Below are 113,349 nucleotides of genomic sequence, written 5' to 3'. Positions count from 1 at the left end.
GCGGGGATGAACCGCTCAGGAACAGCTCAACAACGTCATCCGTCAACCGTTCCCCGCAGGCGCGGGGATGAACTCAAGTCCTGAACGTCCTAATGGCTCATGGAGATACGTTCCTCACTGGCGTGGGGATGAACCAAACTCAAGATAAGACAGAAATCACTGAAAATGATGGGTCTTGATGCTGATTGAAACGCTGATCGCGGCGCATACTATACGTGTATATCAAATCTCCAGGAGAGACCATCATGTTGGCAATACGACTGCCCAGCGACATCGAAGCGCGCCTGGAGGCCTTGGCCAAGGCCTCCGGCCGCACCAAGACCTATTACGCCCGTGAAGCTATTCTCAAGCACCTCGATGACCTTGAGGACGTTTACCTCGCCGAGCAGACCCTGGAGCGTCTGCGTCGTGGCGAGGAAACCACGCACTCCCTGGATGACGTGGAGCGTGATCTTGGGCTGGAAAATTGAGCTGACGGGGGCCGCCCACAAGCAGCTGAAGAAGTTGGGTCATGTTGAGGCCAAGCGCATCCGTGACTACCTGCGCGAGCGAGTACAGCCGCGAGGCCCCGCGACAGCTGGGCGAGCAGGGCGTGACCCAGAGCATGTCACGCAAGGGGAATTGTCTAGATAATGCCGCGATGGAGAGCTTCTTTGGAACGCTGAAGTCAGAATATTTTTACCTGAACCGCTTTGACACGATTGAGCAATTACAGGCGGGCATCCGACACTACATCCATTATTATAACCACGAGCGCATCAAGTCCAAACTAAGAGGCCTGAGCCCGGTGCAGTACCGAACTCAGGCCTTGTCCGCTTAGTGTTTTACTGTCCAGGTTTTTTGGGGTCAGTTCAGATGAATGAGTCTTCTATATTGTCGACGACCGATGGCACCATCATCCCTAAGTGGTCTATCGCTCAACCTCATCCGCAAGTATCTGAATGATCTCGGATACGAAAGGACTGTCCTGGTCCGCTTGGTGGATTGCGATTTCCATGGCGTCAACCGCAGGCAAGGTCGGAACTTCTTGCATGCCCGAGTTGACCACGCGCCTTGGAAGAAGACTAATCCCGAGACCGGCATTGACCGCGCTCAGCAGGCCGGCGAGGCTGGAACTCGTGTAAACAAGATGCCATCCGCGCCTGACGTTATCGAGGGCAGTAATCATTTGGGCGCGATACAATCCATCCGAAGGAAAGGCAACAAGCGGCAGCGGGTCGCAATCGGCCAGCGCATGATTTTTGCTTTGATACCAGGACAGCGGCTCGGGCCAATGCATTACTCCGCGGGCCTCGCCGCGGTGCTGTTTGACCAGAACTAGATCCAGCTCCCCTCGATTATAGGCACCGTATAGATTGCGGCTCAGACCACTGGTAACTTCCAGCTTCAAGTTCGGATGCTGCCGGACAAGCGCCGCAAGTACTTGTGTCACCCGGCCCGAAGCGAAATCCTCGGGCAGACCGAGCCGAAGGGTGATATGACGCGCTACTCCAGACACGACGGCGGCAGCTTCCGCGTTCAGTGCCAGGATACGACGTGCATAACCCAGCAGTCGCTCGCCCGCCTCGGTGGGTGTGATGCTATTGCGTCCGCGATCAATCAAAAGCCCGCCTGCCACCTCTTCCAGCCTCATTATCTTCTGGCTGACCGTCGATTGAGTCGAGTTCAATTGCCGTGCTGCGGCTGTAAAGCTGCGCGTGTCGACCACCGCCACGAAACTGCGCAACAGGTCGGAGTTGAACGGCTTATTCGATTTATCACTGGTTTTCATTCAGATATTTAATTTCCAAATGACTTTTTTGTCCACTATATTTTTGTCTATGATTTTTATCAGCAAGAAGGGACTTTTATGCGCAGCCGCTTACAGGCCACTTTCGCCTTCACACTCCTCGTAGGATGTATAACCATGATCGATTCCGTTGCTTTTGGCGGAGTCCCTGTCGCTCAGGCTAATCCTTTGCTGATCTCCGCTGCTGAAAACGATGATATCGCTGGTGTTCGAGAAATGATCGACAGCGATATACCGCTCGACGCGCGGGATAGTCGTGGGCGGACAGCATTACTCGCTGCAACCCATGCGAACCGAGTTGAGACCGCTCGTCTACTTATTAGTGCCGGGGCTGATGTGAACGCTAAAGACGACATCGAAGATAGCCCCTACCTCTATGCGGGCGCGCGCGGACATCTGGAAATACTGCAGATGACGCTATCCCATGGCGCTGATTTGGCGAGTGTCAACCGCTATGGCGGTACGGCGCTGATTCCTGCGGCGGAACGGGGGCATGTGGAGACTGTTCGAACCCTAATAGAGGCCGGCACGGATATTGATCATGTCAACAACCTCGGCTGGACGGCGTTGCTGGAGGCTATCATCCTCGGCGATGGCGGACCGCGATACGGAGAGATTGTGGGGCTGCTGGTCGACGCCAACGCGGACGTGAACCTGGCTGATAGGGAAGGGATCACGCCGCTGCAACATGCGCGACAACGCGGATATACTGACATCGCTGGTTTGCTAGAACAGGCGGGTGCGAAATGAATGACAAGGCGTATCTGGACGAGGCGATCAATCTTGCCCACAAGAATGTTGCCAATGGAGGGCGTCCATTCGGTGCCGTGCTGGTCACGGATGGCAAAGTGATCAGCCGAGCTGTCGCAGCCACTTGGCATTTGATCGCTTGGATCGTTGATTTACCTCTTCGAGGAAAATGGCACTGTCCTGATTCTATCGGAGGCACGAGCAGCTCCTCCTGAGCAGAGCTTAGTCGTATGACTCCACAACCAGAAGTGGAAACACACTTATATGAATGAATGCATTTACGCCAACGCTTTGACCCCTGATGGCAACAAAAGTGATCTTGCCACGCGCGATGGGTGCTTCGTTCCTATCGATACTGTCTCAACCGACGCCAAAAAAATCGATCTTGATGGATTGACTGTCCTTCCTGCTTTTGTGGAGGGCCATATTCATCTCGATAAGAGCTTTGTCGGCGACGGCTGGTTTCCTCATCGTCCGGTTGGCTCCCTTCGTGAGCGGCTTGACGTTGAAAAGCGCCTTCTATCCAGCGCATTGCCGGTTGTTGAACGCGCTGAGGCACTGCTCGCGCAGGCTCACTCTTTTGGCACGGTAGCAATGCGCAGTCACGTTGACATCGACCCAGTGCTCGGACTCGATAATCTGAATGCAGTCGTAGCCGCCTGCGAGATGTGGAAGGGCCGGGTCGACGTAGAACTCGTTGCTTTTCCGCAGGCTGGCATTGTGTCTAGTCCCGGTACAGCGGATCTGCTCGATGCCGCCATGCGTGAAGGCGCGACAGTGGTGGGCGGGCTTGATCCTACCGAGTTTGACGGTGACGCAGATGCGCATCTTGATGTGGTGTTTGGCACGGCCGAGCGCCACGGTGCGAAAATCGACATCCACTTGCATGAGCACGGCGCAGGCGGTATCAAGCAGATTGAGCGTATTGCCGCGCGAGCGGCAGCAGCCGGTATGTCGGGCCTCGTCACCATTAGCCATGCTTACGCACTTGGCGATGTGAGCCGTGATGAGGCACGTCGTGTGTCGACGATCCTCGCCAAAGCGGGCGTGTCTATACTAACCAATGCGCCGGGAGATCATCCCTTCCCACCGATCGATGTACTACGCGCGGAAGGCGTTCATGTTTTCGCGGGCAATGACAATATTCGCGATGCGTGGTGGCCTTACGGCAATGGTGATTTGCTTGAACGCGCGATGCTGATCGGCTACCGCTCCGGTCTTTATACCGACGAACAGCTGGGTGTCGCTCTTGACATGATCACGATGGACTCCGCAAGGGCGATTGGCCGTGCGCTACCGGGATTCGCGATCGGTGACGAGGCGAGTTTCGTGATTGTGGACGCACTCAATGCTGCAGCCGCTGTAGCGTCACCGCCCTCGGAGCGACTGCTGGTCCAACACGGCAAAATTGTTCAACCAACTCGCCCGTCGATTCGCTCGCGGTTGCTTTGAAATGGCATATGAGTTTGCCTGTGCGAAAATTCAAGATTAAGGACATAATGTTGAATTTATCTTTTATCCATTCCCCGCAGGCGCGGGGATGAACCTCTTGGCTAGTGACTCACGCCAGATCCATAAAAGGGTTGTAGGCGACTTCCCAGTAGTGGCCTTCTGGGTCGCGAAAGTAGCCGGAGTAACCGCCCCAGAACACTTCTTCTGCTGGTTTGATCAGCTCGGCGCCTGCCGCAACCGCCTGCTCAAGAACTTGATCAACCGCTTCTTGGCTGGCGACGTTGTGAGCCAATGTAATACCGCTGAAACCATCTTTTGAGTCATCGGTAATGCCGATATCGCTAGCCAATGATGCTCTGGGAAACAGCGATAGCCAGGCACCTTCCATCTTGAAAAAGGCCACCTCGTCGCTGTCTGTTTCATGTTCCGGCAGTCCAAGGCCATCCCGATAGAACTGGATGGCACGATTCATGTCATGCACACCAAGAGTAATCAAGCTGATTCTGGGTTTCATGGCGGTGCCCTTTAGACGTTGTTTTAAATAGGCCGTTGTCACAGCGTCAGATTGTCCTTACGTACCTCTAGCTGCTCCAGACGCTGCTTTAATAGCCCTGGAAAGCGCGCATACCAGGTTTGATTGAGCGGCGAGGGGTGCGGCAGCGGGTAGAGCGTAAAGGTTTGCGCTGCTCCCTTGTCATCTTCTAGTGTCACCTCGATGCTACTCTCAAAGCGATCTTCCTGCTTCCAGAAAGCTTCCAGACGCGCACGTTCCTCTTTTGAGCGGCCGATACCGAACCACAGGAACGCTTCTCGGCCCAGCGTAATCAGCGTTCGTCCTTCCCAGCGCGAGATCAGCACCTCATTCATTAAACCGTGAAAGTGACGCTTAACCTTCATCGACCACGCCTTGTTGCCTACGGGCTTGTAGGGCACGGTATTGATCCAGAAAAAGTGCTCGCCCACGGCTTTGGATGCTGCAAAGTCCGGCATCGTCTCGCCGTAAAGCTGCTCATAAAGCGCTTTTCTGACCAACTGGCCACCAGCACCGATAAACGGCTCGCCGTGACGCACCTCGTCACGGCCTGGGTCGCGGCCAAAAAAGCCGATGCGCAGGTTCGGCTTGCCCAAGCCGATGATCGGCGCCAATGGATCGCGCTCAAAGCGTTTGTAGGCCTCGACATCGATTCCTTCGATGTCTGCTGCCAGGGCTCTGAATTTCTTCTCCTGAGTCGGCGTTAGCGACATCGTGCTACCTCCTTGTTAACCAATGTCGGGTTCAGACGAACCACTCCTGGGCTGTCCGCCATAAGCACATGCCAAAAAAGTAGACCGAGGCGACGCCCCATCCCCATAGTGCCCAAACAGCATGCTCAGTGCTTGGGAGAATAAGAAGCGTTGCGCAGAGGCACCACAACAACGTAACAGCGATATTAAGTGGCATAAATTTGCGCACCCGGAAGGGGTGCAGGAACTTCATGCGAGTAACGGTGAGAATGGCCAGGACGATGATGGCGGCAAAGGTAAGCCAAGGCGGGAAGTCGAGAATGTAGAAATAGGCCGCAGCGATATTCCAGGCGGCCGGAAAGCCAACAAAATAGTTATCCTGGCTTTTCATATTGGTGTTGCAGAAACAGAACATCGACGAAAGCAGGATAATAAACACCGCCAGCAGTGAAAAACCGGTCGGCAAATCGATAAAGTAGTAGATAAACAGGGCGGGAATAAACGCCCAGGTAAGATAATCAATGACCATATCCAGTGTTGAGCCATCGAAGTGCGGCAGGATGGTCTTCACTTCATACTTGCGCGCCAACGTGCCGTCGAAGCCATCTACCATCATCGCCGCCCCCAGCCAGAGCAGACAAGCCACCGGATTGTCGTCGATCAAAGCGAATAGCGCCATGACGCCCAGTAGTACGCCGCTAGCGGTGAGAGCATGTACGCTCCATGCTTTGCATCGCGATGCGTGAGAGTCTGCTTGCGAAGAGAGCGGTTGAGCCACATTAAACCCCGTTGAGAACGTTATGTTCTGCTGCTGTTTGGTGTATAGATAAGTGTGTCAGTCGATACACTACTACAAGAAGGCGTACCGAGAATACGCAGGCCGTTGAACTGCTCTAAGCATGGCCGTTTCTGACGCCGTCCGCCAGGCGATTGTTGGCGCCCTAACGTATGTAGAAGCCCTAAACGGGCCGCTGAAACTGCAAGCGCGCCTGCTCTACGCGTTCACGTGTTACGCAGGTCAGCGAATGGTCATTGAGCAGCCCCATCGCCTGCATCAACGCAAAGGCCGTAGTGGGGCCAATAAATTTCCAGCCGCGTTTCTTCAGCGTTTTGGAGAGCGCGATGGATTCAGGCGAGACGGTCTGGGTTTGCGGCGCTTTTAACGCATCATGCGCTGGCTCGAAGCGCCAGAAGAACGCCGCCAGCGAACCTTCCTGTACGACTAATTCCTGTGCCCGTTGCGCGTTATTGATCGCCGCCTCAATTTTCCCACGATGGCGAATAATGCCCGCGTCTTGCAGTAATCGCTGCACATCACGCTCATCAAAACGCGCGACCTGATGAAAATCGAAGTGATGAAAGGCCGCACGAAAGTTCTCGCGCTTGTTGAGAATCGTCCGCCAGCTCAAGCCGGACTGAAAGCTCTCCAGGCAGAGCTTTTCAAACAGGCGCTGATCGTTATCAACCGGAAAGCCCCACTCGTTATCGTGGTAGGGCAGAAACTCCGGTGCACCGCCGCACCAGTAGCAGCGGGCGTGCCCATCGGGGGCGATAAATGCGTTCGCCATAGTGATTCCCCTGTTTTAGTTATAAAAATGTCAGGATTTATAAAGATGTCAGATTTAGCCATGCGTGGCTGAGCCAGCGGCCCGCACGTAGTAGCTCATCCTCCGTCGCGCCCGCATAGCCCAGCACAAGGCCCGCACGCTGAGGTTGCCCCAGATAGTACCGGGATAGCGGGGAGAGCGTAATGCGTGCCTGTTGGGCCAGTTCAACCAGGCGCGCTTCCTGATTTAAATTCTCCAACTCGGCGACCAGGTGCATGCCCGCATGGCCTGAGGAGAGCTTTAACCCGGCGTCAGTAGCAGAGGCCAGTGCACGACGCAGGCAGGCCTGGCGCTGGCGATAGCTCATGCGCATTCGGGCGATATGGCGTGAAAAGTCACCTTTGGCAATGAACTCAGCAAGCGCCGACTGAATGGGATAGTTGCCTTCGCGGTGTAGGCGGGCGTGAGCCAACCGAAACGTATCGGCCAACGCCTCGGGCAGCACGATATAACCCAGTCTAAGGCCTGGGTAGAGCACCTTGCTGAATGTGCCGATATAGATGACGGATGCCTGTTCCGACAAGCCCTGAAGCGACGGCGTGGGCGGCGTGTCGTAGCGAAACTCGCTGTCGTAGTCATCCTCGATGAGCCAGACGCCGTGCCTGGCGGCGTGTTCGAGTAATGCCAAGCGCCGAGGAACCGGCATGGTAACGCCACTCGGGTATTGATGGGAGGGCGTCACGTAGATCAAACGCGGCGAAGGCGTATTGGCTGGACAAAGCGACGGATTCAGCCCCTCTTCATCGACTGGAACGGGAATAATGTTCAGCCCCGCTGCCAAAAAGCAGGTTTGCGTGCCGCCGTAGCCGGGTTCTTCCATCCACACTGAGTCGCCGCTATCGGTCAGCAGCTGGGCCACCAGTTCGAACGCCTGCTGCGCGCCTTGCGTGATCACAATCTGCTCAGGGCGACAGCGCACTGCGCGGGAAAGCGTCAGGTAATCACCCAATGCCTCTTTAAGCGCGGGCAAGCCGCCATGCGTTTGATAGGAAAGCCATGCCGTATCGGCCTGGCGATAGTGGCGCCTTAACAGGCGCTGCCACTGAGCATGGGGGAACAGATCCAGCCCCGGCACGCCCGGCGCAAACGCTTGATAGTGTTGGCTTAGCGTACCGCAGCGGTCAATCAGCGCCTGCCCGCGTGTTGAGTAGCTAAACGCCGCTTCCAAAAGTGGCTTGGGTGGAGCCGGTAGATTAGGCAGGTTGGCCACGTACATCCCTGCGCCTCGCCGAGAGATGATCAACCCCTCGGCTAACAGCCGATCCATCGCCGCCAGCACGGTATTACGGCTGATACCCAAGCCGTGAGCCAGGTGCCGTGAAGAGGGCAAATGACTCCCTGCGGCCAGTTCGCCGTGTTGAATCCAGCGGCGCAACGCGCTGTAAAGCTGATGTACCAGCGTAGTTGTTCCTTGGGTACCCATCTGTAGCGCCAAGGCATCAATAAGCCATTCACTCGACGGCGTTCGCTGCTTCACTGGTTCCCTCGCTATTTAATAAACTGGTTCTTCACCAAGAGCCACTATAACGAGAGACTTGCCTATTCCCACCTCTTTTTAAGGAGCGCCACTGTGAATAACGTTCGGGCTGCCGTACTTGATGACTTGGACGCGCTTAGCGTACTGCTGGATGACTATCGCCAGTTTTATCAGCAACAAAGCGACCTAAAGGGCGCTCGCTACTTTTTAAGCCAACGCTTTGGGTTGGGCGACTCGTTCATTCTAGTGAGTGAAGAGGCGCAGGGAAAAATCAGCGGGTTTGTGCAGCTTTTTCCCGGCTTATCTACGGTAGGCATGAATGCGCGATGGACGTTGAACGATCTTTACGTGCTGCCTGAGTATCGCAGCCAAGGCGTAGGCCGGGCGTTAATGAGCGCTGCCGCCGATTTGGCCCAAGACCACGGTGTTACAAGGCTGGTATTGATGACGCAGGTGGAGAACAAGCGCGCGCAGCACCTGTATGAAACGCTTGGCTGGCAGCGCAACACGGCATTTTATAGCTATCTGCTGGATGTGAATGAGGCGTGAGTAGAGCAGGAGAATCAAGCAGAGAATCATGTTCGCTGGTGGGCGCTTGGCCCGGCATTCGCCGGGCCAGGATAGTGCTTACGCGTCGCTAAGTTTGCGTGCGCGGTGCAGATTTTCCATGGTGTTCAGGCACGCACTAGCGGCTTCCTTACCTTTGGCCAGGAAGTGCTGGAAGTAGAAGTCGTGATGGGTGCTGTGCTCATGGAAATGGTGCGGCGTGAGCACCACCGAAATGACCGGTACTTGGGTGTCGAGCTGGACGCGCATCATGCCGTCGATGACCGCGTGGGCGACGAAGTCGTGGCGATAGATGCCGCCATCTACCACAAAGCCAGCACCGACAATCGCGCCATAGCGGCCGCTTTCGGCCAGTACCTTGGCTTGCAGCGGAATTTCATAGGCGCCTGAAACGGTAAACGTATCCACCTGGTCAGCAGATAAACCGTTGCGCTCCACTTCCTCAATAAATGCCTGGTAGGCCTGGCCGACGATATCGTTGTGCCAATGGCCCTGGATAAACGCAATGCGCTGGGACGTGGTATGTGAGGAGAGTGTTAAAGGAAAGGTCTGATTCATGGTCATTCTCTTGGATAAGTGGTACCAGAATCAGGGCATTCGGCATCCGCCATAGGCATAACGTACGCCTCCAGGGGGGCTTTCTCCGTGGAATAACGCCGTTGAATGGATGCCGTTCTCTTTCATCCGGACTATCACCGTCGGCTTCGGTTTCTCACCGAATCTGCTGACCTCTCACGGGCAGACCAGTGAGAGCGCTCGCGGGCTTAGGCCGCTTTCGTTAGGAAAGGTACCATCACCGCCGGTGGGGACTTTCACCCCGCCCTGAGAACATTGCTGCATAGCAGCCTACCTATCTTACGCCGATTGTGAATGCGCAGCTAGAGGCCAGGTAAAACCTTGTCGAGCGCGCTGCTTAATCGACCCAATCGGCATTTGCCAGCTCGGTAAGCCGTTTGGGACAGGCACTATTAGTGGAGCTTACGGCGGGCAGTGCTTCGTTATACGCCAAAAGCGACTCATCACAATAAATGGGCACGTTGGTCGCCAAACCAACGGACATACGCCGCCCGGGTGACTGGTGCGCTCCATTGTATACGTTAAGCATTGATACCTAATGAAAAGCCCCCGGTCTAGCGACACGGGGGCTTGGTCATGCATCGTGGTAGACGCTTATAGCGCTTCAACGACCTCATCAACTTGCAGTTTCAGGCTCTGCAGGCCGCCGCCTGATAAGTACCAAAGGGCCGGGGTCAGTACGACCAGGCGTGTATCTGGTGTGCCCGCGTCTGCTAGCGCTTGCGTTAACGCATCGGTATCAGCGGCGTCGTTACCAATGGCGGCGCTGCGGTCAACTACCAGCAATACGTCGGGTTGGATCTCACCAATGGCATCCATCGTCAGCGGCGTAAAGGTGCGGCTACCGCGCGTTATGCTGGTAACACTATCCGGCATTTCTAATGTGTTGATACCCAGTACGTCATGGACGACCGGATGGGTGTTCAGCCCCAGGTTGCCGTCATTAGAGGTAACCACCAGTACGCGCAACGCTTCATCCAGCGCTTGGCGGTGGTTTTCAATATCGGCATGCAGCTCTTTTAGTGCTTCTTCAGCGCGCTCTTCAACACCGGCATGGCTGGCAAGCTGGCGCACGTTGTCGTCAAAGGCTACCAGGTAATCATCGCCCTGTAGGCTGGTATTGAGCACCGGAGCGATCTCTTCGAACTCCGCTTCCCACTCGCCTTGACGGCCGGTGTAAAGGATAAGGCTGGGCTCGCTTGCGGCGACGGCTTCAAGGTCAGGAGAGCGTAAGCCACCAAGGTCGGTATACGCGTCGTCGTTATAGGTTGACAGGTAGTCGGGCAGAATCTGTTTGGGAATCCCCACGATTTGGTCACTAACACCCAGCGCATCCAGTGTATCCAGGCTGCCTAAATCAAAGGTGGCAATACGTTCCTGGGCATGAGCAACAGAGCTAACCGCTGTGACAAGCAGTGTCGTGACGAGAATCGTGGGCTTCATGGGTATTCCTTTTATGAGAAAAAGTTTTATATGAGATTTCTTCTCATATTGGCAAAAAAATGAGGCGCTGTCGTTACCGTGTTATGGAACAGGACGTTTCACTTTTTCGTTTTGAGGGGGACTTTCGAGGTTTGGAATTGTCAGGAGAGAAAGGGTAGCGCGTGTGTGGGTGCCATAAAGAACTACCCCGCCTTCTGGGCGGGGTAGTTAAGGTGCTTGGCAGGACGACTATCTGCCGGAAGCGTTACGAATCTTCTTATCGGTTTGATATTGGCTCAAAGCATAGACAGACCAGATCGCTGCGGGTATCCAGCCAATGATAGTAATCTGGAGTATCAGGCAGATAAGCCCGGCAAACGGACGGCCGATCGTAAAGAACTGAAGCCACGGCAGTAGTAGGGCGAGTAGCAGACGCATGTCATTCTCTCCTTGATCCAAACAGCGAAAGGTTAGGTAACCGATGGCGTATTATTGCAGATTGGCTGACGCTACGCATATTCATTACATTACCGCTGCCAGCATTAACCTGCTGCTGATTGATTGAGGCAGTTTTCGTACAAAGCCTGGAAATGCCGTTTTCCCTTGGCACACAGCGGTAATAAAGCCAGGTAATCGTGAGAATAGTCGTGTGAAATTGAGCGTAATATTTTTATCTGCTGACTCCATGCACCAGTGAAAAGCGGTTTATGTTTGTAATACGATAAATCGCGCTACTAAGGCATTCTAAATTGATGGAATGAATAAATTGTTTACCGTTATTCTATCTAACTGTTGGCAGGATAAAGAGTAATGCTGACGACGTTTACGTAGTACATCGTCACATCAATTTATGCGTTCTCTTTTGTTTTCTGGCCAAGGACGATGCGCTATGCCTGTTGTAGATATATTGATGAGAAAGGACCAGAACAAAGAGAGCGAAAAGCATGCCGATAACGCCTTTCGCCACCAACGTCGCAATGTCTACGCGTTATACGTTATTGCTTTACTGCTGCTGTTCAGCCTGTTCGGCTGGTTTTTAAAGGAGCAGCGTGAACAGGAGATAGCCTCTGCTGAGGCGCAGAGCGATGCGCGTGCCAGCCTGATTGGGGAGTGGGTAGAAAGCATCTTCTCTCAAACGTACCACGTGCTGGTCAGTGTCGCTGACCTTCAGAACATGCCTGATGTGGTCAGCGCCACGCAAATGTCTCGGATGTTAAGCGATCGTCATCGCTATGCCCCCCTGGTTCAACGAGTGGTTCTGTTGGATAGCCAAGGAATCATGATTGCCAGTAGTGGAGATAACCACTATCAGGGAGCGGATTTTAGTGACCAGGATTTTTATAAAGTCTTGAGCGACCCTGACTATCCCATGGAGGACATCGTTACGCCGCTTTACTGGTCCAGTGAGGAACAAACCTACTCTCTGATACACGCGTTACGTCTGACAGATTCATCAGGTGCCTTTGCGGGCATGGCATCAGCACGTGTGGCATCACAAGCATTTGCCGACATGGTTAACCAAATGCAGATTCGCCAGGGTGAAAGCATCGCCCTGGTAGACGCCACGCTTACATTAATCGCCCGCAATCCTGGTGACGAGCGCACGCAAACCGGGGGGGCAAGTGGAGGGCGCGACCATACAACGCGTCCTGGACAACGGCCAGACCCCGTGGTCGGACGTGATGTGGTCTTCTCTGGATCAACGTGAGCGAATTTTTTGGGTACAGCGCGTCGAGAACTATCCGATATGGGTGGTCGTCGGCATGGATTTGGACGAGGTGTTAGCGGGGTGGCGTCAGCGCGCCGGGATTACCATCGGTATCTTTATCGCTATTGTTTTGTTGGGCGCATGGGGAGTTCGTCATTACCTTAAGCGGATAAGGTTAGCCCAGTTATTACAACATCGCCTTAAAGAGCTTGATCAGGCGCGTACCCAGGCCCAGACAGGAGAAGCCCAGCTCAGAACGCTTATTAACTCTATCCAGGATTTGATCATCGTTTTCGACCAAAACAATCAAATGACCTATATGCATGCCCTGGATGAAGGAATGTTGCTGAAAGGCAAAGATAGTCTGTTAGGTAAACATTATAACGAGGTAATGCCCCCTGGTTTATCCAAGCGCTTTGATACTGTCTTTGAGCAGGTAAGGCAGCATCGCCAAGCAGTTACGCTTGAATATCAGTTGAGGGTGCCCAGGGGAGAACATTTTTTTCAGGCCGTAGCAAGCCCCTTGGTGCATCCTGATGGCCGCTTTTCCGGCACGTTGCTGGTCGCGCGCGATATTACCGAAGCCAAACAGAGTGAAGCGGAGCTTAATATCGCGGCCGCTGCTTTTCAGGCACACCTGGGCATCATCATCGCGGATGCCGAAGGGAAAATACTGAAAGCCAATCCCATGTTTACTCAGATTACCGGCTATAGCGAAGCCGAAGTGATTGGCCGTGACGCAAAGATGTTTAATTCGAACCGCCACGACCCTGGTTTCTATCGCCGTTTATGGCGCAGCGTCAAACAGCAGGGCCGCTGGGAAGGCGAAGTTTGGAGCCAGCGCAAGAGCGGCGATATCTTTCCCGAGTGGGTCGTTATTAGCTCAATCCGTAATGCTGACCAGCAGCTAACCCATTACGTGGCCACCGTTGTCGATATTAGCGAACGCAAAGCCGCTGAACAGGAGATCCACCAACTGGCGTTTTATGATTCGGTGACGGGGCTGGCGAATCGCCGTCTCTTTATGGACCGCTTGGGCGCAGCGCTTAAAGAGGCGCGCCGACATCGCTCTTATGGTGCGCTTCTGCTTATCGATATCGATCATTTCAAACAGGTTAACGATGTGTTTGGGCACTCTATCGGTGACCGTTTGCTTCAGGGCGTTGCGCGCCTGCTTCATCAACAGCTGCGGGAAAGTGATACCTTGGCACGTGTTGGCGGTGATGAGTTCGCGATACTCATTCAGTCGTTGGATGCCGATGCGGCTAAAGCGGCTCAGTTGGCTGAGCTCATCGCCCATAAGTTGATGGTTGCCATACGCCGTACCAGTTCACTCATTGAGCACTCGGTCAGCGTGACGGCCAGCATCGGTATCACCCTCTTGGACTATTCGACCAACGAGCAAAATGAGTATCTTCAGCAGGCGGATATGGCGCTATTTCAAGCCAAGGCGAGAGGCCGTGATACGCTGTGCTTTTTTGACCCCGATATGCAGGCAACGCTGTTAGCCTCAACGCGTCTGGAACGTGACTTGCGGCAGGCACAGGCGCTTAACCAGTGGCAGCTTTATTATCAGCCCCAAGTGGAAGTAAATGGAAAGACGACCGGGGTCGAGGCACTTTTGCGCTGGCAGCATCCCGAGCGGGGTCTTGTATCACCCGGGGACTTTATACCGCTGTTAGAGAGTACCGGCCTGATTATTGAAGTAGGTGCATGGGTGCTGGAGAGGGCCTGCTACCAGTTGGCGAGCTGGGCACAGCATGATCGGTTCTGCCACTTGACGATGTCGGTAAATATCAGCCCTCTGCAGTTTCACGATGCTGAGTTTATACCGCGTATCACGGCTATCTTTGAACGTACCCAAGCACCGCTTGACCGCTTAAAGCTTGAAGTGACAGAGTCGCTGTTTGTGGATGACCGCGACAGGGCCCGCGATAAAATGTTGTTCCTAAAAGCGCTGGGCGTTCGCCTCTCACTGGATGATTTTGGGACCGGTTATTCATCCCTTGCCTACCTGGCCCAGCTACCCTTGGACCAACTGAAAATAGACCAGAGTTTTGTGCGCCAGGTGCTGACCAGTAGCGCGAATGCGGCGATTGTCGAGAGTACCATTGCGCTGGCAAAAAGCCTGAACCTGGAGGTGATCGCCGAAGGAGTCGAAACCCAGGCGCAGCAGGCGTGGTTATTCGCCCATGGCTGCCACGCCTATCAAGGTTATCTGTTTGGGCGTCCGGTCACCATCGACGCGTTGGAAGCGGAGCTTGATGTTTCTTGATATCAGCCGTTTTGATGAAATGGCGCGGGGGAGAGCATTGACGCAAGTGCCGTGGTATCTGGCACCGTACTCGCCAGCGCTTCAGGGATAATGATTTCCAGCCGCGAGTCCTGCCGCCAGGCGCTACTGTCTACGTTTAGCGCACCGTCAGCGCGGTTAAGCTGCTGCCAGCCGCTGGTCGTATGAAACACGCCTTTAATACGGGCATCACGGGGTAATTCACCTAAACATTGCGCCAGGCTGTCCAGGTCAAAGTGCTCGTCAGGGTGCCAGCGCAATCCCAAGCTCACGTAGCCCAGCGCCACACCGGTTTCCTGCTGTGGTGCGCCTTTGGCTGGCGGAAAGTCAAAAAATCCGCCCTCCAAACCAGGGGGCGCGGTTAATGTGCGGTGTGCTTCCGGAACGGCCAAGTCGTGGGCAGGACTTTGGCCACTGTGCGTTAATCGTTCAAGTGGCAGTTCGCCATTGGTAACCGGCTCGGCCCATTTACGCGGCGGCCATAAGGCATTGGCAAACTGCAGCGCTGCCTGCTGCTGTTGATCGGTGGCCTGGTCCCATAAGGTGATGGCTACCGCATCGGCGATCGCCAACTGGTCCTGAAACGTTTCATGATTGAGCGCACGCGGGTCATCCAGGCGGCGTGGGTCCAGCGTGGCAATAATATCGCGCACATCAACGACATCGTGAAAGGCCTCGCCGCGCAGCAGGTCCAGCAAACCGGCGGGGTGGCCAAGTCCAGAGGGTTCAATAATCACGCGGTCTGGCTTACTGCGTGCCAGCAGGTTAACAAGCGCTGCCTGCATAACAAAGGCGAGCTGGCAGCACAAACAGCCGCCAGGCAAGCCTTTAATAACGATATCGTCACGTTGCTCAAACATCGCCTGGTCGATACCAATTTGACCGAACTCATTCACTAAAATGGCCCACGTTTCATGCGCAGGCTTTTGTTCAATCAGACGGTGAATGAGGGTGGTTTTACCACTTCCCAAAAAGCCGGTGATGATATGAACCGGCACTTTTGCCAACGCTGCCACGAGTTAACCCCCTGTCATATTCATAAAGCGAACAACCTGAATGTCGCCGTCGGTCGTGAAATGGTGCCGCTCGGGTTTGAGCGGTAGTGCATTCACAATCGCCTCTTTAAGGCGCGGCATATCACCGGGATAGCGGCGCAGCACGGCGCGCAAGTCGACCGAATGTTCGTTACCCAAACAGAGCAATAAACGGCCTTCTACCGTGACCCGCACGCGATTACAGGTGTCGCAGAAGTTGTGGCTGTGCGGCGATATAAAGCCAACCCGGCTGTCACTGTCGGCCATTCTAAAGTAGCGCGACGGGCCTGGCGTGGTTTCGGTGGTCGGGGTTAGCGTATAGCGCTTTTCAATCAGGGCCTGTACATCATCACTTGAGTAGAAGGTTTCTGCGCGTGAGTGATCGGACACATCGCCCAGCGGCATCTCTTCAATAAAGCTGATATCCAGCCCTTCGTCACGCGCAAAGTCGACAAGGTCCAGCACCTCATCATCATTACGACCTTTTAAAATAACCGCATTTAACTTGATGCGGGTAAATCCGGCCTCTTTTGCAGCATGGATGCCGTCAATAACGCGTGTTAAATCGCCGGTGCGGGTGAGCTTTTTAAAGCGCTCCGGGTCCAGTGAATCCAGGCTGATATTGAGACGGCGCAGGCCACCTGCATAAAGCCGTTTGGCATGTTTACGCAGACTGGCGCCATTGGTGGTCATGGTGAAGTCGCTAAGCCCGGGCAACTGGCCAATGTCATCTACCAGCTGTTCTATGTCCCGGCGCACCAGGGGCTCACCACCGGTCAGGCGAATTTTTTCAACACCCAGTTCGGTAAAGGCCTGGGCGACCATGCTGATCTCTTCAAGGGTGAGCACTTGGGCACGCGGAAGAAACGTCATTTCCTCGCTCATGCAGTACACACAGCGAAAGTCGCAGCGGTCGGTCACCGAGATGCGGACATAGCTAACTCGGCGACCAAAGTCATCTATTAGTTGCTTAGTCATGGCCATCTCACAAGTGGTTGAATGCAGACTACCTCGCCAGCTTGTGCACCGTCCTGGTCTTCGGGTAGCTCGATCAGACAGTTAGCCGCGACCATCGAACTTAACATGCCGGACCCTTGCGCGCCTGTCGTGCGTACGTGGAGCACACCTTGCACATCGCTATGGTAAATGCCGCGCAAAAAATCGGTACGCTGGTAGCGGCTGTTAAGCACTTCATCCGCGACAGCGTAAAGCCTGGGTGGCGGAGTCATGGGGAGTGCCTGCAAGTGATGGAGCAACGGCACGACAAACTGTGAAAAGGTTACCATGACAGCGACAGGGTTGCCGGGCAAGCCCACAAAGGGCGTACGCGACTCTCCCAGCCAGCCGCAGGCCAGTGGCCGCCCTGGGCGTAACGCAACACGCCAAAACGTTAGTTGGCCCAGTTGTTCAAGGGCAGGCCGTGTAAAGTCAGCTTGCCCCGCCGATACACCGCCGCTGGTGAGCACCAGGTCGCTCACTTGGGCAGCCTGGGATAACGCCTTACGTATCGACTGCTGATCATCGGGAAGAATACCCAGATCAATCACCTCAGCGCCCTGTTCGGTTAATAAACCCATCAAGGTAAACCGGTTGGCATCATAAATGCGGGCATTCTCCAGCGGCTCGCCAGGCGCTGTCACTTCATCGCCGGTGGAAAACAGTGCAACCGTCGGTGGCCGGGCCACGCAAACCTGTGCCACGCCGAGCGATGCAAGTAGCCCCATACTAGCGGCATCCAAACGCGTTCCTTTTGAAAGCGCCAGGTTGCCCTTGAGAATATCTTCCCCGGCCAGGCGTACGTTCTGGCCACGCTTAACGCGCTCAGGGTTTGCGATGTGGAGGTGCTCGCCGTGCGTTGTTAACTGCTCCTGCATAATGACCGTATCGGTGCCCTCCGGTAGCGGGGCACCCGTGGTAATCCGCACGCAAGCGCCTGGCGGCACGGCGCCATGAAAACCATGCCCTGCCAATGCATGACCGATAAGCGGCCATTGGGATGACTGTGTGTCTGGCCAGGCAAGGGCAATACCATCCATCGCGGCGTTGGTGCTGGGCGGGACGTTGATCGGCGCCATAATATCGTGTGCCAAGCGGCGGCCATGGGCACGGTGCAGGTCAATGACTTCATGGGCCAGCGGTCTTTCAATAAGCGTTGTCAGCGCCTGGCGGGCTTCTTCCACGCTCAGCATCTGGTCGCCAAGGTCAAAGCAGGAGAGCGTCATGGTACGTTCCTGGCGGATAGGCATTGCGCTTCCAAGCGGCTTTTCTCTTCGGCGGTATTGAGATTGGCGAAGGCGTCGGGGCAGTCGGACATATCCACACGGCGCATATTATGGCGTGCATACCAGCGCTGAATTTTACGCTCACCGCTTTTCAGGGCCGCCTGAAGATCATCCGCCAGTGCGGTGCGTATCAAGGCCACCGTAGGGTGCAGATGCTGACCATCAAACGCCACGGCGATATCGGCGCTTTGTATGCCTGCCAGCATTCGTGCGACCAAGTCGTCCGGGAGATGCGGCGTATCGCAAGGAGCTATCAATAGCCACGGCGTGTTTGATGCGCGCAGCCCACTATAAATGCCCATTAAAGGACCTTGGAAGCCTGATTCCGCATCACTGATCACACGCCCAAACAGGCGGTAGGCGTCAAGATTACGGTTAGCGCTAATCAGCAGTTCAGCAACCTGCCCTTCAAGCCTGGCCGCTGTGTGGGCAAACAGAGGTAGCCCAGCAAAGGGCTCCAGCCCCTTATCGCGCCCGCCCATGCGGCGGCCTTCACCACCAGCGAGCACCATGCCGGTTAATGCGTGGGTCGTGATCATCGGCATGTCTCCTCTGGCCGATCAGCCTTGCCATTTCCAAGTGTAGATCCCTTGTCGCTATGATGGCGGCCAAGGGCCTTGCTTGTCTATGCGCTTGTCTATGCGTTAGATGCTTGATGGTAAGCACTATGACCCATATCAAACAGTGGGTTCGCCTGGCTACGTTATCGGGTGGAACAGCGCCTATAAGCGGTGTCTTTTGGTATGCTGCACGACAGTCACTTTTTATGAGGGAAACGCTAATGTCAGATTTTAACGAGTTTGATCAGGCTACTCGCACTGAGCTTGAGGCAGCTGCCTTTCGGCGTTTGCTGAGCCACCTGGACGATAACAAGGACGTACAGAATATCGACCTAATGATCCTGGCGGACTTTTGCCGTAACTGCCTTTCCAAATGGCTGGTGAGCGCAGCCGAAGAGCGAGGCGAGCGGCTTGATTACGAAGCCGCGCGCGAGTACGTCTACAAAATGCCCTACAGCGAGTGGAAAACGCACTATCAGGGCACTGCAACGCCTGAACAGTTGGCGGCGTTGGACGCTCGCCAAGCCAAGAAAAGCGGTCAGGAGTAGCGTTATGGAGCCGATGGTTGCCCTCAACATAGCCATACTGACGATTTCAGATACGCGCACCGAAGAGAATGACCGCTCCGGCCAGCAGTTGACCGAGAGTTTGACCGCCGTCGGCCATCGGCTCGCCGATAAGCGTATTGTGGCTGATGATATCTACCAGATTCGCGCTATCGTGGCCCAGTGGATTGCCGACGCCGGAGTGCAGGTGGTTATTACTACCGGCGGCACCGGCTTTACCGGCCGTGATTCCACACCGGAAGCCATTTCGGTACTGCTGGATAAGCACATCGAAGGATTTGGCGAGCGTTTTCGTCAACTAAGTGGCGAGGAGATTGGCAGTTCCACCATTCAAAGCCGCTGCTTGGGTGGCCTGGCGAATGCCACGGTTATCTTCTGTCTGCCCGGCTCAACCGGTGCTTGCCGTACGGGCTGGGAAGGCATTTTGAAAGAGCAGCTCGATAGCCGCCACAAACCGTGCAATTTTGCCAACCTGGTGATCCCCGAGCGAGGCCAGCATGGCTGATTTGCAGCCGACTGATTTGCAAACAGCTGATTTGCAAACAGTAAGTGCCGCGCTTGAAGCGCTGCTGGCTGGCGTGAGCCCCGTCAGTGCGGAAGAAGCCGCCTTGGGCGCCGCTGGCGGGCGAGTGCTGGCTGACGACGTGATGGCAGCGCTTAACGTCCCGCCCTTTGATAACAGTGCGATGGACGGCTATGCGTTGCGCACAAGCGATGCGGGCCGGTGGCTGCCCATCAGCCAGCGCATTGCGGCGGGAACACAGGTAGTGCCGCTGGCACCCGGCAGCTGTGCTCGCATCTTTACCGGTGGCGAATTGCCAGCAGGTGCGGACTGCGTCGTCATGCAGGAGCGCGTTAGCGTTGAGGCAGGCAAGGCCTTGATACCGGACAATATTCCGCCTGACGATAATGTGCGCCGCCAAGGGCGGGACGTGCGTGTGGGCGACTGTTTACTCGACAAAGGGCTGCGCTTAGAAGCGGCCGCGTTGGGGCATTTAGCGGGGCAGGGCATTATCCAGGTGAGCGTACGCCGCCGCCCTAAGGTTGCCCTGCTCTCGACCGGCGATGAAATCGTCGACCCCGGCACGCCGCTGGCACCGGGGCAAATTTATAACTCCAACCGACCCATGTTAAAGCGCCTGCTTGAGCGCTTTGGCGCTGATGTGGTGCAGGTCGTTAGTGTGCCGGATGACTACGCTCAAACGGTGGCGCTATTAACCCAGGCCGCCGCTGACGCCGATGTCGTGGTAAGCACTGGTGGTGTCAGTGTGGGGGAAGAAGACCACGTTAAGGCCGCGCTTGATGCCTTAGGCGAGCTGGATTTATGGCGCTTGGCCATACGCCCAGGCAAGCCCTTGGCGCTAGGCCGCTTGCCTCGCGCTGATGGCAGTGAGGCAAGGTTTGTGGGTTTGCCGGGTAACCCGGTTTCGGGGTTTGTGGGGGCCTGGCTATTTTTGCGCCCGCTCATGGGGGCGTTGTTGGCCTGCCCAACACTGAAGGCATTACCAACGTTAACCGCAACGGCGAATTTTGAGACCTCGACCGGGCCGCGCCAGCACTATATGCGCGTAACGCTTAATTTTGCACCTTCCGGTATAACGGCCCAGGCCTTTGCTGACCAGAATTCCGGCGTATTGTCGTCGTGTATTGAGGCCGATGCCTTGGCGGTTATTCCTCCCCATCATCAGGTAACGCCAGGCGATACCGTTAGCTGCTTATGGTTGGTGGAGTAAGCGCGAGAGCATCAAGCAGCAGCAGTGGTTGTGGCTCAAAAGCAATACCGCACAAGGTGGGGTGAAGGCGGCGGGCTTTCAAAAGCGGCGGCAGTGGGTATAGCTTGTTGGCTGCAAAGGCCTGCAGTGTGATGGGGGGATTAACGCCCAACTGCCACGCTCCAGTGTCATCGTTAAGCGTCAGCCACTGCGTGGCAACCTCCGTGTGCTGGAACAGTAGATTGGCCGCTTCCACGTAGCGTGACGTACTTGGCGTGTCTGTCATGTTGACCACGTGACGTGACTCGAGCGCCACGCGGTATAGGCCCGCGCTAAATACCACCATGGCGACAGTCGGCATTTGAGTGTGATCGCTTGGCGCACTCGGCGTCATGGTTAGCCCAAGCCTGCCTGATAGGCACTAAACAGTGCTTCGGCATCCAATAACGCCGTGGCAGCGCCCTCTTCGGGCTGCCACAAGGCGCTAACATATGGGCGTAGTGACTCTGAAAGCGTTTCCGGTGGCGCCTGGAGCAGGCTATAAGGCACGTCGCAGACATCGTCTAAATGATCGATACGCACTCCGCTTTTAATACCGGCTGCTGATACTAATAAAATCATCCCCTGGGAGTGGGCCGCAGGGGAGGAGAGGCCCAGCAGTGCGTGTAGTTGAATAACTGACTCAATATGACCGCGTAAATGCAGGACGCCTTCGGTTGACGCAGGAAGCCCCGGCACAAAGTAGACCGGTTGATCGTGGCTGATAATCTCTTTAACCACGCTGCCTGACAGCGCAAACGGTTGTCCGCCTACCCGAAACAGCACCAGCTGCTGACTGGGTTCCTCCACCTCAATAATCTCGGTTCCTGCATCGTGCTTGGCAAGCGCTTGCTCAAGGGTAAGGCTTGTCGGATCATTCGCTGGTTCGGATGAGAATGTCATTGCCTAACTCCAGGCTGGTGGCCACTTGGTTACGCCCCTTATGTTTAGCGTGATAAAGCGCCTGGTCGGCGGCCAGGCGCAGTGCTTGGGTAGTCGGGTGAGCAGGGAAGTCGCTTATTCCCGCACTAAAGGTACAGCGGAAACTGACCTCGCCTGCATGAAAATCCACTAGTCCAAAGTCGTGGCGCAAATCATCAATCAGCTTGACCGCCTGTTCAACGCTAACGTCTTTAAACAGGACAACGAACTCTTCACCACCGTATCGGCCAATCGTGTCAGACAGGCGCAGGCGTGTTTTAAGCAGTCTTGCCAAGGTAATAATGACTTGATCACCAGCCAGATGACCATAGGTATCGTTGACCTCTTTAAAGTGGTCGATATCAATCATGGCCATGGCGTGCTGGCTGCCGTTACGGTGCGCCTGAGCGAGCGCTTTATTAATCAGATCAGTGGTGGTGCTGTGATTATATAGGCCGGTCATGCTGTCCTGAGTCATCAGCGAGCGCAACAGCCGGAGTCGCTCAGCGCGCAGGTGCACGGCGGAAACAAGCTCCTTAGGCACCACGGGTTTGGTAATAAATGCTTCGACCCCGGCGGCCATCGCTGAGATCTGTTTTTGGCTATTGGTCTCGCTGGAAAGATAAATAATCGGCAAGCCGACATACTCAGGCTGCTGGCGAATAATACTGGCAAGCTCCTCGCCTGAACATACTGGCATATATACATCGACCAGCATTAGATCAGGGTTGAAGCGCTCAAGTGCACTCAGCGCCTGATTCGGATGGTGGATCTGTTCCACAATCATGCCTGCCTCTTCAAGCAGCAAGGCATGGTATTCGGCCGCTTCGGGTTCATCATCAACGATTAAAACGCGCAGCGGCTCATCATCCATGGGCGATGTAAGATCATCAATAGCCAGCATTAAATCAAGCGGTTTAATCGGTTTGGTAAAGTACCCGTTACACCCGGCTCGCACGGCGCTTAAGCGTGAATGAAAGTCGCTGTGGCCAGATAGTACAATGGAGGGAAGATGTTGACCGGTCAGCTTGTTTAAACTGGTGAGAGTTTCGGTACCGGCTGTTTGACCATTAGGAAACTGCACATCCATGATCACGGCGTCGGGGCGGCGAGTCAGCACGGCATTGAAAAAGGTATCGGTATTAGCAAAGTGCACCACTTCATGACCAAAACAGCGCAAATGGTGCATTAGCGAGCTGATATGTTCTGTCTCGTCATCGCATAAATAAATCAGCCGCTGACGCTTACTGCGTACCTGCTCGGGCTGGTGAGTAAACTCAACGCTATTGAATCCGGCCATGGAGGCCTGCTGGCCCTGTTGGGTTTGAAGATATGCCGACTCTTCTTTTATCTGATCCAGAAGTTTAGAGATTAATGTATCAAGGTCGGCGCGCTGAGGCGTCGCTGTTAGCGCTTCTTCTGCTTGTTCTGCCAACAGCGCAATACGCTCAAAGCCTAACGAGCGGCCTGTCCCCTTGAGGCTATGGAAAAAGCGATGAAGTTCGGGCGCCAAGCGTGACTCAGCCTCGTTTGACTGCCACTGTGCGACAGTTTTTTGCAACCGAGACGGCAGCTGGTTAATAAATCGCTGACGGAGCAAGTTAAGCTTTTCATGCAGCGAGGGGGCCGGTGTAGACATCAGGCTACCTGAGAGTTGGGCGAGCGTTATAAGCATAACAAATATAATTCGTTAATCGTTAAGCGCTTTATTAACGGCGGTTGCTAACGCCACATCCAGATTTGCATCTTTCTGTAAGCAGGCCACCAGGTCTGGGTGCGCTGCGCCACTGGGCGGTGCATCCCCCGTTAATAAAATAAACGGCAGCGTAACGTCTTGCTCACGAAGCATCTCCAGAAGAGCCAGTCCATCAATTAACGGCATGTACATATCGCTGACGATCAGGGCGATGTCAGGGTTACTGTCTAGCTGGCTAACTGCTTCCATAGCGTCATTGGCAATGAGGGGGGCATGGCCTAACGCCTCAAGGTAGGCAGCGGTAATTTCTCCAGCAAGTGGATCGTCATCTACGACCAGTATGTGCATGAGGTGCCTCGTTCAACACGGATACTAACCTAACAAGGCCTTGAGTGTATCCACCAGGTTATTTTGATCAAAGCTGCCTTTAACAATGTACGCGTCGGCGCCTACTTCGATACCGCGCCGACGGTCGGCTTCTTTTTCTCGCGAGGTAATAATGATAATTGGCTTGTGATAATAAGTCTCGTTGTCACGTAGATGAGCCGTTAGTGTAAAACCATCCATAACGGGCATTTCAATATCGGTAAGCACGGCATCAAACGGCTCGGCCAGCGCTTTAGTAAGGCCATCACGCCCATTTTCAGCCAGCGTGACGTGGTACCCCCATGCTTCCAGCACATCTTTTTCAATTTCACGGGTATTTAACGAGTCATCGACGACTAATATGCGATGCGCTTGGGCGGTGGGGGCTGTCTCATGGGCCGTACGCTGTGCGCTGCGACGGCTACGCTCAATGAGCGCGGGTACATGCAGCAGGCTAACCAGTTGGTTACGTCCCAACGACACCACGCCTGATACCAGTGGTAAATGGCGCAAGTGGGTGGGCAACGGTTTAATCACCATGTCACGCTCATCGACGAGTTTATCAACTCGTAACGCTAGCTTTTGGTGGCGTTGATGGACTACGAGCAGCAGCGCCTCAGATGCGTTGCTGGACGGTGCGGGAAGTTCGAGTAAATCAGCCAGCGCTACTACCGGTACAAATTCATTGCGTAGAATCAGCGTTGTTTGCCCGGCGGCATCGATAAAAGTATCAGTCGAACGCTCAATAAGCTCTGAGACAAAAGGAGCTGTGACCCCCAGCGTGACGCCTCCAACGCTGACTAATAACACGCGCATCACCGCTAGTGACATGGGCAGGCGTAGCGTAAAGCGCGAACCAACACTCGGTTCACTGCTTAGGTGAATGTCTCCGCTTAGCTCGTCCACAACGGTACGCTTGACCACGTCCATGCCCACGCCGCGCCCGGAAAAGTCGGTGATCATGGATTTTGTAGAAAAACCGGGCCGGAAAATAAGCTCCAGCGTTTCCTGCTCGCTGAGTGCCGTGAGCCCCCCTTCACTGATCAACTGCTTGGCGAGCGCCTTTTTGCGTACCGCATCCAGCGAGATGCCCGCACCGTCATCGCTCATTTCAACCACTACCCAGCCGCCATCCTGCCAGGCTTCCAGCGTTAGTTGGCCGCGCACCGGTTTTCCGGTAGCCTGCCGCTCGGCAGGCGATTCAATACCATGATCCAATGCATTGCGTAAAAGATGAATCAAGGGGTCTGATAAATGATCAATCATTTGCCGATCAAGCTCGATTTCGCTACCGCGTACTCGACAATGGACATGTTTACCCAACGACTGGGCAAGCTCGTTAGCCATTTGGGCGAGAGGGTCAAAGACCACACTCAGTGGCAGCATGCGCATTTGTAGTGCCCGATCGTGTAAGTCGTTCATCAAGCGATCGTGAGCGAGCACGCTATCTTTTAGTTCACGGTTGAATGCTACAAAAGGGGCCCTCTTTTCTGGCGGTAGCATGGCACTTAACGTGTTCGCTTGGTCAACCAGACTGTGTAGATGATGATGCCCGGACAGCACCTCGCCCATTAGGCGAATCACATCATCAAGACGATCAAGGCGGACGCGAACGGTATCGCTGAGACGTAGGTCAGCGGCGCCACTGGAGGGGGGGGTAGTCCCGGTGTTTATATCAGGCAGCGCTGGCTGTTCAGGTAACGGGGCAGACTCTTCGAGTGGTTGAAAAGGAGCAGTACTGGCGGCGTTTTCAAGTGCTTGGCAGAGTGCTGTATCTGCTTCTGGTAACGTGTCAGGTGCGCCACCTTTTGCCAAGTGACTCACCAGGTCGGCGAGCCCATCAATGGCTTGGTTAAGCAGGCTGATGGCATTAATATCGGCGGTTAGCGCACCATCTCGCATCGCACTTAGCAGCTCTTCAGTGCTATGGGCAAGGGCGGTAATGGGCAAAAGCTTAAGCATCCGCGATGATCCTTTAAGCGTATGCGCACAACGAAACAGCTCATTGATCATTTCCTGGTCGGCCTGCCCCTGCTCCAAGGCATTGACGCCTTGGCGTAAACGGGGCAGATGATCCGCGGCTTCTTCTACAAAGCGTTGTATGAAACGCTGAATATCAATTGCCATTAGCCCACTCCCGGTGTGGCAAGCATCATATTGAGGTAGCGCTTGGCTAAAAAGCGCGCGTCGCCGGGTGGTAACGGCGAGCTAATCGTTTGTAAGCCACCGTTTGAAATCGGCGCTTCATCAAGCAGCCGGACAACCGCGCTGTAGCCCTGCTGGCGTTGTACTGGGTCATCGGCTAATTCACTCTGGCGGAACAGCTCAGCTTTATAAAAGTGGGCAGGCCAACAATCAGGTGCCACATAAATCGCCCGCTTAAAAAGGCCGTAGGCTTGTTCCGGCATCTTTTGCCAACGTGCTACTAGCCCGGCAAGCAGTAGTGCGTCGACCGACCAGGGCTGCTTCCCCAAAAGTGTTTCAAGCAAACGCGCGGCGTCTTCAAAAGCGTTTTGATTAAGCAACTGATGAGCGCTTTGCAGTCTTTGATCAAACGACGGCTCATGAGCGGCTAGGCGTTCTTGCTTGGGTGTAGGCGGCAGTAGCACGGAGCTTTCCGGGTCGGCCGCGCAGGCTATCGTTTCCTTAGCTGTATCGAAGCATTGAGCCAGCGGGACGGACGCCGACGTTACGAACGCAGGTTTGATGTGCGTCGATTTTGTAGAAGTAGATTTGCTGGAAGTAGGCGTGATGGGCGTAGATATGCCTGATTTGGGTAGGACGGGCTTCGTCGAGGAGTGAAAATAGAATACGCCCTGCGTTTCCACGAGCCTGAATACGCCCAAATCATTGCCTAGTGTTTCCGTCACGCCACATAGCAAAATACCTTGTGGGGCAAGCAGCCGCTGTAAATGCTGCTGGATACGGCGGCGGGTTGGCTCGTTAAAATAGATCGAAACGTTACGAAAGAGAATAACGTCAAACGTTGCGTGAAAGTGGACGCTGTTGGGCTATAGCAGATTAAAAGGCTGAAACGTTACCCAGTTGCGAAGCTGCTCGCTGATTTTATAATGGGTTTGGTGACGGCTAAAGAAACGCTGCTTTAGCGCAGGAGGCAACGCACGAAAGGCCATGCCGCTATATACTCCTTGGCGCGCCTTGGCCAAAACCTGACGGTCTACATCGCCCCCTACTAGGGTAAAAAGCCGGGTAGCCCGTTCTCCGTAACGCTCAAAAAGCGCCATCGCAAGACTGTATGGTTCTTCGCCAGATGAGCATCCTGCGCTCAAAATTGCCAGCGGCGCTCCTTTTTCTGCCAAGCGCTGTGGCAAATACGTATTCACCAGCCAATTGATAGCTTTAGGCTCGCGGAAAAAGTACGTCTCATTGACGGTCAGGTGGCTAACAAAGCTATCGAACGCAGCGCTGTCCTGCTTGAGTTTTTCAATCAGCGCTGGCGCATGGGTTAGGCCGGTCTCGGCAGAAAGAGTCTTAATGGCTTTGCTGAGGCGAGCCTCTGCTACGCCCTCCAGCTGAAGCCCGCAGTGCTTGACTACCAGTGCCTTAAAGAGATCAAGCGACGTCATAAGGGCATCTGTCTGTGGGTAGTACAGCGCACCGCTCGCATTAGCCTGCCGGGCAGGTCATCCAGGGCCACGATATGATGTATTACACCGGCATTAACGGCCTCCTGGTTCATGCCATAAATAACCGAGCTCTCTTCGTCCTGAGCAATGGTCTGGCCGCCGCCAAGGTGGATGGCCCGCATACCGCTAACACCGTCGCGGCCCATGCCGGTCAGAATAAGACCAATGGCATCGGCGCCATATACCTCGGCAACGCTTTTAAGCAGAACATCGCCGCTAGGGTGATAAAGCGCTTCGGCTTGGCTTGCCTGAAGCTGAAAACGGTGGTGCGGCGTGATGCAAAGATTACTCTCGGAGGGTGATAGATAGACATGCCCTGGCTTAAGGCGTTCTCCATGTTTGCCAACGCTAATGGGTAGGATGCATAGCGAAGCCAGCCATTGGGCCATACCTTCAATAAATCCGTGACTGATATGTTGAGCAATTACAATCGGCGCGGGAAAGTTTGCCGGTAAGCGATTAAGCAGCCGCGCCAGGGCTTGAGGACCGCCTGTTGAGCAGGCGATGGCGATAATGTATTGAAACCCTCTAGGCGCCATTTCGCTATTCTGAGGCGCGACTGGACGAGTAGCCAACGGCTGAGCCAGCGAGCGGCGACGTAACCGGGTGATAACGGCGACGCCGGATAATAGCCGCACGCGCTCCAGCAGGCGCTCAGCATCATCGCTTTCAAGGGTCGGCTTGGGCATGACTTCAAGCGCGCCTAGCTCAAGCGCCTGATAGGCCGTTTCAGCATGGGAACGGTCACTAACGACCAGGATCGGCACGCCTTTGGTATGCATGATCTCTTCAATGGCCCCCAGGCCGTCCAGCACCGGCATGGTAAGGTCCATGGTGATTAGTTGCGGCGACAAGCGCCGGGCAAGCTCAATGGCTTCAAGGCCATTGGTGGCCTCGCCGACAATCTCAACGTCGCCGTCTCGGGTGAGAATCGTGCGTAGCACGTCACGTGTTACGCGACTATCATCCGCAATCACAACCCGAATGGCACTCATTGTGATGTCCTCAAGAGCGGCTTGAATGATCGGTCTCTTGCTGAGCCAGCGTAAACTCCTGAACTAGCAAATTGAGCTCTGCTGACATTTGAATCATATCCTGGCTGATGTCGGTAATACTGCGTACCGATTGCGCACTACGGGCACTGGCGGTATCAATATCACGCAGGGCAATAACCACTTGGCTACTGGCCGTTTTTTGCTGCTGAGTCGACAAGGATATCTGCTGAGCGGCGCTACTGGTCTGGCTGGCTGCTTTTAGCAAGGCATCAAGGTCTTGCGCCGTACTCATGCTGGCTTCAACGCCCTGTTCAATGGAGGAGGCGCCCTTTTCTGAGGCCACCACCAAGCGGTTAATCGCGTTTTGGATCTCTTCGGTATGCCCTTCAATCTCCTGTGTGGAGTCGGTGACGCTATCGGCCAGGCGGCGGATTTCACTGGCGACCACTGAAAACCGACGCCCCGATTCACCGGCGCTTGAAGCCTCAAGTGCTGCGTTAAAGGCAATCAGCTTGGTTTGAGCCGCCAGCGTATTGATAAGCTCCATCACCTTGTTGATCTGTTTGGACTTGGCACCCAATGCCATGATCTCTGCAAGACTTTGCTCGCTGTCGCTACGGATATCCTGCATTTTTGACTGTAAAAGCTGCATGGCGGTACTGCCTTTACGGCTCCGCTCAAGCGTCTGATTGGCAACGTCGACCACTGACTGTGAATGGTCGGCAATTTGGGTGGAGGAGGTGGAGAGTTCTTCCATGGTCGAGGTAATTTCAGCAACGGATGACGCCATCTCTTCAACAGCGGCGGCCATGGTCTGGTTGGCCTCGTGGCTAATGTCGCCGCCATGAACGCTGGATAACCCGGCGGTTTGCGCGAGGCGATCAGCGACCCGTGTCAGCGCCTGAGCATTGTTGGAGACGGCAAGAATCGCGCGTGACAAGCGCTCCAGCAGCGCATTCGTCTGATTTGCCAGGTCGCCAAGCTCTGCCCGGTCATCGGTTTCCACACGGCGTGAAAGATCAAGGCTTTGGGTGATTTGCTTCAATTGACGCTGAAAGTGCATGAGCGGCCGAATGAGCTTACCGGTTAACGGATAAAGAATGGCCAGGCCAATTAGCAGAGTTAACAGGCCGATGCCGGTCGATTCCAGAAAGCGCTCACGGGAGGATGCTAAATACTCCTCTTTGGCGACCTCCACCATTAAAAAGCGCCTTAATTCAGGCATCCATACCGTACTCACCATATAGACGTGCCCGCCACGCTCGACTTCATACACGTTGGGCGTCAGGTTCTGCTGTGTCAGCTGCTCAGCGGTTTGGCTACGCAGCACGTTGATGTTGCTTTCGTCGCTATGTGACAGTAGTTCGCCATCCGCGCTTAATAGCGCCGCATGCCCCGTCTCTTTCAGGCTGAAGCTTTCAATTAATGAAGCAAGCTGTGACAAGTCCAACCCTGCACCGGCGACCAGCAAAGGACGGCCGTTAGGGGCACTTTCCGTACTGCGGAAGTTTAAAAAAACAAACGACTCTTCGGTAGAGAACGTGTCGCTGTCGAGATTAAGTTCATAAGCGGCGTCACTGTCGGTGAAATCATGGTACCAAGCGTCCATACTGTCAGGAGGCCCCAACGGCCGTTGTAGCAACTCACCGTCTCGGTACTGAAAGTAGTAGCCACGCCCCTGATATTGCGCAGCAATAAACAGCAGTTCGGTATTCAGCTGTTCCATGACGCGTGACAGGTAGGTGGTGACTTCGGGCTGGCGTTCCTCTGGAAAACCCTCGCGTGCCCACTGTTCAATAAAAAAGTTATTTGAAAGGCTCTCGGAAACCGCCAGTGCAGGGTTTAGGCTGAGATTAATATGGGCAGCAAGGTTTTCAACCTGAGCAGGCAACTCTTCATTGATAAGTATATTCAGCCGGGCCTGGCTATAAGAGCGTGCCTGCAGGTAAAGAGCGACCAGCATCGCCAACGCCAAGACTGTTCCAAAGGAGATAAAAAGCCTTAGCCGTAAAGGCAAAGTTTTCCAACGCGCCGTCATTATCACTGTCGCTCCCAATTACCGATGCCCAGCAGGGCAAGAAAGACCTTTAAGTGCCGCAGGTGAACGGCCTAAGGTATAGATAGTGAGATATCCTGATGACGATTTCAGCTACTTTTACACATGCTGTCTAGTTTTTGTCGTCATGTCGCTAATTTGATAGTTATCATTTTTTATACAGGCAGGTGCAAGGAGTTGTTTTAAATATTGATTAAGCCAACAAGGGTTGGGGGGAGATATATTGCTATTCACATAAGTTATTGAAATTATGATTTTATTTGATTTGTTCTTTAGTGAGTCGAAGTCGACGATTTTTTGGCGAAAGTGGTACGGAGACATATTCTCTGCGCCAATGGAAATGATAACTCTTGCCAAGGATGCCGCATGTTGTCACTCACTAATAATACGCTATCAAGCGTACTACGCGATATTGCCTCGTGCCACTGCCCAGCCCATACAGATATGTTGCCTTCAGCGGGGTAGCGGATTGGTTGACGCCGTTCAACACTTTTTTGATTTACCCGACGGCCCGCTACTCACCGATGCATCGATTACGCGAAACGAGTGGGCCACCAATGCGTTAAGCGAAGCGGCAAGCATTCGTCAGCTGAACCTGTTTGAAGCCGTTTCAAGCGGCGCCTTCAGTTATTCATTGCAGCGTCAGCACACATATTGGCACCAACGGAAAGTGACGATGTTCTGCTTCAGTTAACGGCAGAGGGAATGCCGAAGGAAACGCTTTTAGAGACACCGCTTAACTGGGTAGGCTCGCGCCACTTTACGATGGCGCACAAGGCAGAAAAGTGGCGATTAACGCCTACGCGCAAGCTTTTTGAACGCCCCGGGCAGTTTATGCCACAGGGCGCAGACGCCGCGTAAACTTACGCATTGCATTATTGTTTGTCACACAATGGCGTGGGGCACAAAGCAGGATGAATCCTTGGTAATTCGCCCTACGTCTTCCCGCACGCCGATCCCGCAAGCACGATCACCCACCACCCAACTGCCGATTAACGCGTGATGTTCGCCAAAGCGCGGCATGGGGTGGTAGGCCTGGCGAATCCAAGGGCTGTCCGTATAGGGGCCATCCACTGCCTCACGCTGACCCTCTGGCGTTAACAGTTCAATATTGCTGCCTTCGCGTGAAAAGAAGGGCTTGCGTACCCAGCCGGGCGGCAGCGGTGAAGGCGTGCGCTCTTCAAAATAGGCAGGTAGCAAATTAGGATGGCCCTTAAAGTGCTCCCACAGCAGGGGCAGAATGCCCTTGTTAGAAAGAATCGCCTTCCACGGTGGTTCAAACCAGTGGGTGTGCAGCTGGGGAATCTTTTCGCCAAACGCATCGTCGGCCAACTCTTCCCAAGGGTAGAGCTTAAATAGTGCCTGAATGGGCTGATTATCCAAGTCAACAAAGTAGTCGCCGTCGCGCTGGTAGCCAATATCTTCGGTATAAATGAAGGGCGCTTTTAAACCGGCCTGAACGGCTACATCCTGCAGGTAGTGTACGGTCGCACGCTCTTCGTCATTATCCTTGATGCATGAAAAGTACATCTCGGCGCTGTCTAACCGGTCGCCAATATGCGCCATTGCATTAATCAGCCGCTCCTGAATGGAGTTATATTGGTCAGCGTGGCGCGGGATGATGCCCTGTTGGATGGCCTGCTCAAGCCATACCCACTGGAAAAAGCCCGCTTCATACAGTGAGGTGGGCGTATCGTAGTTAAGCTCAAGCAGCTTGGCGTGGCCCTGGCCTGAATAGGCAAAGTCCATTCGCCCATAAAGGTGTGGCTGACCAGACACCCAGGAGTCGTGAATGGTGTCCCACATGAACTCCGGCAGCGCCAGGCGTTGCATCAGCGCATTGGAGTGACAGACACGATCAACAAGCTCCATGCACATTTCATGCAGCTCTTCGGTAGGCGCCTCAATATCCCGCTCTATTTGATCCAGCGAGAACTGGTAGTAGGCGCTCTCTTTCCAGTAGGGTTCGCCGCCGATGGTATGAAAATGAAACCCCAGCTCGTGGGCCAGGGTTTTCCAGTTGGCGCGTTCTGCAACATCAACTCTAAGCATGGGGATTTCCGAGGTACATCACGAGCCCCAGCCGCCGCGAGCGGATGAGCGAGAACCGAAGCCGCGACGCTGCGTGGCCTGGCGGTTCTGAGTCGCCGTGGTACGCAGGGCCTGGTGGCGCTGATTGACACGCTGGCTGGCCTGGTTAGTGGCGGTATTCCAGTTGCCCTGGTTTTGACGATTGCGGTAAACCGGTTCTTGGTACACTCCCCGGTTGGTCGCACCGTGGCTGGTGCGCGACATCATGTTACCCACCATGTAACCCATCATGGCGGGCATAAACCAGCCACCGCCGCTGCTGCCGGTGGCCGCCTGAGACTGCTGTTCGGTGGGGGCCGTGCAGGCTCCTTCACCGTGTTCAGCCTCACACTCTTCAAGCGTATTGAAGCGGGGGACTTCTTTAATGGACGCCTCGTAGGCATCTTCACAGGCGCTGCGGGTATATACATCGGCGGCCACGCACTCATCAACACTCTGGTAGCTGCGTGGGCTGTCAAAGCTTACATCGGTCGTTTGCTCTGGCTGGCCACACGCCGTTAGCCCGAATGCGCTGGCGCCCATCATCGCAAGCGAGAGGCGGGCGCTGCGTTTGCGTCGCGGCAGGTGTGGGGTCTGATCGTTATGTGCCATCGTTAAACTCCTTACCACGTCATCGAGGCGGCATTAATCAGGCCAACTGCAATGGAGACACTACCCGCCAGAATACCGTAAGCCATATGACCTTCAGTGATATGCAGTGACAGGCTTTCTCCCTGATTCTTCAGCACCATCTTCAGACCAAAGAAAGCCGCCAGTTGAACACCAAACGCGATGATGCCCCACAAGATGAAATCGATGAAACTGATGGAGTTGGCCATAGCGCTGTAGAGCGGCAGTGTAAAACCGACGATAGAACCCGCATAGGCCGTGGCCGCCGCAGCATTACCTTCGCGAATTAACGTCCACTCGTGGTGGGGCGTGATACGGCTATAACAGTACATAAACGCAACGAGAAGCACGAGTGCGCCGATCAGATAGCCCAAAAAGTGGGGTAAGCCTTGTAAATACTGCATGTATAAAATCTTCCTTGGTTGAGAGTCAACGTTGTGGTGATGGCGTGTGTCGGGGCTTGCCGAGTTTAAATAGCATCAATATCGACCGATGTAACATCAACACCGAGATTTTGTACCAGCATAAACCCACCCTCACCATCGTCTTCCGCATTCAGCAATACGTACTCCATGCGCTCGGCGTCCTCGATAGAGCGTTCGTACAGCATGGCATGATGGGTAACGCTACGCGTCATGACGCTTTCGGTGGTCATTACCTGCTCTTCAAGCACGACGGGCGGTGACCAAAGGCTCGCTTCATCGCCCCACACACGCTGAAACTGGCAGGTGCGCTCGGAGGCATCGGTCGCCTCGACATCAATCGTTTGTGCGCCCAGCTGCCCTGCCTTTTTATCGCTTGCGTTGATCAGCGCGTCGAACTCGATATCTGACAAATGCGTCACACGATAAAAATCAAACAGCTTGTACTCAATCACGCGCCGGTTTTCGACGTTAGCTTGCAGCCACGTGTCGTTATCCAGATAAAAGCGTACCAAGTGGGCGCCCTGGCCAAGGTCGATATGCCCGACAGCCGCAACATGATGATAGGGCGCGCTGTCCCACCCAAAGAGTGCATCGGAATAGGCGCTTAACTCAGCCAACTGAATCTTGACGCGCCCATCCAGGCGCAGTCCCGCAAAATCTTCTTGTGACATCCCGATAGGCAGGCCAGCGGTGAAGGTGGATGCGTTTTCTGCCGCAGGGTTCGCCGCCTCATTGGAAGAGCCGAACAGGGCCTTAAGTGTCTTAAACATTCGAGAAGCCTCCAAGGGCAAGCCGATAGCGCGAATCGTTGGTGCGGAATCAATATGGCCCAGTGACGTGCAGGCCCGCCGGTGGGCGGGCGCTGTGCCACGTTTACGCTTGTGGTGTGTTTTTCTTGGCTTTCAGACGTGCCAGCACGTCTTCGGCTTTGCGCTCATTGGCGCCAATGCCTGCCGCTTTCAGGCGTGAATCCAGTGATGAACCGCTCTCTTCGGCAGCCATTTGGTCGGCCGCCTGCATCTGGGCTGAGTTAAGCTGCTGGCGCTCACGGATCCGGTCAAGAGACTCCATCGCACTGCCCATAGCGCTATTTTGCCCGGAGTGGCGCGCCGCTACGGCAGACTGAGCCTTCTGTGCAGATTCTGTCGCTTTTACCACGCTCACCTGCTGTTTTAGCTGGCGCAGCTGGTTATCCGTATTGCGAATGGCCCCGCGCAGGCTTTCAATGCTGGCGTCGTACTCGCTGACGATGCTGCGCTCGGCGTCCAGCTCATCCTGCATGCTGACCATGCGCTCGGCAACTTCGACCGCTAACGCTTCTTCGCCTTTATCCAGCGCAGCTTCAGCGCTCTGCTCAAGCTCGGCAATTTTGCTTTCCAGGGTATCTGCCTTGTTACTGTTCAGCTGGCGTTGACCCATTAAGCGCGCAAGTTCGGTTTTGGACTGTTTCAGGTGATTTTCAGAATCACGGATTTCCTGGTCCAAAATGCGCAGCGCTTGAGAGTCAACGACGGCCTGGCCGGTCTCATTCGCTTTGCCACGTAACGCCGTCATGATTTTGCTTAACATAAGGGTTGCTCCTAAACGCGTATTAAGAAAAGTGGTCTTGAATTAAATCGGCGACTTCCATGGCAGCGCTGGCCGTGGCATGTAATTCAGCACAAATAGACACCAGCTTTGAATCGCCAAACAGCTGCCCGTAAGCCACGTAAAAGTCGCGCTCATCAATTGAAACGATACCGATAGAGGCAAGCGGAAGCGCAAGGCCTTGGCGCAGTAACACGTCGTTAAGTTCAGCCGGATTGGAAACGCTGTCCAGCGGGGCAATGGCGGTCATGGCAATCCACTCATTGTCACTGCGCGAAAGCGTTAAGGTTAAATTACCGTAATCGTGAAGCTCCCAAATCAACGTTTGGTTGGCTTCATCTAAACTAACATTGGCGGCTGGCCACTCCAGTTCAGCGGCTTCTTCCTGAGCGGAGGCATCGTTAATAACGCGATAGAGTTCGGCTGCCGAGAAAGCGCCCGTTTCATTGTGAGTAATCAAAGCAGCAAGCTCCTTATGCAAAATGAAGGTTATGTTAGCACTGACAATTTATCATCTTCTAATAACGCACTATCGCGTTTGAGTAAAAGGCTACGCTAACACGCTGCGCGCTTGGATGTTTCACTATCAGCAGCGCTTCTTGAACGAGCCTATTTAAGACCCACAGGCAGGAGAGGAGTTCTTCGTTAAGCGTACGATAAAAGGAGCCGATAACATGGATAAGGATAGCCAACCGCCCAGTTACGCTTCAGCAGCAGGCTGAGGTGCTACTGCTTACGTTATCTCCGTGAGCTTGTTTTAATGTAGGAGTGTTGGAAAGCTACTCGAATGTATATCAAGACGTATGATATATATTTCGCTAGTGGTGGAAGATGTTAAGCGTCACGTTCCGGCCCTGAAGACAGTAAGGCGGTCGGTCGCTCTTATAAATAAAAGGGGTGGGAAACAGATGGCTGAGAGCAAACGTTCCAACGCTCAACGGCTTAGGGACTCGTTGGAAGATGACATTATTAATGGACGGCGGGTGCCAGGTGAACGGCTCGACCCGGACGAGCTGGGGCGAACGTTTAATGTTTCTCGCACGCCTGTGCGTGAAGCCTTCCAGCAGCTGGTGGCTAGCGGTTTGGTCACCGTATCACCGAAAAAAGGCACGTTTGTGGCCAAGGTCGGCATCGACCAGTTAATCGAGATGTTTGAAGTCATGGCCGAGCTTGAGGGCATGTGCGGGCGCCTTGCGGCCCGACGCATTAGTGACCCGGAGCTGACAGAGCTTCAGGCGGCCCATCAGCGCTGTGAAGCAGCGGCACACGCGGGTGATACCGACGAGTACTACTACGAAAACGAAGCGTTTCATGACTGCATTTATGCGGCGAGCCACAATACGTTTCTAGCCAGCGAAGCTCGTCAGTTAAAACAGCGCTTAAAGCCCTATCGTCGCCTGCAATTACAGGTTCGCCAGCGCATGCATAACTCCTTGAGCGAGCACCAGGCCATTGTCGATGCCATTACCCAAGGCGATGCTGCACTGGCTGAGCAGGCGCTATGTGACCACGTGCTGATCCAGGGGGAGCGATTCAGCGACTTTGTGGCCAGCGTGCGCCGTATGGAAGCGCCGATCAGTCAGCCAAGTTAGGTAATGTCCGTATTGGTGGGGTAATGGTCCTTGCCGACACGTCGCGCGCGGCGGAAACTCTTCCTATTAACGATCTGGAGAGAGAACGTGACGCGCCATATTGCCTTATTGGCTTACCCCGATTGCCAATTGCTGGATGTCAGCGGCCCTTGGCAGGTGTTTGCCAGCGCCAACGCACTAAGCCCGGAGCCCTTGTACCGCTTAACCCTGGTCGCCGATGCACCTGGGCCGGTGATGACCAACGGCGGCCTGGCGGTGCACGCCAGCCACACCTATGCCGAACTTCCCCAACGGCTGCCTTTGGATACGTTACTTATTGCAGGTGGCAGCGGTGTGATGGCGTTACGCCAAGACCCGCACGTGTTGACTCTTTTACGTGAGCTGGCGCCTCACGTGCGCCGGTTAGGCTCTATCTGCTCAGGGGCTTTCTTACTTGCTGCCGCCGGGCTTTTAGATGGCCAGCGCGTCACTACCCATTGGCGCCACGCCGACCAGCTTGCCGAGGAGTACCCCGCGCTTAATGTTGAGCCCGATGCGCTGTATATCCAAAGCGGTGATCGCTACACCAGCGCCGGGATAACGGCCGGTATCGATCTGGCACTTTCGCTGGTAGAAGCCGACCACGGCGCTGCCCTTGCCGGGCAGGTAGCACGAGAACTGGTGATGTTTCTGCATCGCCCCGGCGGGCAGTCGCAGTTCAGCGAACTTCTACGCTGCCAGCAAGATGCTGGCCCGTTGCGTCGCTTGCTGGATCATCTGCATGCCGACCCTGGCGGGGCACATTCGCTGGAAAGTATGGCGGCCTTAATGGCCGTATCACCACGTCACCTTACCCGCCTATTCAAGCGCCACTTAACCACGACGCCGGTTACTTACTTGACCCAGCTACGCTTGGAGCAGGCGCGTTTGGCGCTGCTGGATGGGCATCAAACGGTATCGCTTGAGCGGTTAGCTGAGCGCTGGCGCTTGGGCGGCGCCGAGCAGCTGCGCCGCCAGTTTCAACGTTACTACGGTGTTTCCCCTTCTGTGTATCGTCAGCGCTTCGGCGCGGCGGCTAAGTCTGCCCTTACGTCTACCCTCACGCCTACTCTTGTGCCTACGCCTTTGGAGCCATCGCCATGCCATTAACCGTTACGCTGTTATCGCTGTGCCAAGCGCTGTTGGTCAGTGGCAATATCCTGCTGATTGCCGTATCGCCTCTCATTGGCGCCTCGCTGGCACCGACGGCTAACTGGGCCACTGTACCGGTGGCCAGCCAGTGGCTGGGGCTAATGTGCGCCACCATTCCCGCCTCTTTAATCATGGGGCGGCTGGGGCGTAAACGCGGGTTTGTGCTGGGTAATCTTATTGGCTTGATAGGTACGGCCGTGGCCATTTTGGCGCTACGTCAGCAAAGCTTTGGTCTGTTCCTGCTGGCGACCTGGCTAATTGGTATCGGCATTGGCTTTGGGCAGCTCTACCGCTTTGCAGCCCTTGAAGCATCTCCCACGGCACTGCGCGATAAAGCGCTTGGTTTAGTGATGGGCGGTGGAGTGGTAGCGGCATTTGCAGGCCCTTGGCTTGCCCGCTTTAGCCGTGAGCTGAGCGAGACGCCGTTTTTGGGCAGCTTTGTCGGGCTCGGCGTGCTCTACGTGTTGGCACTTGGCATATTGCTTTGTACGCGGTTGCCGGTCGCTTTTGTGCAGGTAGTAGAGGGTGAGAAAAAGCCCTTGCCCGCTATCCTGCGCCAGCCCGGTTTTCTATTAGCCGTTAGCGCGGCGGCCATTGGCTACGGCGTGATGAATCTGGCCATGACCGCCACACCGCTGGCGATGGAAGGGGCCGGGCACAACTTTAACCATGTCGCCACCACTATTCAGTGGCATGTGGTTGCCATGTTCTTGCCCTCATTTTTTACCGGCCATTTGACGGCCCGTTTTGGTGCCCCACGCATGATTAGCGCTGGCTGCTTGCTGCTGGTGGCAAGCGCAATTGCCGCACAGTTTGATGCCGGGCTAGCGGGCTTTAATGTTGCGTTGATCCTGCTGGGGCTTGGTTGGAATTTCACTTTCCTGCCCGCTACCGGGTTATTGACGCAAAGCTATCAACCGGCAGACAAGGCGCGCACTCAAGCGGCCAACGAGTTTCTGGTATTCGGTACGGCGGCCTTGACAGCGCTACTGGCGGGGCCGTTGGTTAACACCCTGGGCTGGGCGATGCTCAATGCGCTGCTGATTCCTGTCTCGTTACTGCCTATGGTGCTGCTGGCATGGCAGCGGCGGCCAAACGCGCCTCTGCTTTCTTAAGATGTTATAACATAGTTATATTCTTTTATTTGTTACGTCAGGTGGTTGAATGATTGCTAAACGGGAACGCGGCAAGCTGGAGCGCCAGCTTGTTGCTTCGCTAACTGAAGTCTGTGAGCAGGCCAAGGCCGAGGTGGTTGGGTTCGTCTGGTTAACTCACTGCGTGGACTACCAACACTTCCCCGAAAGCCTGGTGGTTATCTGGGTATTTGATACCGATGCCCATTTAGCCTCAGCGCTAAAGGGCGAAGCCAAACAGCGCCTGCATGATTTCACGGCTAGCGCTTTGGCTGAGGCGGGTGTGGCGCTGGATAGCATCACACCGCACATCGACTTCGATAGTGAACAGGCGTGCCAGCGCGCCCATGGCGGCAACTGGCAGCACCGACTGCGCGCGCGAAGTGTGAGGCACTGATGGCCAAGAAAATCGATAGCCCCTGCATATCCGCCTGTCAGTTGAAGGGCGGCATGTGCACCGGCTGTGGGCGAAGCATAGAAGAAATTCGCCACTGGAAATCCATGAAGCGGCCCGAAAAAATTGCCACCATCAAGAGGGCCGAACAGCGGTACAAGAAGCTCAACAAGTAACGGGTGTTAGGAAAATATCGTTTGGGCGGCGTTTGGTTAAAAATCACCCGGGGCGCATTGCAGGCAGGTAAGGCCTAGAGCGCGCCACTGAGCAACTACCGCATCGCGGTCGTCCAGCACCAGCCAGGGCTCGAAACCGTCTTCACGCATGGTGCTGAGCAGGGCTTCTTTGACGGCTTCGTCATCCACGTGGTCATGGCCATCCGGGCGCAGGTACATGGCGTCAAACGGGATCGCGTTGCGCGTCAGCCACTCATGGGTATGTTCGCGGTGAGTGTCCGGGCGGCCGCTGCAAATGATGATCTGCTGCCCCTGGGCTTTCAATAATTTCACCAACCGGGCGACCGGTTCGATCACCGGCGCTTCGGCCATATGCGCAAAGAAGGGATCCCACTGTTTGGCGGGGCCTAATACCCATTCGTGTACTTTTGTGGGGTGAAATTCAGCTAACGTACCGTCAACATCGACAATCACGGCGTGGGTCATGCAAGGCTCCTGCTATTCAAGGTGTTGGCATTTAAAACGTGCGTATTCAAGGCGTGAGTATTTAAGAAAAGAGTCTTTTGCGTGGCGAGGCGCGCACCCAATAACGTGCACCAAGCGCCGAGTGCGGGTTCGGATAAGGGGGTAAACAGCGGTACCACACGTTCGGCGTTTACCTGATCGGCAAGCGCAACCAGGTGCGAGGCGCGTAGGTGCACATTCCAGCGCTGCCAGAGGATGTCGCCAGCGGTAAGCTCGGCGCAGCGCGAAGGCGTCAGATAACCGGTGTGCAGCAGGTGAAAACCTGGCCACATGGCCGCTGTATCACCCCGGTCGCTAATCAGCTTGAGGCTTGGCTGGGGAGCATCGGAGCGCGCCAGAAGCGCTTTAATCTTGTCATCCGCATGGGAACGGCGAAGCGTCGTGGGGAGCGCCAGTAGGGTTTGCAGGTTGGCGCGAATAATCGGATCAATGGCGAGCGGCAGCCCGCGAGCATCCGCTTCTTCGGCTAGCCAGAGCGCCATCTCAAGCGCTCGGCCTGATTCAGGTGCCGGAAAAACCAGCGGGCGGCACAAGTGTTCGCTGATGGCGTCCACACATGCCTGCTGGGGTTGATCGTAGGTGCCATAAGAAGCGTCCAGTAGCGCAATGCGCGCCGGTGGCGGCGTATCAAACGGAAATAGCCGGGACTCAAAGCAGGCGTCGCCGCTGTAGAAAATGCCGCCCTCGACATCCAGGTGAATCCATACCCCGCCCAACGAATGGCCCGCCTGGCCGGTGGTCACCGGAATACCGGCAATCTGGCAGGTACCGCGCTCGGGCAACGGTTGCCAGGCGCGCCCGTTGGGAAGTGCCTGAGCAACCAGCGGCGTGCAGTAAAGCGGAAGCGACGCGGGTAGCTCGCTGACGCCGCCAATATGATCGATATGGTCATGGCTGATAATCACCGCATCGACATCAAGCCCGCGAGCCCAGGTGACCGGCTCGCCTGGGTGCAGCGCGCCGCCAGCATCCAGCAGAAGCCGCTTGCCGTTGGCCTCCACCACCATGGCTGCAGGGCCTTTATCGCCCAGGCCGCTTAATATGTTGATGCTGGCGTTCATTGGTCGGGCTCCAGACACCAGCCTTCCAATAGCGTTAGCGCCACCTGCTGGCCCTCTTTGAGCGCGTGGGGATGATAGGCGAGCAGCGTTTCGCCGCCCGTCATGCGCAGGTGAATCTCATAGCGTTCGCCACGAAAGGTCTGGCGCTCAACGCGGGCGGTTAAGTCCTGCTGGCTGGGCGCCTCAGTATGCACCTGAATATGTTCCGGGCGCACCAGCACCGCCTGATGGCGCTGGGCAGCGGGAGACGCCAGCCCCTGCATCAGCTCATCGCCACCAAGGCGCCTGCCCGGTGCGCCGGTGCTTATCATCAATTGGCTGCCCTGGCCGATAAAGCTTGCCACCCAGGACGTGCGCGGTTCGCGGTAGAGCGTTTCGGGCGTGGCCCACTGCACCAGCTTGCCCGCCTGCATCACCGCGATACGGTCGGCCAGCGCCATGGCTTCGCTTTGGTCATGCGTGACGTAGACCATAGTGGCTTCGGTGCGGCGATGAAAATCTGCAAAGCTGTGCTCCATGGACGCACGCAGGTGACGATCCAGGTTCGCCAATGGCTCATCCAGAAGCACTACTGACGGGTCGGTGACCAGGCAGCGGGCGAGTGCCACGCGCTGGCGCTGGCCGCCGCTTAAATCCTGCGGCGTGCGCTGGGCGTAGGGCTCAAGCGCCACCAGGGCAAGCGCTTGCTCAACGCGGTGCTGATAATCCGTCCCGCGCACGCCGCGCACTTTGAGCGGGTAGCCGACGTTATCGGCCACGCTCATATGCGGCCACAGCGCGTAGGATTGGAACACCATGGCCATATTGCGCTGCTCGGGGAGCACGTGGTGCTGCTCGCTCGCTAGAAGCTGGTTGCCCAGATGGATTTCACCGCCGCTGACCTGCTCGAACCCGGCCAGCATACGCAGCATGGTGGTTTTTCCGCAGCCGCTGGGGCCGAGCAGGGCGACGAACTCACCCGGCTCAACCGTTAATGAAAGCCCATCCACGGCGTTGTGTTCGCCAAACTGCTTGGTGACTTGCTTGAGGGTTAGCCCTGCCATGGCACGACTCCTTTGGGTAAACGCGGGGCCAGAAGGCTAAGCGAGAGCATGAGTGAGGCGACCATCAGTACGACCAGCACGGACACCGCCGAGGCCAGAACGCTTTCGCCACCTTCATCGAGGTTGAAAATCAGCACGCCCAGGGTTTCGTTGCCCGCACTCCATAGAAGCGCCGAGACGGTCAGCTCGTTGACGGCCAGCAGAAATACCAACAGTCCACCGGCAAACAGCGCGGGCGCAATCAGCGGCATTACGATAGTGGCAAGGCGGCGCCAAGGGCCGGCACCGGCGAGCTGAGCGGCTTCTTCAAGCGAAGGGTCAAGCTGGGCGAGGCTGGCGCTGACCGGCTTTAGGCACACCACCAGAAAACGCGCCAGATAAGCCACGAAGATCAGCCCCAGCGTGCCGTATAGTGCGACGTTGATAATAGGCAATGGCCGCACGAACAGCAGAATGCAGGCAATTGCGAGTACCACGCCGGGCAGGGCGTAAGGCAGTTCGATAATACTCAGCGTCAGGTTTTGCAGGCGCGCTGGAAGCCGCTGGAGGCGGTAGGCCAGCGGCAGGCTGCACAGCATGAGCACCACGGCTGCGCCACCGGCAAGCCAAAAGCTATTGCGCATGGCGCGCCACGTAGCGCCCTGGCGGCCAATCACTTCATGGTAGGCGTTTAGAGTGGCGGTATCGGCATTAAGCGGTACGCCCATGGCTGGCACCAGCGAGCTGACTACCAGCGCCACCAGCGGAGCGACAAGAATGACCAGCAACACGATGACCAGCAGCACCGTGACCAGCGCACGAAAGCGGCCGAGTGAGAAATCATGGGCGCGCCCGCTATGCCCTACCAGCCCGAAACGGCTGCGGCCCATCCAATGTTGTTGAAGCGCCACACCCACCAGCGCCAGCACGCCAATCAGCAGCGAAAGGGCCGCCATCTCAGCCAGTACGCCGGTGCCAAAACTGGCCATGCGCTGATAGATCAGCGTAGGCAGTACATAGTAGCCCGCAGGAATGCCCAGCATGGCCGGGATGCCAAAGTTACCCAGGCTGGAGATAAACGCCATGGCGGCACCTGCGACTAGGCCGCTTCTCGTCACGGGCAGCACGATATGCCGCCATACCTGGTTTTGCCGGGCGCCACTGATGCGGGCGGCTTCGACCAGCTCGCGGGGCAGAGAAAGTAGCGAGGTGCGCAGCGCTAGAAACACCAGCGGGGCACTTTGAATACCTAACAGCAGCGCGATGCCTTCCGCCGAGTAGAGCGGCTGCGGGCTGCCCAACGGCGGCGCCATGCCGATGCTTTTGAGTAACGGGCTTGCCGGGCCAAATAGCTGAAGCCAGCTAAGTGCCGTGACTTGGGGTGGAATCATCATCGGCAGCATAAAGCAGAACACCAGCCACGCCTTGCCGCGAATGTCGGTCAGGGTGATCACAAACGCAAATAGGCTGCCTAGTGCAAGGGCAATCAGCATGCCTAGCCCCGAGGTATACAGGCTGTGCCACAGCGCTCGCCAGGTACTCGCTGATTGGAGCACACGCCATAGTGGCGCATCGCCCCCTTGTGTCAAATCGCTTAACGCTTCTACTAAAAGACGCAGGCTAGGCGCCAGACTCAGCAGGACGACGGTAAGCGTCAAAAGGGTAAGCAGCCAGCGGTGCTGGCTGCCTTGGGTAAGACTCGGTGACATGATCAGCCGCCGAACAGGTCGCTAAAACGCTGCTTCAGGGCTTCTTCCTGCTCAAGCGCTTGGGCGATATCAACAGGCATCAGCTCGATGGTGTCGCGGGCGGGGAAGCCTTCTGGCGGCGTAACACCCGGGTGGGCAGGCAGATAACCCTGCTCGCTGACCAACTGCTGACCCTCTTCCGAGAGTACGAAATCGACAAACTTCTGAGCCGCGTCGACGTTCTTGGCACCGGCCATAATGGCGACGGGTTCAGTGACCGCGCTCACACCCTCTTCAGGGAAGACAAACTCGACCGGCGAGCCTTTGGCCGCTTCGCGGATGGGCAGGAAATCCACCACGATGCCGTAAGGCTTGGTGCCCGCTGCCACCGCGTTGAATACCCCGCCGTTACCGCCTTGGGCCTCGGTACGGTTGTCATGCAGGGCATCGTAATAGCTCTCACCCAGGTTGGGGTTCTCGCTAATCGCCGCCATATGAATCAGTGCAGCACCTGAGTAAAGCGGGCTTGGCATGGTCACTAAGCCTTCATATTCAGGCTTGAGCAGGTCCTGCCAGCTTTGCGGCTGCTCGTCAGCGCCGGTGTTATACACGATACCGGTGGTGATCAGTTTGGTGCCGTAGTAGAAGCCTTCGGGGTCAAAAAGCTCGGCATCAAAGGCTTCACGATTAGGGCTCAAATACGCCTGAAGCTGGTCTTCCTGCTTTAACGACTCCATGGTCATGCTGTCGGCGATCAGCAGCACATCCGGGTTACTGACTCCGGCGGAAAGCTCGGAGCGCAGGCGGGTCATCAACCGCGTGGTGCCGTCGCGTACCCACTCCACTTCGATATCCGGATAGGCTGCCTGGAAGGCATCGACCGTTTGCTGGGCATCGCTGTTGGGCTGGCTGGTGTAGAGCACGAGCTTGTCGTCGGCAACGGCGTTTGCCGAAAGAGCCAAACTTGCCATCGTGGTGGTAAGAGCAATGGCGGTGCAGAGTGAGCGCTTAAGCATCAGAAAGTCTCCAGTGAGTTGACCCTGCTCACACTACTGTCATCACCTTACAACATCGTGACAGTACCCTTTCGTTTGAAGGGGGAAAGCTTTCGTAAACACCGGAAAGCCTTTCGTTAATAAAAAAGAGGGAGATGAGTGCGGAATGAAAGGCTTAAACGAGCGTCGCCGAGCGCTGCTTGATCGGGTGCGCCAGGAGGGGCGCCATTCGCTGGAGGCGCTGGCCGGTCAGTTTGGGGTGTCAGTACAAACGCTGCGCGGCGATATTCGCTTTCTTGCCGAAAAGGGGATGGTGCTGCGTCGCCACGGCGAGGTGCTGCCGTTTCCCGACCGTGAAAATATCGGCTACGACCAGCGCCAGATCGTTAACGAAACCGGAAAACGCCATATTGCGCGCCAGGCCGCTTCGCTGATTCAGCACCATCAGTCGCTTTTTCTAGGTACCGGCACCACCGTTGAGCAGCTCGCCGACGCGCTGCACGATAAAAAGGGCCTGCATATCATGACCAATAACCTTCATGCGCTTATCAAACTATCCGCTATGGAGTGTGAGATGGTAGTGGCGGGTGGCCGGGTACGTCGCCGGGACCAGGACGTGATTGGTGGCGACGCGTGGCGCTTTTTTCAACGCTACCGGGCGGATGTAGGCATTGTCTCGGTAGGCGGCATGGATGCTCACGGCAACCTTTTCGATTACAACGACGATGAGGTTATGGCGCGTGAAGCGCTGTTAGCCAATGCGGCTTTGCGCGTTCTGGTGTTGGATAGCACCAAGTTTGATTTACCGCTGCGCTGTGCGGCGGGACAACTAGCCGATTATGACGCGGTGATTACCGACGTGGCGCTCCCTGACCGATTACGCAGCCCTCTTGCTGCGCAGGGCGTTAGGTTTTTGATATGAGCAGTTTGATATGAACAGTTTGATATGAACAGTTTGATATGAGCAGGTATTAAGGTGGTCGGCGAGGTAGCCGCAGCCGATAGGCGCTGGTATCTATTTGACATTGGCTCTCAGGTGATGACAAATACCCAAAAAATTTGCTTGAGGAGCACGCTGTGGAAAACGGTCAATCAGAAGCGGCCTTGCGTTATGAAGCGTTATCCGTAGATACGCTGGCAACGCGGCTGGGTGATGTACACGAAGTAGCCAGCCGGGTAGGCGGCGAGCCCGCGAGCTGGGAAATTCGTGAGGTGGGCGATGGCAACCTGAACCTGGTGTTTATCGTGACGGGCACAGCAGGTAGCGTGGTGGTCAAGCAGGCGCTGCCCTACGTTCGTATGGTGGGCGAAAGCTGGCCGCTGCCGCTTTACCGCGCCCATTTTGAGTATTACGCCCTGGTGCGCCAGGCCAAGCGTGCCCCAAACATTGCGCCGGAGGTGTTTTATTTCGATAAGCCCCAGGCCCTGTTTGTGATGGAGTATCTTTACCCGCACACGATCTTGCGCCGTAAGCTGATTAAAGGTGAACGCGTGGCTCGCTTGGGGGAGACCATCGGCCAGTTTTGTGCGCGCACGGCGTTTCGCGGTTCGGAGCTTTCTCTGCCAAGCCCAGAGAAGAAGCAGGATGTGGGGCTGTTTTCGGGTAACGTGGCGATTCCTGCGATTACCGAATCATTGGTGTTCACCGATCCTTATTACGGCGCCGAGATGAACCACCACACGCCGGAACTTTCGCCAGTGGTGGACGAGCTGCGCCGCAATGTGCGCTTAAAAGCCAAGGTTCAGCGGCTATTGATGAAGTTCACTGCCAACACTGAAACCATGCTCCACGGTGATTTGCACTCGGGCTCGATCATGGCGACCGATACCGACGTGCGCGTGATCGACCCTGAGTTTTCTCAATACGGGCCGATGGCGTTTGATCTGGGAATGGCCGTGGCCAACTTCCTGATGGCGTACTTCAGCCAGCCTGCCCACCGCAAGGATAACGTTCTGGCTACTTATCAGGCGTGGATTCTCGAAGTAATCGAGGCGTGCTTCACAAGCTTTGATGCCGAGTTCCGTTACTTATGGCAAACCGAGCGCACCGGCATTCTGTTCCCCAGGACGCTGTTTGAAGAGCAGGGCAACAGTGCGGACGACGCCTGCGATGCGCTGTTGGATGAGATTCGCCTGGATGCGCTGGCCTACTGCGGTATCGAGATGCACCGCCGGGTGCTGTCACTGGCCCATAACGCCGACTTCGAAGAGATCGAAGATACTGCCCTGCGCGCCCGGCTAGAAGCCCGCAATGTGTTGATGGGCCAGGCGCTTATAATGAACCCTGACGCGGCTCGTGAGGTACCTGCGCTTATTGAACTGGCTCAGGCGTATAACCGTCAGGATGTTCTATAAACGGCATTCTATAAAAGACGTGCTATAAAAAAGCCGCGGACACTAGGCCCGCGGCTTTTGAATGGCTGGTGGTTTACCACTGGGCAAGATTAACGCTCAGGCAGGGCCAGCCAATCAGCCAGTGCTACCTCGGCATGGGAGAACTGCGGCATATTTTCACCCAGCGTCTCCATGTTGGTGATGGCGTTATCGTTCAGGAAGTCTTGGGTAATCAGCGTGGGCGGCACGATAACCTGCTGGCTGGGCTCTTCACCGGCCATTAATAGCGCTAGCGTCCGTACCGAGACTTCGCCCACCACGGTTGGGTTGGTGGCAACCGTTGCGGCCCAGGGCGAGCCGGGCTCACGCATGGCGGCAATGTCGGACGTGGAGATATCGGCTGAATAAATAGCGATATCCTCACCCAGACCCATTTCATCCACGGCTATTTTCACGCCCGCTGCAAACTCATTGTAGGGCGCGAAGAACACATTAATCATCGGATTGGCCTGAATCACCGCGCGGGCCTGATTGGCAACCGAGTTGGCGATCGGGTTATCCAGGGTGCCAAAAACTGCGGCTTCGGTCACACCTGGGTGAGCTTCTTTAAAATCTTCCCAAGCGGCGTTGCGGCGATCAAGCGGCGCGATACCAGGCACGTAAACATAGCCTGCGGCAAAGCTGTCACCGTTATCCTGTAGCGCTTGGTTAAGCACCAACTCGCCCAGTAGATAATCGGACTGCTCGACTTGCGGGATGGCGGGGTTATCCACTTCCACATCGAATGCGACAACATCAATGCCCGCCTCTACGGCGCGCTGAGCGGCATCTTTCATGGACTCCGGCAGTCCGTGCTGAATGATGATGCCATCTACGCCGAGCGCGATAGCCTGGTCCACCATATCTGCCTGCAGGGCCGCATCTTGGCGGCTATCCAGCACGCGCAGGTTCACGCCCAGCGCAGCGGCTTGCGCCTCTACACCCGACAGATAGGCTTGGAAGAAGTCGCCCGTGGAGATATAGCGGATAAGCGCGATGGTGACATCTTCCGGCGCATCGAAGGGTGCCGGGCGCTCTTCGGCCGTTGCAAGGCTCGTTCCCAGTAGCGCCATGGCGGCGGTAAAACTGACCGCAAAACGTTTGAGCATACGGTGTTTAAGTGCAATGTTTTTAAGTACAAGGTGTTTAAGCATAGCGGTGTCCCGGTTGTTAACATTTTTAGCGTTGAAGCGTTATTAATAACGGCCTGATTGGCCACGCCGTGAGGAGAGGTAAAAGGTGAACATGAGTGCCACCACCAATACCGCGCCTTTAACAAAGTCCTGCGTGTAGTAGGGCGCATTCATCATCGTCATGCCTTGAAGAAGTATCCCCACAAAAAGTGCGCCCATGGCAGTGCCAAACGCGTTGGGGCGTGCAGCACCTAGTACGGCAAAGCCAATTAGCGCGGCGGCCACGCTATCCAGCAGCAGGTTATTGCCGCTGGCAATATCGCCCCGGCCTAAACGGGCGGCCAGCAAAATACCGCCAATCGAGGCGGTAACACCAGAAATCATGTACGCCGCGATCTTGTAGCGCTCCACCGGCGCGCCCACCAGAGCGGTCGCACGCTCATTGGAGCCAATGGCATACATCAGCCTGCCGTGACGGGTAAAGCCCAGAAACAGCCAAATAGCGACCGCAATCAGAACAAACACCACCACCGGCACCGGAATCAAACGCTCCAGAATAAGGTCAAACCGGTGCCTGCCTAGCCACAGAAACGCCGCCGAGAACGTGCCTTCTGCGGTGGAACCATCGGCCAGCGACATACCGGTGGCGATAGAGTTGCCCTGGGTAGGAATGCGCTGAAGGCCAATCAGCAAAAACATCATGCCCAGGGTGGCCAGCAGGTCAGGGATGCGGAACTTGACGATCAGAAGACCGTTAATAAGCCCGATGAAAGCCCCCATCAAAAGACACACAGCCACGGCCACATAGGCGGGCTGTTCGAGGACGACCATACAGTACGCGGCCAGCATCAACGACGTGGTGGCCACGGCACCAATGGATAGATCAAACCCGCCCACCACTAGCGTGGTGGTCACGCCCAGCGCCAGAATACCGGTAATCGCCACAGACTGAAGTACAAATACCGCCGAACGCGGGTTCGCAAAGCCAGAGGCCGCCAGGCTGAAGTAAACCACCAGCGCTACCAGCAGCAACAAGAAACCGTAGCGAATGGCTAGCTCTAGGTAGCGAGCTTTCGCGGCGCTGGCGTTAGGCTTTTCCGGAGGCCTGGGCGACGAGGGCGTTGAGGTCGATATCTCGGTTGGATTGCTCACCGGCAATGGCTCCTTCATGTAACACAATAATTCGGTCAGCGATTTCAATCGCCTCGTCTAGTTCAGAAACAAACACCAGGGTGGCGCGACCTTTGGCGGTTGCCCGGATATGGCGGCCTATATCCTGTCTTGCCCCGATATCCACGCCTTGAAAGGGCTCATCCAGCAGCAACACGCGGCTGGGCGATTGAAGCCAGCGCCCGATCATGACCTTTTGCTGGTTGCCCCCGGAAAGCGTGCCAATCGAATCCGCGTGGGATTGGCAGACAATCCCCAACTGGGCAATCATCTGTTCGGTACTGGCGCGCTGCTGACGGGCGCTCAGAAACGCCCCACGGGTAAAGGCTTTTAAAAACGGCAGCGTCATATTGTCGGCGATATTAAAATCCCCAATCACGCCGTTGGTCGCTCTGTCTTTTACCGACATGAACACACCCCGGGCAAGCGCTTCACGTACATTGGCGGGCGCATAGGGCTGCCCATCGACCTGCATGATGCCGCTCGTTAAAGGACGCAGCCCAAACAGGGCCTCGACAAGCGCCGACATTCCACTGCCCAGCAGGCCGGTAAACGCGACGATTTCGCCGTCACCTACGCTCAAACTGATCGGCGCTGCCCCTTTAGCCAGTTCGATATTTTGCAGCGTTAGGATAGGCGCGCCCGGTGTGGCCGGTTCGATATCAGCATTATTGATCGCTTGGCCCAGCATGGCGTGCACGGCGGCCGTGAGATCCAGCGGCGCTTGATCAAATACGCCGGAGATCTGGCCATCGCGCAAGCAGATGATGCGATCCGCCAGGCGCCTGATATCGGACATGCGGTGGGAAATATACACAATCGCCACGCCCTGGGCGCGCAAGCGATCGATCACCGTAAACAGGCGCTCGGCTTCGGTAGCGGAGAGCGATGAGGTCGGTTCATCCAGAATCAAAAGCCTGGGCGCATGGGCCATGGCCCTGGCAATGCTGATCATCTGCCGGTCGGCCACCGAAAGGTCGGCAACGCGGGCGTTAAGGTCGATATCCAGGCCCATGGCATCGGCAACTTCGCTTGCCTGCTGGCGAAGCTTCTTGGCGCTGACCCATAAGCCGTGCGCGCCGGAGGCTAATCTATCCAGCATCAGGTTGTTGGCGACGTCCAGGTCGGGGATGACGCCGTCATCGATGGATTGATGTACGGTCACCACGCCCTGGTGAATCGCCTCACGCGCATCGCGCGGGCAGTAGGGCATGCCGGCAAGCTGCATCTGGCCGTGGTCGGCTGCGTGGTAGCCGCTAAGTACCTTAACCAGGGTCGACTTGCCTGCCCCATTGGCGCCCATCAATACGACGACTTCGCCAGCATTGATATGCATATCAATGCCACGCAAGACCTGATTGTTGCCAAAGGATTTATGAATCCCCTGGATATCAAGCACGCTCGCTTGCAAGACGTTTCTCCTTGGTAGACATACGCTGTGAAGGGCGCAAGATCATCGGTAACGGAAGTTGGAAAGTCAATCGCTGTGGCAAGCCATGTCGGGCATATAAAAAAAGCGGCGGATTTTGAATCCGCCGCTGATGCATCCGCCCGTTTACAACTGATCAATCCGGTCAAACTTGCCGGCGATATCGCTCTCGGTCCAGTGGGGCACCCAGCCTTCTACGTTGTCGAAGAAACGCAGCGCGGTAAATTCAGGCGCGGGGCCCATATCGAACCAGTGGGGCGTGTTGGCGGGTACGCTGATCAGGTCGTTGCGGGTGCACAGCACCTGATACACCTTGTCTTCGATATGCAGGCAGAAAAGCCCTTGGCCTTTGACGAAAAAGCGCACTTCGTCTTCATTATGGCGATGCTCGTTTAAAAACTTCTGACGCATGGCATCCTTTTCAGGATGCGTAGGTACCATGTGCAGCACATCCACCGTCTGGTAGCCGCCTTGGGTTTTCAAGCGTTCGATGTCGTCCTGGTAGAGCGCCAGAATATCGTCCTGGGTAGCGTCGTCGGCGATCTCGCCCGGCGTTGCCCAGCGCTCAAATAGCACGCCTACACGGTTGAGCTCAGCTTTGATCTGCTCGCCGTCGGTAATATCGACCAGCGCATTGTTCGGGTCTTGATCGGCAAATACTTTAAGTTGTGACATTGAGGCGCTCTCCGCTAGCTAATACTTGAACTGTTAAAGGCTAAGTTGTTAGAGATTGATCTCATCGAAGCTTGTCACGCAAGCGTGCTGCGTACCAGCCTGAGTACCTTCACGCACCAGTTGTAGCGTTTGCATTCCCGCCTGCTTGGCGGCATCAAGCTCTTCTACCACATCGGATAGGAACAGGATTTCGTCGGCGGGAAGCTGTAGCTTGCTGACGATGTGCTGATACGCCAAGGCTTCGCGCTTATGACCGATATGCGTATCGAAATAGCCGCTGAACAGCGGCGTTAAATCGCCCTCTGTGCTGTAGCCAAACAGCAGCTTTTGCGCCTGCACGGAGCCTGACGAGTAGACGTAAAGCTGCTTGCCGGCTTCTGCCCACTGACGAAGACGCGGGGCAACATCGCCATACAGATGCCCTTTAAAGGCGCCACGCTGGTAGCCATCAGCCCACATCATGCCCTGAAGCGCTTTGAGCGGCGTAACTTTTTGGTCAGTTTCGATCCAGTAGAGCAGGGTTTCAACGACTTTATCCAGCGAAGCGTCCGGTTCCTTGAACTCATTGCGTACCGCGTCTATCTGCTCTTCCACATCAGGTTGGGCCGAGTGGGTGTACACGTACTCGGGCAACTGATCATGAGCGTAGGGGAACAGCACCTTATGCACAAAGCTGATATCGGTGGTGGTGCCTTCGATATCGGTGACCACGGCGCGAATACTGGTGTTATCAAGATCTGGCTTATTAACATCTGGATGATTGATCATTTGGACCACCGGCTCTCTTCAAGGACACAGGCAAGTAAAAACTCAATGGCTTCCAAATGGCGGCGACACTCGGCAATGCTGCTGCCCACGGCATAAATACCGTGGCCCGCGACTAGAAAGCCCCAAGGCATCGGCCAACCTTCCCGTACGTGGTCGGCCAGCTCGCTCATATCCTGGGAGTTGGGTACCACCGGCAAGTGAATGGTGGCGTCATGAGTGCTATTACCCTGTAGCGCCTTTTGCATTTCAAAGCCGCTTAGCGCAATGCCTTCAGGAAAACGACGCGAAAGGACGGTGCTTGCCACGGTGTGGGTGTGCAGTACGCAGCCAATCTGTTCGTCCATCCGATAAAGTGCCGCGTGAAGGTCACTTTCCGCACTGGGTTTGCCGCTGCCTTCAAGTACGCGCCCTTCAAGGTCGCAAAGCAATAAGTCATCGGCTTGAATGCGCGTTTTATCACGGCCCGAAGCGGTGACCAGATAACCTTGCGGCACTCGGGCAGAAAAATTACCGCCCGTGGCGGGCGTCCAGCCTTGCTGGGCCGCCCAAGAGATCGCTGCTAGCAGTTCGTCTTGTAATATCATCGTAGGGTCAGTATCGCGTCGCTTTCAAAGGCCTTCATTCTATATGATATGCTCCGCGGCTGATAAGCCACGCGCCGTATTCGTTCTTTCCAAACGATCTTTCCATACGTTCTTTATCGCAGTACTCAAGGAGCCCCTGATGCCTCATCTTCAGTCACGCAGTTTACGGGTGTATACCGACTCGCTTGAGTACCTGGATCAGACTCGCCTGCCGCAGGCGGAAACGTGGGTACGCTGTGCAAGCCCAGAAGATTGGCAGGTGGCGGTAAAGAGCCTGGCGATTCGCGGCGCGCCATTAATCGGCCTGAGTGCGGCTTTTGTGTTGGCGCAGTATGCCGCGCAACATCCAGGGCAGGAGAACGAATGGCAGCTGGTAAGTGATCGCTTACGTGCCACGCGCCCCACGGCGGTTAATTTGATGTATTGCCTGGATGCCATGGAGGCCTGCTTTGCTCAAGGACCGGCTGCGCTTTCTGAGCGCGCTGCCGCGCTGTTTGAAGAGGACCGCGAGCTGTGTTTGCAGATGGCCGAGCGCGGCGCGGACTTGCTGGCAGAGGACGAGCGAGTGCTTACTCACTGCAACACCGGCGCCCTGGCCACGGCCGGGGTCGGCACGGCGATTGGCGCGCTGGCGGTGTCCAAGAAACGCGGCGTAGCGCTGCATGTGTACGTTAACGAAACCCGCCCGCTGCTTCAGGGCGGCCGATTAACCGCCTGGGAAATGGCCGACCTGGATATTCCATATCAACTGATTGCCGACAGCATGGCGGCAAGCCTGATGGCCGCCGGCAAAGTGGATAAAGTAATGGTCGGCGCCGACCGTATCTGCGCCAACGGGGATTTCGCCAATAAAGTGGGCACTTACATGCTGGCAGTGGTCGCTAACTACCATAAGGTGCCGTTCTACGTAGTGGCGCCCTACACCACGGTAGACAAGGCCTGCGCCACCGGCGATGACATTCCGATTGAGCAGCGCGACGCCGCTGAAATACGTGGAGCCACCGGGGCATTCGGGGAGGTCGTCTGGGCGCCGGAAAATGCGCCGGTGTGGAACCCGTCTTTTGATGTTACGCCCGCCGCGCTAGTCACCGGCTGGGTGCTCGATACCGGCGTGTTTGACCAGGCTGCTATCGCCCGTGGCGAGCACTGCCGGTAAACGGTCTCTGCATTTAAAGCGTGGCATCCGCGTGGGTTTGAATCACCGCTAGAAAGCCTTCGCCATAATCCTCAAGCTTGCGGGCGCCAACGCCAGAGATAGCGCCGAGTGACTGCAAACTATGCGGCTTCTGTTCGGTCATTTCGGCAAGCGTGGCGTCGTGGAAGATAACGTAGGCAGGCACGCCCTGGGCTTCGGCAAGCGCTTTGCGGTGCTGGCGCAGGGCTTCCCACAAAGGGCCGTGGCCGGGTGCCGCCGAATTGCTCTTGCTGCCGCGCCGGGCGGCCTTGGCTTTGCTGGGCTTGCGCAGGGTCAACGACTGCTCGCCGCGTAGCACCGGCTTGGCGTTTGCCGTTAAGTGAATCCCGCCATGACCTTCCATATCCACGCTTAGAAAGCCGCTGGTGATCAATTGGCGAAACAGCGCCTTCCATTCGTTGGCCGAGAGGTCCTTGCCGATGCCAAAGGTGCTGATCTTGTCGTGACCAAAGCGGGTGATGCGCTCGTTGTTTTTGCCCAGCAACACGTCCACCAAGTAGGTGACGCCGAAGCGCTGCTCGGTGCGGTAGACACACGACAACGCTTTTTGCGCGGCCACCGTGGCGTCCCAGGTCTCAGGCGGCGTCAGGCAGTTGTCGCAGTTACCGCAGGGCGCATCCAAATGATCGCCGAAGTAGTGCAAAAGCGCCTGGCGGCGGCAACTGATGATTTCGCAAAGCCCCAGCATGGCATCGAGCTTTTGCTGCTCGATACGCTTCTGGTGATCATCTGCGCTGGAGTTCTGCTGCATCTGACGCAGCGTAATCACATCCTGCAAGCCGTAAGCCATCCACGCATCGGCGTGGAGACCATCACGCCCGGCGCGGCCGGTTTCCTGATAGTAAGCTTCAATGCTCTTGGGCAGGTTGAGGTGGGCGACAAAGCGCACGTCCGGCTTGTCGATGCCCATACCAAAGGCGATGGTGGCCACTACCACCACACCATCTTCGCGCAGAAAACGCGTCTGGTGATGCTGGCGCTGCTCGGCGGGAAGTCCAGCGTGATAGGGCAGCGCGGTTAGCCCTTGGCGCTCAAGCCAGGCGGCGGTGTCATCTACCTTGCGCCGAGATAGGCAGTACACAATCCCGGCTTCGCCTGCGTGGTTGTCGCGGATAAAGCGCAGCAGCTGCTCACGAGCGTTGCCCTGATTTTCAGCGATATGGTAGCGGATGTTGGGGCGGTCAAAGCCGCTGTTATAAAGCGCCGCATCTTGAAGCTGCAGATGCTCAACGATATCGCCTCGCGTGGGTACATCGGCGGTGGCAGTTAGCGCAATGCGTGGCACCTGGGGAAAGCGCTGATGAAGCTGAGAGAGCTGGCGGTACTCGGGGCGGAAGTCATGGCCCCATTGGGAAACGCAGTGGGCCTCATCAATCGCAAACAGGGCAATCCTGGCCTGTTCCAGAAGCGCCTGCATACGCGGCATGGCAAGCCGCTCGGGAGCGACATACAGAAGATCCAGTTCGCCTGAACGCAGGCGATTCTCCACCTCGACCGCCTCATGGTAATCAAGGCTGGAGTTAAGATACGCAGCGCGTACGCCGTTCTGAACCAGTGCCGCCACCTGATCCTGCATTAACGCGATCAGTGGAGAAATCACAATGGCGGTGCCGTCGCGCAACAGCGCAGGAATCTGGTAGCACAGTGATTTTCCACCGCCGGTGGGCATCAATACCAGTGCATCGCCACCGGCAACCACATGATCAATAATCGCCTGCTGCGGGCCGCGAAAGCTGTCGTAGCCAAAGACTTCCTGCAGCACCGTGAGGGCCGCCGGGTTGGGTTCGCCGTGCATCCTCGCTCTCCTTTTTACCGAGCGGGGATTGTCGCACGAAAAGCCTCTTACGCGTTGATTAGGGTTTTCGTACTAAGCCTAACGGATACCAGCCCGCAAAAATGACTGCACAAACTGGCGCTGAAAGAGCAGAAAAGCGATCAACAACGGCGCGATGCTGAGCAGCGTTGCCGCGCTGACGGTGGCCCAGTTAACCCCCGTTTCCGGGGCAGAGAATACGCCCAAGCCAACGGTTAACGTGCGGCTTTCCACCGAGTTGGTGACCACCAGCGGCCATAAAAAGTTGTTCCAGTGGTGGCTAATGGAAACCAGTCCATAGGCTAGGTAGGTAGGCTTGGCCAACGGTACGTAGACCTTCCAGAGAATTTCCAGCCAGTTGCAGCCCTCAATACGAGCGGCATCTTCAAGCTCGCGGGGAATGGTCTTAAACGTCTGGCGTAATAGAAAAATGCCAAAGGCACTGGCCACATAAGGCAGACCAATACCGGTGATGGTATTGATTAACCCCAGCTCGCTGGCGATACGGTAGTTCTCCACGATCAGTACTTCGGGAAAGACAAACAGCTGAATCAGCACCAGCATAAACAGCAGGTTTTTACCCGGAATGGGAAACCGTGCAAAGGCAAAAGCGGCCAGCGTACACACCACAAATTGGCCCAATACCACGCCGGTAACCAAGGCAAAGGTGTTGAAGTAATAGCGGGCGAAGGGCGCCTGGGACCAGGCGTTAACGAAGTTATCCAGCGTCAGCGGGGCGAATAGATCAAAGCGCACCATAAATTCGCTGGGGTGGAAGGCCGCCCAAAAAGCGTACAACAGCGGAAAAATCCAAATCACCGCCAATAGCCACGCCGCCAGAGTTTCAAGCGATGGCAGTGATAGTTGGCGAGATCGAGGCGCAGGCTTTTTGGCGCTTGAGTGTATTGTCGTTGAACTCATTGGTAGTGCGTCCTGCGGTCCAGAATCGTGAACTTCAGCGTGGCGACCACCGCAAGTACCAGCAGAATCACCACTGTGATGGTGGCCGCTGTGGTGCGATCAAAAAACGAGAAGGCATTTTCGTAGACGTAATACAGCAACAGGTTGGTCGCGTTATTGGGGCCGCCCTTGGTCAAAATAAACAGGTGATCAACTACGCGTACCGCATTGATTAGCGCGTTGATCAGCACAAACAGCGTGGTGGGCATCAAGAGCGGAAACGTCACTCGCCAGAAGAAGCTCCAGCGGCTGGTTCCTTCAAGATCGGAGGCTTCTTTTAGCTCGGGCGGAATGCCTTGAAGCGCCGCGAGATAAAAAATCATAAAAAAGCCGGCTTCTTTCCAGACCGACATCACCATCACCGAGCCCAGCGCGACGCTTGGGTCGCCCAGCCAATTCACCCCGGAAAACCCCAACGCCCCGAGCAGCTTGTTAAACAGGCCAATTTGCGGGGCGTAGAAAAACATCCAGATATTGGCGGCGGCAATCATGGGCAAAATAGTTGGTGTGAAGTAGGCCATACGCACAAGGCCGCGCCCCGGTAGTTTGCCGTTGACGAACAACGCCATACCCAACGCCAAGGCGATGGAGGCGGGGATTGTGCCCAACGCGTAGATCAAGTTATTGCGCGCCACCTTCCAGAACTTGGCGTCATCGAACAAAAAACGATAATTCTCAAGCCCGACAAATTCCGGCGGGGCACCGCGAAAGCCGGGCAGAAACAGGCTTTGAATCACGGTCGTAATCGTGGGTAGGTACGCAAAAGTGGCTAACAGCACGGCAGCGGGCAGTAACAGCAGCGCGCCATACATCTGCATTTTGTGGTGGGCGGTTAATGCCATGGGGAACGGCTACTTATAGGAAGCGCCGGGGCGAACCCCGGCGAATGGGTAAGAAAGGGCTTAACGTGCGTAACGCCGCAGTATGGCGTCCGCTTCCTGCTGGGCCTGGTTAAGCGCGGCTTCCGGTTCCATCTGGCCGGTTAATGCTGCCTGAACGGCGTTATCCAGCGTGCGACGAATGCGGCCACCCTGATAGGTGGAAAGCTCGGCAGTACCGTATTCCAGTTGGTCGCGGGCAACGGCGGCGGGCGGGAAGCTCTCCACGTATTCGCGCAGCGCGTCAGTCTCGTAAGCGGCGGGGCTAACGCCCATGTAGCCTGTTTCAATCGACCAGTCGGCGGCGCGTTCGGGTGCGGTCATCCAGCGGATAAACGTCATCGCAGCGCGCTGCTCCTCTTCAGAGGCATCTTTAAAGACGTAGAAGTTGCCGCCGCCGGTGGGGCTGCCGCGCTGGGTGTTCATGGGCAGCATGGCGACGCCAAAATCAAAATCGGCTTCATTGCGCACGGCGGTTAGATTGCCGGTGGTATGCCACATCATGGCGGTAGATTGCTCAAGGAAGTTCTGGCGCAGCGTGCCCCATTCGATGGTGCCATCCGGCATGGCGTCATGTTCGGTTGCTAGCGATACCCAGTACTCAAGCGCTTCAACGGCGGCGGGATCATCAAAATAGACCTCGGAGCCATCTTCGCTCATCAAGCGGTGGCCGTTCTGAAATGCGAACGCCTGGAACATCCAGTACGGATAGCCGGTAGACGGCACCATCACGCCCCACTGCTCACCGTTGGAGGCTTCACGAACCGTTGCCGCCATCTCGGCCATTTCCTGCCAGTTTTCTGGCGGGGTTTCAGGGTCTAAACCGGCCGCTTCAAAAGCGTCCTTGTTCCAAAACAGCACAATGGTAGAGCGTTGGAAAGGAATGCCGTAGGTGTTGCCATCCAGTTGGCCGTTTTCCATCAAACCGGGGTAGAAGCTGTCGAGCCAGTCGCGCTCTTCATCGGTTTCGACCAGATCATCGAACGCCACGATGGCGTCCTGCTCAACCAGTTCGTAAAGATCAATCGAGAACATCACCGATAGCTGCGGTGTATCGCCTGACTCAATTGCCGACATGGTGCGCACGCGGGTGTCGTCATAGTTGCCGGCGTAGATGGCTTCTACCGAAATGTCGGGATGCTCGCTCTCAAACTCGGCCACTAAGCCATCAATGACGTTAGTCAGCGCGCCGCCCACTGAAACCGGGTAGTACATGGTCAGGTCAACGGTATTAGCGTTGACCTGGGTGGTGCTTAACATGCCAGCCACAAGCGCGGTGGTAGCGAAGGGGATACGCAAACGCATAAAAAGACTCCACGAATATCAGTGTTGGAAAGAGCCCACCGCCGGTGGACGAGAAACGACGCGAGGCGAGCCTGGTAACGCACTTGGCAAAACGCTATCCAGACGTAACCCGTTATTTGCAAACAAGTGGGCGTTTTCTGGCGCCCAATAGAGCCGACAAGTGCCGTCAGTCAGTGCGGGTTTGCCGTTGATGCGTACGCGCAGGCTGTGTGCACCCACCGCCACATGGACAATCGTGTCGGCGCCTAAATACTCCTCGCTAAGTACGGTGGCCAGCACGCCTGGCTTCGACGCCGGGCGCAGCTCAATATCTTCCGGGCGAATGCCTAGCTGACCGCCAACGGCTTCCAGCGGCGCGACCGTGGTGGTTGGCTCGCCGTCGATAACAGCGCCTTGGTCGCCTTTAACAAGTGGCAGCAAGTTCATGGCAGGGCTCCCTATAAAGCTAGCGGCAAAGGCGCTGGCTGGCTGGTTATAAAGCGCGTCAGGCGACCCGTCCTGAACGATGCGGCCGTGCTGCATCAGGATCACGCGGTCTCCCATGCTCATGGCCTCGACCTGATCGTGGGTCACGTAAATCACCGTCATGTTCAGGCGGCTTTGTAGCGCCTTGATTTCGCGGCGCATATCGCTGCGCAGCCGCGCATCCAGGTTGGAGAGCGGCTCATCCATCAAGCAGATCGGGTGTTCAGAAATAATCGAGCGGGCCAGCGCCACCCGCTGGCGTTGGCCGCCAGAGAGTTGGGCAGGTTTACGGTTCAGGTAATCGGTAAGGTCGACAAGCTCAGCCACCTTGGCCAGCCGCTCGCGCTGTTCAGCTTTGGGCACTTTGCGGCTGCGCAGGCCAAACACGATATTGTCGGCAACGCTTAGATGCGGGAATAGCGCATAGGATTGAAACACCATGCTTAAGCCACGGTCACCCGGCGGCAGGCGCGTAACGTCACGCTCACCAATATGGATCTGCCCGTCGCTTGCCTCTTCCAGGCCCGCAATCATGCGCAGCGTGGTCGACTTCCCACAACCTGAAGGGCCCAGCAGAATGACAAACTGGCCGGGCGTCACGTCGAAGGAAATCTCATCGACCGCAGCGGTCGCACCCCACCGCTTGGTGACGCGATCCAAGCGGATTCGCGATTGATTCATAACACACATCACCAGCTGTTGGTTATTGTTGGTCAGCTTGCGTTGAAGGTGTTGCTGTTGTGTGACGTTTATATGGCAAAGTTGTGTCGGGTAATAGTTATATAGCTCTTTTAGCTAAAGATCTCAATGTAGCCCGAGAATAGTGCCGTTCATTGTTGAAGAGCTGATGCTGGCATCGCATAACGCCGGGTCGATTTACCCGCTTTCACCACCTGCCCCGGTACCTCATGGCCGATAAGCTCGGGGAGAGTAGCGGCGACGTTAAGCAGGGCGTCCAGGTCAACACCGGTGTTCACGCCCATGGCTTCGAACATATGCACTAAATCTTCGGTGCATACGTTGCCGGTGGCGCCGGGGGCAAAGGGGCAGCCGCCCAGGCCGCCGAGTGCTGAGTCGAAGCGGGTAATCCCTGCCTGCCAGGCTGCCAGGGCATTGGCCAGGCCCATGCCGCGAGTGTTGTGAACATGTAGGGTAAACGGCGTTTCGGGCCAGCGCTCAAGCACCGCTTCACACAGACGTTTGACCTGAGCTGGGTTGGCCATGCCGGTGGTGTCGCACAGCGTGACACCCTGGATGCCCAGCGCAATCAGCTGTTCAACCAGTTCCAGTACCCGCGCTTCGGGCACTTCGCCTTCAAAAGGGCAGCCGAACGTGGTGGAGAGCGAGGCGTTGATAAACACGCCGCTGCCCTGAGTCACGTCCAAAATAGCCGCAAATTGTTCAAGAGATTGCTCGGGCGTCATGCGCAGGTTAGCAAGGCCATGGCTATCGCTTGCCGACATCACCAGGTTGATCTCATCAACGTTGCAGGCAAGTGCGCGTTCTGCACCTTTTACGTTAGGTACCAGCACGGTGATGTCCACGCCTTCACGGCGCTGAATGCCGGTAACAACGTCGGCGGCATCGCGCAGGTTGGGAATCGCCTTGGGGGAAGTAAACGACGTCGCTTCGATGCGCTTGAGGCCTGTCGTGGAGAGTGCGTCAATCCAGCGGATTTTGTCCTGTGTGGGTACAAAACGCGCTTCAATTTGCAGGCCGTCACGGGGGGCGACTTCATTGATTTCGATTCTCAAAGGGCAGGGTGATAACTGGCTCATAACAAACTCCTTAAATGATGCCTGCTTGGCGCAGTTTGGTGCGGGTTTCTTGATCGATACCCAGCTCGTCCAGTACGGCGTCGGTATGCTGACCGAGGCTCGGGCCGCCATTGCCCAAACGCCCAGGCGTGGCGCTTAGCTTGGGCAGTACGCCGGGCACTTTGAGCGGTTGGCCATTGGGGCGGGTAAGGGTTTGGATCATCTCTCGCGCCAGGTAGTGAGGGTCAAAGGCGATATCTTCAGCGGTATAGGGGTAGCCGGCGGGCACCCGGGCATCGTCCAGGGCTTGTAGAATGACATCGCGCGGGCGTTCTAGCGTCCAGGCTTCAATGGCTGCGTCAATCATGGTGGCTTGCCGGCTGCGCCCATCGTTATGGGCAAGCGCTGGGTCGCTTCCTAAATCCTCGCGGCCAATCACGCCCATCAAGCGTTTAAAGATGCTGTCGCCATTGCCGGCGATGAGCACGTAGTCGCCGTTCAGGCAGCGGTAGGCGTTTGAAGGCGTAATGCCGGGAAGGGCGCTGCCGCTGGGCTCGCGGATCTGGCCGCTGGCATCAAACTCCGGCAGCAGGCTTTCCATCATGGCAAACACTGATTCATACAGCGCGACATCAATTTCCTGGCCCAGGCCGCTGCGGTCGCGCTCTTGAAGAGCCAACAAGGTGCCGATCACCGCGTAAAGGGCGGAAAGCGAGTCGCCGATGCTCACGCCCACCCGCACGGAGGGTTCGTCCGGCTGGCCGGTAAGGTAGCGCAGCCCACCCATTGCTTCGCCAATTACGCCAAAACCGGGCTTGTCGCGGTAGGGGCCGGTCTGCCCGTAACCCGAAATATGCACCATGATCAGCCGTGGGTTGAGGGCTGATAACGCTTCCCAACCTAGCCCCCAACTTTCAAGCGTGCCGGGGCGAAAATTCTCCACGACCACGTCTGCCTCGGCGGCAAGCTGGCGCACCAGGGCCTGGCCCTCTTCGCTGCGTAAGTCCAGCGCCACTGAGCGCTTGTTGCGGGTCTGCACGTGCCACCAAAGCGAGGTGCCGTCTTCAATCATTCGCCATTTGCGAAGTGGGTCGCCGGTGCCGGGCGGCTCAATCTTGATTACGTCAGCGCCAAACTCACCCAGCAGTTTGGTGGCGAAGGGGCCGGCAATCAGCTGGCCTAGCTCAAGTACTTTTAGGTCCTGTAAGGGAAGCTTACGCGCTTCAGGAGCGTTCATTAAGGCTCTCCTCTACTTGTCGTTATTCGTAGTGAGCGCCAGCATGGGGCAGCCGTTTAGAGGCGACAATTAGGCAATGGGTAACAAAGGGTTCGTGGCTGGCGAAGGTATGCGCTAGCATGGGCAGACTGTTAGTTAAGAGATTTGATCATGCGCCGCTTCGACTTTGTCACCCTTAAACTGTTTATTTCTGTGGCAGATGAAGGACGCCTGACGGCAGCGGCCGAACGTGAGCATTTAGCGCTTGCTGCGGTGAGTAAGCGGATTAGCGACCTTGAGGCGCTGGTCGGGACGACGTTGCTTTATCGCCGCCCCAGAGGCGTTGAGCTAACCCCCGCTGGCCAAGCGTTTCTGCACCACGCTCGACGCATTATGGATAATATCGAGCGCCTGGAAGCGGAGCTAAGTGAATATGGCGAAGGGGTGCGCGGCCATGTGCGCATCCACTCCAACACCTCGGCCATTATTGCGTTTCTTCCCCAGGATCTCAGCACTTTCTCTCACCACTATCCCGATATTAAAATCGACCTGCAGGAGCGGGTGAGTAGTGAAATTGTGGCCGCCGTGCGCGATGGATTGACCGATATCGGCATCTTCGCGGGGCATGTCGCGGCACCTGACCTCCAACAGCTTTCGTACCGGAATGACCGGCTGGTATTGGTAACGCCTGGCAATCACCCGCTGGCGGCGCGTGAAAGTATTGCCTTCAATGAGGCGCTCGACTTCGATTTTATCGGCCTCCAGCAGGATGCCTCGCTGCAAGCACTACTGCATGAACAAGCCAATATTGCTGGCAAGGCGTTACGGATGCGCATTCAGGTGCGTAGCTTCGATGCCATTTGCCGCATGATTCATCACGGGATGGGCGTGGGCATACTGCCTGAAAAGACCATCTATCGTGAATTGGGCGATCTGGAGTTGAACAGTATTCCGCTTAGCGACCCCTGGGCGCAGCGCGAGCTGGTGATCGGTATGCGCCGCTACGCCACCCTACCGGCCACTGCCCGTCATTTAGTGGATCATCTGGTTAAGGCTGAAACGACGTCTTCTTAAAGGCTACGCGTCCCCTTTCGGGTTCGCGTTTGGAGAAAGCTCATTAACATTCTGAGCCCTCCCTTATCGGCTAGCCCTGAACAAACCTGGCTAACGACTGCCGGTGCTTCTCCATCTTTAGTCGTATGCTGTTTTACGAGAGCCCTCAAACGCCCACTGTCATGGAGTCTCCAGCCATCGTATTTTGCGAAGTCAGCCTTCTCGAACGTCGATTTGAGCGTATCGGCGGCTTGTTTCAAGATCGATAGAACAACATCGCACCATTCTGCCTATAACGACAAATTGAGAGAGTACATCTCATGCAAAAATCACTACTTGCCACGCTCACTGCAGTAGGCATTTTAGCGGTTGCTCCCTTCGCGCTGGCCAACCCGATTGAAATTCAAGTTAACAACACCATGAGTGAAGGCGGCTCTGAAAGTGCTGCGGTTGAACGCTTTGCGGAGTACCTGGAAGAGCAGGCGCCGGGGCGTTTCAACGTGCGGCCTTTTCTCGCGGGTTCCCTGGGCGGTGAAGATTCCGTACTGGAGCTGCTCAACCTGGGCCAGACCCAGCTTTCACTCACCGGTGGCAACTGGCGCCAGCAATATGCGCCGGAGTACGACGCCATTACCGTGCCCTTCCTGTTCACGACCTGGGATGAGGTAGACAGCTATATCGATAGCCCATCGGGCCAGACGCTGATCGAACAGGCAGAACAGCAGGGCGGCCTTAAGTTTCTGGGTGTTCAGCACCGTGGCCCACGTCATATGACCGCCAATAAAGAAATCCATACGCCAGAAGATTTGCAAGGCTTCCGGCTACGCCTGCCGTCACTGCCGATCTGGCTAGAGGTCTGGGAGGAACTGGGCGCGCAGGTAGTGAACGTGCCCGCGCCGGAAATCTATCTCGCCATGCAGACCCGCCAGGTTGATGGCCATGAAAACTCCCTCTCTTCGCCCTACACGCGGCGCCTGTGGGAAGTGCAGGACTACCTCATTACCACCAGCCACGTGCAGTTCCCCTGGAGCTGGGTTGCCAGCGCGCGTTGGTGGGACGGCTTGGAGGAAGAGGATCAGGCGCTGATTTCTGAGGCGGTTGATGTCGCTCGTGCCTACGGCACCGAGCAGGAGCTCGAACTGGATGATTTTTATCTGGATGCCCTTCAGGAAGAGGGTATGACGGTTGTCCAGCCGGATACTGAAGCCTTCCGTGAAGCGGCCATGCCCGCCATTGATCGTGTGCTGTCAGAAATGGCCGACGGTGTACGCGACGACGCTATCAGCGCGAGCCAAGCAAGCGACTGATCATCACCAGGTGGCGGCATGATGATGCCGCCACCGTCTTAGGTAAGGAGTTATCTTGTGGATGGAGCACTGCCACCCGCAAACGGAGCCGATCGTTTGGCTTTTTATACCCTGCGCTATGTCACTCGCCTATGCGATGCCGTGGGTGTAGCGCTATTAGTCGGCATTTTAGGCTTGATCGTGGCCGCCGTGGTTGCCCGCGATTTGCTCAACTGGGGCATGCCCTGGAGCGAGGAAGTCGTCTCGCTGCTGGCTATTTACGCCATTGGTTTTGGCTCGATCTCCGCTTGGGTGCGCAGCGACCATCTGGTAGTGGACCTGTTTAGTCACCGGCTGAGTGCGCTGGGTCATCAGGTGCAGTATCGGCTGACGGCCATTATCTCCGTCGGTTTTTTTGTGCTGGCGAGCTGGGGCGCCTGGATCATGTCCGATATGAGCGCCAACAATAAAACGGTCTCGTTGAGCATCAGCTTCTCCTATCTCTATTACGGCTTGTTATTCAGTTTTGTTGCCATGGCGCTGATCGCCACTTGGCAAACCTTACGCGGTCCCGTTACGTGGTTGAATAAGCCCGCGCACGAGGAGATAACGCCATGATGGAACTTGCGATATTCGTCGGCGGGCTGCTGCTGTTAATGATGATCGGCCTGCCTGTGGTGGTGTCGATTGGGGTTACCTCGTTTATTGCCCTAGCGGTAACCGGGGCCGGTGGCTTGCCGGTTGAGCTGCTTTCACTGCGCATGGTGCAAACGCTTAACAACTTCACCTTGATGGCGATTCCGCTGTTTATCCTGGCGGCCAACATCATGAACCTGGGTTCGACCACCACCCGGATATTTGATTTTGCGACGGCTCTGGTGGGCTGTACCAAAGGCGGGCTGGGTCACGCCAACGTGGTGGCAAGCTCTATCTTTGCCACCATGTCCGGCACGGCAGTGGCCGATGCCGCCGGGCTTGGCAGTATCGAAATCAAGGCGATGAAAGAGCGTGGTTATGCGCTCGACTATACGACCGGAATTACCGCGGCTTCGAGCGTGGTTGGCCCGATTTTACCGCCTAGTATCGCGCTGGTGGTTTACGGCTGGCTCGCCAATGTAAGCATCGGTGGGCTCTTTATGGCGGGGCTTGTGCCGGGTATTTTGATGGCGCTGCTGCTTATGGGCATGACCGTTTTACTCGGCGCCACGGGGAAAGTCGTGATGCCCGCTCCCGTGCCTTTTGATGCAGGCGAAGTCGTACGAACCGGCAAGCGGGCCATTTTGCCCTTGATGATGCCTGCAATCATCGTTGGTGGTATTTGGGGCGGCTTTTTCACACCGACAGAAGCCGGCGCGATTGCCTCGCTGTATGCGGTGATACTGGGTGGGGTGATCTATCGTGACTTGAGTTTGAAGAGCCTGTACGACGCGTTTCGGCGCACGCTGATGTTCAGCGCGGTCATCCTGCTGATCATTGCGGTATCAAGCTTTTATGGCTGGATTCTGGTGCGTATGGGCATTCCCCAGGCGCTGGCCGGTCAAGTGGCCAGTGTCGATATGCCCACTATTGCGCTGTTGATTTGCTTTGCGCTGTTCTTCTTGCTGATCGGCTGCTTTATGTCGGTGATAGAAAGCATCCTGATCTTTACACCCATTGTGGTACCGGCGGCGTTGAGTGCCGGTTTGGACCCGGTGCATTTCGGTATCGTGATGGTAATTACCCTATCGGTTGGGGTGATTACGCCGCCGTTCGGCACGGTGCTGTTCATGATGGTAGGCATTACACGACTGCGTTATGGCCAGGTGGTCAAGGCGGTACTACCGTTTTTGCTGCCTATTATAGCGACCATATTATTGTTGATTGCTGTGCCAGGATTGGCCACTTGGCTGCCAGGGGTGATGGGCTATTGATATAAGAATTGCCTCGCTGGTTTAACCAGCGAGGCAATCGTATGAACAGGCAGGCTGTTAGCCCTCGCGCTTACCATCCACCAGTCGCGAAACCTTAAAAGGATTATCGTCGCGCAATGCTTCAGGCAGTAAGCCAGCAGGCAGGTCCTGATAGCAAACGGGGCGCAGGAAGCGATAAATCGCGGCGCTGCCGACAGACGTAGTGCGGCTGTCGGACGTTGCCGGGAACGGTCCTCCATGCACCATCGCGTGGCCCACTTCGACCCCGGTCGGCCAGCCATTGGCCAGGAGTCGGCCGGCGCGCTGCTCAAGCGTGGGCAGAAGTGATTTTGCGGCCTCCAGGTCGCCATCGTCCATTTGCAGGGTAATCGTCAGCTGACCTTCGAGCTGGTCGGCAACACGCTGCATCTCCTGCACGTCAGCGCACTCAATGACCAGCGAGGCAGCGCCGAAGATTTCGCCCTGAAGCGCGTCATCGTTAAGGAAATTCTGAGCGCTGGCTACAAATAGCCCCGGTTGACAGCTATACGGGCCGCTACCTGACTGACCACGGGCCACTTCCTTGACGCTTGGCTGGCCCGAAAGGGCGGAGACACCGCTTTGATACGCCTCATGGATGCCGGGCGTCAGCATCGTTTGGGCGCCGCTGGCTTTAACGGCTTCCCCAGCGGTAGTGATAAACGCATCCAGGTCAGCGCCTTTAAGGCCAATGACCAGACCAGGGTTGGTGCAGAACTGACCCGCGCCCATATTCAGCGAGGCAACAAAGCCTTCGGCAATCTTGTTGCCGCGTGCTTGCAGTGCCTCAGGGAACAGGAATACCGGGTTGATGCTGCTCATCTCGGCATAAACAGGAATAGGCTCGGGACGCGCCTGGGCAGTCGCCATCAAGGCCATGCCGCCGCTGCGCGAGCCGGTAAAACCAACCGCTTTAATACGCGGGTCTGAGACCAGCGCCTGGCCAATATCGCGACCTGAGCCGAACAGCAGCGAAAACACCCCTTCCGGCATGTTGCACTTGGCCGCAGCGCGTTGAATAGCGCGGCCTATCAGCTCAGAAGTGCCGGGGTGGGCAGAGTGGCCCTTGACCACCACCGGGCAGCCTGCTGCCAGTGCCGAGGCGGTATCGCCCCCTGCTACGCTGAAAGCCAATGGGAAGTTGCTGGCACCGAACACGGCCACGGGGCCAAGCGGAATATGGCGCTGACGTAAGTCGGCACGCGGCATGGGTTGGCGATCAGGCTGGGCCGGGTCGTGGCGTAAATCCAGCCATTCGCCCGCACGTACTACCGAGGCGAACAGCCGCAGCTGACCGCAGGTCCGGCCTCGCTCGCCTTCAAGGCGCGCTTCAGGCAGGCCCGTTTCGGCCACGCCGCGCTGGGTCAGGTCAGCACCAATGGCCTCAATTTCTTCGGCAATGGTTTCCAGGAAGTGAGCGCGCGCTTCAAGTGAGGTTTCGCGGTATTGATCAAACGCCGCTTCGGCAAGCTGGCAGGCTTTTTCAACCTCGGCGCGGCTACCACCGGGGTAACGTGGTTCCAGTGTTTTGCCGGTGGCCGGGTTAACGGCAACAATATCGGCTTGAGTACCGGTGACGGCCTGTTGACCGATAAGTTGTGTGCCTTGCAGTGTCATAAAACCTCCTGTGTGGATATATTCATACATCTGTATTCAGTTAGTTAACCGATACCAATGCAAAGCGTTATCGTGAAGTATGTTTTGACGATAATCGGGGGCGGAAAAGGAAATGGCAGCTTCGACCAGTCCTAGCCAGTCTGCATAGCTTATTGCGAGGCTAGAAACAGGAAAGTTACTAGCAAAGAGGCAGCGATTTGGCCCGAATAGATCGATAGTTTCGCAGAGAAGCTCAAGGTTGGCTTTATAGTCCCATTCATGCCAAGGGCTACCTAGCTCTGATAGCTTGACTGCAACATTGGGATTATCCGCTAGCGCGCGCATCCCCGTACGCCAAGTGTCGACCCCCAGAGAAGTTCGATCCCAAGGCAGCCCTGTGTGGTTGAGGATAACTCGTAGTTTAGGGCGCGCTTCCAGCGTTTTTGCCGCGTCACTCAAGTGCCAAGCGGGAACACGCAGATCCCAGGAAAGATTGCGCTCTTCTAGCATGATTAACCCGTCACACCACTGGCGATCTTGTAGGCTCCCGGCATTGCCTTTAACTTGATTGATTTGTGCTGATGTTACGGCTGTGACAGGCTTGGCTCTTACGCCCCGGAAAAGTGGCGAATTCATCTGGGCATCAAGTTGCTCAGAACATTTTGGGGTTCCGAATTCAGCCCAGCCAACATGAGCTGTGGGGAGCTTATGGTCTGTATAGACTGAGTTAATCCATTCCGTTTCTTTTAGAGGTTGAGAGCGGTGTGCTTCGGCTTCGCAATGTACGCTGCCTGCCAAGTGATAGCCCTTAGGAATATGGCGCTTCAAATCCTCAACCAGGAAGGGTCGTTTTATTGATGTATAGTCGCCTAGAAAGAAGCCTCTTACTGGTTTCTCTTCAAGCCAAGGATAACTAACACTGCCATCAAGAGCCCAGAGATGATGATGAGCATCTATGAGTAGCTGTTTGGCATCCATTGCGGCATCTCCTCTCTAGAAGTCTGTGTATACAATGGCCAGTCCTTAATTACGCACGAGAAGTTGAGATACATCAGGTTCAGAGCGGCAATTGAAGCTATTTACTACATGCCCAGATTCCAAGTTCAAAATATCAACCCGGTCGCCTTTCATGGAAACAAAAGCATGCTGTCCATCGGGGTGAAAGCTCATGGCAATAGGGATGCTGTCTAACTCAATAAGCCCAAGAGAATTGAGTTCCTGGTCAAAAACTGACAGTGAACTCTCTCCATAATTTGTAGTAATTAAACGGTTAAATGGATCAGAGTAGATACGATTGGGGTCGCGGCCTGTCGTTGCGCTGTTTTCTATAGTCATCGACTCAGTATTAATGGCAACGATAGTGTCATCATCACGGTTGCTAATGAAAAGCTTGCCTTCATCAACGGATAAAGCATTGCCTTCTGGCCTACGCCCTGGAATCATTGCGATAGGCATGAATGTAGCGTCATGGGGCTTAAATTTGGTGATAGTGTTGCTGAGAAGATTAACTCCATAAGCCCAATCGCCTTTACGGGTAAGAGCAAACAAGTGGGTCTTATAACCACCTGAAGATACGGCAAGATTTGGAGCTGTAGCAGTGAGAGGATTATTGAACATTAATAAAGTATTGTGCCCCTCACTCATAGCGTAAAGCCGATCTTGATCGTCTATACCTAGCCCATGAATACGATAATAAGGCCACGTACTGAGAGTGTTGACGAGCTCAAAGGTATTAAGGTCAATTACAAATACAGAACATCCTCCTTGGTCACCAATGCAGTCAGCTCCTAAAATACCATAATGACCAACATAGGCATGCTTGCCTTGAGAATCGACAACAAACTCATGAGGATAGTCAGGAAGCCGAATACTTTTGAGTTCTTTTCCGCTTTGAACGTCATAAAGGCTTAAAGTGTGGGCGCATTTTTGATTAAGAAGCAAGTGTTCACTAGCCATCTATACATCTCCAAATGTTAAATAGGCATCCAGTTAAGTCGGATGCCTATGATATTAATTAAATTATAAATTTAAAGATTACTGAAGTGCCTCTTGAATAGCATCCGTCCACTCGCTACCGTTATTATTTATATAACTATCCCAAGTAGGGAGAACAATGGTTTGAAAGGCGGAAGTGTCGACCTCCTCTTCAATTTGCACGCCGTTAGCACGCATTTCATTGAGAATTTCTTGCTCGCTCTCAATGTTTAATTCGCGCTGGTAATTCCCTGCATCACGTGCGGAAGTTAGCAGGATTTCCTGATGTTCAGGTGATAGGCTGTCGAATTTTTCTTGATTCATTACCATTATGAGTGATGTATAAGCCTGGTTAGTTAATGAAAGATAGTCTTGAACCTCATGAAAACCAGCCGACCAAACAATCCCGACGGGATGGTCTTGTGCGTCAACAGTACCGGTCTCAAGTGCTGTATAAAGTTCACCTATTGGCATTGGAACGGGATTCGCACCAAGTAATGAAAATGCCTCAATAAGTGATTCATTAGAGTTGGTTCGCATGACAAGCCCCCGAACATCCTCGGGAGTTTTAATGGGACGTTTGGAGTTCGTCATCGCACGAAAGCCAACTTCCCAAAACGCTAGTCCTTTCAGGTTTTTATCTGTCAAAAGATTCAGTGCTCGCTGGCCAATATCACCGTCAAGCACTTGATAAGCCTCTTCTCGATTAGCGAATATATAAGGCAAATCGAAAGCACCAAGGGCCGGTTCAAGGCCAGTAAAATTTGGATTTCCCGATAGTTCAATGTCGATCAGTCCGTTGCGTACAGCCGCAATCATTTGCTGATCACCTCCTAGTAAGCCATTACCGAAAATATTAATGGTAATGTCGCCGTTGGTGCGTTCATCAACCAGCTCAGCAAAGCGTTCCGCAGCGGCTTGTTGGGTGTCGCTATCAGGTGCCGCATGTGCCAGCTTTAAGACTGTGCTCGCCTGTACCTGAGTTAATGATCCAGCGATTATTAGAGCAGATGCCGATACTTTAATTAGAGGTTTCATAGTGTCTCGCTTGTTATTGATTTTAATTCTCTTTCACATTGGTTTTATGTATGTGAACATGGTTTAAGCCTGCAAAGCAGACATGTTTTACATTGATTAAAGAATTATCCAGCTAGCCAATAAAGAGGTACGGTAATGATTTGTGGGAAGGCGACGAACAGCAAAAGAATAACCATATATGCCAAGGCAAATGGCATAACACCTGAAACTGCTTTTTCGAATTTTAGATTGCCGACACTAGTGATTACATTAAGAACATTGCCGACCGGCGGAGTGATTAAACCAATAGCGCAGTTAAGAACAAACATAATGCCAAAGTAGACTGGGTCAATGCCTGCAAGCTTAACGATTGGCATTAGTATAGGCGTGAGCACCAGAATAGTGGGCGTCAGATCCATGACCATACCAACGATTAGCACTATCCCCATAATTGCTAGCATTAATAATCGCGGATTATCAACTAACGGGGAAAGTAGATCAGCAACCATCATCGGTAATTGAGCAATACTAATGAGCCATGAAGCTACCATGGCAGCTGCTACCAGAAACATTACAATAGCAGTGCTACGTGCGGCTTGCGTTAAAACGCTGTAAAGTTCAGCTATATTTAATTCTCTATAAATAACAGTAGCAACAAAAATTGCATATACAGCAGCTACTACGCCAGCTTCCGTTGGGGTAAAAATCCCTGTTTTAATACCACCGATAATAATGACTGGTAGTAGTATAGCCCAAAAGCTCTTTTTTAAAGCTTCCCACCGTTCTGCACGGGTTGCCTTTTTTGCAACAACCAAATCCTCTTTACGAGTCATAAATAGCCACATTAGCACTAATGTGGCTCCCATAATGAGTCCAGGTACGATACCTGCCAAAAAAAGTTTACTAATTGAAATGCCGCCTGCCACACCAATAATAATAAGAGGAATAGACGGAGGGATAATGGGAGCAATAATACCACCTGCTGCCATTAATCCGGAGGAACGACCAAGCGGATAACCTGCTTGACGCATCATCGGTAGAAGCATACTGGCCAATGCGGCAGTATCTGCTACCGCAGAACCAGATAAGCTAGCCATGATAATAGCTGCAAAAATGGCTACAAAGCCTAGGCCGCCTTTACGATGGCCCACTAATGTCATCGCTAACGCAACTATGCGCTTTGACAGGCCGCCTCGTGACATTACCTCTCCGGCAACCAGAAAGAAGGGGATTGCTAATAACGTGTAACTATCTGCTCCATTGACCAAATTTTGAGCCAATATTTGAGAGTTAAAAAGATCAAGGTGTAACATTAATACGACAGCACTTACTAGCAATGCGAAAGCAATCGGGATGCTCAAGCCTATAGATGCAAGTAAAGAGCCAAGAAAAAGCGTAATTGTCATGCTAAATATCCTTTTCTTTATCTAGCTTGTGGGTGCCCTGAAAGGTTGATGGCATGATAAGCCGATAAAAAAGTATAATTGACATTAGTAGCCCAGCTATTAAGCCTGCCAAGTAAAAAACACCCACTGGAATGCCGCTAATTGGAGAAATGTTGTCCCAATTTAGCAGTGTCTGATAATAACTTCCGTTTAATAACATCAAACAGCATCCCAGCATGACAAGTGTTACCAGTCGATTAAGTACAGCCTGCACAAGCACAGGAAAACGTTCTGACAGCGTTGTAACGCGTAAATGTTCGTGACGCAGTAAAGCCGTAACGGCACCCAGAAAAGTTATCCAGACAAAGAGAAATCGAGACAACTCAACACTGACTGAAATGCCACTATTAAAACCATAGCGCAATACCACGTTGGTAAATACAAGGGTGATCATGCTGATCAATGCCAAGACCATTAGAAAGTTGAGCAAACGCTCCACTCCTTTAGCCAAAAATGCAACTTGTATAGCAATACCAAGTGCTTTTTTATGTACTGGTCCCTCTGAGGAAGGAACAGTGGTTCTATCGTGTTTATACATGAGCGATTGCCCCCAAGAGACATGTAAAAACATGCCTCTTTACTATCGTAATAATCAGAATCATTCTCGAAAATCCGATAATGCTAACGACTGTTGTTAATTGCGTTATCGAAATCAGCTACAAACTCTGGGCTTAGTACTTCACGATGTTGTTCAAGCATGCTATTAAGTTGCTGATGCATATGTTGACGTTCGACGAGAGGTACTTCATTAATTTGCATTCTTTCACTCAATTCTGACAATAATTCTTGATTTAATTCTCTACTAATGCTGCGCTGGTAAAGGGTTGCTTCTCGTGCAGCTTCTTTAATAGCTTCCCTCTGGGTATCACTTAGTTTATTCATAAACCGATCTGATGTAAGTAAAACCAGTGCATCATACGCATGCGATGTCTGAGATAAGTAATCTTGAACTTCATAAAAGCGTTTGGTGTCTATGACAGTGTAAGGGTTTTCCTGACCATCAACGGTATTAGTTTCAAGTGCGGTAAATAGCTCATTAACCGGCATTGGGACAGCATTAGCGTCGAGCCCATTAAAAAGGTCTATATATAAAGCATTTTGCATTGTGCGAATTTTTAGGCCGCTTAAATCTTCCAGGTTCTCAATGGGGCGCTTTGAGTTAGTAATATGCCTAAAGCCGTTCTCCCAAAAGCCAAGTCCTACTAATCCTTTATCGTTAAGGCTGGCAAGAAGAGCTGCCCCGACAGGGCTATCCAATACCGCATCTGCATGCGCTTCGTCATCGAATTGGAATGGTAAACTGATAATGCTAAAGTCTGGGTTTAGGCTTGATAGGGTGGCTGTTGAAGGAACAGTGAGATCCAGCGTTCCAGCCTGAACCATTGATGTCATATTGACATCACTACCAAGAATCCCGTTACTGAATACTTGTACATCAACATCGCCATTGGTTTTCTGCTCGACTAGCTCGGCAAAATGATGAGCTCCTAAGGTTTGAGGATGCGAATCCGGAAGGCTGGTCCCGAGACGAGCACTAATATCTGCCGCAAAGGTTTGTGGTGAAATACAGCTAAGACCTGCAACCAAAACGGTAATAGAGAAAATATGATTATGGCGTGTCATAATAAAGTCCTTAGTTTATTAATGGTTTTATAGCTCTTGTGGAGTTATGGCCAAGGGGTTCCTGGGCGGGCGGTGCTAGTAAATAACTTCGTAATGCGTTGTCACAAAATACGGATAATTTTTCACTACGAGTAAGTTTTGAGCTAAGTTGTTTGAAGTGGCCCCATAATGCTTCAAGATCGGTTACTAAACCGTCAACAGGAAAGTTGCTGGCAAACATACAACGTTCTGCTCCAAAAGTTTCTAAAGCAGTATGAATTAGCCAAGTATTGTCCTTTAGCCGCCAAGGCTGATCTTTTAGGCCTATACCAGAAAGTTTAAGCATGACGTGTGGATAAGCGGCAACTTGTTCTAATGCCTCTTTCCATCCTGCTAGTGTTTCATGTGTGCGATCATTGGGAACGCCAGCATGATTTATGACTACTGGTACATCTGGGTAACGCTCTAATAAATAAACTAATTCGTTTAGATGCCACCATGGAACTTGTAGCTCAAAGATGAATTTATACTGAGCCAGTAGCGCATAGCCGCGTTGAAATCGAGGGCATTTGAGAGAGCCTGGCATGCTGTGATTGGCTTTGTACTTATCGCGAGGCATGGTGGTTGGTTTATGCCGGACTCCGCGCACTAGCGGCCAAGCCGATAGCTTTTCTAGTTGAGCATCAATGTTATCCGCATCTAACCAAGCCTGAGCAATCATGGCATTTGGCCAGCAGGTTCTACCGTTAAGGGCATGTACCCAGCGAGCCTCTTTTAGCGCATCCCCATGCTGCCATTCAGCTTCCATGTAAACGCATCCAAGTACGTTGTGATGTCCACACTGTTGCTGGTAGTCCTGTGGAAAAAAAGGTATTCGAATGCTGCTATAGTCTCCATATCGAAAAGGGATCATTGGCTCATCACACAGCCATGGATGGTAATTAGATTGAGGATCCCAGAAATGAAGATGTGCATCTATAATGGGAAGATCTTGATCTTCTCCACTATTAAGGTAACGTTGTCGATGTTCATTTATCTGCATGCTCTTATAGCCTCATCGATAAACCGCAATGTGACGATTCACGGATTAATTCGTGTACTTCGTACGCTCAACTGCATCAAGTAATTCGCTACCGTGCTGAGCAGTAAATTCGTTACGAACTAATTCAGCTACCCTGCCATGCATAGACGCACGATCAGGCTGTTCTACGACTTGCATCCCCTTGTTCTTAAGAAATTCCAAGTCGCTAGATATCCTCTCTTGATTAATTTGGCGCTGATATTGAGCAGCGCTTTGTGCCTCATCACGCAATATGAGCTGTTGTTCTTCCGATAGCTCACTAAAGCGATTTTTATTCATAACCAATGGCGCTGCGGTATAGGCATGTGCCGTTAGTGAAAGATGTTTTTGAACATCATATAAGCTCGCCGAGCGAATTAAGCTAACGGGATTTTCTTGACCGTCTACTGTTCTGGTTTCTAATGCAGTGAAAAGCTCTGCGAAAGGCATGGGGACTGGATTGGCACCCAATGCCTCAAATGCAGCGATATGCACTGGATTAGGTGTCGTTCTTAATTTCAGCCCTTTGATATCATTAGCTGACTCGATTGCACGGCGCGAGTTGGTTAAATTACGAAATCCAATTTCCCAGAATGCGAGGCCTTCCAGGTTTTTCTCTCGCATGCTTGCAAGTAAGTTCAGTCCTATCTCTCCATCTAATACTCGATATGCTTGATCGTAGTTATCAAAAAGAAATGGCAGATCAAGCAAGCTAAGTTGGCTAGCTAATCCACTAAAATAAGGATTGCCAGATAATTCGATATCAATTGTTCCACTACGGACACCAGTGATCATGGCTTGATCATTTCCGAGTTGGCCATTTGGAAAAATACGAATATTAATTTCGTCGCCGCTACGTTCTTTTACTCTCTCGGCGAAGCGTAACGCGGCCAAATGTTGAGAGTCATCTACTGGGTGTGCATGGGCCAGTGTTAATGTTGTAGCCGCTTGGGTGTAGGCAAATGGAGCAAGGAGAGCCACCGATAACGTTGTAGCTATAACTTTTTTTAATAAATAGAACTTGGTTATCACTATGGTGGCCTCGAAGTTAGCGCGGTAATTCTAGATAGATTGCACTTTTTTCATTGCAGGATTCTCTTCTGGCATAAATTTGACTGGATTACATAACTTGCGGCCAAGAAGAGGTAGATCAATCTCAAAACGGTCACCGTCACGCACAGAAACATTGTCAGCAAAACTGAGCGTTGCAGTGCCAAAGTAATGCACATGTATATCGCCTGGGCGTCGAAACTGGGCGTACTTGAAATGGTGGTATTCCAGATTGGCTAAGCTATGCGCCATATTTGCCTCTCCGGTAAGAAATGTTTTTTCCCATAGAATTTTGTCCTCGCGAACAATTCGACTAGTGCCCTCTAAATGATCAGGGAGCTCACCCAGGAATAATTCAGGGCCAAAGCTGCAAGCGCGTAGTTTAGAGTGCGCCAACCATAAGTAATTAGCACGCTCAGTGATATGGTCGGAGAACTCGTTCCCAACGGCATAGCCAACCCTATATGGAGTACCGTCAGCAGCATTTATGTAAAGGCCAACTAACTCAGGCTCTTCGCCCGCATCTTCGGCGAAAAACGGCACCGTAAATGGGCTTTCTGGGGGAACGACGATGCTGCCATCACCTTTATAGAACCATTCGGGTTGAGCTCCCATTGTGCCTGCAAGAGGTTTACCTCCCTCAACTCCAAGCTTGAACATACGCATGGAATCAGTAAGTTCCTCATTGTTAGCTTGTACACTTGCATGCATTGCAGAGCGGGTATCGGCGCTGCCCAGATGGGTTAAACCAGTGCCGGTAACAAAGCAGTGGGCTGGGTCAGGATGTGTAAGCGGAGGCAGCAGTAAACCTAAATCTATTGCCTGATTGTAATCCAACAAATCATGGCTACGATGAGATTCAATGAATGCAGTAAGAGAGGTGCCCTCGTCGAGAGCGGCCTTTGCTAACGCATAGGTCCCTCCGGGGTAATCAATCACACGAAGCTGAATTGAACTTTCAACCACCGCGGCACGAATGCCGCGAGAAGTTTTCACTTGTACGATTCGCATTAGTAAGACTCTTATTCGATGATATGGAACTGATCAAAATAACGTTCGTTGAGCTTTAAGCCGAGGCCGGGCGTATTATCGTCAAGATCGATAAACCCATTGACTGGCTCAGGATCACCTTCAAACAGGTAATAAAACAGCTCGTTACCAATCTCTACATCGTGTACTGGGAAGAATTCGGACATAGGAGATGCAAGCGTAGACATTGTTAAATGATAGTTATGCATCTGACCTGCATGAGGGATGACAGGTACGCTAAACGATTCAGCAAGAGCATTGATCTTATGCGCGGCGGTAATGCCGCCAACCCGATTAGTATCGTATTGGATAACAGAAACTGCACGTTTTTCAAGCAGTTGGCGGAAGCCATAAGAAGTGAACTCGTGCTCGCCGCCTGAAATAGGGATACTGGTAAGTTGGTTGAGCTCTGCGTAGCCATCAATATCATCAGCAATCACTGGCTCTTCAAGCCATCGTGGCTGAAAGCGTTCCAATCGAGGTAACATGCGTTTGGCATACTCGAGGTTCCAGCCCATATAGCATTCAAGCATTAAGTCGATATCATCGCCGATTACTTCACGCACTGCCGCAACGCTATTCAGGTTTTCGCGCATGCCCGAAGGGCCGTCTTTGGGACCATAGCCAAAGCGCATCTTCATCGCTTGGAAACCTTGATCAAGATAAGACTGTGCTTCTTCCTGCATGCCTTTTAGATCAGTGCGATAAAGTTTGGATGCGTAGCAAGGAATTTTCTCTTTTGTGCGACCTCCTAATAATTTAAAAACAGGCTTGTTTACGGCTTTACCCATGATGTCCCAAATAGCAATATCGACTCCAGATATTGCCGCCATACCGATGCCTTTACGACCCCATGCATGCGTGGAGCGATACATCCGTTGCCAGAGATATTCGTAGTCAAAAGGATCTTGGCCAATTACTAGCGGGGCAAGATACTGATCGATAATTGCTTTAGCGATACGTGGTGCTAACGCCACATTGCCAAGCCCTACAATGCCGTTGTCGGTTTCAATTTCAACCACCGTCCATCCATGGAAGCGGAAGGTGCCCATGGAATCTCCTTTATCCCAAAGCTCATCCATTGCGTTGGAGCAAAAGTGAGGGGTCGGCGTTACAGTATGGCCTTTCCATTCAAATACGCGGGTGCGGACATTAGTGATTTTCATTAAGGTTTTCCTTAAGTGAGTATTTGGTTAAATATTGGTGTTCAGTCGCTGTTGACGAAGGTTCTTGCCCATCCGACAAGCGATGATGAAGGCGTTACGAGTTGGACTAACATTAGCTTTTCCTTGGCCAGCGATATCAAATGCCGTGCCATGGGCAGGAGTAGTAATGGGGATGGGAAGGCCTCCTTGTACAGTTACGCCCTCCATAAAGCCCATTAGTTTGATCGCAATTTGGCCTTGGTCGTGGTACATGGTGACCACTGCATCAAACTCGCCATCACGAGCCTTAATAAATAGGGTGTCGGCGGGGAGGGGGCCACTAATTGGATAGCCTTGGGCTCTGCACGCCTCAACCGCAGGCGTAATGATCTCGATTTCTTCGCGTCCACAAGTGCCGCCTTCCCCTGCATGAGGATTAAAGGCTGCTACTACAACGCGTGGCTCTGGATTGCCTGCTAGTTGCAGTGCGTCGTACATCAATCGGCTAGCCGCGACAATACGCTCTTCAGTGATATATTCGGCCGCATCTTTAAGTGGAATATGCGAGGAAATTCGGGCCGTCCACAGATTGCCCAAAGTATTAAACTCACAAAAATAGTTCTTAACATTTAAATAGTTAGCGAAGAAATGTAACTCGTCTTCATACTCAAGCCCGCCTTTTTTCATGGAGTATTTATTTAAAGGCGCAAAGCAAATCGCATCTACCTCATTGTCTAGCGCTGCACTCATACAGCGTTTTAACAATGCGAGTACGGAAGCACCGCCAGCAGCTGTTTCTTGTGCATAGCTAATGTCACTTTCAGCAACACTCTCTGTTGGTAAAAATACTGGGGTGGAGTGTAAACGTGCTTGGCTAAATTCGCTTATTTCAACCAAATTATGGTGAATGCCTGCAACACGTTGTCCTTCTTGCCACAGCCAGCGATCACCCAGCAATACGGTATGTACATCTTTAAAAAGGTCGGCTTCATTGAATAGCTTAGCGATTAGCTCTGGGCCAACACCAGCAGGGTCACCTAGGATTACCGCGATTACAGGTTTTGAATCTTTCATATAGAACTCCTGTTAAACGATTTTAATAAAACAGATCAACTAAATAGAGAGAAACTGCAGGAATATAGGTTACTAATAGTAATACGATAAACAATACACCGATCATAGGGAGGTTAACCCGGGTAGTATTCCACATATCGGTTTTAGCAATTGAACAGGCGGTGGCAAGTACAGACGCGACAGGAGGCGTTTGCTGGCCAATGGCTAAGTTAAGCGTCAGGATTAAGCCAAAGTGAATTGGATCAATGCCGATTTGAGTGACTAGCGGCATTACTATTGGCACTACTAGAATGATTGCTGCTGCCCCATGCAGGAACATACCTAATAAAAGTAGTAAAATATTGAGTAGTGCTAATACCGCAATAGGATTCTCAGTTAAAGTAGTGATTTGTTGCGCCAGTTGTTGCGGGAGTTGCATTTCTGTAAGAAATAGCCCTAGTACTGCTGATGTTGCGACTAGTAACATAACAACGGCCGTTTGTATAACGCCATCTGTTACCGCACGATAAAGAACTTTTAAGTTAAGTTCTCTATATATAAGTCCGCCAATAATTAAGGCAGCCAGTACGGCTATGCCCGCTCCTTCAGTTGCAGTAACCAAGCCACCAAATATGCCACCTAGAATTATAATTGGTAGTAATAAGGCCCAGGCAGCTTCCTTGAAAGCTTTACCTAAGCGGCGAAGAGAAAAGGCTTCTTCGCGAGGCAAGTTATACTTAACTGCATAGTAGTAACAGAAACATGCAAGGCCGATGCCGCCAAGAATCCCTGGGATAATGCCTGCTACGAATAACTGAACAATAGAAACCTCGGCGATCGCTCCGTAAAGAATCATTGATAAAGAAGGAGGGATAATGACAGCCAAGGATGCAGACGAAGACGTGATAGCTGCAGAAAACTCGGGGTTGTAGTTTTTACGTTTCATTTCTGGAATTAAAATAGAGCCTGTCGCTGCTACGTCTGCAACAGCGGAGCCAGAAATTTCAGCAAAAAACATTGATACACCAACATTAACCATCGCCAGGCCTCCTCTTACAAATCCCACCATAGCTGTCACTAAATTGATCAGTCGGGTAGAAATGCCAGAGGTGTTCATCAGTGCGCCAGCAAAGATGAATAACGGAATAGCAATTAACGGAAAGTTAGTAGCACCATTAAAAAGTGTTAAGGGAACATTAAGAAGATGCTGAGGCCCCATGTTTATAAAAACACCAATAACACCTACAGCTCCAATTGCGACTGCAATAGGTACATTGATAAGCACCAAAGAAAATAAGGCTGCGATAACTACTAGTAAAATCATGGCCGACTCTCCCTTAAATCTTCCTCGGCTAAACGAATTGCTTCTTCGATAGCTTCATGCTCGCTGTCGACGCCATTTTTCATCTTTTTCCAAGCGCCAGGTAGAGATAACAGTTCACAAAGAATAAACAATGCCGCGCTAATAGGGACTGCCGATTGGGTAATCGTAAGGCTAATACTAGGAAGAGAAACCAAGCGATCCCATGCCAGTATGTCCAAGACTCGGTAGCCGTAATAAGCAATTATCAAGAAGAAACCAATCACAATAGCTTCGCTTAAAACAAATAAGCTAGCTCTGATAGCTGAGGGAGCATTGCTTACAAGCCCTGGAAATCCCATATGCGCACGTTTAATGGCTGCCAGGTTGGCACCGTAAAAAGTTAACCAGGCAAGTCCTATAGATGCTACCTCATCGTACCAGGTAATAGAGCTTCCAAAGGTTCTAAATGCCACAGCTGCAAGTACTATGAAAGTAAGAGCAAGTAGCAAAGTAACGGTAAAGATTTCTAATAACTTTTCGATTAGAAACCGCAGCTTTTCAATTAGTGCCATTTTTTATACCCGTTGCTGGACGCATGGGCGTCTGTAATGACGCCCAAAAGGTAAATACTTTTTAATCGTTGGCTAGGCTCATGGCGCGATCTATTAATGCTTGACCATTTTCAACTTGCTCAGCAAACGCCTCATATACAGGAACACTGGCACTGATAAATGCTTCTCGGTCCACTTCGTTAATTTCAACGCCGGAATCTCGCATCGTATCTAGCAGCTCTTGATCCAATTCAGCGCCTCTTGCAAAAGCCCATAATTGAGTTTCAGCAGCCGCCTCGCTAATTGCATCACGAACCTCATCTGAGAATTGATCCCACTTGCCTAAACCGGCGGTTAGCCATATAGGTGTATAAACATGGTTCGTTAGCGATAAATATTCTTGAACTTCGTGAAGCCGAGCGCCGTAAATATTACTGAGAGGGTTTTCTTGTCCGTCGATTACACCTGTTTGGAGCCCAACAAATACTTCTGAAAAAGCCATGGGAGTAGGGTTGGCGCCCCACGTTGAGAACATACGGGTTCGCCAGTCACTTTGAGGAGTGCGAATTCTTAGTCCTTCTAGATCAGTGGGAGTAGTGATAGCTCGGCGACTGTTGGTAATTTGACGAAAACCGTTTTCCCATGTAGAGATAATTTTTAAGCCTTGCTCCTCTGCTCCTTCAGCAAGATCCTGCATAACAATTTCATCATCTATTTTCTTTAAATGGTCACGATCGCTGACCAAGTAAGGAAGATCGAAAAGAGCAAAATTTGGCGCTACAGATGACATGATCGATGAAATTGCAGCTAAGTCGACGGTGCCCATGCGTAGGCGTTGGATAAGTTGGCGCTCATCTCCCAACTGGCCACTATCGTAATATTCAATTTGGATATCGTCGCCTAATCTCTCTTGGAGTTGGCGTTTAAACTCCAATGCGGTTTGGCCTTGCAAGCTTTGGGATGATCCACCAATAGCGAATACAATTTTTTCTTGGTTAGCTTGGGCTTGCGAAGAACACAAGACCAAAGCTAAAGCCGTAGCGCTGAGAGAGAGTTTGAACATGACGAGCCCCTTCTTTTTAGGCTTATTGTGTTTGTCTGGTATGCTGGTTGGATTACCGGACCAGTCGGTAGGCAATTTAGATTCCTATGGCCTTGTTAGTCAATAGGGGGTCGGTAAATATATACCTTTGTCTAAAGGGTGATCATATGTGGAAATCATGGTCGTTTTTGGTCTAGTATATAGACCAGTTGAGATGGGAAAATTTTATGTCTAATTCAGCATTTGCTTTTGAAAAAGCTCTCAAAAATAAAACTAAAAAGGAAGTACTGGTTGAAAAACTAATTGATATGCTTAAAACAGGACTGCTAAGAGAGGGAGATTTATTGCCTAGCGAGCGCGAGTTGGCACAGCTTTTTGAAGTTAGTAGAGAGACAGTACGAGGTGCTCTTGCTCAAATGGCTGCCTATGATTTGATAAGCGTTTCTCAAGGCAGTAAAACACGTATAAGTGCAGATGAGCATGCTCTATCACGTTTTACAGATACCCAAGAGGCTTGCCGGGTAAGCGAGATGGAGAGCTTCGATTTGGACTGTGTTTTCGAGAGCCGGATTATTGTCGAAGCTGCTATTGCTAGGCGAGCTGCTATTAGAATAGATATGGAAGGCATTCAAAAGCTGGAGCGATTGCTTGACGCACAGAGCAAGCTATTCGATTCGCCTGTCTATTTTCAGCTATCTGATCAGAGCTTTCATAAACTTATCTCTGAGTATGCTAATAATTCCTTGTTGTTGCGTTATGCTCAAGAACTCTACGGGTATGGGCTTAGTATACGCCGCCAAGTAATGGTTGAGGACGGTGCGATTGAGCGGAGTTATGGGGAGCATGCTCGCATTGTTGATGCTTTGAAACGCGGTGATCCCGATGCGGCCGAGCGAGCGATGCTTGCTCACTTGGATAGTGTTTATCGCACGACGAAAGAGAAATCAGCCTGTGAAATAGATAAATCCGTAAATTAGCATTTCGGGCATATGTGCAGGATGTTTACGGTTGAATAACAGGCGCCGCTAGTCAAAATTCGTCTTGGACAGGGCTGTCCTCAGTAGGCTATAGGAGGTTAATGCCTGGGATGAATTAACGTTTAAGTGGTGACCGTCGTACCGCGCTCCGTTCCATAAAATAATTCGTTTTTTCGCTAAAATATTCCACGTTTAACATGGGATATAGCCCCCTGTCGGGGGCTTGGTGTGGCGAGGTCTTTAGCATGTTAATAAAAGGTCTCAGGCAGTATATGTCCTGATGAGTTGCTATTTACCGTCTTGTTTAATATTCCCGCTTACCATCCACCAGTCGCGAAACCTTAAAAGGATTATCGTCGCGCAATGCTTCTGGCAGTAAGCCAGCAGGCAGGTCCTGATAGCAAACGGGGCGCAGGAAGCGATAAATCGCGGCGCTGCCGACGGACGTGGTGCGGCTGTCGGACGTTGCCGGGAACGGTCCTCCATGCACCATCGCGTGACCCACTTCAACCCCGGTCGGCCAGCCATTGGCCAGGAGTCGGCCGGCGCGCTGCTCAAGCGTGGGAAGAAGTGATTTTGCGGCCTCCAGGTCGCCATCGTCCATTTGCAGGGTAATCGTCAGCTGACCTTCGAGCTGGTCGGCAACACGCTGCATCTCCCGCGCATCAGCGCACTCAATGACCAGCGAGGCAGCGCCGAAGATTTCGCCCTGAAGCGCGTCATCGTTAAGGAAGTCCTGAGCGCTGGCCACAAATAGCCCCGGTTGGCAGCTATGCGGGCCGCTACCTGACTGACCACGGGCCACTTCCTTGACGCTTGGTTGGCCCGAAAGGGCGGAGACACCGCTTTGATACGCTTCATGGATGCCGGGCGTCAGCATCGTTTGGGCGCCGCTGGCTTTAACGGCTTCCCCAGCGGTAGAGATAAACGCATCCAGGTCAGCGCCTTTGAGGCCAATGACCAGGCCAGGGTTGGTGCAGAACTGGCCGGCACCCATGTTCAGCGAAGCGACAAAGCCTTCGGCAAGCTTGTTGCCGCGTGCTTTCAGCGCTTCGGGGAACAGGAATACCGGGTTGATGCTGCTCATCTCGGCATAAACGGGAATCGGCTCGGGACGCGCCTGGGCAGTCGCCATCAAGGCCATGCCGCCGCTGCGTGAGCCGGTAAAACCAACCGCTTTAATACGCGGGTCTGAGACCAGCGCCTGGCCAATATCGCGACCTGAGCCGAACAGCAGCGAAAACACCCCTTCCGGCATGTTGCACTTGGCCGCAGCGCGTTGAATAGCGCGGCCTATCAGCTCAGAAGTGCCGGGGTGGGCAGAGTGGCCCTTGACCACCACCGGGCAGCCTGCTGCCAGTGCCGAGGCGGTATCGCCCCCTGCTACGCTGAAAGCCAATGGGAAGTTGCTGGCACCGAACACGGCCACGGGGCCAAGCGGAATATGGCGCTGACGTAAGTCGGCACGCGGCATGGGTTGGCGATCAGGCTGGGCCGGGTCGTGGCGTAAATCCAGCCATTCGCCCGCACGTACTACCGAGGCGAACAGCCGCAGCTGACCGCAGGTCCGGCCTCGCTCGCCTTCAAGGCGCGCTTCAGGCAGGCCCGTTTCGGCCACGCCGCGCTGGGTCAGGTCAGCACCAATGGCCTCAATTTCTTCGGCAATGGTTTCCAGGAAGTGAGCGCGCGCTTCAAGTGAGGTTTCGCGGTATTGATCAAACGCCGCTTCGGCAAGCTGGCAGGCTTTTTCAACCTCGGCGCGGCTACCACCGGGATAGCGCGGCTCCAGCGTTTCGCCGGTGGCCGGGTTAACGGCAACAATATCGGCTTGAGTACCGGTGACGGCCTGTTGACCGATAAGCAGTGTACCTTGCAGTGTCATGTAGCCTCCTGTTAAAGCGCGTTGACGATGGTTGTTTCGTGCTTGTGATTCGTTGGCATGCGTAGCGTGTTACGTAGTGAGCGGCCAAAATCGTTAAGCGTGATCTCGAAACGGTCACCATCGCGGGTTTGAATCTGGTCAGCAAAGCTAAGAGTAGCCGTGCCGAAGAAGTGGACGTGGACATCGCCCGGGCGGCGAAAGCCTGCGTATTTGAAGTGGTGGTGCTCAAGATTGGCGAGGCTGTGGGCCATATTGGACTCACCGGTTAAAAATGGCTTTTCCCACAATGTTTGACCATCGCGCACAATGCGGCTGGTGCCTTCAAGGTGGGTAGGCAACTCTCCGATCAACAGCTCTGGCCCAACGCTACAGGCGCGCAGTTTAGAGTGCGCCAGCCATAGGTAGTTAAAACGCTCGGTAACATGGTCGGAAAATTCGTTACCCACAGCGTAGCCAATCCGCCACGGAGTGCCATCGTCAGCCACCATATAGAGCCCCGCAAGCTCTGGTTCTTCACCAGCATCCTGGGCAAACGCGGGAGAAGGCATGTCTGCTTCCGGCGCGACGATGCAGTCGCCATCGCCTTTATAGAACCATTCCGGCTGCGACCCTTCGGCGTTATCGGAAGGCTTTCCGCCTTCAACGCCGAGTTTGAACATGCGCATGGAGTCGGTCAGCTCCTCCTCGGCCACTTGAGTTTTGGCATGCATGGCGGATCGCGTATCGGCGCTGCCCAAGTGGGTGAGGCCGGTGCCGGTCACCAGGCAGTGGGCGGGGTCGGGATGCGTGAGCGGCGGCAGCAGGCGCTGCTCGTCGATGAGCGTTTGGTAATCAACCAGCGTGTCGCCAAGCCGTGATTTAATGGCTTGTTCAAGCGACTCCCCAGCGGCAATAGCGGCTTTGGCTAGCGCGTAAGTGCCGCCCTCTATGGCGATGGGGCGAACTTTCTCAGCGCTCTCTACCAATGCGACTTTTAGTGTTTCTTGTTCGGTGTACTGAATCAACCGCATAGCGACATGTCCTTGTTAATACATCAAGCGCTTGCTCATTTGCATGGCAAACAGCAGGCAACCCAATGGTGTCTTGAATGGCATGAGGCGGTGTCATGTCACCCCAAGCGGGCTATCCGGGAGAGTGCTAGCGCTGCTTGTTAGAGGTGGCTGACGCCATTATTTGGAAAGTGCTATTCATCGTAGACGAACTGTTGAGCTTATTGCCAGTATGTTCAACATATACTTTTGTATGTGTCGACGTTATCACAAAGAAAGCGTAACGTCATAGCGGCTCCCTGGATTTAAAGGGAGTTGCCAATATCACGATGTCGCCATGAGCATTAATCAAGGGGAAATCATCAGTACCATCCGCTTGTATTACGCCCATGCTTGGAGAGGTTGATTACGTTATGATTGAGAAGAATTGTAATAGGGTTGAATCATAGTGACGTCATCTCTCAGTAAGCCTGTTGCTCGGCCCAGTATTGCCGAACATCTCGCCGAAGCTATCTTCGCAGGGCATTATCAGCCCGGCGATTTTGTGCCTCGGGAGCTGGATCTGTGTGAACGCTTTGCTATTAATCGCTCGGCGGTACGTAGCGATCTTCGTCAGTTGGTGGATGCGGGTATTATTGAGCGTATTTCAGGGCATGGCTCCAAGGTTCGTGAGTATTCTGAGTGGCATATCCTTGATCCCCAGGTGACCCATTGGTTAACGCGGTATGCTGCGCCAAACCCTGATATCCAGCGTGAAATACTGGCTTTTCGTTTGGATGTGGAACCTTATGTGGCGATGACCGCTGCCAAGCGTGCCACGGCGCACGATTTGGTGGCTATCGAAGAAGCATTTGAAGGGTTGGGCCAGAACCTGCGTCATGCCACCTGTCTTGAAGAGCGGCGTCTGCATAGTGAATGCGATGTTGCTTTTCATGAAGCGATCTTCAAGGCGACTCACAACATCGTTTGGGCACAGCTTTCCCATATCTTGCGCCCTTCCATTTATATGTTGGTATCGATGTCCAATGAGAGCGCCCCGGACCCTGATGAGAGTTTGGAGCAGCATCGCCAGCTAATGGAAAGTATTCGTCTGCGCCGCCCTCGGGAGGCGTTTTTGGCGGCTCAGGCCGTGTTGGCGGGTACCGCAAAGGCGCTGGGGCTTGAGAACAGTGCCAGCACCCTGGAGCCCAGCTCTTTGGGACCCAGCTCTTTGGAACCCAGCTCTTTGGGGCTTAACATCGAGCGCCGCTGAACCTTACATTGATCCCACTTTTGCTAACAAGGCAAACGTATGTCTCACGTAATGATTGGCCTGGTCGGGGTGGGTAAAATTGCCCGCGATCAGCATATTCCTGCAATGGCAGCGGTCACTAGCTGCCAGTTTGTCGCCACAGCTGACCCTAATGCAGTACTGCCGGGCACTCCTGGCTATGCCTCGCTAGAGGCCATGCTGGATGCTCACCCCGAGATAACCGCCGTGGCCATTTGCACGCCTACTCACCTGCGCTACTCTCAAGCGCGCCTTGCGTTAATGCGTGGCAAGCATGTGCTGCTGGAAAAGCCGCCAGGGGCCACGTTAAGTGAAGTAGAGGACTTGATCGCAGTGGCTGACCAGCAAGGGGTTAGCCTGTTTGCTGCCTGGCATTCACGTTTTGCACCGGGCGTTGCCCATGCCAAACAGTGGTTAGCAGAGCGCAGTATTCGGCGAGTTGATATTGAGTGGAAAGAGGACGTAAGGGTATGGCATCCAGGCCAAGCGTGGATCTGGCAACCCGGTGGAATGGGCGTATTCGACCCGGGTATTAACGCGCTTTCCATTGCCACGGCCATCCTGCCGCAACCGTTTTTCCTGCGTCAGGCGCGGTTGCAGGTGCCAGAAAATTGCCAGACACCGATTGCCGCTGAGCTCTCTTTTACGGACCACCTGGATACGGCTATTGAAGCGGTGTTTGATTTTCGTCAGACCGGCCCGCAAACCTGGGATATTCACATTGATACTGATGGCGGGCGCGTAAGCCTGACCGACGGTGGTTGCCGCCTAACGATTGAAGGTCAGCAGATAGTCGACGCTGAAGAGAAGGAGTATGAAGGTCTTTATACTTACTTCGCCGAGCTTATCGCAGCGGGGCGCAGCGAAGTAGATGTCGCGCCACTGCGCCAAGTAGCCGACGCTTTCTTGTACGGTCATCGTGACGTAACGGATGCGTTTATCGAGTGATGGCCGTTCACGCTATAGAGAGGTGCCATCAACGACTCAAGCCAAACGCAAGGGCATATGGAGTCGTTGGTGGCGGGTTAACGCGGAACGTTAAAGCATTCGCAGGAAAATAAACCATTAATCAGGTGATGAGGGTTTTCCGAAAAGAGGGAATCCTTCTGCGTCCCATTGGATGCGTTTGACGTACGTATGTCGGTTCGGATCCCACAGGGGGTCGCCCTCAATCTCGGTATACGTGCGCGCGTGATACACCAGTAGATCCGTTTGGCCGTCTTCAGAAACGGTAAAACTATTGTGCCCTGGCCCGAAGAGCTTATTGGGCGAGTCGCTCTGAAAAACGGGGTTTGGCAGCTTCGTCCAGCTGGAAGGATCAAGCAAGTCGTCATCGGCATTGGCCCACAACAAGCCCATGCAGTAGTTTTCATCGGTAGCGCTTGCCGAGTAGGTTAATAACACTCGGCCATGTCGGCACAGAACCGCAGGCCCCTCGTTGACACTGAAGCCACGCGTCTCCCACTCAAATTCAGGAATACTCAAACGAACCGGCGGCCCTGATAGCGTGTCGGGCGCTTCCATGGGTGCAATATAGAGGTTGGAGTTGCCGGGGATGTCAGGCGACTTCTGCGCCCATAGGTAATAGAGTTTGTCATGATGAGAGAACGTTGTTGCGTCGAGGCAGAAGCTATCGATGCCCGTCTCGACCTGAATGGGCGCGCTCCATGTGCCGGTCAGAGGGTTTTCCGCGTCAGTGCTAATTGCGTACATGCGGTGCTGGAATAAACCGTCTTTAATCTCTCGGCTGGGAGCCGCCGCAAAATAGATAGTCCAACGCCCTGCATGAAAGTGCAGTTCCGGTGCCCAAATCAGTTCGCTTAAAGGGCCTGTATCTGGCTTGTGCCATACGCTGACGGTACTGGCATCGGCAAGGGCTTCGATGCTTGATGCCCGGCGTAACTCTAAACGATCATATTCAGGCACCGAAGCCGTGAAGTAATAAAAGCCGTCGGTATGCTTATGAATAAACGGGTCTGCGCGTTGTTCTATCAAAGGCCTCATCGTCATTATGGTCTCTCTTCTTATAGGTTCGTTGCGCGTTATAGGTTCGTTGCGCGGTAGATAGGCCGCTGTTGTTGCTTTGGCGGCGTTTCAGGTAGCGGGGAGCCCTCTAAAAGGTTTGCTTTCATTTTTTCATAATAGCGATCAGTAATATGGTACTTGAACATTAAGCTGCCCATCAGCGTATGAAAGACGCCAGGAATGATAGAAAGCATCAACGCGATACCGGTTAGCGTAAACGCACTCTGTTCAGTATTAGGCTCATAGTTAAAATAGGTTAACAAGATGCCTACCAGGAAACCGGCTGCCCCCATGCCTGCTTTTTGAAAAAATGAAATACCACCGAACGCCAGTCCTGAGACACGCCGCCCAGTCTTGGCTTCTCCGTAATCTACTGACTCGGCGATAGCCGACCAGAAAACCGGAGCATGCAGGTCAACGGCAAAGGAAATAAGGAAATACAGAATAAAGGCCAGCACGATATCGCCCGGAGAGACGGCAAAGAACATGATAACGCTCAGCACCCCGACGGCGAGTTGGCTCCAGCGGAAGAGGTTGAGTTTACAGTAGCGTTTGGTGATCCAGGTTGAAGCCACCATGGCCAAGATGGCTGCGCTAACGCCCACGGTTAAGAAGGCTGACAGCATTGTCGCGTTAGCATCGAGATAATATTTAGCGTAATAGGCCGCCACCGAGCTGCGAATCACATAACCTAGCGTGCCTGTAAAGCAGACCGCACATAGCACCATCCACTGATCGTTTTTGATTAACAGGCGAAACTGCTCTTTCAGTGGTTTCGTATCGATAGTGTGCTGGACGCGCTCGGTAGTCGTGAAATAACAGAACAGAAATAACAGGGTAGCGAGTCCTCCCATTAAGCCCATGGATACCTGGTAGCCCAAGGCAAGATTATCTCCACCCACAAATTCGGCAAGTATCGGCACTATGATCGTTACCAGGAAGGCGGCAATCTTGGCAAAAAACAAGCGGTATCCATTGGCAGGTAGCCGGTCTTGCGGGTCCGGTGACAGTACTCCGATTAAGGAAATATAGGGGATGGTCACCGCCGTGAACATGAGCGTGACAAACAGGTAGGTTGAGTATGCCCACACCAGCTTAGCGTTATAGCTCCAGTCGGGTGTAGTAAAAAGTAGTAGTACCGAGATCCCAAAAGGTACTGAAAAAATCAAGAAGTAAGGGCGGTAACGACCATAACGCGTATTGAATTTATCGGTGATAATACCCATAAGCGGGTCAGTCACTGCATCCATTAACCGCGCTACTAGAAATAGAATCCCCATATGGCTGGGTTTTAGGCCAAAAATATCGGTATAGAAGTAAGAGATAATCAGAAACATCGAAGATATAACGACATTGATCGCCATATCGCCGCTGCCGAATCCAACCTTTTCCAGATACGTAAGCTTTGGAGTTTTCATGGGTAGAGCCTTAAATGATAGATATGGCGACTAAGAAATTAGTGACCGCCTCTATAGAAACCGAAGGAGCAAATCACCTGACGTCCATGGCAATTCACTTTCGATAGGCCCTGAAACACGGTATGCGATGTAGGGTTAAACGTAGAAATACGGCGATGTGCAGCATAGTGGCTCCAGTCGATTATTCTTTATTAGGATTGCCTATATGTTGAACATATGGAGAAAATGTTCAACATGGACTTTAGTCTGGTAGCTTATTCAGAGGCTTTAGAGGGACGTTTTTCTCAAGCACTGAGCAGGTTAAGCCAAGGCGAGGGGCGATGCCGACCGCTTGGCAATATCTGACCTGCCGGCTGTGTTCATGGGGCAGCCGCTACGCATCTTTCGATAAGGAGCGCAGTATTAATGTTGGTAAGGGTGCTGTGAGGATGTTTCTGTGAGATAGCAGCAGGCCTTTCACTGCTGCTATCGGGCTGGCCATGCTTGTTGTGCGGCTGCCTCGTTACGTTTCACTGCGCCCATCTTCGCGTTGCGCGTTCTGAGCGATAATCTCGCGGAGGGTGCTCATTAATAGCGCAGCCCCCGGTGAAAGTCGTTGGTGGCGTAAGCTGACCAGGCCGTAGGGCTGCACGCTAAGCGCTTCGACGAAGGGCAATTGGTGAAAGCGTTGCGGGGTACAGAGTAGATCGGCCGTTTCGCGCGTGGTCACGGTGATGGTGTCCGACTTATCGACCAGCGCTAGTGACACTAGTAAGTCGGCAGTATCAACGACTTGCCGAGGTGGCGCGACCTGATGATGCAGAAACAGACTGTCAACACGCTGTCGCATGAGTGCGCCGGGTGGCTGCAGTGACCACGGATAGGCGGCCATGTCCGCCAGTTTTAACGACGTTTTGCCTACTAGCGGATGCCCTTCACGACAGACGAAGCACAACTCCTCCTCGCCAATTTCTTCAAAGACAAAGCGCTCAAGATCGCTGCCTGGTGGAAGGCGTGTAATCGCAAAATCCAGCTCACCTTCCAGCAAACGTGGCACCAGCGCTTTGCTGACATCCACATCCACACTGATTTTAAGCTCCGGGCGGTCTCTGTGGACCCGTTCAATAGCGCTGGTTAGAAGCGTAACGGCGGGTGCCATAACGGTGCCGATAGCCACGGTGCCCGTATTGCCGTTGCGCAGCGCGGTCAGCTCTTCAGCGGTGTGGTGTAGTGTCGACAGCACACTATGCGCATGACGAATCATGACCTCCCCATACCAGTTAGGGGTTAGCCCACGCGGCTGACGATCAAACAGACGTATCCCCAGCTTGGCTTCCAGGTCGCTGAGCAGTTTTGAGGCAGCGGGCTGGCTCATGTTGAGTTGGGCAGCGGCACGATGCAGGTTGCGGTGCTCGTCAAGCGCCAAAAATAGCTGAAAATGACGCAACTTTAGTCGAGCGTTGAGAAACCAGTTACTGTCAAGAACGCTCATGGAATAAGCCTTTCAGTGCTTTTGATAGCAATAAGTGTATCGGAATTAACGTGTTCCTATATTGGTTAGTTATGTAAGAGCTGTCTAGTGTAGGGCGTGTAGTAGTGAACCTGGTAGAGAACCTAGTAGTGAACCGCATACCGCACGAATAACAATAACGATGTTAACAGGAGGAACACCATGCCCTCTCATACAGGTAGCGTTGGCTCAAGATTGTTACTAAGCGCAGGCGTCATCGCGCTGATGACAAACGTAGCCCAGGCCCAAAGTGATAAGGAACCCATGGCGAACAGTAAAGCAGAGAACGCCGTCGAACAATCGACGTTCGGCCAGTTGCCGGACGGCCGTGAGGTGCAAAGCTACCGGCTGACGAACGCCAATGGCGTTGAGCTTCAGGTCATTAATTACGGGGGCACAATCGTATCCCTGAAAGTACCTGACGTAGACGGAAACATTGACGATATCGCGCTGGGTTTTGAATCGCTGGATGGTTATCTGTCTGACACTTACCAGCAAGCTAATCCCTACTTTGGTGCACTCATCGGCCGCTACGGCAACCGTATCGCCGAAGGTCAGTTTGCGCTGGAGGGTGAAACCTACTCATTAGCCACCAACGATGGTGATAACCACCTGCACGGCGGCGAGCAAGGGTTTGATCGTGTGCTCTGGCAGGCCGAGCCTTTTGAAAATGATAAAGGGACGGGGCTGGTGCTGAGCTATGTCAGTGAGGATGGCGAAGAGGGCTATCCTGGAGAACTGACGGTTGAAGTGACGTACACCCTTACCGATCAAAATGAACTGATTGTCGATTACCAGGCCGAGACCGACAAGGCAACGCCCGTCAATCTTACCCAGCACAGTTACTTCAACCTTAAGGGTGAGGGGAACGACTCCATCCTTGATCATCAGCTTATACTCAATGCCGATGCTTTTACCCCGGTGAGTGAATCATTGATTCCGACGGGTGAGCTGCAGCCTGTTGAAGGCACGCCGTTCGATTTCACCCAGGCCACGTCGATTGGCGAGCGTATTGAGCAAGACAACGATCAACTGCGCTTTGGGCAGGGCTACGACCATAACTTTGTGCTTAACCGAGATAACGCCGAGCAAGGTGATCTGGTGATGGCCGCCAGGGTGTGGGAGCCACAAAGTGGACGGCTGCTGGAAATTAAAACCACTGAGCCTGGTATTCAATTTTATTCGGGGAATTTTTTGGCCGGTGATTTAACGGGCAAAAGTGGCAATGCCTATCCACAGCGCTCTGGCTTTGCACTGGAAACGCAGCACTTTCCCGATTCGCCTAATCAGGACGCCTTTCCCAGCACGGTGCTACAGCCAGGAGAGACCTACCGTTCACGCACCATCTTCCGCTTCTCTGCCCAGGACGATATGGGCGTCTAGCCATGTGCCTGACGAGCAGCAGACGGTGATTGCAGCAATAACATCAATAATAATTGGAATATCAGGAGCACAACAATGAGCATCGTAACCACGTTTACGCGCCTGGCGCTGGGTAGCGCCGTCATGCTGGCCTCGCTGGGTTCTGTGCAGGCACAGGACGACGTGAAGATGGGCTTTATCGTCAAAAAGCCGGAACAAGCCTGGTTTATTAACGAACAGCGCGCCGCTACAGAGGCGGGCGAGGAACTCGGATTCCAGGTTGTTCGTTTGGGTGGTGAAGATGGTCAAGAGGTGCTTAGCGCGATTGATAACCTTTACTCACAAGGCGCTCAAGGGTTTGTCATTTGCCCGCCAGATGTACGTCTTGGGCCAGCGATCATGAATCGCGCCGAACAGTACGGCATGAAAGTGGTGACCGTCGATGACCAGTTTGTTAACGCCAGTGGTGAGCCTATGGAAGGCGTACCGCACCTGGGTATGTCCGGCACCAAAATTGGCCAGCAGGTTGGTGAGGCAATTGCCGCCGAAATGGAAGCCCGTGGCTGGAATGTTGAGAACGTAGGTGCGTTGCGTATTACCAATAACGAGCTACCGACTGCCGTTGAACGGACGGATGGAGCGACCCAAGCGCTGCTTGCTTCGGGCTTCCCCGAAGAGAACATCTTCGATGCGCCTCAACAAAGTACGGATACGAGTGGTGCATTTTCCGCTGCGTCACCGGTGCTGTCTCAGCGCGGTGATTATGAGCACTGGATAATCTACGCGCTAAATGAAGAGAGTGTGCTGGGGGGCGTTCGGGCGACCGAACAGTACGGCCTGGCCGCTGAGGATGTCATTGGGGTGGGCATCAATGGTTCAGGCGCGGCATTTGCTGAGTTTTCCCGCGACAACCCCACGGGCTTCCACGGCACCGTTGCGGTGAGTTCTACCATGCACGGTCGACAAACGGCTGAAGACCTTTACCGCTGGATCAGCGAAGACCAGGAGCCTCAGGCGATTACAGAAACGTCTGGTACGTTAATGACGCGTGATAACTGGGAAGAAGTGCGCGATGCGCTCGGTCTGTAACTGACTTTTTGTGACGGGCTATTTGGTGGAGTGCTCACGTATGTCTGATCCATATCTTCGCTTTGACAATATCAGTGTTGTATTCCCTGGGGTGCGCGCGCTGGATGGGGTGAGTTTTTCTGCTCATACCGGTCAGGTGCATGCGCTGATGGGCGAAAACGGCGCGGGTAAGTCGACGCTGCTGAAAGTGCTTAGCGGGGTGAACCGCGCTGCAGAGGGGGCTCTCTGGATCGATGGGCAGCGCCACGTGTTCAGCAACGCCCGTGAAGCATTGCGCGAAGGGATCGCCATTATCTACCAGGAGCTAACGCTCTCGCCCAATATGTCGGTCGCTGAAAACCTGCTGCTGGGCCAGCTGCCTACGCGTCAGGGGTTTGTGAACCGGCGAAAGATGCGGGAAAGGGCACTGGCGATTCTGGCTGACCTTGGCGAGGGTGACATTCATCCCTCGACCAAGGTGCGCGAGCTCTCTATCGGCCAGCAGCAGATGATTGAGATTGGCCGTGCATTGCTGCGTGATGCCCGCGTTATCGCTTTCGATGAACCTACCAGTAGCCTTTCCATTCAGGAAATCCGTCAGCTTAAACGCATCGTCAAACGCCTGCGCGACGAGGGGCGGGTGGTGCTCTACGTGACCCATCGCATGGAAGAAGTGTTTGAGATGTGCGATGCGGTCACTATCTTTCGCGACGGCCAGCATATTCGTACCCACGAAGATATGTCGCAGCTGACGCATGATCTATTGGTTAGCGAGATGGTAGGGCGGGACATCGATGACGTATACGGCTATCGCGCCCGCGAGCAGGGCGATGTGGTGCTGTCTGTTGACGAGATTCAAGGGCGCGGCCTGAATGCGCCGGTTAGCTTCTCCGTGAAGCGTGGCGAGGTATTCGGCTTGTTTGGCCTAGTGGGCGCCGGTCGCAGTGAGCTATTGCGGCTGGTATGCGGGGTGGAAGCGCCTAAAGCGGGTAGCGTGACGTTCCAGGGCGAATCGCGACGCTTTAAAAGTCCCGCAGAGGCGATTCGTGCCGGTATCGCCATGTGCCCGGAGGACCGTAAATCTCAAGGGATTTTCCCCGTGGCGAGTGTTGCCGACAACCTCAATATCAGCTGTCGGCGGTTTTTTAAGCGCTGGGGTGTTTTCCGTCACCTTGGCCGCGAACGACGCAATGCTGAATCCTATATTCAGCAGCTTAGCGTTAAAACCCCCAGCTATCGGGCACCGATAGGCAAGCTATCCGGGGGCAATCAGCAAAAGGTAATTTTGGCCCGCTGGCTCGCGGAAGAGATTGACCTTTTCGTAATGGACGAGCCCACGCGCGGGATTGATGTAGGCGCGCGTAGAGACATTTATAGCCTGCTTTACGACTTGGCCGAGCAGGGGAAAAGCATTGTCGTGATTTCCAGCGACCTTGCCGAAGTTAGCTCCATCTGTGACCGCATCGCAGTGATGCGCGACGGTGAGCTGGTCGACGTGGTGCCAAGAGACGCCGCCACGCCCGAACGACTATTAGGCCTGGCACTACCCGCCTAAGCGGTACCCATTATCGAACACGTTCAGGACACCTGTGATGACATCGAACAAATTAACCCAAGAAGGTGTTGAGCCAACGCGCCCTGCGGGGCGCCAAGGGCTCGTTAAACCGCTGCGCACGCTGTTGGACACCTCTGGGCTGATCGCCGTTTTTATGCTGCTCTTTATCGCCTTGGCGGTGTTTATCCCCGACTTTCTTACCGGGCGAAACATGGTGGGGCTGCTGCTTTCGATCACCCTGATAGGCAGCCTGGCGACCACCATGATGCTGGTGTTGGCGCTGGGTGAGGTGGATCTTTCGGTGGCCTCAATCGTAGCGTTTGCGGGGGTAGTGGCGGCTGTTGTGACCTCTAGCACCGGTAGCGTTTTTATCGGCGTTATAGGTGGCGTTGTGGCCGGTGGCGCGGTGGGGGCCTTTAACGGGTTTGTGATTGCCAGGTTTGGTATTAACTCGCTGATTGCCACGTTGGCGGCGATGGAGTTTGTACGCGGGCTGGCCTATATCACCTCGGGCGGCGACGCGGTGATGATTACCGTGCCGGGTTTCTTTGATCTGGGTAGCGCTTCATTTCTAGGCCTGACGCTGCCGGTGTGGACCATGCTGGCCTGCTTTGTCATCTTCGGTGTGGTGCTCAATATGACCGCCTTCGGACGCAATGTGCTGGCCACGGGCGGTAACTCGGAGGCCGCGTCGCTCGCGGGGGTCAATGTCCGCCGCCTCAAGATTATTGTCTTTGGTTTACAAGGCGTTGTTGCGGGCGTAGTGGGCGTGTTACTGGCCTCGCGGATGGGGTTGGGCGATCCCAATACCTCCATGGGGCTAGAGCTTGCGGTGATTTCTGCCTGTGTACTGGGTGGGGTGGCGCTATCGGGCGGCGTTGCCACTATTACCGGCGTAGTCGTCGGCGTGCTGATCATGGGCTGTGTGCAGAACGCCATGGGGCTACTCAACGTACCAACGTTCTACCAGTACCTGGTACGTGGGGCAATTCTGCTGCTGGCGGTAATGTTTGACCGCTGGAAACAGACGCGACGTCAGCGCGCCTAACGACACTTTTTTCCTGTTTTGTTTCTATCTTTTACCGAATTGTACGGAGAGACGTCCATGTCTGAACGAAAGCCGCCCCTACGCTCTGCCCAGTGGTTTGGAACCGCCGATAAAAACGGCTTTATGTACCGCAGCTGGATGAAAAACCAAGGCATTCCCGACCATGAATTCCAAGGCAAGCCGATTATCGGCATCTGTAACACCTGGTCAGAACTAACGCCTTGCAACGCTCACTTTCGCAAGCTAGCGGAGCATGTAAAGCAGGGCATACTGGAAGCGGGTGGCTACCCGGTGGAATTCCCGGTCTTCTCCAGCGGTGAATCCAACCTCCGCCCGACCGCAATGTTTACCCGTAACCTTGCCAGCATGGATGTTGAAGAGGCGATTCGTGGCAACCCGATTGATGCAGTGGTGCTGCTGGTAGGTTGTGATAAAACGACCCCAGCGCTGTTAATGGGCGCGGCGAGCTGTGATATCCCCACCATCGTCGTGACCGGCGGCCCCATGCTTAACGGCAAGCACAAGGGCAAGGACATCGGTTCGGGCACCGTGGTCTGGCAACTTTCTGAGCAGGTCAAAGCGGGCGAGATTTCACTGCACGACTTTATGGCCGCTGAAGCGGGCATGTCGCGCTCGGCGGGCACCTGTAACACCATGGGCACCGCGTCTACCATGGCCTGCATGGCGGAATCCCTGGGCACCTCACTACCTCACAATGCGGCAATTCCTGCGGTGGATTCGCGTCGTTATGTGCTCGCGCACCTTTCCGGTAATCGCATTGTCGAGATGGTTAATGAAGATCTAAAACTCTCCAAAATTCTCACAAAAGAAGCGTTTGAGAATGCCATTCGTACCAACGCAGCGATTGGCGGCTCCACCAACGCGGTGATCCACCTGAAAGCGATTGCCGGGCGGATGGGGGTAGACCTTAAGCTGGACGATTGGAGCCGGGTGGGGCGCGGTACGCCCACAGTGGTAGACTTACAGCCCTCCGGGCGTTATTTGATGGAAGAGTTCTACTACGCTGGAGGCCTGCCCGCCGTACTAAAACGCTTGGGGGACGCTGATCGCCTGCCCTTTAAAGACGCTCTCACCGTTAACGGTAAAACCCTGTGGGAAAACGTCAAGGACGCCCCGCTGTATAACGACGATGTGATTCGTCCACTGGATAACCCGCTGACCGCAGATGGCGGTATCTGCGTGCTGCGCGGCAATCTTGCACCCAATGGCGCGGTGTTAAAGCCTTCGGCAGCGACCGCCGAACTGATGCAACACCGTGGTCGGGCCGTCGTGTTTGAAGACTTCGACGATTACAAAGCGCGCATCAACGACCCGGACCTGGACGTTGAAGCCAACGATATCCTGGTGATGAAACACTGCGGGCCTCGCGGTTATCACGGCATGGCCGAAGTCGGCAATATGGGGCTGCCGCCCAAGATCCTTGCTCAGGGCGTTACCGATATGGTGCGTATTTCTGATGCGCGCATGAGTGGGACCGCTTATGGCACCGTGGTGCTGCACGTGGCACCTGAAGCTGCCGCGGGTGGCCCCTTGGCCGCGGTGCGTAACGGCGACTGGATTGAATTGGACTGCGCCAGCGGCCGGCTGCACCTGGACGTCAGTGAAGAGGAGATTCAGGCACGCCTCGCCGCGTTTGATGCCACGGCGGCCTCGACCCTCATCGCAAGCCAGGGCGGCTATCGCCAGCTCTATATTGAGCGAGTGCTGCAAGCCGATGAAGGCTGTGACTTTGACTTCCTGATCGGCTGTCGAGGCTCTGACGTGCCGCGTCATTCGCACTGATAAGAATTTCCTGATGATTTTTTTAACTATGATCGATGGCGGGAGTGGCCTGGGCAGGGTCTCCTTCCTGAACTTTTTATTGCATTCTGCACATGTTGTCTAAGCACTTTCCTCAGCATCCTGTTGCTCAAGATGGATGTTCTGACGCCAGCTGTTGGGAAGGTCTATTGTGTTTGTGGATCAGTCGCTGCCCGTTTTCATTTAAAACCTAAATGACGAAGCCATTAACCGCACCTGGCATGACCAAAGCGGGCTCATGTGCCACAGTTAAACAGTAAATTATTAAATATATTTCATAAAATCAATAGGTTGGCATGCTCTTGTTGAGTTTAAGTTTTTGACTTTATATATGTTTTTTATTTTTTAGAAAAACCTGGTACGACGCGTGCACTAACCAGGACAAGAACGCAGCATCAGGATGATGGTTGGTTCTTGGCTAGATGTTCCTTGTTTGATTTATTTTTACGAAGCAACAGAAAGCAGATTACTTAGGAGGCACGACATGAAAATGGAAGCTCTGAAAAAACTAGGTATTTTAGGCGTATCGTTTGGTCTGATCGCAAGCCCACTTGCGTTTGCTGAAATGGAAAGTGGCACTGAGCAAGAACCAGTGCCGCAAGAAGAGACGACGCAGGACGAGCAAGGCAGCTTTAATTCGTATGACACTGATCAGCAAGATCAAGATGTAACCACTGAGTATGAAGAGGAAGAGCAAGAATTCACCTATGAAGAAGAGGAAGAGGAGCAGGAGTACGAAACCACGGATGACGATGACGACACCCAGTGGTAATTAACCCGCTAATGGAATAACACTTGCTCTGGCTTACGGATGAGCCACAAAATGCCCCGCCGCCTGCGGGGCATTTTTGCGTTTAAAGCCCAAAGCAAAAGTTGTTGCCTTATCGTCTATTGTTAACATTACGTACCCCTTGGCCCGTTATGACTATAAGGAAGCCTGTATCGTGGTGAACTGGAAAGAGGCGCCGCAGCTTCCTAAAGCGGAAGGGCGAATCGCGGCTATCGATTTGGCGCGAGGCATTGCGATTGGCTTAATGATTGTCAGCCACACGGTTAGCGGGCTGATAGGCATACGTAATGTGCCTGACTGGGGCATGGTGCCTATTCATCTATTAACCAAATTCTCCTCATCACTGTTTATTTTGGTATTCGGCATTGCCCTGGCAGTGGCCTTTCTTTCTCACACCCAAAGCGATGATTGGCCTAAACGACGCCTTAAGCTATGGCTACGCGCGATTGAAGTGTGGTTCTGGTACAAGGCGCTCATTATTATCGAGATGCTGCCGTTTAGTAGCCCTGCCGATATTGTCGATACGTTGCTTTATGGGCGCTTTGGAATCTGGGTCGAGATTTTAGGCTTTTATGCCATTGCCCTGCTTTGGGTGCCGCTTATTCTACCGCTATGGGCACGGGCGCCTCTTTGGAGCCGGATTGCCACACTGGTTGGCTTAACCGCACTTTCTGCCTGGTTACAAGGGCTGAGCTTTGGCGGTAACGATATCCTGAAAGCCTTACTGGTCGACCACCCCGACCACTATGCCTGGGGGCAGATTAGCCGGGCACCCCTTATCCTTGTGGGATTATTGGTAGGTGAAGCGCTATTGCGCTATTACTTTACGGCTCACTTGCGCCGCCGCTTGGTGTTAATACTGCTGGCGGCAGGCGCGTTAATGGTAATGGCGTTTTATGGTCTCGCGTTGGCGGATGGCCGTGTTTATGCCGCCATGATGGCCGTTGCCAATAACGCAGGCAAACATCCGCCTGGCCTGGAATTTATGCTGTTTAGTGTAGGTGGCGCGCTTATTTTGCTCGCATTGGCACTGGCCGGTGGAGCGGCTGCCGCCAAGGCACTTTTGCCGCTCACCGTGGTCGGCAGCGATGCGCTAAAAGCGTTTATTTTTCATATTGTGATGATCTTTCTCGTGCTGCGCTTTTTGCTACAAGGCGAGGGCATGTATACCTATCCACAGGCGCTGGCGATTAGCGGCGTGTTGATACTGGGCGCCGCCGTGTGGATTTGGGTGACACGCTGGATCGCAGCTCACCGCTAAGAGGACATGGTTTGCAACGACAGCAACGATGGCTGCTGGCCATAGTGTGTTTAATGGCACTGCCAGCCTATGCCGACGGTACTCAAGCACAGGAATTTGAGGCACAGGAGCTTGAAGTACAGGCTTTTGAGACGAACTGGTACTACGAAGTCGATAAACAGAGCACATGGCAGGCTGACTTGAATGCCCGAGTCGCCGCTATTGAGGGCATCTTTGAAGGTACGTTAGGGGTATATGTACAAAACCTGGCCACCGGAGAAGCCTACTCGTGGCACGCGGACAGGCCCTGGTATTTGGCCTCGTTAGTAAAAGTACCTATTGCCGCCCAAGTGCTTGCCGAACGTCAATCAGGCACGCTGTCACTGGATGAGCGCTTAACGCTTTCGCGCGGTGACTTTGTGGATGGCGCGGGGCCGGTGATCTGGCACGACCCGGGGACGCCGATCTCGATTCGCTACCTGCTTGAACAGATGATTACCGTCAGTGATAACACGGCATCCGATATGTTGATTGACCGCGTGGGGCTTGCCGATGTCAATATTCGGGCGAGAGCAATGATTGCGGATAGTGGAGGCAATCCTGATGATATCGGCCCGATTAGCAAGCTGGTTGGCGTTCGTCAGGGCGTTTATGGGCAGCTACACCCTGACGCACGAACGCTGGACGGCATGGATTTTATCGCCTTGCGCCAGCACCGGTTAAGCCAGCGTGCGGCGGCGCTGGCTCAGCGGCTGGATGTTGATCCCTCCACGCTCAAGCAACCTGACTATGACCACGCGTTCGATGCCTATGAGGCGACCGGTGAAAACGTAGGCACGCTGCGTGCCTACGGCGACCTGTTAGCAAGTGTGTATAAAGAGGCAGCGAGTGGTGGCTTAGGTGCCCAGCCGAGCCAGGCACTGCTGGAGATAATGCAGCGAACAACATCGGGCAGTAATCGACTAACGGCCGGGTTGGGCGACACCATCCGTTTTGCACATAAAACCGGTACCCAGCATCGGCGCAGTTGCGATGCGGGCATTGCTTCGCACGAGGAGGCTAATGGCCCCTGGGTGATCGTTGCTTGCAGCCGGGGACCGGTAGCGGTGAATGACCATGAACGTGCGCTGGCGCGAGTAGGCGATGCGTTACGCTATAGCGGTGCGCTTGGGAAGCCTTGAACATGCTGTGTCGCAGGTACACCCGCCGCCAAGGCGAGCGTGATAAACTAGCGGCTTCATTTCATTGATACAGGCAGGAGGTTGTTATGGCAAACGCCAGCGCCCGTCATATTTTGGTTAGCAGCGAAGAGCAGTGTTTAGCGCTTAAACAGGAAATCGAAAACGGCCGTGATTTTGCCGATGTCGCCAAGCAGCACTCTAGCTGCCCTTCTGGCCGCCAGGGCGGCGACTTGGGTAGCTTCGGCCCCGGCCAAATGGTGCCTGAGTTCGACAAGGTGGTGTTCAGCGGTGAGTTGGGTCAGGTACACGGCCCGGTGAAAACGCAGTTTGGTTATCACCTGCTCGAAATCACTGACCGCACCTAAACGTTGCGTCTCTATAGCCGTGCAATACGATAAGACGTCTGCACGGCTATTGTCGCTTTGGCATTCGGTCCTGCCTGAAAAGCGCTTATGCTCGGTCACTTTTCAGACAGAATCGCATGTTTAACCTCGCGTTAAATCGCCTCCAGCGTCGTGGCGTTTACGTTGCGGTGTGAGGAGAAAGCCATGAACGACCCCATTATTTCGATTAACGGCCTGAATAAAACCTACGAAGGCGGCTTTCAAGCGCTCTCGCGGGTGGACCTCACCATTCAGCGTGGTGAGATTTTTGCGCTGCTTGGCCCCAACGGGGCAGGCAAAACCACGCTGATCAGCGTGGTGTGTGGGCTGGTAAACCCGACCCAGGGCGAGGTGGTGATTGACGGCTTTAATAGCGTTAGCCAGTACCGCCAGGCGCGTGAGCGTATCGGTCTGGTGCCTCAGGAGTTGACCAACGAAGCCTTTGAAACGGTGTGGAATACGGTCAGTTTTAGCCGTGGCCTGTTCGGTAAAGCGCCTGCCCCTGCGCATATTGAAAAAGTGCTTAAGTCATTGGCGTTATGGGATAAACGTCATAACCGCTTAATGACCCTTTCCGGCGGAATGAAGCGCCGCGTGCTGATTGCCAAGGCGCTTTCTCACGAGCCGCGCATTCTGTTTTTGGATGAGCCAACGGCGGGGGTCGATGTTGAGCTGCGCCGGGATATGTGGGAAGTGGTTCGCGGGCTGCGCGAAAGTGGCGTCACGATTATTCTCACCACCCACTATATTGAAGAAGCCGAAGAGATGGCCGACCGCATCGGGGTGATTAATCGAGGTGAAATCGTGCTGGTGGAAGAGAAAGCGGCCTTGATGCAAAAGCTGGGCAGCAAGCAGTTAATTCTTCAACTGCAAACGCCGTTAAAGGCGCTACCTGCCGCTTTTCAGCAAACGGGGTTAAGCCTGGCCGCCGATGGGCATGAGTTGGTGTACAGCTATGATGGCCGTCAGGATGAAGAGGGCCACAAAATATCAGCGCTGTTAGCGAACCTTGAGCGCGAAGGCATCGCCTTTAGAGACCTGCACACACGGCAGAGTTCGCTTGAGGATATTTTCGTCGACCTGGTTAAGGAGCGTGCATGAATCTGTATCCTGTTCGCGCCATTTATATGGCAGAAATGGCGCGTACGCGGCGCACATTATTGCAAAGCATTGTGTCGCCGGTTATTTCAACCTCGCTCTACTTTGTGGTATTCGGCGCGGCCATCGGCTCGCGTATCAGTGAGATTGGAGGGGTCAGCTACGGCGCCTTTATCGTGCCTGGGTTGATTATGCTCATGCTACTGACCCAAAGCGTGTCCAATGCCTCTTTCGGGATTTTCTTTCCCAAGTTTTCGGGCAGTATCTATGAAATTTTATCGGCGCCCATCTCCTATCTTGAAATAGTGATTGGCTATGTAGGAGCGGCCGCCTCGAAGTCGATTCTATTGGGGCTGATCATTCTTGGGACATCGAGTTTTTTTGTGCCGCTGGAAATTGCGCACCCCTTCTGGATGCTGACGTTTCTAGTGCTCACCGCCGTCACGTTTAGTTTGCTGGGGTTCATTATCGGCATTTGGGCGGATGGCTTCGACAAGCTGCAGCTTGTGCCCTTGCTGATCATTACGCCGCTGACCTTTCTGGGCGGCAGTTTCTACTCGATAGATATGCTGCCCCCTTTCTGGCAGACCGTCACGCTCGCCAACCCCGTGGTGTATCTGGTCAGCGGCTTTCGGTGGAGCTTCTACGGGATTAGCGATGTCAGTGTGGTGGCCAGTGTGGCCATGATCAGCCTGTTTTTACTGGCGAGCCTGGCCACTATCGCGTGGATATTTCGTACCGGCTATCGCCTGAAACCCTAACGCGCACTATGTCTTTGGTACAGCGCCTCTTTTTATCTACGCCAGGAGCCAAGGCCCCTTATGCCACTACTGCAAAGCATTGTTCACCGCCTGGACCCTTCGCTTGACGGTGAACGCTTAACGCTTACCGCCGCGCCATCGCTTGCCCAAAGTGATGACCCGGCCATGACAAGCCTGGTGAATACGCTTAACGACACGTATAACACCAAGGCTAAAGGTTGGGGGCGCTTTGCTGAAGAGGGCGAGCAGGCTGGCCCACTACTTGCCTGGCTGCGCGATTATATGGCGGGTGCCCAGGACTTTACCCAGCTTTCGACCGCAATTGCTGAGCGCCTGGCGCGTGAGCTACAAGAGCAGCTATCCGTCAGCGGCTATTTACTGCTTGCGCACATACGCCAAGGGGACACCGAAACGCTATTTATCGCGTTGGTACATCAGCGTGAAGGTATTGGCATTAACCAGGCTCACCAGGCCGTGCCTGCCGCGCAGCTTAATACCAGCCAGCTTACCTTGGCGGCACGGGTCAATTTAACCCAGTGGCAGAGCGAGTCACCTGGTGCGCAGTACGTCTCTTTCTTGAAAGATCGTGGTGGTAAAAAGCTTGCCGAAGGCATGGTAGCCCTGTTGGGCATGGAAGAAGGAATTGATGCGCCCGCTGAAACCCGCACGCTGCTCAAGGCCTTCAGCGACTATGTGGAAAAAGAGGATTTCGACGACGAGGCGAGTCGAGAAAAAACCGACACGCTGGTGGACTACGCCAATGAACAGCTTCGCCGTGGCGAGCCAATGACCTTGGAAGAGCTTTCTGGGCTGGTGGACGAACAGCAGCCGAAAGCCTTTTACGACCATATTCGCAACGCCGATTACGGGCTTTCGCCGGAGATTCCCCCCGACAAGCGCACCTTAAGCCAGTTCCGCCGCTTTACCGGCCGAGCGGGCGGTGTCTCGATTAGTTTTGACTCCCACCTGCTGGGCTCAAGCATCGAGTACGACGCCACTCAAGATCGCCTGATTATCAAGCAAGTGCCCAAGCAGTTAAGAGAGCAGCTTACCAAGAAAGATTGAGGTAAGGACGATGCTGTAGCAACCCAGGAGCCCCTTATGCTGAACGCTATTAGTGATTTCTTCCAGCGCACGCTTGCGCAACCCGAGCAGCGCGAAAATCAAACGCTCACCCTGGAATTGGCCACCGCAGCCCTGCTGTGTGAAATCGTCCGCGCCGATTATGACACCACCGATGAAGAGCTTGCCGCGCTGCGCCTTATGCTTACCGAGCGCTACCAGCTCAGCACAAGCGATGTGGAAGAGCTGATGACGTTGGCACAAGCAGAAGTGGATGAGGCCGTCGATCATTACCAGTTTGTGAGCCTAATCAAAGAGCACTATAACGACGACCAGCGCTGTGAGCTGGTGGCGCTGATGTGGCAGCTGGCGTGGGCCGACGGCAGCGTTGACCCACTTGAAGAGCACCGTATTCGGAGGCTGGCCGATTTACTGCATATTAGCCACAGTGATTTTATTCGCACCAAACTACAGGTTGAAGGACAGGTTGAAGAGCGCCGAACAGCGCAAGACGAGCCTGAGCGAGGTGGCGTATCTCACTAACATATTAGTTCCCTGCGTTACTGTTCTTCAGGTGCGCTGAGCAGGCCCTCGACCAGGCGATGCAGCTGTTGCTGAAACTGGCCGCCTGGGGAGGGTGGCGTGGGGTCGGCGGTGATCACGATGGTTATATCGCGCTCAGGGACCACGTACAGCGCTTGCCCGCCATAGCCACGCCCGTAGTACACCGCTTCCCCCGCGAGTTCGGTAATAAACCAGCCATACCCATAGCCATCACCCGTCCAGGCAGAGATACCACGGGGTGTCCATGAAGCCTCCACCCACCCCTCTGGCAATAGCCGCACGCCCTCCATCGCGCCGTCGTTACGATAAAGCTCACCCACCTCAATCAACGCGCGTGGCGAAAGTTGCATATTGTTGCCGCCAAAATAAATGCCTTGCGGGTCACGCGGCCATGCGGGAATCGAAATAGTAAGCGGCTCCCCCAGCAGGCGTTGCGCGAGCACATGCGTGGTTTCACCGCTTGCCTGGGTAAGTGCTGCGGAAAGCAGGTGGCTAGTGCCGGTGGAGTACAGCATCCGCCCGCCGGGCTCATCGACAAACGGGCGAGTAAGGACATCGTTAACCCAGTTTGAGCTTGCCACCCAAGCGCTGTAGTTACCGCCGGATGTACGCTCAAGCCCCGCCTGCTGAGCCAACAAATGCCCTACGGTAATGTCTTCCACGCGCGGGTCCAGCCCGGCGGGCAATGGCTCATCCAACAGCGCCACTAATCGCTGCTCGGTGGATTCAATAATGCCCTCTTCAATAGCTGCGCCTGTTATCGCCGCCAGCACCGTTTTGGAAAGTGATTTGATATTGGCAGGCTGCGCAACGCCGGGGCCACCCTGGTGAAGCTCGTGGATAATCTCGCCGTCGTAAGCGACCACAACGCTGTGAAGGCGGTTTAATTGGCGGGTTTGCTGATCCAGCGCCTGGAGTGCATGCGCAGAAGGTTCATTAGCGGCTGCATAGGCGGTGGGTAACAATGAAGTAACAGCTAATGAAACAAGCAAAGCAGTGGCGCGCATCACAACACCTTCGGTATAAGTGGCAAAGGTTCGAGGTTTAGAAGTGAGAGAGGTTCCACCATACACAGACGCTAAAATTAAAGTGCGATAGCACTCTCTAGATATAAAGCTAATCGAATAGCTATTAAGGGTTATATTTGATCTTTTAAAGTCATTTTTAGTCTATAATGGGTTATAAATAACCCATTATATAGAGGTTTTTTTATGGCCCTTACTCACTCCTTGCTTGCTCCTGGCGAACTGTCTCAGCAGGTCGGTGCCAATGCACGAGAAGCACGATTGGCGAAGAACCTTTCCCGTAAAACCTTGGCGCAGATGACGGGTGTTTCCGAGTCCACCATTAAACGGTTCGAATCCAGTGGGCAAATAACCCTCGATATCTTGGTGCTCATTGCCACGGCGCTGGGCGCCACACGCCAAATTGCCGAGCTATTCACATATGAGCATCCCATATCACTTGAAGAGATCAAGCAGGCAGGGCGTGTTCGGGGGCGAAAATGAAGCGCATCAACACCGTAGAGGTGCTGTTAGCAGATAACCGTGTGGGTGAGCTGGTCGCTAGCCGACAGGGCACCTACTTTGCTTATGACCCTCAGTGGGTGGCGGAGGGCTTTAATTTATCGCCTCTGAACATGGATTTTACTACCCAGCCACAGAAGGCGCCCGATTCCCTCCTTTTTGCTGGTCTACCAGGCGCATTTGCTGACTCACTGCCAGATGGTTGGGGAATGCTGCTCATGGATCGCTATTTCCTCGCCGAACATGGAAAAGACCGGAGAGATATTTCCCCGCTTGATCGGCTGGCTTATATGGCCGACAAGGGAATGGGGGCGTTGGAGTACCGTCCCGTTATTGAGCATACCGCGGATGAAAATGATATTGACCTGGCCCAGCTCTATCAGGCAGCTAATGCTGTCTACGAAGGTGAAACCACGACTACTCTGGATGCCTTGCGACTAGCCGGTGGTTCCCCGGCAGGTGCCCGGCCCAAGGTGGTCGTTGCGTTATCTTCTGATGGTAAGCAGTGCAGTACGTCTTTCCAAGAGCTTCCTGTGGGCTATCAGCATTGGCTAGTGAAGTTCCGTGCCCCTGCCGAGCATAGGGATACGGGCGCCATTGAGTACGCCTATTCGGTGTTGGCAGAACATGCGGGTGTGAAAATGGCTGCGAGCAAGCTGATTGAGGTCACTTCCTCAATGGGAACGGAGCGTTTCTTTTCTACTCAGCGTTTTGATCGCAATGGTAATCGTAAAATTCACATGATGACCGCTAGCGGCATTCTTTATGCTGATTACAGCGCTCCATCGCTGGACTATTTAGATCTGCTCAAAGCAACCAGCGCGTTCACCCGCCACGCAGAAGACGTTGAGCGCATGGCAAGGTTGATGGTGTTCAACGCCCTGACCCACAATCACGATGACCATGCCAAGAACTTCGCTTTTTTGCATGATCAAGGGCGATGGACACTGGCCCCTGCATACGACCTGACTTACGCCCCTGTTCGGGGCTATGCAGATGAGCATACAACATCTTTCAGTGGGGCAGGTTTGGCTACGCGTAAAAAGCTCAAACAGGTGTGTGCTCCCTTCAGGTACTTAAACCCGGATCTCTATATTGAGCAAGCCCTTGATGCTCTATCCGAATGGTCGTCCCTTTGCTGTGAATTAGAAATCGATACCCAGCAGCAGAAAGTGATTCAGCGAGCATTCGACGAGAACCGACAGCGTCTCGGATAACGTTAGCCATGCGGCCACGTAACCCCAGCCACCTTCTGCCTTCTGGTAGGGAAATGCAGAGCATTACGCAAAAAGTTGAAAAGCCTGCTAGGCTTTAATCGTTACTGGGCGTAAGCAACCCTTTGATTTCAACCAAAACGCAAACCAGCAAGGAGTGCCAACATGCGTAATATTATCTATATCGTAGGCCTAATCGTCGTTGTACTGTTTATCCTTTCTCTGCTCGGCCTGCGCTAGCATAAGCGACCGCCAGCACGCCCGCAGATTCCCCCTGCGGGCTTTTTACGCACCCGCCTAAGCAATCTAGTGACAAAAGTGACGCGGTAGGCACGACATAAGCGTTATTAGCCTCACTCTTCAAACAAACGTTTCATATATTTACTCTCGCCGCATCACTGCCATAACCCAGCGGCTATAGGCATTAAACGTAGCCGCGTGCCTGCCTCGAATAGCTGTTATCGCTCAGTAAAAAAGTGCTGGGCCACCGGAATGTGCGCAAAGCCGTCACCGGTATCGCAAGGCGAGTTCTATTACTTAGAGCAGCAGTAGCAAAGGCCAAGTTGAGTGCTGAAGATACCCATTTTGGAGCATTGTAAATACCGATAGCCCAAGGCTGAGGCCGAAGAGGCCGATTAATAATGTTGCAGAAAAAAAACAAAACTTCACAAACGCGGCGGATTAAGCAGGCATACTAAAAGCCAAAGTATGGTGTAGACATGTTTTTTTGCTGACGGTAAGCCGTTGTATAATTATCCAGTATTATTTTTTCTATTAAAAATCAAATGGATAGTATTTTTTATAACGCGCCAGGGCGATAATTAAGCGATGCAGTATATCGTTGCTATATAAGATATTTTGTCGTACATAGGTATGTCGTTAATTTTTATTAAATTAAAATTTAACGCGGGAAATGTCTGATATTAATCGGTTAAGCTCATGTTTTTTATCGAGGATCGTTTTAAGTGGCAGCGTTTTAATGGTTCAAACGTTTGCTTTAAAGGTGGTTAGTGGCAGGCTGCCGCCACAGGGGGATGATTGATTTTAACCGATAAAAAAGCAGTAATAGCTGTGCGGTACCGTTGATAGCCGCAAAAGAGTGAATGATGTAGCGATAAAGAGGGGTGGCGTGCTGGATATGAATAAAATGTCTTTAAACGTTACAAACGAACCTGAAGCATCTAAAAAAACGCTAACGAGTACAAAAAGTGAAACAAACAAGAGGAATACTCTTTTCCGCATACGTAAAGAGGATGAAAGAATGATTTTTTCCAGTAAAGCCTTTTCAGAAGAGGTAAAGGACGTATCAGAAGGGCAGTGTCATCAAGCGCTCTCGAGTTCCCAGTTATTGCAACTAGAAAGGCTAGAAATACAAATGATGGCAGCCAGCCAATACTTGTATAAGCAATACATAATGTGCCGTGAGGTTTGAAAGCACAAGCGTGTGGTTTGGGAGGTGGGTAGGCGCTACTCAGTAATTCGGCTAGGATTATCAAATACGAGCGCATAGGGGCTAAAGTTAATTCCTTTTCGGCCGATAGAGTTTATAGAATTCATGTTTTTTGTCTGCGAGGACTGTACTGATGGCAACAATTACCTCCCTTGGTGTTGGTTCAGGGTTAGATCTCACCGGTTTGCTGGATCAGCTTCAAGATGCCGAGCGCGGTAAGCTTGAGCCGATTACGCAGCAAAAAGCCGATCAAGAAGCCAAAATTTCCGCTTACGGGCAGTTGCAAACGTCGCTCAACGCATTTAACGATGCGGTGGCCAAGATTAACGACCCAAAGCTTTATCAAAGCCTTTCCGCCAATGTGCGTGGCGATGATATAAAAGCCACTACCTCGGCGAACGCGCTGCCGGGCAGCTACCAGGTAGAAGTTAGCCAGGTCGCGACATACGGCTCGCTTGCCTCTGAGAGTATTACTGAGATAGATAAACCCTCAGATCCATTGGAGCTAAACGGTGCGACCGCTATCAGGCTAAATTTTGTAGGTAGTGAGAGCAAGCCGGTCAATATCGAGCTTGATGCCAACAGCTCGCTAAACGATATTCGTGATGCAATTAATGCCAATAAAGACGCCGGTGTTAACGCCACGATTATTAATGACGGCGATGGCTACCGCTTGGCACTCAGTTCCAAAGTCACGGGGGCAGACGCATCCATTGATAGCTTTGAATTTGTAGGTGGAGCAGGCCCATTCGGCAAAGCGGAAGAAGCTGGCGCCAAGCAGCAGGGGCAAAATGCTTCTTTAACGGTGAACGGCATCACGATTACCAGTGCCAGTAACCAGGTGGAGGATGCTATTCAAGGGGTAACGCTTAACCTGGGTGAGCTAAGCATTGCCGAAGGCGAAAAAGCGACCAGCACGGTCAACATTGAGCGCGATACCCTAAAGCAGCGCGAAGCGATCAACGATTTTGTCGACGCGTATAACGATTTAAAAGATACAACTAACGAGCTTACTAGCTTCAACGCTGAAAGTGGAGCAGCAGGAGAGCTACTGGGTGACCGTGCCGTTCGTACAATTGAGTCCCGCCTGCGTAGCGTGCTTACCGGGGGGGTTGAGGGCGGCGAGTTTTCTACGCTGAGCCAACTGGGCATTACCTTAGAGGCTGGCACTACTCTTAGCGGTAAGCTGGAAGTTGATGATGAAAAGCTCGATAACTTAATCGCCAATGACCCGCAGGCGCTAAGCGCGTTTTTTGCGGGCGATAATAAAGACGGTGGTTTAGCCGGCAAGTTAAACAGCTCCATTGAGCAAATGACCAGCAGTAACGGCGTACTCACAGGTGCCGTTACAGGTGCTGAGAGCAACGTAAAAAGCCTGGACGAACGCTATGCGCGCATGGAAAAAAGCATCGATGCAACGATTGCCCGCTATCGCGCCCAGTTCAGCCAGCTGGACGTTATGGTGGCAGAGATGAACAGCATGAGTTCGTACCTGACCCAGCAGTTTGATGCGCTGGATGCCCAGCTAGGCCGCTAGTAGTAACCCCATCCAGGCCCTTGTAGGAGCGAATGAAGCAGCCCATAGCGCTGCTGGAGCAAGGGCGGCTAGCTGCACAAATGTAGTGCGCGGTAAGCGAAGCGCACCCGCAAAGCAGCGCCCCGCGCTGCCGGGGTAAGGGCGACTAACGCCGCCATCGCCGAGTAAACTCAGCTCCCACAAAACCACTGGCTCCGCTTCGAAAACCGCGCATTGCCCCAATCATTACCCGCTGGGTGAAGCGCCACATGCAGCGGCTTGGCGCAGGCGTTAATCTTGAAACGCTCACCAGTCTGGTGGAGGACAAAGACATGCTGGCAGAAAACCTGGAAAATCTCTTGAGAAAAGAGCGCCTGAAAGCGTATCAAGAGGGCTATGAGGAAGGTTATCAAGAGACAAAGCGAAAAATTTTTAGGAATCTGCTTGTCTTTAGATTTGGCCAATTACCCAATTGGGTGGATGAACAGCTGCAAAAAGCAACGCCTGAGCAGCTAGCCGTTTGGTCGGAGCAAGTGCTTGTCGCTGATAGCCTGGAAGCGCTATTTACTCAGTAAGGCGCGTTTGTTATGAGCGTGGT

The 113,349-nt window shown here is 53.9% G+C and carries 113 protein-coding genes, 2 pseudogenes, 1 CRISPR repeat array and 1 riboswitch (1 of these 117 only partly in view); of the genes and pseudogenes, 47 read left to right on the top strand and 68 right to left on the bottom strand.

The window, feature by feature from the left end:
* A CRISPR array of direct repeats spans positions 1–75; the repeat unit is 29 nt; it reaches 4,712 nt to the left of the window's first position.
* Positions 76–245: 170 nt separating this feature from the next.
* The 3 genes and pseudogenes from relB to ACT3R4_RS03170 form a co-directional block, all read left to right on the top strand.
* Positions 246–470 carry a type II toxin-antitoxin system RelB family antitoxin gene (gene relB / locus ACT3R4_RS03180; protein ID WP_087110975.1) on the top strand — a complete coding sequence of 75 codons (225 nt, stop codon included), beginning with the start codon at positions 246–248 and terminating at the stop codon, positions 468–470.
* Positions 454–633, top strand: a complete 180-nt coding sequence (locus tag ACT3R4_RS03175; protein WP_441677597.1) for a type II toxin-antitoxin system RelE family toxin — start codon at positions 454–456, stop codon at positions 631–633. Before relB ends, ACT3R4_RS03175 begins: the two co-directional genes overlap by 17 nt.
* Positions 584–820 (top strand): annotated as a pseudogene (locus tag ACT3R4_RS03170) (transposase); the annotation flags it as partial. The gene ACT3R4_RS03175 and the pseudogene ACT3R4_RS03170, both read left to right, overlap by 50 nt.
* 90 nt (positions 821–910) lie before the next feature.
* Here ACT3R4_RS03170 and ACT3R4_RS03165 read toward each other — a convergent pair.
* Positions 911–1,771, bottom strand: a complete 861-nt coding sequence (locus tag ACT3R4_RS03165) for a LysR family transcriptional regulator (RefSeq protein WP_087110977.1) — start codon at positions 1,769–1,771, stop codon at positions 911–913.
* A gap of 135 nt (positions 1,772–1,906) precedes the next feature.
* Here ACT3R4_RS03165 and ACT3R4_RS03160 point away from each other — a divergent pair, with 135 nt between their 5' ends.
* From ACT3R4_RS03160 to ACT3R4_RS03150, 3 genes are read left to right on the top strand one after another with little or no spacing between them, the layout of a single operon-like run.
* Positions 1,907–2,539 (top strand): ankyrin repeat domain-containing protein, encoded by a 633-nt coding sequence (locus tag ACT3R4_RS03160; RefSeq protein WP_441677438.1) that lies wholly within the window; start codon positions 1,907–1,909, stop codon positions 2,537–2,539.
* Complete coding sequence (locus ACT3R4_RS03155) at positions 2,536–2,754, top strand: tRNA-specific adenosine deaminase (RefSeq protein ID WP_441677440.1); 219 nt, start codon at positions 2,536–2,538, stop codon at positions 2,752–2,754. Before ACT3R4_RS03160 ends, ACT3R4_RS03155 begins: the two co-directional genes overlap by 4 nt.
* Before the next feature lie 49 nt (positions 2,755–2,803).
* Positions 2,804–3,991: an amidohydrolase gene (locus ACT3R4_RS03150; RefSeq protein ID WP_441677442.1), complete on the top strand. Its 1,188-nt coding sequence runs from the start codon at positions 2,804–2,806 to the stop codon at positions 3,989–3,991.
* 109 nt (positions 3,992–4,100) lie between these two features.
* On the opposite strand, the gene ACT3R4_RS03145 is transcribed toward ACT3R4_RS03150, so the two are convergent.
* The 5 genes from ACT3R4_RS03145 to pdxR form a co-directional block, all read right to left on the bottom strand.
* Positions 4,101–4,505 carry a VOC family protein gene (locus tag ACT3R4_RS03145; protein WP_441677444.1) on the bottom strand — a complete coding sequence of 135 codons (405 nt, stop codon included), beginning with the start codon at positions 4,503–4,505 and terminating at the stop codon, positions 4,101–4,103.
* A 38-nt stretch (positions 4,506–4,543) separates the two neighbouring features.
* Positions 4,544–5,236, bottom strand: coding sequence for a uracil-DNA glycosylase family protein (locus tag ACT3R4_RS03140; RefSeq protein WP_441677445.1), 693 nt, complete (start codon positions 5,234–5,236; stop codon positions 4,544–4,546).
* 31 nt (positions 5,237–5,267) lie between these two features.
* Complete coding sequence (gene pcsA / locus ACT3R4_RS03135) at positions 5,268–5,993, bottom strand: phosphatidylcholine synthase (protein ID WP_287076878.1); 726 nt, start codon at positions 5,991–5,993, stop codon at positions 5,268–5,270.
* Positions 5,994–6,174: 181 nt separating this feature from the next.
* The gene (locus ACT3R4_RS03130; RefSeq protein WP_441677447.1) at positions 6,175–6,783 is read right to left on the bottom strand and encodes a DNA-3-methyladenine glycosylase I; all 609 of its coding nucleotides are present in this window, start codon (positions 6,781–6,783) and stop codon (positions 6,175–6,177) included.
* Between the two features lie 37 nt (positions 6,784–6,820).
* On the bottom strand, positions 6,821–8,299 hold the full coding sequence (pdxR, locus tag ACT3R4_RS03125; RefSeq protein ID WP_441677448.1) for a MocR-like pyridoxine biosynthesis transcription factor PdxR: 1,479 nt from the start codon (positions 8,297–8,299) through the stop codon (positions 6,821–6,823).
* A gap of 93 nt (positions 8,300–8,392) precedes the next feature.
* Between pdxR and ACT3R4_RS03120 the strand changes: the two genes are divergently transcribed.
* The gene (locus ACT3R4_RS03120; protein ID WP_441677450.1) at positions 8,393–8,848 is read left to right on the top strand and encodes a GNAT family N-acetyltransferase; all 456 of its coding nucleotides are present in this window, start codon (positions 8,393–8,395) and stop codon (positions 8,846–8,848) included.
* 78 nt (positions 8,849–8,926) lie between these two features.
* Here the strand turns inward: ACT3R4_RS03120 and ACT3R4_RS03115 are convergent, their stop codons facing one another.
* From ACT3R4_RS03115 to ACT3R4_RS03100, 4 genes are all read right to left on the bottom strand, one after another.
* Positions 8,927–9,424: a 6,7-dimethyl-8-ribityllumazine synthase gene (locus tag ACT3R4_RS03115; RefSeq protein WP_087110995.1), complete on the bottom strand. Its 498-nt coding sequence runs from the start codon at positions 9,422–9,424 to the stop codon at positions 8,927–8,929.
* Positions 9,425–9,534: 110 nt separating this feature from the next.
* A riboswitch (FMN riboswitch) is annotated at positions 9,535–9,700 on the bottom strand.
* A 79-nt stretch (positions 9,701–9,779) separates the two neighbouring features.
* On the bottom strand, positions 9,780–9,926 hold the full coding sequence (locus tag ACT3R4_RS03110) for a YbaK/EbsC family protein (RefSeq protein ID WP_441677452.1): 147 nt from the start codon (positions 9,924–9,926) through the stop codon (positions 9,780–9,782).
* A gap of 110 nt (positions 9,927–10,036) precedes the next feature.
* Positions 10,037–10,885: an ABC transporter substrate-binding protein gene (locus tag ACT3R4_RS03105; RefSeq protein WP_441677454.1), complete on the bottom strand. Its 849-nt coding sequence runs from the start codon at positions 10,883–10,885 to the stop codon at positions 10,037–10,039.
* A 228-nt stretch (positions 10,886–11,113) separates the two neighbouring features.
* Positions 11,114–11,302 (bottom strand): YqaE/Pmp3 family membrane protein, encoded by a 189-nt coding sequence (locus tag ACT3R4_RS03100; RefSeq protein ID WP_087111000.1) that lies wholly within the window; start codon positions 11,300–11,302, stop codon positions 11,114–11,116.
* A gap of 451 nt (positions 11,303–11,753) precedes the next feature.
* Here ACT3R4_RS03100 and ACT3R4_RS03095 point away from each other — a divergent pair, with 451 nt between their 5' ends.
* Both ACT3R4_RS03095 and ACT3R4_RS03090 read left to right on the top strand, forming a co-directional pair.
* Complete coding sequence (locus ACT3R4_RS03095; protein WP_441677456.1) at positions 11,754–12,572, top strand: PDC sensor domain-containing protein; 819 nt, start codon at positions 11,754–11,756, stop codon at positions 12,570–12,572.
* Complete coding sequence (locus tag ACT3R4_RS03090; RefSeq protein ID WP_441677458.1) at positions 12,547–14,847, top strand: bifunctional diguanylate cyclase/phosphodiesterase; 2,301 nt, start codon at positions 12,547–12,549, stop codon at positions 14,845–14,847. The genes ACT3R4_RS03095 and ACT3R4_RS03090 overlap by 26 nt, the downstream gene beginning before the upstream one ends.
* Positions 14,848–14,849: 2 nt before the next feature.
* Here the strand turns inward: ACT3R4_RS03090 and ACT3R4_RS03085 are convergent, their stop codons facing one another.
* From ACT3R4_RS03085 to mobA, 4 genes are read right to left on the bottom strand one after another with little or no spacing between them, the layout of a single operon-like run.
* Positions 14,850–15,881 carry a CobW family GTP-binding protein gene (locus ACT3R4_RS03085; protein ID WP_441677460.1) on the bottom strand — a complete coding sequence of 344 codons (1,032 nt, stop codon included), beginning with the start codon at positions 15,879–15,881 and terminating at the stop codon, positions 14,850–14,852.
* A 3-nt stretch (positions 15,882–15,884) separates the two neighbouring features.
* A complete protein-coding gene (gene moaA / locus ACT3R4_RS03080; RefSeq protein ID WP_441677462.1) occupies positions 15,885–16,877 on the bottom strand; it encodes a GTP 3',8-cyclase MoaA in 993 nt (330 codons plus the stop codon).
* Positions 16,874–18,121 (bottom strand): molybdopterin molybdotransferase MoeA, encoded by a 1,248-nt coding sequence (gene moeA, locus ACT3R4_RS03075; RefSeq protein WP_441677595.1) that lies wholly within the window; start codon positions 18,119–18,121, stop codon positions 16,874–16,876. Before moeA ends, moaA begins: the two co-directional genes overlap by 4 nt.
* Positions 18,118–18,720 carry a molybdenum cofactor guanylyltransferase MobA gene (gene mobA, locus ACT3R4_RS03070; RefSeq protein ID WP_441677464.1) on the bottom strand — a complete coding sequence of 201 codons (603 nt, stop codon included), beginning with the start codon at positions 18,718–18,720 and terminating at the stop codon, positions 18,118–18,120. The genes moeA and mobA overlap by 4 nt, the downstream gene beginning before the upstream one ends.
* A gap of 242 nt (positions 18,721–18,962) precedes the next feature.
* Here mobA and ACT3R4_RS03065 point away from each other — a divergent pair, with 242 nt between their 5' ends.
* The 3 genes from ACT3R4_RS03065 to ACT3R4_RS03055 are packed head-to-tail and all read left to right on the top strand — an operon-like array spanning position 18,963 to position 21,040.
* Positions 18,963–19,289, top strand: coding sequence for a DUF1244 domain-containing protein (locus ACT3R4_RS03065; protein WP_172117909.1), 327 nt, complete (start codon positions 18,963–18,965; stop codon positions 19,287–19,289).
* 4 nt (positions 19,290–19,293) lie between these two features.
* Positions 19,294–19,812 (top strand): molybdenum cofactor biosynthesis protein B, encoded by a 519-nt coding sequence (gene moaB / locus ACT3R4_RS03060; RefSeq protein ID WP_441677467.1) that lies wholly within the window; start codon positions 19,294–19,296, stop codon positions 19,810–19,812.
* Positions 19,805–21,040: a molybdopterin molybdotransferase MoeA gene (locus tag ACT3R4_RS03055; protein WP_441677469.1), complete on the top strand. Its 1,236-nt coding sequence runs from the start codon at positions 19,805–19,807 to the stop codon at positions 21,038–21,040. The genes moaB and ACT3R4_RS03055 overlap by 8 nt, the downstream gene beginning before the upstream one ends.
* Here the strand turns inward: ACT3R4_RS03055 and ACT3R4_RS03050 are convergent.
* From ACT3R4_RS03050 to ACT3R4_RS03010, 9 genes and pseudogenes are all read right to left on the bottom strand, one after another.
* Positions 21,015–21,413, bottom strand: a complete 399-nt coding sequence (locus ACT3R4_RS03050; protein ID WP_441677471.1) for a hypothetical protein — start codon at positions 21,411–21,413, stop codon at positions 21,015–21,017. The genes ACT3R4_RS03055 and ACT3R4_RS03050 overlap by 26 nt on opposite strands.
* 2 nt (positions 21,414–21,415) lie before the next feature.
* Complete coding sequence (locus tag ACT3R4_RS03045) at positions 21,416–21,961, bottom strand: chemotaxis protein CheW (protein ID WP_441677473.1); 546 nt, start codon at positions 21,959–21,961, stop codon at positions 21,416–21,418.
* The gene (locus ACT3R4_RS03040) at positions 21,933–23,618 is read right to left on the bottom strand and encodes a diguanylate cyclase (protein WP_441677475.1); all 1,686 of its coding nucleotides are present in this window, start codon (positions 23,616–23,618) and stop codon (positions 21,933–21,935) included. Before ACT3R4_RS03040 ends, ACT3R4_RS03045 begins: the two co-directional genes overlap by 29 nt.
* A 51-nt stretch (positions 23,619–23,669) precedes the next feature.
* Positions 23,670–24,023, bottom strand: coding sequence for a response regulator (locus tag ACT3R4_RS03035; RefSeq protein ID WP_441677477.1), 354 nt, complete (start codon positions 24,021–24,023; stop codon positions 23,670–23,672).
* Between the two features lie 24 nt (positions 24,024–24,047).
* On the bottom strand, positions 24,048–26,168 hold the full coding sequence (locus ACT3R4_RS03030) for a hybrid sensor histidine kinase/response regulator (protein WP_441677479.1): 2,121 nt from the start codon (positions 26,166–26,168) through the stop codon (positions 24,048–24,050).
* Positions 26,168–26,650 (bottom strand): hypothetical protein, encoded by a 483-nt coding sequence (locus tag ACT3R4_RS03025; protein ID WP_441677599.1) that lies wholly within the window; start codon positions 26,648–26,650, stop codon positions 26,168–26,170. The genes ACT3R4_RS03030 and ACT3R4_RS03025 overlap by 1 nt, the downstream gene beginning before the upstream one ends.
* A gap of 267 nt (positions 26,651–26,917) precedes the next feature.
* Positions 26,918–27,628 (bottom strand): annotated as a pseudogene (locus tag ACT3R4_RS03020) (CheR family methyltransferase); the annotation flags it as partial.
* On the bottom strand, positions 27,625–28,683 hold the full coding sequence (gene cheB / locus ACT3R4_RS03015) for a chemotaxis-specific protein-glutamate methyltransferase CheB (RefSeq protein ID WP_441677481.1): 1,059 nt from the start codon (positions 28,681–28,683) through the stop codon (positions 27,625–27,627). The gene cheB and the pseudogene ACT3R4_RS03020, both read right to left, overlap by 4 nt.
* Before the next feature lie 10 nt (positions 28,684–28,693).
* Positions 28,694–30,721, bottom strand: a complete 2,028-nt coding sequence (locus tag ACT3R4_RS03010; RefSeq protein WP_441677483.1) for a methyl-accepting chemotaxis protein — start codon at positions 30,719–30,721, stop codon at positions 28,694–28,696.
* A gap of 487 nt (positions 30,722–31,208) precedes the next feature.
* Between ACT3R4_RS03010 and ACT3R4_RS03005 the strand changes: the two genes are divergently transcribed.
* Both ACT3R4_RS03005 and ACT3R4_RS03000 read left to right on the top strand, forming a co-directional pair.
* Positions 31,209–31,433: a hypothetical protein gene (locus tag ACT3R4_RS03005; RefSeq protein WP_441677485.1), complete on the top strand. Its 225-nt coding sequence runs from the start codon at positions 31,209–31,211 to the stop codon at positions 31,431–31,433.
* Between the two features lie 11 nt (positions 31,434–31,444).
* Positions 31,445–31,600 carry a hypothetical protein gene (locus ACT3R4_RS03000; protein ID WP_441677487.1) on the top strand — a complete coding sequence of 52 codons (156 nt, stop codon included), beginning with the start codon at positions 31,445–31,447 and terminating at the stop codon, positions 31,598–31,600.
* Positions 31,601–31,624: 24 nt separating this feature from the next.
* Here ACT3R4_RS03000 and ACT3R4_RS02995 read toward each other — a convergent pair whose 3' ends face one another.
* The 6 genes from ACT3R4_RS02995 to ACT3R4_RS02970 all read right to left on the bottom strand — a co-directional run bounded on the left by ACT3R4_RS02995 (position 31,625) and on the right by ACT3R4_RS02970 (position 35,911).
* The gene (locus ACT3R4_RS02995; RefSeq protein ID WP_441677489.1) at positions 31,625–32,791 is read right to left on the bottom strand and encodes a glutathionylspermidine synthase family protein; all 1,167 of its coding nucleotides are present in this window, start codon (positions 32,789–32,791) and stop codon (positions 31,625–31,627) included.
* 18 nt (positions 32,792–32,809) lie between these two features.
* Entirely contained in the window at positions 32,810–33,421 is a 612-nt protein-coding gene (locus ACT3R4_RS02990; RefSeq protein ID WP_172117913.1) for a DUF1190 domain-containing protein, read from the bottom strand.
* A gap of 11 nt (positions 33,422–33,432) precedes the next feature.
* On the bottom strand, positions 33,433–33,843 hold the full coding sequence (locus ACT3R4_RS02985; protein WP_172117914.1) for a DUF350 domain-containing protein: 411 nt from the start codon (positions 33,841–33,843) through the stop codon (positions 33,433–33,435).
* A 65-nt stretch (positions 33,844–33,908) separates the two neighbouring features.
* Positions 33,909–34,634: a DUF2491 family protein gene (locus tag ACT3R4_RS02980; RefSeq protein WP_441677491.1), complete on the bottom strand. Its 726-nt coding sequence runs from the start codon at positions 34,632–34,634 to the stop codon at positions 33,909–33,911.
* 103 nt (positions 34,635–34,737) lie between these two features.
* On the bottom strand, positions 34,738–35,433 hold the full coding sequence (locus ACT3R4_RS02975) for a PspA/IM30 family protein (protein WP_441677493.1): 696 nt from the start codon (positions 35,431–35,433) through the stop codon (positions 34,738–34,740).
* A gap of 22 nt (positions 35,434–35,455) precedes the next feature.
* Positions 35,456–35,911 carry a DUF2170 family protein gene (locus ACT3R4_RS02970; RefSeq protein WP_087111029.1) on the bottom strand — a complete coding sequence of 152 codons (456 nt, stop codon included), beginning with the start codon at positions 35,909–35,911 and terminating at the stop codon, positions 35,456–35,458.
* Between the two features lie 448 nt (positions 35,912–36,359).
* Here ACT3R4_RS02970 and ACT3R4_RS02965 point away from each other — a divergent pair, with 448 nt between their 5' ends.
* The 5 genes from ACT3R4_RS02965 (at position 36,360) to ACT3R4_RS02945 (ending at position 39,916) form a co-directional block, all read left to right on the top strand.
* Positions 36,360–37,043 (top strand): GntR family transcriptional regulator, encoded by a 684-nt coding sequence (locus tag ACT3R4_RS02965; protein ID WP_441677495.1) that lies wholly within the window; start codon positions 36,360–36,362, stop codon positions 37,041–37,043.
* An 87-nt stretch (positions 37,044–37,130) separates the two neighbouring features.
* Positions 37,131–38,171, top strand: coding sequence for a GlxA family transcriptional regulator (locus ACT3R4_RS02960; RefSeq protein ID WP_441677497.1), 1,041 nt, complete (start codon positions 37,131–37,133; stop codon positions 38,169–38,171).
* Positions 38,162–39,328 carry an MFS transporter gene (locus ACT3R4_RS02955; protein WP_441677499.1) on the top strand — a complete coding sequence of 389 codons (1,167 nt, stop codon included), beginning with the start codon at positions 38,162–38,164 and terminating at the stop codon, positions 39,326–39,328. The genes ACT3R4_RS02960 and ACT3R4_RS02955 overlap by 10 nt, the downstream gene beginning before the upstream one ends.
* A 49-nt stretch (positions 39,329–39,377) precedes the next feature.
* Positions 39,378–39,743, top strand: coding sequence for a hypothetical protein (locus ACT3R4_RS02950; RefSeq protein ID WP_441677501.1), 366 nt, complete (start codon positions 39,378–39,380; stop codon positions 39,741–39,743).
* Positions 39,743–39,916 carry a DUF1289 domain-containing protein gene (locus tag ACT3R4_RS02945; RefSeq protein ID WP_172117922.1) on the top strand — a complete coding sequence of 58 codons (174 nt, stop codon included), beginning with the start codon at positions 39,743–39,745 and terminating at the stop codon, positions 39,914–39,916. The genes ACT3R4_RS02950 and ACT3R4_RS02945 overlap by 1 nt, the downstream gene beginning before the upstream one ends.
* 36 nt (positions 39,917–39,952) lie before the next feature.
* On the opposite strand, the gene ACT3R4_RS02940 is transcribed toward ACT3R4_RS02945, so the two are convergent.
* From ACT3R4_RS02940 to ACT3R4_RS02920, 5 genes are read right to left on the bottom strand one after another with little or no spacing between them, the layout of a single operon-like run.
* A complete protein-coding gene (locus ACT3R4_RS02940) occupies positions 39,953–40,402 on the bottom strand; it encodes a phosphatase domain-containing protein (RefSeq protein WP_441677503.1) in 450 nt (149 codons plus the stop codon).
* Positions 40,399–41,502 carry an MBL fold metallo-hydrolase gene (locus ACT3R4_RS02935; protein WP_441677505.1) on the bottom strand — a complete coding sequence of 368 codons (1,104 nt, stop codon included), beginning with the start codon at positions 41,500–41,502 and terminating at the stop codon, positions 40,399–40,401. The genes ACT3R4_RS02940 and ACT3R4_RS02935 overlap by 4 nt, the downstream gene beginning before the upstream one ends.
* A complete protein-coding gene (locus ACT3R4_RS02930) occupies positions 41,499–42,545 on the bottom strand; it encodes an ABC transporter ATP-binding protein (protein WP_441677507.1) in 1,047 nt (348 codons plus the stop codon). The genes ACT3R4_RS02935 and ACT3R4_RS02930 overlap by 4 nt, the downstream gene beginning before the upstream one ends.
* Positions 42,533–44,233 carry an ABC transporter permease gene (locus tag ACT3R4_RS02925; protein ID WP_193056686.1) on the bottom strand — a complete coding sequence of 567 codons (1,701 nt, stop codon included), beginning with the start codon at positions 44,231–44,233 and terminating at the stop codon, positions 42,533–42,535. The genes ACT3R4_RS02930 and ACT3R4_RS02925 overlap by 13 nt, the downstream gene beginning before the upstream one ends.
* Before the next feature lie 2 nt (positions 44,234–44,235).
* On the bottom strand, positions 44,236–45,228 hold the full coding sequence (locus tag ACT3R4_RS02920; RefSeq protein WP_441677509.1) for an ABC transporter substrate-binding protein: 993 nt from the start codon (positions 45,226–45,228) through the stop codon (positions 44,236–44,238).
* A gap of 145 nt (positions 45,229–45,373) precedes the next feature.
* On the opposite strand from ACT3R4_RS02920, the gene ACT3R4_RS02915 reads away from it, so the two are divergent.
* The gene (locus tag ACT3R4_RS02915) at positions 45,374–46,129 is read left to right on the top strand and encodes a DeoR/GlpR family DNA-binding transcription regulator (protein WP_441677511.1); all 756 of its coding nucleotides are present in this window, start codon (positions 45,374–45,376) and stop codon (positions 46,127–46,129) included.
* Positions 46,130–46,284: 155 nt separating this feature from the next.
* A complete protein-coding gene (mtnK, locus tag ACT3R4_RS02910; protein WP_441677513.1) occupies positions 46,285–47,562 on the top strand; it encodes an S-methyl-5-thioribose kinase in 1,278 nt (425 codons plus the stop codon).
* Positions 47,563–47,651: 89 nt separating this feature from the next.
* Here the strand turns inward: mtnK and ACT3R4_RS02905 are convergent, their stop codons facing one another.
* The 6 genes from ACT3R4_RS02905 to mtnB all read right to left on the bottom strand — a co-directional run bounded on the left by ACT3R4_RS02905 (position 47,652) and on the right by mtnB (position 53,339).
* Positions 47,652–48,734, bottom strand: coding sequence for a substrate-binding domain-containing protein (locus ACT3R4_RS02905; RefSeq protein WP_441677515.1), 1,083 nt, complete (start codon positions 48,732–48,734; stop codon positions 47,652–47,654).
* Positions 48,735–48,776: 42 nt separating this feature from the next.
* Positions 48,777–49,865 (bottom strand): ABC transporter permease, encoded by a 1,089-nt coding sequence (locus ACT3R4_RS02900; RefSeq protein ID WP_441677516.1) that lies wholly within the window; start codon positions 49,863–49,865, stop codon positions 48,777–48,779.
* Positions 49,801–51,294, bottom strand: coding sequence for a sugar ABC transporter ATP-binding protein (locus ACT3R4_RS02895; RefSeq protein ID WP_441677518.1), 1,494 nt, complete (start codon positions 51,292–51,294; stop codon positions 49,801–49,803). The genes ACT3R4_RS02900 and ACT3R4_RS02895 overlap by 65 nt, the downstream gene beginning before the upstream one ends.
* 144 nt (positions 51,295–51,438) lie before the next feature.
* Positions 51,439–51,987: a 1,2-dihydroxy-3-keto-5-methylthiopentene dioxygenase gene (locus ACT3R4_RS02890; protein ID WP_441677520.1), complete on the bottom strand. Its 549-nt coding sequence runs from the start codon at positions 51,985–51,987 to the stop codon at positions 51,439–51,441.
* A 48-nt stretch (positions 51,988–52,035) separates the two neighbouring features.
* On the bottom strand, positions 52,036–52,755 hold the full coding sequence (gene mtnC, locus ACT3R4_RS02885) for an acireductone synthase (RefSeq protein ID WP_441677522.1): 720 nt from the start codon (positions 52,753–52,755) through the stop codon (positions 52,036–52,038).
* Complete coding sequence (mtnB, locus tag ACT3R4_RS02880; RefSeq protein ID WP_441677524.1) at positions 52,752–53,339, bottom strand: methylthioribulose 1-phosphate dehydratase; 588 nt, start codon at positions 53,337–53,339, stop codon at positions 52,752–52,754. The genes mtnC and mtnB overlap by 4 nt, the downstream gene beginning before the upstream one ends.
* A 139-nt stretch (positions 53,340–53,478) precedes the next feature.
* On the opposite strand from mtnB, the gene mtnA reads away from it, so the two are divergent.
* Complete coding sequence (mtnA, locus tag ACT3R4_RS02875) at positions 53,479–54,495, top strand: S-methyl-5-thioribose-1-phosphate isomerase (protein WP_441677526.1); 1,017 nt, start codon at positions 53,479–53,481, stop codon at positions 54,493–54,495.
* Between the two features lie 13 nt (positions 54,496–54,508).
* Here mtnA and recQ read toward each other — a convergent pair whose 3' ends face one another.
* From recQ to ACT3R4_RS02840, 7 genes are all read right to left on the bottom strand, one after another.
* On the bottom strand, positions 54,509–56,329 hold the full coding sequence (recQ, locus tag ACT3R4_RS02870; RefSeq protein ID WP_441677528.1) for a DNA helicase RecQ: 1,821 nt from the start codon (positions 56,327–56,329) through the stop codon (positions 54,509–54,511).
* Positions 56,330–56,407: 78 nt separating this feature from the next.
* Entirely contained in the window at positions 56,408–57,268 is an 861-nt protein-coding gene (locus ACT3R4_RS02865) for a carbohydrate ABC transporter permease (protein WP_441677530.1), read from the bottom strand.
* A complete protein-coding gene (locus ACT3R4_RS02860; protein WP_441677532.1) occupies positions 57,265–58,149 on the bottom strand; it encodes a carbohydrate ABC transporter permease in 885 nt (294 codons plus the stop codon). Before ACT3R4_RS02860 ends, ACT3R4_RS02865 begins: the two co-directional genes overlap by 4 nt.
* A 60-nt stretch (positions 58,150–58,209) precedes the next feature.
* Complete coding sequence (locus ACT3R4_RS02855) at positions 58,210–59,490, bottom strand: ABC transporter substrate-binding protein (protein ID WP_441677533.1); 1,281 nt, start codon at positions 59,488–59,490, stop codon at positions 58,210–58,212.
* Positions 59,491–59,508: 18 nt separating this feature from the next.
* Positions 59,509–60,636, bottom strand: coding sequence for an ABC transporter ATP-binding protein (locus ACT3R4_RS02850; protein ID WP_441677535.1), 1,128 nt, complete (start codon positions 60,634–60,636; stop codon positions 59,509–59,511).
* Positions 60,637–60,785: 149 nt separating this feature from the next.
* On the bottom strand, positions 60,786–61,733 hold the full coding sequence (locus ACT3R4_RS02845) for a hydroxymethylglutaryl-CoA lyase (protein WP_441677536.1): 948 nt from the start codon (positions 61,731–61,733) through the stop codon (positions 60,786–60,788).
* 10 nt (positions 61,734–61,743) lie between these two features.
* Positions 61,744–62,949, bottom strand: coding sequence for a CaiB/BaiF CoA transferase family protein (locus tag ACT3R4_RS02840; RefSeq protein WP_441677538.1), 1,206 nt, complete (start codon positions 62,947–62,949; stop codon positions 61,744–61,746).
* A gap of 150 nt (positions 62,950–63,099) precedes the next feature.
* Between ACT3R4_RS02840 and ACT3R4_RS02835 the strand changes: the two genes are divergently transcribed.
* The 4 genes from ACT3R4_RS02835 (at position 63,100) to ACT3R4_RS02820 (ending at position 67,177) form a co-directional block, all read left to right on the top strand.
* Positions 63,100–64,002, top strand: coding sequence for a LysR family transcriptional regulator (locus ACT3R4_RS02835; RefSeq protein ID WP_192527892.1), 903 nt, complete (start codon positions 63,100–63,102; stop codon positions 64,000–64,002).
* A gap of 299 nt (positions 64,003–64,301) precedes the next feature.
* Positions 64,302–65,288 (top strand): TRAP transporter substrate-binding protein, encoded by a 987-nt coding sequence (locus tag ACT3R4_RS02830; RefSeq protein ID WP_441677540.1) that lies wholly within the window; start codon positions 64,302–64,304, stop codon positions 65,286–65,288.
* 57 nt (positions 65,289–65,345) lie between these two features.
* Positions 65,346–65,885 carry a TRAP transporter small permease gene (locus ACT3R4_RS02825; RefSeq protein WP_087111113.1) on the top strand — a complete coding sequence of 180 codons (540 nt, stop codon included), beginning with the start codon at positions 65,346–65,348 and terminating at the stop codon, positions 65,883–65,885.
* Entirely contained in the window at positions 65,882–67,177 is a 1,296-nt protein-coding gene (locus ACT3R4_RS02820) for a TRAP transporter large permease (RefSeq protein ID WP_441677543.1), read from the top strand. The genes ACT3R4_RS02825 and ACT3R4_RS02820 overlap by 4 nt, the downstream gene beginning before the upstream one ends.
* 57 nt (positions 67,178–67,234) lie before the next feature.
* On the opposite strand, the gene ACT3R4_RS02815 is transcribed toward ACT3R4_RS02820, so the two are convergent.
* The 15 genes from ACT3R4_RS02815 to ACT3R4_RS02745 all read right to left on the bottom strand — a co-directional run bounded on the left by ACT3R4_RS02815 (position 67,235) and on the right by ACT3R4_RS02745 (position 83,083).
* Positions 67,235–68,812, bottom strand: a complete 1,578-nt coding sequence (locus ACT3R4_RS02815) for an aldehyde dehydrogenase (NADP(+)) (RefSeq protein WP_496203795.1) — start codon at positions 68,810–68,812, stop codon at positions 67,235–67,237.
* A gap of 36 nt (positions 68,813–68,848) precedes the next feature.
* Positions 68,849–69,769 (bottom strand): amidohydrolase family protein, encoded by a 921-nt coding sequence (locus ACT3R4_RS02810; RefSeq protein ID WP_441677547.1) that lies wholly within the window; start codon positions 69,767–69,769, stop codon positions 68,849–68,851.
* Between the two features lie 45 nt (positions 69,770–69,814).
* Positions 69,815–70,747: a YncE family protein gene (locus ACT3R4_RS02805; RefSeq protein WP_087111121.1), complete on the bottom strand. Its 933-nt coding sequence runs from the start codon at positions 70,745–70,747 to the stop codon at positions 69,815–69,817.
* A gap of 78 nt (positions 70,748–70,825) precedes the next feature.
* Positions 70,826–71,803: a DctP family TRAP transporter solute-binding subunit gene (locus ACT3R4_RS02800; protein WP_441677549.1), complete on the bottom strand. Its 978-nt coding sequence runs from the start codon at positions 71,801–71,803 to the stop codon at positions 70,826–70,828.
* Between the two features lie 104 nt (positions 71,804–71,907).
* Positions 71,908–73,188 carry a TRAP transporter large permease subunit gene (locus ACT3R4_RS02795; protein WP_441677551.1) on the bottom strand — a complete coding sequence of 427 codons (1,281 nt, stop codon included), beginning with the start codon at positions 73,186–73,188 and terminating at the stop codon, positions 71,908–71,910.
* 1 nt (position 73,189) lies between these two features.
* A complete protein-coding gene (locus tag ACT3R4_RS02790) occupies positions 73,190–73,765 on the bottom strand; it encodes a TRAP transporter small permease (protein WP_217883892.1) in 576 nt (191 codons plus the stop codon).
* Positions 73,766–73,848: 83 nt separating this feature from the next.
* Complete coding sequence (locus ACT3R4_RS02785; protein WP_441677553.1) at positions 73,849–74,850, bottom strand: TRAP transporter substrate-binding protein; 1,002 nt, start codon at positions 74,848–74,850, stop codon at positions 73,849–73,851.
* A 10-nt stretch (positions 74,851–74,860) separates the two neighbouring features.
* Positions 74,861–75,871: an amidohydrolase family protein gene (locus ACT3R4_RS02780; protein WP_441677555.1), complete on the bottom strand. Its 1,011-nt coding sequence runs from the start codon at positions 75,869–75,871 to the stop codon at positions 74,861–74,863.
* Positions 75,872–75,916: 45 nt separating this feature from the next.
* On the bottom strand, positions 75,917–76,921 hold the full coding sequence (locus ACT3R4_RS02775; RefSeq protein WP_441677556.1) for a TRAP transporter substrate-binding protein: 1,005 nt from the start codon (positions 76,919–76,921) through the stop codon (positions 75,917–75,919).
* Positions 76,922–76,951: 30 nt separating this feature from the next.
* Complete coding sequence (gene araD1 / locus ACT3R4_RS02770; protein WP_441677558.1) at positions 76,952–77,950, bottom strand: AraD1 family protein; 999 nt, start codon at positions 77,948–77,950, stop codon at positions 76,952–76,954.
* Between the two features lie 11 nt (positions 77,951–77,961).
* The gene (locus tag ACT3R4_RS02765; RefSeq protein WP_087111136.1) at positions 77,962–79,134 is read right to left on the bottom strand and encodes an L-rhamnonate dehydratase; all 1,173 of its coding nucleotides are present in this window, start codon (positions 79,132–79,134) and stop codon (positions 77,962–77,964) included.
* A 27-nt stretch (positions 79,135–79,161) separates the two neighbouring features.
* A complete protein-coding gene (locus ACT3R4_RS02760; RefSeq protein WP_087111138.1) occupies positions 79,162–80,187 on the bottom strand; it encodes a 4-hydroxythreonine-4-phosphate dehydrogenase PdxA in 1,026 nt (341 codons plus the stop codon).
* Between the two features lie 22 nt (positions 80,188–80,209).
* A complete protein-coding gene (locus ACT3R4_RS02755; protein ID WP_441677561.1) occupies positions 80,210–81,490 on the bottom strand; it encodes a TRAP transporter large permease in 1,281 nt (426 codons plus the stop codon).
* A complete protein-coding gene (locus ACT3R4_RS02750; protein ID WP_441677563.1) occupies positions 81,487–82,041 on the bottom strand; it encodes a TRAP transporter small permease in 555 nt (184 codons plus the stop codon). The genes ACT3R4_RS02755 and ACT3R4_RS02750 overlap by 4 nt, the downstream gene beginning before the upstream one ends.
* Positions 82,042–82,102: 61 nt before the next feature.
* Positions 82,103–83,083 (bottom strand): TRAP transporter substrate-binding protein, encoded by a 981-nt coding sequence (locus ACT3R4_RS02745; RefSeq protein ID WP_087111146.1) that lies wholly within the window; start codon positions 83,081–83,083, stop codon positions 82,103–82,105.
* A gap of 206 nt (positions 83,084–83,289) precedes the next feature.
* Between ACT3R4_RS02745 and ACT3R4_RS02740 the strand changes: the two genes are divergently transcribed.
* Complete coding sequence (locus tag ACT3R4_RS02740) at positions 83,290–84,039, top strand: FadR/GntR family transcriptional regulator (RefSeq protein ID WP_087111148.1); 750 nt, start codon at positions 83,290–83,292, stop codon at positions 84,037–84,039.
* Between the two features lie 304 nt (positions 84,040–84,343).
* Here the strand turns inward: ACT3R4_RS02740 and ACT3R4_RS02735 are convergent, their stop codons facing one another.
* Both ACT3R4_RS02735 and araD1 (ACT3R4_RS02730) read right to left on the bottom strand, forming a co-directional pair.
* Complete coding sequence (locus tag ACT3R4_RS02735) at positions 84,344–85,921, bottom strand: aldehyde dehydrogenase (NADP(+)) (protein ID WP_441677565.1); 1,578 nt, start codon at positions 85,919–85,921, stop codon at positions 84,344–84,346.
* 11 nt (positions 85,922–85,932) lie between these two features.
* Positions 85,933–86,931 carry an AraD1 family protein gene (araD1, locus tag ACT3R4_RS02730; RefSeq protein WP_193054271.1) on the bottom strand — a complete coding sequence of 333 codons (999 nt, stop codon included), beginning with the start codon at positions 86,929–86,931 and terminating at the stop codon, positions 85,933–85,935.
* Between the two features lie 427 nt (positions 86,932–87,358).
* Here araD1 (ACT3R4_RS02730) and ACT3R4_RS02725 point away from each other — a divergent pair, with 427 nt between their 5' ends.
* On the top strand, positions 87,359–88,162 hold the full coding sequence (locus tag ACT3R4_RS02725) for a FadR/GntR family transcriptional regulator (RefSeq protein ID WP_287076821.1): 804 nt from the start codon (positions 87,359–87,361) through the stop codon (positions 88,160–88,162).
* Positions 88,163–88,201: 39 nt separating this feature from the next.
* Entirely contained in the window at positions 88,202–89,128 is a 927-nt protein-coding gene (locus ACT3R4_RS02720; protein ID WP_193054272.1) for a Gfo/Idh/MocA family protein, read from the top strand.
* A gap of 117 nt (positions 89,129–89,245) precedes the next feature.
* Here ACT3R4_RS02720 and ACT3R4_RS02715 read toward each other — a convergent pair whose 3' ends face one another.
* From ACT3R4_RS02715 to ACT3R4_RS02705, 3 genes are all read right to left on the bottom strand, one after another.
* Positions 89,246–90,190 carry a glycoside hydrolase family 43 protein gene (locus ACT3R4_RS02715; protein ID WP_193054273.1) on the bottom strand — a complete coding sequence of 315 codons (945 nt, stop codon included), beginning with the start codon at positions 90,188–90,190 and terminating at the stop codon, positions 89,246–89,248.
* Positions 90,191–90,222: 32 nt separating this feature from the next.
* Positions 90,223–91,623, bottom strand: a complete 1,401-nt coding sequence (locus ACT3R4_RS02710) for an MFS transporter (RefSeq protein WP_441677568.1) — start codon at positions 91,621–91,623, stop codon at positions 90,223–90,225.
* A 502-nt stretch (positions 91,624–92,125) separates the two neighbouring features.
* Complete coding sequence (locus ACT3R4_RS02705; protein WP_441677570.1) at positions 92,126–93,094, bottom strand: LysR substrate-binding domain-containing protein; 969 nt, start codon at positions 93,092–93,094, stop codon at positions 92,126–92,128.
* Positions 93,095–93,274: 180 nt separating this feature from the next.
* On the opposite strand from ACT3R4_RS02705, the gene ACT3R4_RS02700 reads away from it, so the two are divergent.
* The 13 genes from ACT3R4_RS02700 (at position 93,275) to ACT3R4_RS02640 (ending at position 107,024) form a co-directional block, all read left to right on the top strand.
* The gene (locus ACT3R4_RS02700) at positions 93,275–94,495 is read left to right on the top strand and encodes an aldose epimerase family protein (protein ID WP_441677572.1); all 1,221 of its coding nucleotides are present in this window, start codon (positions 93,275–93,277) and stop codon (positions 94,493–94,495) included.
* Between the two features lie 75 nt (positions 94,496–94,570).
* The gene (locus ACT3R4_RS02695) at positions 94,571–95,563 is read left to right on the top strand and encodes an arabinose ABC transporter substrate-binding protein (RefSeq protein ID WP_441677574.1); all 993 of its coding nucleotides are present in this window, start codon (positions 94,571–94,573) and stop codon (positions 95,561–95,563) included.
* A 40-nt stretch (positions 95,564–95,603) separates the two neighbouring features.
* Positions 95,604–97,097: an L-arabinose ABC transporter ATP-binding protein AraG gene (gene araG, locus ACT3R4_RS02690; RefSeq protein ID WP_441677576.1), complete on the top strand. Its 1,494-nt coding sequence runs from the start codon at positions 95,604–95,606 to the stop codon at positions 97,095–97,097.
* 37 nt (positions 97,098–97,134) lie between these two features.
* Entirely contained in the window at positions 97,135–98,145 is a 1,011-nt protein-coding gene (gene araH, locus ACT3R4_RS02685; RefSeq protein WP_172117992.1) for an L-arabinose ABC transporter permease AraH, read from the top strand.
* Between the two features lie 57 nt (positions 98,146–98,202).
* Positions 98,203–99,948, top strand: a complete 1,746-nt coding sequence (locus tag ACT3R4_RS02680) for an IlvD/Edd family dehydratase (RefSeq protein ID WP_172117993.1) — start codon at positions 98,203–98,205, stop codon at positions 99,946–99,948.
* A 502-nt stretch (positions 99,949–100,450) separates the two neighbouring features.
* A complete protein-coding gene (locus ACT3R4_RS02675) occupies positions 100,451–100,738 on the top strand; it encodes a hypothetical protein (protein ID WP_172119065.1) in 288 nt (95 codons plus the stop codon).
* Positions 100,739–100,910: 172 nt separating this feature from the next.
* Entirely contained in the window at positions 100,911–102,017 is a 1,107-nt protein-coding gene (locus tag ACT3R4_RS02670; RefSeq protein WP_441677579.1) for an acyltransferase family protein, read from the top strand.
* Positions 102,018–102,028: 11 nt separating this feature from the next.
* Positions 102,029–103,177, top strand: a complete 1,149-nt coding sequence (locus tag ACT3R4_RS02665) for a serine hydrolase (protein ID WP_226912082.1) — start codon at positions 102,029–102,031, stop codon at positions 103,175–103,177.
* Positions 103,178–103,263: 86 nt separating this feature from the next.
* Positions 103,264–103,542, top strand: a complete 279-nt coding sequence (locus ACT3R4_RS02660; RefSeq protein WP_087111190.1) for a peptidylprolyl isomerase — start codon at positions 103,264–103,266, stop codon at positions 103,540–103,542.
* Positions 103,543–103,725: 183 nt separating this feature from the next.
* Complete coding sequence (locus tag ACT3R4_RS02655; RefSeq protein ID WP_193056716.1) at positions 103,726–104,661, top strand: ABC transporter ATP-binding protein; 936 nt, start codon at positions 103,726–103,728, stop codon at positions 104,659–104,661.
* Positions 104,658–105,419, top strand: a complete 762-nt coding sequence (locus ACT3R4_RS02650) for an ABC transporter permease (RefSeq protein ID WP_172119068.1) — start codon at positions 104,658–104,660, stop codon at positions 105,417–105,419. The genes ACT3R4_RS02655 and ACT3R4_RS02650 overlap by 4 nt, the downstream gene beginning before the upstream one ends.
* Positions 105,420–105,479: 60 nt before the next feature.
* On the top strand, positions 105,480–106,484 hold the full coding sequence (gene yejK, locus ACT3R4_RS02645; RefSeq protein ID WP_441677581.1) for a nucleoid-associated protein YejK: 1,005 nt from the start codon (positions 105,480–105,482) through the stop codon (positions 106,482–106,484).
* A 36-nt stretch (positions 106,485–106,520) separates the two neighbouring features.
* On the top strand, positions 106,521–107,024 hold the full coding sequence (locus tag ACT3R4_RS02640) for a tellurite resistance TerB family protein (protein WP_441677583.1): 504 nt from the start codon (positions 106,521–106,523) through the stop codon (positions 107,022–107,024).
* Positions 107,025–107,041: 17 nt separating this feature from the next.
* On the opposite strand, the gene ACT3R4_RS02635 is transcribed toward ACT3R4_RS02640, so the two are convergent.
* Positions 107,042–108,052, bottom strand: coding sequence for a serine hydrolase domain-containing protein (locus tag ACT3R4_RS02635; protein ID WP_441677585.1), 1,011 nt, complete (start codon positions 108,050–108,052; stop codon positions 107,042–107,044).
* A 204-nt stretch (positions 108,053–108,256) separates the two neighbouring features.
* On the opposite strand from ACT3R4_RS02635, the gene ACT3R4_RS02630 reads away from it, so the two are divergent.
* The 5 genes from ACT3R4_RS02630 (at position 108,257) to ACT3R4_RS02610 (ending at position 113,326) form a co-directional block, all read left to right on the top strand.
* Positions 108,257–108,553: a helix-turn-helix domain-containing protein gene (locus ACT3R4_RS02630; RefSeq protein WP_087111202.1), complete on the top strand. Its 297-nt coding sequence runs from the start codon at positions 108,257–108,259 to the stop codon at positions 108,551–108,553.
* Positions 108,550–109,788 carry a type II toxin-antitoxin system HipA family toxin gene (locus ACT3R4_RS02625; RefSeq protein WP_441677587.1) on the top strand — a complete coding sequence of 413 codons (1,239 nt, stop codon included), beginning with the start codon at positions 108,550–108,552 and terminating at the stop codon, positions 109,786–109,788. The genes ACT3R4_RS02630 and ACT3R4_RS02625 overlap by 4 nt, the downstream gene beginning before the upstream one ends.
* A 1,126-nt stretch (positions 109,789–110,914) precedes the next feature.
* A complete protein-coding gene (locus tag ACT3R4_RS02620) occupies positions 110,915–111,217 on the top strand; it encodes a hypothetical protein (protein WP_193054295.1) in 303 nt (100 codons plus the stop codon).
* A gap of 151 nt (positions 111,218–111,368) precedes the next feature.
* Positions 111,369–112,772 (top strand): flagellar filament capping protein FliD, encoded by a 1,404-nt coding sequence (fliD, locus tag ACT3R4_RS02615; protein ID WP_193054296.1) that lies wholly within the window; start codon positions 111,369–111,371, stop codon positions 112,770–112,772.
* A 248-nt stretch (positions 112,773–113,020) separates the two neighbouring features.
* Positions 113,021–113,326 (top strand): hypothetical protein, encoded by a 306-nt coding sequence (locus ACT3R4_RS02610; RefSeq protein WP_193054297.1) that lies wholly within the window; start codon positions 113,021–113,023, stop codon positions 113,324–113,326.
* Positions 113,327–113,349 lie beyond the last annotated feature (23 nt).

It is taken from the genome of Halomonas sp. AOP7-E1-9 (assembly GCF_052376035.1).
GTDB lineage: Bacteria > Pseudomonadota > Gammaproteobacteria > Pseudomonadales > Halomonadaceae > Vreelandella > Vreelandella citrativorans.
The sequence above is the reverse complement of the archived record's forward strand: the minus strand, read 5'-3'. Positions and strand labels throughout refer to the sequence as shown.

Coding starts and splice junctions, on each gene's coding strand:
- ACT3R4_RS03150 (WP_441677442.1), top strand. CDS start 2,804: ATGAATGAATGCATTTACGCCAACGCTTTGACCCCTGATGGCAACAAA.
- ACT3R4_RS02745 (WP_087111146.1), bottom strand. CDS start 83,083: ATGTTCAAACTCTCTCTCAGCGCTACGGCTTTAGCTTTGGTCTTGTGT.
- ACT3R4_RS02630 (WP_087111202.1), top strand. CDS start 108,257: ATGGCCCTTACTCACTCCTTGCTTGCTCCTGGCGAACTGTCTCAGCAG.
- ACT3R4_RS03040 (WP_441677475.1), bottom strand. CDS start 23,618: ATGTCTACACCGGCCCCCTCGCTGCATGAAAAGCTTAACTTGCTCCGT.
- mtnC (WP_441677522.1), bottom strand. CDS start 52,755: ATGATCAATCATCCAGATGTTAATAAGCCAGATCTTGATAACACCAGT.
- ACT3R4_RS02955 (WP_441677499.1), top strand. CDS start 38,162: ATGCCATTAACCGTTACGCTGTTATCGCTGTGCCAAGCGCTGTTGGTC.
- ACT3R4_RS02905 (WP_441677515.1), bottom strand. CDS start 48,734: ATGCTTAAACACCTTGTACTTAAAAACATTGCACTTAAACACCGTATG.
- ACT3R4_RS02950 (WP_441677501.1), top strand. CDS start 39,378: ATGATTGCTAAACGGGAACGCGGCAAGCTGGAGCGCCAGCTTGTTGCT.
- araD1 (WP_441677558.1), bottom strand. CDS start 77,950: ATGCGAATCGTACAAGTGAAAACTTCTCGCGGCATTCGTGCCGCGGTG.
- ACT3R4_RS03000 (WP_441677487.1), top strand. CDS start 31,445: ATGCCGAAGGAAACGCTTTTAGAGACACCGCTTAACTGGGTAGGCTCG.
- ACT3R4_RS03160 (WP_441677438.1), top strand. CDS start 1,907: ATGATCGATTCCGTTGCTTTTGGCGGAGTCCCTGTCGCTCAGGCTAAT.
- ACT3R4_RS02785 (WP_441677553.1), bottom strand. CDS start 74,850: ATGACACGCCATAATCATATTTTCTCTATTACCGTTTTGGTTGCAGGT.
- ACT3R4_RS02930 (WP_441677507.1), bottom strand. CDS start 42,545: ATGGCAGGGCTAACCCTCAAGCAAGTCACCAAGCAGTTTGGCGAACAC.
- ACT3R4_RS02695 (WP_441677574.1), top strand. CDS start 94,571: ATGAGCATCGTAACCACGTTTACGCGCCTGGCGCTGGGTAGCGCCGTC.
- relB (WP_087110975.1), top strand. CDS start 246: ATGTTGGCAATACGACTGCCCAGCGACATCGAAGCGCGCCTGGAGGCC.
- ACT3R4_RS02655 (WP_193056716.1), top strand. CDS start 103,726: ATGAACGACCCCATTATTTCGATTAACGGCCTGAATAAAACCTACGAA.
- ACT3R4_RS03130 (WP_441677447.1), bottom strand. CDS start 6,783: ATGGCGAACGCATTTATCGCCCCCGATGGGCACGCCCGCTGCTACTGG.
- araG (WP_441677576.1), top strand. CDS start 95,604: ATGTCTGATCCATATCTTCGCTTTGACAATATCAGTGTTGTATTCCCT.
- ACT3R4_RS03055 (WP_441677469.1), top strand. CDS start 19,805: ATGGCTGATTTGCAGCCGACTGATTTGCAAACAGCTGATTTGCAAACA.
- ACT3R4_RS02840 (WP_441677538.1), bottom strand. CDS start 62,949: ATGAACGCTCCTGAAGCGCGTAAGCTTCCCTTACAGGACCTAAAAGTA.
- yejK (WP_441677581.1), top strand. CDS start 105,480: ATGCCACTACTGCAAAGCATTGTTCACCGCCTGGACCCTTCGCTTGAC.
- ACT3R4_RS03050 (WP_441677471.1), bottom strand. CDS start 21,413: ATGACGCCGAGTGCGCCAAGCGATCACACTCAAATGCCGACTGTCGCC.
- ACT3R4_RS03155 (WP_441677440.1), top strand. CDS start 2,536: ATGAATGACAAGGCGTATCTGGACGAGGCGATCAATCTTGCCCACAAG.
- ACT3R4_RS02845 (WP_441677536.1), bottom strand. CDS start 61,733: ATGAGCCAGTTATCACCCTGCCCTTTGAGAATCGAAATCAATGAAGTC.
- ACT3R4_RS02760 (WP_087111138.1), bottom strand. CDS start 80,187: ATGAAAGATTCAAAACCTGTAATCGCGGTAATCCTAGGTGACCCTGCT.
- fliD (WP_193054296.1), top strand. CDS start 111,369: ATGGCAACAATTACCTCCCTTGGTGTTGGTTCAGGGTTAGATCTCACC.
- ACT3R4_RS02710 (WP_441677568.1), bottom strand. CDS start 91,623: ATGAAAACTCCAAAGCTTACGTATCTGGAAAAGGTTGGATTCGGCAGC.
- ACT3R4_RS03045 (WP_441677473.1), bottom strand. CDS start 21,961: ATGACATTCTCATCCGAACCAGCGAATGATCCGACAAGCCTTACCCTT.
- araD1 (WP_193054271.1), bottom strand. CDS start 86,931: ATGCGGTTGATTCAGTACACCGAACAAGAAACACTAAAAGTCGCATTG.
- ACT3R4_RS02635 (WP_441677585.1), bottom strand. CDS start 108,052: ATGCGCGCCACTGCTTTGCTTGTTTCATTAGCTGTTACTTCATTGTTA.
- ACT3R4_RS02755 (WP_441677561.1), bottom strand. CDS start 81,490: ATGATTTTACTAGTAGTTATCGCAGCCTTATTTTCTTTGGTGCTTATC.
- ACT3R4_RS02680 (WP_172117993.1), top strand. CDS start 98,203: ATGTCTGAACGAAAGCCGCCCCTACGCTCTGCCCAGTGGTTTGGAACC.
- ACT3R4_RS02920 (WP_441677509.1), bottom strand. CDS start 45,228: ATGCTTAAGCGCTCACTCTGCACCGCCATTGCTCTTACCACCACGATG.
- ACT3R4_RS02850 (WP_441677535.1), bottom strand. CDS start 60,636: ATGAATCAATCGCGAATCCGCTTGGATCGCGTCACCAAGCGGTGGGGT.
- ACT3R4_RS02660 (WP_087111190.1), top strand. CDS start 103,264: ATGGCAAACGCCAGCGCCCGTCATATTTTGGTTAGCAGCGAAGAGCAG.
- moaA (WP_441677462.1), bottom strand. CDS start 16,877: ATGACTAAGCAACTAATAGATGACTTTGGTCGCCGAGTTAGCTATGTC.
- ACT3R4_RS02810 (WP_441677547.1), bottom strand. CDS start 69,769: ATGGATGCCAAACAGCTACTCATAGATGCTCATCATCATCTCTGGGCT.
- ACT3R4_RS02795 (WP_441677551.1), bottom strand. CDS start 73,188: ATGACAATTACGCTTTTTCTTGGCTCTTTACTTGCATCTATAGGCTTG.
- ACT3R4_RS03090 (WP_441677458.1), top strand. CDS start 12,547: ATGTGGTCTTCTCTGGATCAACGTGAGCGAATTTTTTGGGTACAGCGC.
- ACT3R4_RS02820 (WP_441677543.1), top strand. CDS start 65,882: ATGATGGAACTTGCGATATTCGTCGGCGGGCTGCTGCTGTTAATGATG.
- ACT3R4_RS02915 (WP_441677511.1), top strand. CDS start 45,374: ATGAAAGGCTTAAACGAGCGTCGCCGAGCGCTGCTTGATCGGGTGCGC.
- ACT3R4_RS03145 (WP_441677444.1), bottom strand. CDS start 4,505: ATGAAACCCAGAATCAGCTTGATTACTCTTGGTGTGCATGACATGAAT.
- mtnB (WP_441677524.1), bottom strand. CDS start 53,339: ATGATATTACAAGACGAACTGCTAGCAGCGATCTCTTGGGCGGCCCAG.
- ACT3R4_RS03065 (WP_172117909.1), top strand. CDS start 18,963: ATGTCAGATTTTAACGAGTTTGATCAGGCTACTCGCACTGAGCTTGAG.
- ACT3R4_RS02640 (WP_441677583.1), top strand. CDS start 106,521: ATGCTGAACGCTATTAGTGATTTCTTCCAGCGCACGCTTGCGCAACCC.
- ACT3R4_RS02700 (WP_441677572.1), top strand. CDS start 93,275: ATGCCCTCTCATACAGGTAGCGTTGGCTCAAGATTGTTACTAAGCGCA.
- ACT3R4_RS02855 (WP_441677533.1), bottom strand. CDS start 59,490: ATGCGTTTGCGTATCCCCTTCGCTACCACCGCGCTTGTGGCTGGCATG.
- ACT3R4_RS02750 (WP_441677563.1), bottom strand. CDS start 82,041: ATGGCACTAATTGAAAAGCTGCGGTTTCTAATCGAAAAGTTATTAGAA.
- ACT3R4_RS02990 (WP_172117913.1), bottom strand. CDS start 33,421: ATGGCACATAACGATCAGACCCCACACCTGCCGCGACGCAAACGCAGC.
- ACT3R4_RS03035 (WP_441677477.1), bottom strand. CDS start 24,023: ATGCACATACTGGTCGTAGATGACGATCCACTTGCTGGAGAAATTACC.
- moaB (WP_441677467.1), top strand. CDS start 19,294: ATGGAGCCGATGGTTGCCCTCAACATAGCCATACTGACGATTTCAGAT.
- ACT3R4_RS02650 (WP_172119068.1), top strand. CDS start 104,658: ATGAATCTGTATCCTGTTCGCGCCATTTATATGGCAGAAATGGCGCGT.
- ACT3R4_RS03140 (WP_441677445.1), bottom strand. CDS start 5,236: ATGTCGCTAACGCCGACTCAGGAGAAGAAATTCAGAGCCCTGGCAGCA.
- moeA (WP_441677595.1), bottom strand. CDS start 18,121: ATGACGCTCTCCTGCTTTGACCTTGGCGACCAGATGCTGAGCGTGGAA.
- ACT3R4_RS03115 (WP_087110995.1), bottom strand. CDS start 9,424: ATGAATCAGACCTTTCCTTTAACACTCTCCTCACATACCACGTCCCAG.
- ACT3R4_RS02675 (WP_172119065.1), top strand. CDS start 100,451: ATGAAAATGGAAGCTCTGAAAAAACTAGGTATTTTAGGCGTATCGTTT.
- ACT3R4_RS02715 (WP_193054273.1), bottom strand. CDS start 90,190: ATGACGATGAGGCCTTTGATAGAACAACGCGCAGACCCGTTTATTCAT.
- ACT3R4_RS02945 (WP_172117922.1), top strand. CDS start 39,743: ATGGCCAAGAAAATCGATAGCCCCTGCATATCCGCCTGTCAGTTGAAG.
- ACT3R4_RS02780 (WP_441677555.1), bottom strand. CDS start 75,871: ATGCAGATAAATGAACATCGACAACGTTACCTTAATAGTGGAGAAGAT.
- ACT3R4_RS02800 (WP_441677549.1), bottom strand. CDS start 71,803: ATGAAACCTCTAATTAAAGTATCGGCATCTGCTCTAATAATCGCTGGA.
- ACT3R4_RS02980 (WP_441677491.1), bottom strand. CDS start 34,634: ATGTTTAAGACACTTAAGGCCCTGTTCGGCTCTTCCAATGAGGCGGCG.
- ACT3R4_RS02735 (WP_441677565.1), bottom strand. CDS start 85,921: ATGACACTGCAAGGTACACTGCTTATCGGTCAACAGGCCGTCACCGGT.
- ACT3R4_RS03105 (WP_441677454.1), bottom strand. CDS start 10,885: ATGAAGCCCACGATTCTCGTCACGACACTGCTTGTCACAGCGGTTAGC.
- ACT3R4_RS02740 (WP_087111148.1), top strand. CDS start 83,290: ATGTCTAATTCAGCATTTGCTTTTGAAAAAGCTCTCAAAAATAAAACT.
- ACT3R4_RS02815 (WP_496203795.1), bottom strand. CDS start 68,812: ATGACACTGCAAGGCACACAACTTATCGGTCAACAGGCCGTCACCGGT.
- ACT3R4_RS02865 (WP_441677530.1), bottom strand. CDS start 57,268: ATGAGTTCAACGACAATACACTCAAGCGCCAAAAAGCCTGCGCCTCGA.
- ACT3R4_RS03110 (WP_441677452.1), bottom strand. CDS start 9,926: ATGTCCGTTGGTTTGGCGACCAACGTGCCCATTTATTGTGATGAGTCG.
- mtnA (WP_441677526.1), top strand. CDS start 53,479: ATGCCTCATCTTCAGTCACGCAGTTTACGGGTGTATACCGACTCGCTT.
- araH (WP_172117992.1), top strand. CDS start 97,135: ATGACATCGAACAAATTAACCCAAGAAGGTGTTGAGCCAACGCGCCCT.
- cheB (WP_441677481.1), bottom strand. CDS start 28,683: ATGAGTGCCATTCGGGTTGTGATTGCGGATGATAGTCGCGTAACACGT.
- ACT3R4_RS02830 (WP_441677540.1), top strand. CDS start 64,302: ATGCAAAAATCACTACTTGCCACGCTCACTGCAGTAGGCATTTTAGCG.
- ACT3R4_RS02975 (WP_441677493.1), bottom strand. CDS start 35,433: ATGTTAAGCAAAATCATGACGGCGTTACGTGGCAAAGCGAATGAGACC.
- ACT3R4_RS02705 (WP_441677570.1), bottom strand. CDS start 93,094: ATGAGCGTTCTTGACAGTAACTGGTTTCTCAACGCTCGACTAAAGTTG.
- ACT3R4_RS02995 (WP_441677489.1), bottom strand. CDS start 32,791: ATGCTTAGAGTTGATGTTGCAGAACGCGCCAACTGGAAAACCCTGGCC.
- recQ (WP_441677528.1), bottom strand. CDS start 56,329: ATGCACGGCGAACCCAACCCGGCGGCCCTCACGGTGCTGCAGGAAGTC.
- ACT3R4_RS02940 (WP_441677503.1), bottom strand. CDS start 40,402: ATGACCCACGCCGTGATTGTCGATGTTGACGGTACGTTAGCTGAATTT.
- ACT3R4_RS02720 (WP_193054272.1), top strand. CDS start 88,202: ATGTCTCACGTAATGATTGGCCTGGTCGGGGTGGGTAAAATTGCCCGC.
- ACT3R4_RS02790 (WP_217883892.1), bottom strand. CDS start 73,765: ATGTATAAACACGATAGAACCACTGTTCCTTCCTCAGAGGGACCAGTA.
- ACT3R4_RS02625 (WP_441677587.1), top strand. CDS start 108,550: ATGAAGCGCATCAACACCGTAGAGGTGCTGTTAGCAGATAACCGTGTG.
- ACT3R4_RS03165 (WP_087110977.1), bottom strand. CDS start 1,771: ATGAAAACCAGTGATAAATCGAATAAGCCGTTCAACTCCGACCTGTTG.
- mobA (WP_441677464.1), bottom strand. CDS start 18,720: ATGATCACGACCCACGCATTAACCGGCATGGTGCTCGCTGGTGGTGAA.
- ACT3R4_RS02985 (WP_172117914.1), bottom strand. CDS start 33,843: ATGCAGTATTTACAAGGCTTACCCCACTTTTTGGGCTATCTGATCGGC.
- ACT3R4_RS02965 (WP_441677495.1), top strand. CDS start 36,360: ATGGCTGAGAGCAAACGTTCCAACGCTCAACGGCTTAGGGACTCGTTG.
- ACT3R4_RS02925 (WP_193056686.1), bottom strand. CDS start 44,233: ATGTCACCGAGTCTTACCCAAGGCAGCCAGCACCGCTGGCTGCTTACC.
- ACT3R4_RS03100 (WP_087111000.1), bottom strand. CDS start 11,302: ATGCGTCTGCTACTCGCCCTACTACTGCCGTGGCTTCAGTTCTTTACG.
- ACT3R4_RS02835 (WP_192527892.1), top strand. CDS start 63,100: ATGCGCCGCTTCGACTTTGTCACCCTTAAACTGTTTATTTCTGTGGCA.
- ACT3R4_RS02890 (WP_441677520.1), bottom strand. CDS start 51,987: ATGTCACAACTTAAAGTATTTGCCGATCAAGACCCGAACAATGCGCTG.
- ACT3R4_RS02610 (WP_193054297.1), top strand. CDS start 113,021: ATGCAGCGGCTTGGCGCAGGCGTTAATCTTGAAACGCTCACCAGTCTG.
- ACT3R4_RS03030 (WP_441677479.1), bottom strand. CDS start 26,168: ATGGCAATTGATATTCAGCGTTTCATACAACGCTTTGTAGAAGAAGCC.
- ACT3R4_RS03095 (WP_441677456.1), top strand. CDS start 11,754: ATGCCTGTTGTAGATATATTGATGAGAAAGGACCAGAACAAAGAGAGC.
- ACT3R4_RS02765 (WP_087111136.1), bottom strand. CDS start 79,134: ATGAAAATCACTAATGTCCGCACCCGCGTATTTGAATGGAAAGGCCAT.
- ACT3R4_RS02860 (WP_441677532.1), bottom strand. CDS start 58,149: ATGGCATTAACCGCCCACCACAAAATGCAGATGTATGGCGCGCTGCTG.
- ACT3R4_RS03010 (WP_441677483.1), bottom strand. CDS start 30,721: ATGACGGCGCGTTGGAAAACTTTGCCTTTACGGCTAAGGCTTTTTATC.
- ACT3R4_RS02935 (WP_441677505.1), bottom strand. CDS start 41,502: ATGAACGCCAGCATCAACATATTAAGCGGCCTGGGCGATAAAGGCCCT.
- ACT3R4_RS02805 (WP_087111121.1), bottom strand. CDS start 70,747: ATGGCTAGTGAACACTTGCTTCTTAATCAAAAATGCGCCCACACTTTA.